The sequence below is a fragment of the Pseudomonas sp. V88_4 genome, from assembly GCF_029967985.1.
Classification (GTDB): domain Bacteria; phylum Pseudomonadota; class Gammaproteobacteria; order Pseudomonadales; family Pseudomonadaceae; genus Aquipseudomonas; species Aquipseudomonas glycinae.
Genome location: NZ_JASCAF010000034.1, coordinates 1 through 111151, shown reverse-complemented (window position 1 = coordinate 111151; position 111151 = coordinate 1). Strand labels below are relative to the sequence as shown.

The following is a 111151-nucleotide window of genomic DNA, read 5'->3' as shown; positions in this document are numbered from 1 at the left end:
AGGATTGCCCCGGCTGTAGAACCGCTCGAACAATCGAGCCCGATCCGCTTCATCGATACCCGGCCCCTGATCCTCAACGCTCAAATGGTAAAACCCGTCGGTCTGAGTCAATTGCACGCTGATCACGCCTTGCTCCGGGGAGAAGTTGGCGGCGTTGGTGATGAGGTTGTTCAGAGCAATGTCGATGGTGGCGGCATCGGCGAGCACAGGGAACGGTTGGTCGTTGACGTCGAAGGCCAGTTCCAGATGCTTGCTCAGCAGCCATGGCGTGAGTTGCACCAGACTGTTGCGCACAGTGTCGCCAAGGTCGATGCGTTGTTTGGCAGGCGCGTTGGCCTTGGGTTCGAGGCGGGCCATGGTCAATAGCTGATTGACCAGCCGGCTGGTGCGATCCACCCCGGCGATCAGAAATTCGAGTGACTCGCGACGCTCCTGCTCGGTGCCGGCCTCCAGCAGGTTTTGCGCATGTACCCGTAGAACCGCCAACGGCGTGCGCATTTCGTGGGCTGCGTCGGCGATGAACCGGCGCTCGCGACCGAGCACTTCCTGGATTTGCGCAAGCATGCGGTTGAGCGCTGCCTGCATCGGTTCCAGTTCGCTGGGCAGCGGCGTCAGTTGCAGCGGTTCGAGGGCGCCGCTGTGGCGGGCGCGCAGGGTCGCCGCCATGTTGGCCAGGGGCTTGAGCCCCCAGCCGATGGCCAGCCAGATCATTGCCGCAAGAATCAGGCTGCCGATCACGTTCGGCCACAGGGTATGGCGGACAATCCGGTCAACCAGGTCCGCTCGCACGTCACCGCGTTCACCCACCCAGATGCGCAAACCGTTCTGTTTGTCTTCCAGGACAAAAGCCCGCCAGTTGCGCTTGTTCAAATCCACCACATCGCTGAAGCCTGGCTGGATTGGCGGCGTGCTGAAGGAGGGCGCGCTGGTGGTGTGCACCAGGACCTCGCCCTTGGCATTCCAGACCTGAAAGGCGAGTTTTCTTTCGTAGGGATGGCCGTCCCCTTTGGGCACGGCCTCGGCCAATGCCGAGTTGAACGCCCGATAGAGATCCGCGTGTTCCTGCCCTGGCAACGGCATGCGCATCACGCCTTGCAGCAGGCGCGCGTTCTGCGCCAGTTGCGCGTCGTAGACCTCGGCGATTTCGTGATTGCTGTCGTGCAGGTTGAACAGGCTGAGCACGGTCAGACCGGCGAGCATCAGGCCGATGATCAGGGTCAGGGTGCGGCGCCGGATCGAGGTCATCGGCGCTCCTCCACCAGATAACCCACGCCGCGAATGGTGCGGATCAGGTCGGTGGAGAATTTCTTGCGCAGGTGATGAATGTGCACTTCCAGCGTGTTGCTCTCGGCTTCTTCGTTCCAGCCGTAGAGCAGTTGTGTCAGGTGGTCGCGGGTCATGACCCGACCCGGCGGCGAGAGCAGTTCGTGCAGCAACTGATATTCCTTGGGCGTGAGCACCACCGGTTGGCCCAGATAGCTGACTTGCTGGGTGCCGGGGTTGAGGCTGATGCCGGCATGTTCGATCAGCATCTGCGCGCGACCGGCACTGCGTCGCAGCAGGGCGCGCAGACGGGCCTTGAGCTCGGCCAGGTCGAAGGGCTTGATCAGGTAGTCGTCGGCGCCGGCGTCCAGCCCCGCGATGCGGTCTTCGGTGGCATCACGGGCGGTGAGGATCAGCACCGGCAGGTTCGAACCGCTGCCACGCAGACGACGCAGGACTTCGAGCCCATCCATGCGCGGCAGGCCGAGATCGAGAACCGCCAGATCAAAGGTTTCGCTGAGCAGGGCGTGCAGGGCGCTGCTGCCGTCCTTGAGCCAGTCGACGGTGTAGCCCTCGCGCCCCAGCGCCTGATGAATGCCCTCGCCGAGGGCCACGTCATCCTCGATCAGTAATAAACGCACACGGACTCCTGTCAGTCGAGTTTCTTGTTCACGTCCACCAGCAACGCGGCGATCTCTTTGCGGCGTCCGGCATCGGCACTTTCCCGGCCTGGGCGAGGAGCGGCTTGCAGGGCCTTGAGCAGCGCTGCTTTGGCTTCAGCGTAGCGTTTTTGACGGTAAAGGTGATCGCCCCAGAAGTACAGACTGTCGATGCCGTCCGGGTTGAGTTGCAGGGCTTGTTTGAGCAGTTGTTCGGCCTTGTCGCTGTCGCCGAAACCGATCGGCCAGCCCGGTACCCGGTCGTACAGCGCGGCAAGGCTGGTGTAGGCCGAACCTTGCAATGCCTTGGGGTCGAGGGTCAGGGATTTTTCCAGATCGGCTTTGGCGTCCTTGGCTTTGCCCAAGGCCCCGAGCCCGCCTTCGGCACCGGCCCAACTGCTGGTGACGATGCCTTTCCAGATCCAGGCCTCGGCGACGGCCGGCCGTTCGGTGGCGAAGTGCGTTGCCTGGGCGGCCAACTGTTCAAACGCAGCGGCCCGCTGTTTTTCCGGGGTCTCGTATTGGATGTGCGCCCAGCTCTGCTGGATGCTGCTGAGACGTTGCTGATCGGCGGCGTCCAGCGCCCAGACACTTTGACTGAGGGCGCCCAGCAGCACACAGGCGAGAAGTTTATTCATGGTTTTGGCGTCTCGTTCTCGGGTTTTTCACTCAGGCGACGGATCAATGGCAATTGCTTGCGCAGACCGCGATCCACCAGATTCGGCAGCAAGCTGTTGAGGCGTACGAAAAAGCGCTCCGGCCAGCCCAGATAGAGGTCGCGGCGATCGCCGGCAATCGCATGGATCACGGCATTCGCGACGGCTTGCGGGTCGTCGACGCTGGATTTGAGTGCGTCATTCAAGGCTTGGGCGGCGGGGCTGTTCATGGCGGTGCGTGTGGCGCGGGGCGCCACGTACAACACACCGACCCGGGTATCCGCCAACTCTCGGCGCAAGGCCTCGGAAAATCCGCGCAAGGCAAACTTGGTCGCGCAGTAACTGGCATAACCGGGATAGCCGATCGACCCGTAGGTCGAGCCGACGTTGACTACCATGGCACTGTCGGCCTGCTTGAGCAGCGGCAGCAACAGTTTGGTCAGGCAGATCGGCGCACTGATGTTCACCGCCAGCATGGCGTTGATGTCGCTGTCGTCGAGCTGTTCCAGCATTGCGAAGTGATTGACCCCGGCGGCGTTGATCAGCAGGTTGATGCCGCCGATGGCCTCGGCGGCGGCCAACACCTTGCGCCGGTCGCTGAGGAACGTCAGATCGGCGGCGACCCAGCACAGGTTCTGCGGGTAAAGGTCGAGCAACGGGCGCAGCGATTCCTGATGCCGCGCGACCGCCAGGACCTGCGCACCGGCTACGCACAGGGCACGGGTGATGGACAGTCCGATGCCACCACTGGCGCCGGTCAACACCACACGGGCTTCATGCAGCTGCATGTTGAGCCTCCGCGTCACGGGGCAGGCCGCGGAACATGTCGGCGTAGAGCCGATAGACGACTTTCGAGGCATGGATCACCGCCGCCTGATCGGCCGGATGTTCCAGCTGATTCATCAGCCGGCGATAGGTTTGCATGTGCTCGATGTCCAGCGAACCGTGGGAGCTGAGGTAGCTGAATGCCGTTTCCGGCAGGGCCAGACGTTCGCGGATGCTGCCCGCCGCATGGGTGGCCAGGGCGATGCTGGTGCCCTCGAGCACGTTGACCATGCCAAACAGACCCACCGGATTGCCCCGGGCGATCAGGTCGTAGAGAAAGCTGACCATCAGCTCGATCGGCAGCGACGGCTGGCCATCACGCACCGCGTTACGGTCACCGCCACAGGCCTCGATGTCGTTGAGCACCCATTGCTCGTGGCCGTATTCGTCCTCGATGTATTCGCACACGGCTTTGCGCAGCCATTCAAGGTGCGTCGGCAGGCGTGCACCACAGGCCATCATCAGCGGTACGGTGTGGCGCACGTGGTAGTAGGCCTGGGCGAGAAACGCGCGATAGCTTTCAAGGCTGACCTTGCCTTGCAGCGCATCGAGGATGATCGGCAGATTGAACAGCTCGTGGCGTTCCTGGTGCGTGGCTTCTTGCAGGGTGTCGAAAAAACTCATGGTGCGGATTCCTCGGAAAGGGCGGATTCGATAAGCACGGCGCGGTACTGCGCGACGATTGCCTCGCGGCGCGGGCGACCGTTGGCGGTGAGCAGGCCGTTGGCGGCCGTGAAAGGTTGTTTGAGGCGTGTCCAGTGATGCACCTGGGCGTAATCGGGCAAGGCCTCGTTGGCAGCGGCGACGGCGGCCGCCAGTTGAGCATCGGTGCAGTCCGGACGGTGCGGCCAGAGCAGGGCGTGGTTGTGCGGCAAGGCTTCGCCATACACAAAGGCCTGGGCGATGTGTTGACGCTGGGTCAGTTCGGACTCGACCCATTCCGGGTTGACGTTGCGGCCGAAACTGGTGACGAACTGATGCTTCTTGCGGCCCTTGAGGTAGAGAAAACCTTCCGGGTCGAACTCGCCCAGATCGCCGCTGGGCCACCACTCATCGCTGTACGCTGGTTCGCCAAGGTAGCCGAGCAGGGTCGAGCCTTTGATCAACACCTCACCGTCTTCGGCCAGGCGCACGTCGACATGGGGCAGGGGCCGCCCGACGCTCCCCGGACGCCGAGCCCCGGGCCGGTTGAGACAAACCACCGAGGCGCACTCGGATAGGCCGTAGCCTTCGTAGACCGGCAGGCCGATTCGTTGCGCGCGGTGCAGCAGATCCTCGGAAACCCGTGCGCCACCGACGGCGGCAAAACGCAGCGATTGCGGATCGAAGGCTTTCTGTTCGGCAGCGCTGACCAACAGCAAAAGCAATTGCGGCACCAGGATCAGGCTCTCGGGTGCCCGGTGGGCCAGGCAGCCCAGCAAGCGCGGCAGGTCGACGCCGCTGGCGCCCTGGATGCCCAGGGTTTTCTGGCTTGGCACGCTCAGCGTCGCACCGGCGTACAGCGCCGCGTAACAGCCGAGGTTCTCCAGCAGGATCGCCAGCGGCAGCAACGCCACGTGATGTTGGGGTGCCGTGGGTTTGCTGGCCTCTTCCAGCTCCCGAGCAACCCGCAGCAGACTGTCGGCGCTCAGGCACACGCCCTTCGGTGTACCGGTGGTGCCGGAGGTAAACGTCAGTTTGGCGGTGCCGACGGGCAGACGGTTCGGGGCTTCAAAAGCGCGGCACCAGAATTCACCGCGTTGTTCATAACCGGCGGCGAGCAGTTCGCTCTCCAACTCTGGTTCAGCGATCACCCGTTCGGCCTGGCTTTGCTCCAGGCAATGGGCACGTTGTGCCGGACTGAAGAACGGCGGCAGGGTCACGCACGTCAAGCCTTCAAACAACGCCGCCAGATCCCAGAGTATGGTCTCGACACCGTTGTCCAGTGCCAGGGCAATGACCTTCACGTTTTCATCGCGCAAGCGTTGCTGGCGGTACATCACCTCGGCGTACAGCGTCGTGTAACTGACTTTCAGGGTGTCGCCCCACAATGCCAAAGCGTTGTCATTGCGTCCTGCATGGCTGCGCAGGGTTTCCTGGAATCGTTGCCGTTCAAGCGACATGGCAGGCTCCTTCGATAGACGTCGGCAATTTCAGCCGGCTGAACAGACCGATGTTGCGCAGATGGATGAAACCGGCGCGGATATTGCCCACGTGCACCCAGGGTTTGCTTTCGTAGTAACTGCCCCAGTGGTGCCGGTCATCGCCCAGGCGTTCCGGGTCGGCGGCGCACAGTGTCACGGGTTTCAGACCCAGGCGATGGAAGCTGTTGACCAGTCCGATATTGCCGGTGAAGGTCACCCATTCCAGACCGCCCATGGCCAACAGGTAAGTGATGGCAATGATGCTCAGACGTGCGCTGCCGGTGTCGTTGGCCGCAAGGTTGCCGACTTCGACAATCGCGCTGCGCTCCACCGGACGCTCGGCGGCTGCGCTGATCAACGGCTCGATCGGCTCATCCAGGTAGCGTTCAAGAAACAGCGGTTCAAGGTGCGCACGACGTACCCCGGCCACCGCGCACAGTTCGCCGCCGTCGTTGTGCACACCAAACAGTTCGGGCATGAAATGGCGGATATCGGCGCCGTGGGCCTTGCGAAAGCGTTGTTGAATGAACGCTTCGAACGCTTCCCGTTGAGCGTCGCCGGGTTGGGCGCTCGACAGTTGCATCTGCGGTGTTTCGCCTTGGCCAAAACGCAGGGGCAGGGGAATATTCCAGTCAGAATCGGGCATGGGCTGAACGCCTCCCTCAATAGGTTTGAGTGGAGTATCCGAGCCATTTCTTAACGAAGTCTGAAGGTGAAAAAAGCTTAGCGAATACCGAATCTTCAGATTGTCTTAAGACTTCCCCGGCAGGGTGACATCGTCGGTTCGCCCGGCAACCGGATCGAGACAGCCGAACGAGTCGGCTGTCGCTCACAACAATCACGAGGCACTTATGACCCGCGACATGGCCGCACCCCGTTATGGAAAACTGTCGATCACCTTGCACTGGCTGATGCTGGCGCTGTTCGTCGGCGTGTATGCCTGCGTTGAAATCAAAGGCTTCATGCCCCGAGGCAGCGAAGCGCGAGGCCTGTTAATGGGATTGCACGGGATTTTCGGCGCGAGCATTTTCGTCCTGGTGTGGGTGCGCCTGTTTGGCCGCCTGACGCCGCGTCCGCCGATCACCCCGAAACCGCCTGCCTGGCAGACGGCAATCGCGCACCTGATGCACCTGGCCCTGTATGGGCTGATGATCGCCACTCCGGTGCTGGCCTGGCTGATGCTCGCGGCCGGCGACAAACCGTTTCCGTACTTTGGCTTTCATGTGCCGGCGCCGGTGGCGGTCGATCCGGACCTGGCCAAGCAGATCAAGTACTGGCATGAACTGCTGGGCAGTGCGGGCTATTGGCTGATCGGCCTGCACGCCGCTGCCGGGCTGTTCCATAATTACTGGGTCGGTGACGATACCCTTGACCGGATGCTGGGCGGGCGCAATCGCTCCTGAGGCGCGGGAGCCTGCTCAGTCAGGCAGGTTCTCCGGCGCTACCACCCATACGCTGCACGGAATCTTGTACAGCAGGTGTTCTACCGTGCTGCCGACCAGCCGGCCTGCGCCACGATGGCCGACGCGGCCCATTACGATCATGTCGATGTCATACCCGCCTGCGTAACTGCAGAGCACCTTGGCCGGGTTGCCCATGACCATGTGCTGGCGCTCGTCCGGAATGCCATTGCGTTCGGCCAGTTCGCGGAACGCCTCGGCCTGGGCATCGAACAGGGACTTGGCGGCGCTGGAGGAGAAAAACGCCGAGGCATTGTCGAAGCCGAATTCGTCGGCGCTGATCGATGACAGATCATGGGCATACAGCACATCGAGTTCGGCATTGCACAGGCTGGCCAGTTTGGCGGCCTCGCGCAGGATCCGGTCGTTGAAGCCGGCGTACTGCCCGTCACGGTGGAACGGGTCCACGGCGGCCAGGATCTTGCGCGGCAGGGCATGCCCGACGTGGCTGACGAAATGCAGCGGCACCGGGCATTCGCGCAGCAGGTGAATATCCAGCGGGGTGAACATCAACCGTGACAGGAACGATTCCGGCTCCAGCGCCTTGATCAGCGCCGCCATGGGCTGTTCTTTGAGGTGAATGAGGATTTCCTGTAAGGGTCGTTCCACCCACACCACTTCCGTGGTGACGGTGACCCCGAGCTTGCGCATCGAATGCGCCCGTTCTTCGAGCCACTGACGATGACGCTCGATATAGCCGATTCGCATCTGTTCCAGTGCTTGCTCGTTGACCATGCTGGCGGTCGCCAGACCTTCCAGATAATCGAAAGCCACGATGTGCAGGGCCGCGCCCGCCGCCTTGGCCAGTGCCGCCGCACGATCGAAGGCAGGGTTGTTTTCCATCAGGGGTGAGGCGACCAGCATGTAACGCGGTTGTTCTGACATGACGACTCTCCTTGGGGCAGGAAGCGTTGAACCGATGGTTACAGGCTGCGCCCGGCGTGCGGTGGACGTTTGATCTTTGTCAAACAACCGGTGGTCGGCAGAACGCGGTCAGACGGGTGGTCAATCGTCGCGGATGTCGTCGATTGTTGATCATTATCAAGTGCCGGTCTGGCAGCCCGGCGCAGGCTGACCACGAGTCGAATCCTTCAGGAGAATGCTCATGGCCACCATGAAAGCTGCCATTTTTGTCGAAAAAAATCGCATCGTGCTGGATGACAAACCGATCCCGGAAGTTGGCCCGCTGGACGCTTTGATCCGGATAACCACCACGACAATTTGCGGTACGGATGTGCACATCCTGCGCGGCGAATACCCGGTGGCGCAGGGTTTGACGGTCGGTCACGAGCCGGTGGGGATCATCGAACGTCTGGGGTCGCAGGTGCGCGGGTTCACTGAAGGGCAGCGCGTGATTGCCGGCGCCATCACTCCCAGCGGGCAAAGTTATGCGTGCCTATGTGGCTGTGGTTCCCAGGACGGGCCGGACACTCGCCATGGTTTCCGGGCCATCGGCGGGTGGAAGTTCGGCAACACCATCGATGGCTGCCAGGCCGAATACGTACTGGTGCCCGATGCCTTGGCCAATCTTTGTCCGATTCCTGATGGCCTCAGTGATGAGCAGGTACTCATGTGTCCGGACATCATGTCCACCGGTTTTTCCGGTGCCGAACGGGGCGAGGTGAGCATCGGCGACAGCGTCGCTGTATTTGCCCTCGGCCCCATTGGTCTGTGTGCAGTCGCCGGTGCCCGGCTCAAAGGCGCCAGCACGATCATCGGTGTCGATGCGGTGGCCGAGCGCATGACAGTGGCACATCGACTGGGGGCAACCCATGTTGTCAATTTCCGGGACGGCTATGTGGTCGAGCAGATCATGGCCCTCACCGATGGGCGCGGTGTCGATGTCGCGATCGAGGCACTGGGCACACAAGGTACCTTTGAATCTGCGTTGCGCGTGCTGCGTCCGGGCGGCCGCTTGTCGAGCCTGGGCGTGTATTCGAGCGACCTGCGCATTCCGCTCGACGCCTTTGCGGCCGGGTTGGGCGATTACAGCATCGTCACCACCCTGTGCCCTGGCGGGAAGGAGCGTATGCGGCGTTTGATGGCGGTCGTGCAGAGCGGCATGGTTGACCTTTCACCGTTGGTGACCCACCGGTTCAAACTGGATGACATTGAAGCGGCCTACGATTTGTTTGCACACCAGCGTGACGGTGTGATGAAGGTGGCGATTACCCCGTGAAGGCGCATCCGGCCCGTCGGCACGCTCACTGCGGGTGACGATGGCAGCCGACGATCAACTGCTTGAGCCCCTCCATGTTCTGAATGGTGACGTCGCGGCCGGTAATCTCCACCAGTTTTTGGTCGCGCAGGTGGGCGATGCCGCGACAGATGGTTTCGAGACGCAGGCCCAGGTAGGAGCCGATTTCCTCACGACGCATCTTCAACACAAAGCTGCGCGACGAATAACCACGAGCGCTCAAGCGTTGCGACAGGTTCAACAGAAACGCTGCCAGGCGTTCATCCGAGCTCATGTTGCCCAGCATCATCAGCATGTCGTGATCGCGAACGATCTCCCGGCTGAGGATCCTGTTCAGGTTGTGCTGCAGTGACGGCAGCTCCCGGGCCAGTTTTTCCAGCTGGCCAAAAGGGATGGGGCAGACTTCGCTGTCCTCCAGCGCGACCGCGTCGCAGGTGTGCAGATCCGAACTGATGGCATCCAGACCGAGCATTTCACCGGCAATCTGGAACCCGGTGACTTGCTCGCGGCCATCGATCGACAGCACGCTGGTCTTGAATGACCCCAGCCGCACGGCATAGAGGGAACGCAAAGGATCACCGGCCCGGTAGAGTGCCGCGCCTTTTTTGACCTTCAGTCGCTGGGCGATCAGCGTGTCCAGACGCTCGATTTCTCCACCGTTCAAGCCGAGCGGTAGACACAGCTCCAGCACGCTGCACCGGGAGCACGCCGTTTTGAGGTATTGATCGCGATACGAGCGAGTTTCTGCCACCGCAAAGCCCTCACCATGAATTGTTGATCATAGTTCTCGGGACGCCATTGACACGGAAAAAGCCTTGTCGGCCGCCGTTAAACGACGAATGGATCCGAGTCAGTCAAAACGTCCTCGCGCATCAGAAACAAGTTGTGAGTGACTGGGGGCACATCACTGCGATCAAGTTGATAAAAATCAGTGAGCCAGAAGAATGCCTGCCGATACTTGAGCAGCAGAATTCCTGATCGTGATCAGGCTGAGAGGAAAATCCCCGCTCATGTCGCTCTTCAGGAAATCAGCTTTTCAATCATCCAGGTAAACGTTTCAGGGAGAGGCACGTGGTGCTCAAACTCAAACGCATTCTATTGATAGCCCCTGGCGAAATGACCCAGACCCCGGCTTTTGAACGCGCCTGTGCGCTGGCTCTTGCAAACGGAGCACTGTTGCATATCGTCGCGTTCGATTATGTCCCGGTGCTGGCAGCGGCCGGGCTGTTTGCACCCGAGGCAATGGCCCAGGCGCGGGAAGGGTATCTGCAAGTGCATCGGCACTGGCTGGAGCAGCAGGCCCGCTTCAAACGATGCATTGGCCTGAACGTGACCACTGAAGTGGTCTGGGCCAGATCGAACCTGGCGCACGTGCTTGAGTACGTGAAAGACTTTCATCCGGACCTGGTCATCAAGGATACCCATTACGTCCCTGCACTCGACCGGGCTTTCCATCGCCCGCTGGACTGGCGCTTGCTGCGCGAATGTCCGGCACACCTGCACCTGGTGACAAGCGCCGGGCATGCCAGGCCAATGAAAATTCTTGCGGCGGTCGATCTGTCGCATCTGGAAGAACTGACGCAAGGGTTGAACGACCGGATACTTGACCTTGCCTGCACGCTGGCGGCCGGTTGCGGCGCGGCGCTGCATCTGCTCAATGTCGGTTGCTGGGCGGTCATCGACGACGGGGCCATCAGCGTGCCGACAGGCAGCCTGGATGGCAGTCTGAAAGACGCCATCGAGGACGCCCAGCAAGAAGCTTTCGAAGCACTCGCTGAACGCTATGGCATCCAGAGTTCATGCAGACACTTGCTGACCGGCATCCCGCAAAAGGTCATCGGCCTGTTTGCCCGGCAGCACGCTTTCGACATGGTGGTGCTGGGCACGCTGTATCCCGACGGTACACACCGATTCATCGGCAGTACCGTCGAAAGCGTGTTGAACCAGGCTCCCTGCAGTCTGATGATCGTCAAACCGCCGCAGCCCTGCGAGTGAATGCGGGGTACTGCCGAGTTTGCACTGGATGAGAAACAACGGTGGTTGCGGCCGGAGGAGGTATTTCAATGATGTTATCGATCAACTCAAGTCACGGATCGATGCGGCCCACGTGTGGCCAGCGATTGCCGAAAAGGCGCCGGTCAATAAGCGTCCCGGGATCACGTATGCCGATGGTCCGATCCCTTTATGAGTGACGCACTGGGTCTGGCGGGGGCCGCCGCGGCGCTGGGTATCGGCATGCTGGTCGGTCTGGAGCGCGAGCGGCACAAAGGGCGCGGCGACAGCCGTGCCTGTGCCGGGTTGCGCACGTTCGCGATCACGGCGCTGCTGGGTTACGTCGCGATGCAAGTGGGCGGCGCACTGCTGTTGGGCATCGTGGGCGGCTGTCTGGCGGTGCTGATCAGCGTGGCTTACTGGCGCAGCCTGAGCAGTGATCCGGGGCTGACCAGCGAAGTGGCCTTGCTCACGGTGCTGACACTGGGCGCGCTATGCGGCACAGCGCCGGAATTGGCGATCGCCATTGGCGTGGTCATGGCGGGGCTGCTGGCTTACCGGCAGAAACTCCATCACTTCGCCCGCAGCCAGTTGAGCGAAGCGGAGATGCGCGATGGGTTGGTGCTGCTGATCGCAGCATTGGTGGTGTTGCCGCTGACGCCTGACCGGTTCATCGGTCCCTACTCGGCACTCAACCTGCGCACCCTTTGTACATTGACCGTGTTGCTGATGGCCGTCGGCGCCATCGGGCATATCGCCGTGCGCACGCTGGGTGTGCGCTATGGCTACGCGGTCAGCGCCATCGCGTCCGGTTTCGCCTCCAGCACCATGACGATTGCGGCGATGGGGCATATCGCCCGCAAAGACCCGGAGCACCTCAAGGTATTGAGTGCGGCGGCCCTGCTGTCGAACCTGGCCACGGCGGCGCAGGTCGCGCTGATCCTCGGCGCGGTCGACACTGCGCTGTTGCCGCACCTGTGGGGGCCATTGCTGGCCGGATTCGGCGTTACGCTGCTGTTCAGCCTGGGCCTGCTGTTCCCCAGGCCTGCGGTCGCTGCGCACCAGCCGATCAAGGTCGGCGGGGCATTCAATCTCAAGCTCGCGCTGGCGGTCACGTTGACCATGGCCGGCGTGACGTTTTTGTCTTCGCTGATGCTCGACCAATTTGGCGAGGCGGGCGTGATGCTGACTGCCGTACTCAGCGGATTCGCCGATGCTCATTCTTCCACGGCGTCGATTGCCACCCTCGCCAAGGGTGGACTGTTGGATTACGCCGCCATTGCGCCGCCCGTGCTGCTGGCGGTCAGCAGTAACGCATTGAGCAAATGCCTGGTGGCCTGGATCAGTGGCGGGCGCCGTTTTGCCGCGTATGTCATACCCGGTCAGATTCTGCTGACCGCTGCCATGTGGGCCGGTCTGCTGGTGGAACGAGCGACGATTTGACCGGACACTGACAAAAATCAAAGTGGTCGTCGGTAAAAGGGGCAGCCTGATACTCATTCCCTGCCATCGCTCAATGCCGAGGTGCACCATGTCACAGGAACCCCGCCTGCTGCTGATCGCTCCGCCCGCCATGCACCACACGCCGGCATTCGATCGTGCCTTGGCATTGGCGCAGGCGCTGCAAAGACCGCTGCATATCGTGGCATTCGATTATTTACAGGCGCTGGCCGTGGCCGGGCTGTTTGCCCCCGAGCAGGTGGCCGTGGCCCGTGACGCCTACCTGGAGAAGCATCGCCACTGGCTTGAAGAACAGGCAACACGGATGCGTGGACACGGGATCGTTGTCACGAGCGAAGTGGTCTGGGTTCAGGACCCTTACGCGGAGATTCTGCAATTCATCAATGAAATACCGCTGGTGATGATCATCAGGGATGCCCACGAAGAGTCGGTCCTGAAACGAGTGTTTTTTACCCCGCTGGACTGGCAACTGCTGCGCGATTGCCCGATCCCGGTACACCTCGTGACCAACGCCTTGAACCCTCATCCCCGGCATGTTCTGGCGATCATCGACGTACTGCGCAGCGAAGATCAGGATCTGGTGTTCAACGACCAGATTATCGATGCCGCATCAAAGCTGGCCGAGGTGTGCAATGCCCGGCTGCAGTTGTTGCACGTCTACGATTGGACCGCCGCCTATGCGCAAGACTTCGGGTTTGGTGCGTTGCCGCTGGCCACCGGTATCTACGAGGCACTGGGCACAGCACAGCATGAGGCGTTTGCCGCGATGGCCGAGCGTCATGGCGTGTCGAAGGCGTGTCGTCATTTCATCGAAGGTGTGCCGGTGCCGGCCATTTGCCGATTTGTCGAAGAGCAAAACGTCGACGTGATCGTGGCGGGGACGGTGCAGAACAAAGGGATGAGCAAACTCTTGGGCACCACGGCCGAACAGCTCTTGCACCGGGCACCGTGCAGTGTGTTGGCGATCAAGCCGGGCAGGGGGCTCTAGCGTCGGAGCACCGGCGATCGCCCGTACGGACGTTCGCCGGCGACAGAGGCTACAAGTACAGGCTGTGAATGACCTGGCGGGGATCGTCGGGGTCATTGTGCCGTTCGAATCCCAGCGCCCGCGCCAGATCGCGCATGGCAGCATTGCTGGCGGCATCGACCGAATACATCCGATGCATTCCATTCTTGCGCGCCGCGGTGATCAAGTGCTCCATCAACAAGGTCCCCAGCCCCAGATGCGTCCATTCATCGGCAACGGTAACGGCGCATTCGCACTCGTGTTCACCCGTGGCGGCATAGCGGCTTACGCCGATCTCGATCAATTGGCCGTTGTCGTGCACCAGCGCCACGTAGGCCAGGCGCAGGCGACTATAGGTATCCATCAATTGATCCAGCATCGTGCCCGACGGTTCGTTGATCTGCGCCAGAAAACGCATGTGTCGCGACTCGGGAGACAAGCGTTGGATGAACGCATACTCGCGTTCCCGATCCTTTTCCGAAAGGGGCCGGATCAGCACATGGCGACCGTCCCTGAGTGCTTCGATCCAGTGTTGCCCGGCGATCGAGGCATAGGCATTGGCGGCTCGTTCGTTGTGGTCTTTGACGGTGAGCATGAGGAGACCCTCCTTGCGGTTCTAAAGACGGGTGCGGGACACAACGCCCTGCAGTCGCTTTCTTTCTACGCCGCTCAATGGGCAGGAATCTGATCTGGGTCAGAGACCGGCGATGTTGAATGGTCCGAAGTTGATGTAAATCAACTGCGTGCCAGTGGCGCAGGCTCAGTCTCAAAGCCTGCGGTTGTCTTGCGGAGGTGTGTGATGGGGCAATATCAACGTTTGCTGCTGGTCGCCGACCAGACCCTGCATCAGACGCCCGCCATGCTGCGCGCGGTGGCGCTGGCCAAGGCGAGCGGGGCGGCGCTGGACGTTCGGGTCTTCGCTGAACCGGCACCCGTGGTTCGCCTGTGGGAGGACAAAATCGATGAGGTCGGGTATCAGCGCTATCTGCGCCACCACCGTCGCTGGGTAGCCGATCAGCTTGAGCAACTCTCGGAACAGGGACTGAAGGTGACGGTGAACGTGGTGTTCACCACCCACGCGCTGCTGGATATCCTGCGGGCTGTCGCAGACCTCAAACCTGATTTGCTGATCAAGGATGTGACGCTCGAACCCCTCCTGAAGCGGGTTTTCATAACGCCGCTGGATTGCCATTTGCTGCGCGAATGTCCGGTGCCCGTGCATCTGGTCAACGAGGTCCGTTACAGCCTGCCGCATCGGATCGTGGCGGCCGTGGATCCGTTCGATCCCGAGACCCAGATCAGCGGTCTGAATGACACCATCATTCAGACCGCCAACGCGCTCGCCGCGCAATGTGACGCGCCCATGCACCTGCTCTACGCCTATGACCTGTCACCGGCCTTCAATGGCGACGCGCCGCTGGTCGGTGCCGGATGGGGAGTGGATTTTGTCGAGGAGCTGCGGCAGTCCCTGCACCAGGCTTTCATCAACCTCGCCGATCGCTACGGGATCCCGCCCGAGCGACGCCATTTTGTGATGGGGTTGCCGGTGCCAGTCATCAGCGAGTTTGTCGAGCAATACCTGGCGGATGTGGTCGTGATGGGTACGATGCACCGCGCAGGTATTGACCGGTTGATGGGTAGCAATACCGAGCGGGCGCTGTATTCGGTACCCGGCAGCATCCTGGCGGTGGGGCCGGTCGTTCGAACCGAAGTGCAAAGTCCTGGATCTCACGAGAGGTCTCTATGAGCCAGTATCAACGGTTGTTGCTGATCATCAATCCGCTCCTGCGCGAGTCCGCTGCGATCAACCATGCCGCGGCGCTGGCAAAGGCCAGTGGCGCGCGCTTGCACATATTGGCGCTGATTCCATCGCTCGACGGTTTGTCACTGCTTGAAACAGGCAACCGGTCACAGGCACGCGAAGCATTTCTTGAGGAACACCGGCAGACGCTGGAAGCCCGGGCGGTCAATCTGCGCGGCAGGCGGATCGAGGTGACCACCGAAGTGGAATGGGCCGCTGATGTGGAGCAGCGCATCCTTGATCATGTCAAAGCGTATGGGCCCGATCTGCTGATCAAGGAAATCGAACAGGTGTCGGCCCTCAGGCGCGCGTTTTACACGCCGCTGGACTGGCAATTGCTGCGCGATTGTCCGGTACCTGTGTATCTGGTGGGCGGAAGCGGCTATGTATTGCCTCGTAAAGTGCTGGCGGCGGTCGAGGTGTCGGATATCGAGTCCGCCGACAACTCGTTGAACGAGCAGATCATCCGGCAGGCCAGTGCCCTGGCCATTCAGTGCGACGCCGAGTTGCACTTGCTCTATGCCTGCGATATTTCCGCCGCGTACCTGGCGGACATGGGAGGATCGCCCTTGACCGAGCTGACTCGGTCACTGCGCGAGGACCTGCAAAAATCGTTTCTTCGACTGGCCGGGCATTTCGGTGTGGCCTCCAGTCAGCGCCACTTCGTTGAAGGCCGGCCAGTCACTGTGCTGAGCGAGTTCGCCGACGAGCAGCATGTCGATGTCATCGTGATGGGAAGAGTTCGCAACCGGGGCTTGAGCAAATGGTTGGGCAGTACCACCGAGCACATTCTTTACCAGGTACCTTGCTGCGTTCTGGCGGTTTGACGAGCGTTGCCAAGCTCTCGGCAGGCGAGATGCTTTCCGTTGGTCAAACAGCGTATTGACATATCGAGTAATCTCGATATTCTCGCCGCATGGACCTGATCGAAGTATTCAAAGCACTCTCAAACCCGGTACGGCTTGAAATCCTGAAAGGCTTGAAAGACCCCGTAAAGAACTTCCCCCCGCAGGACGAGGGCGACGTTCACACGGTGGGCGTGTGTGTGAGCAGTATTCAAGAGGGCATCGGACTCTCGCAGTCAACGGTGTCCGGTTATCTTGCAACGCTGCAGCGTGTGGGCCTGGTTGAAGTCAGGCGCATCGGTCAGTGGACCTACTACAAGCGCAATGAAGCCAACATCAGCGCCTTGGCCGAGGTTATAGGGAAAGAGCTGTAAAAAAATTTACCGCATGATATCGAGATATCTCGATATCCCTTATTGTCGATACGAGGATTCACCATGAAAGCGATGCTGCTTGAATCATTTGGCAACTCTGAATCGTTCCAACTCTGCGACATACCCAAGCCCGTGCCGGAAGCGGGGCAGGTGCTGGTCCGGGTACACGCCACCTCGATCAATCCATTGGATTATCAAGTCCGACGCGGCGACTATCAGGATCTGGTGCAACTGCCGGCCATCACCGGACATGACGTCTCCGGCGTAGTCGAGGCGGTTGGCCCCGGCGTGACGGCTTTCGCGCCGGGCGACGACGTCTGGTACACGCCGCAAATCTTCGACGGCCCCGGCAGCTATGCCGACTACCACGTGGCGTCCGCCAGCATCATCGGCAAAAAGCCTTCCTCGCTGAGCCACCTCGAAGCTGCCAGCTTGAGCCTGGTCGGTGGGACAGCATGGGAAGCCTTGATCGTGCGGGCAGCGCTCAGAGTGGGGGAGAGCATCTTGATCCATGGTGGCGCAGGCGGCGTCGGACACGTCGCCATCCAGCTCGCCAAAGCGATGGGCGCCAAAGTGTTCACGACCGCGCGTGAAGCAAATGCCGAGTTCGTCCGCCGCATGGGCGCCGATGTGATCATCGACTACGAAAAGGACGACTACGTCGACGCCATCCTGCGGGAAACCAATGGCCTCGGAGTGGACGTGGTGTTCGACACCATCGGCGGCGACACCCTGTCGCGCAGCCCCGACGCACTCGCGCAACTTGGCCGCGTGGTCTCGATCGTCGACATCGCCCGGCCACAAAACCTCGTTCAGGCGTGGGGCAAGAACGCGAGCTATCACTTCGTTTTCACCCGCCAGAACCGCGGCAAGCTCGATGAATTGAGTGCCCTGGTGGAACGCGGTCAACTGCGGCCACATGTTGGCGCGGTGTATTCGCTTGCGGAGATTTCGCTGGCCCATGCGCGGTTGGAAAGTCCTAATAATGGTCTTCAAGGGAAGATCGCGATTGCGGTTGTGCCGGCGCCTCGTTCGGGTTCTGTGGGGGATGCGTCATGATTTATGAGGTCGCTTTGTTGCCTGTTCACGCAGAAGGCATTGATGAGTTCAGACGTGCATTTGCCGAGGTTGCACCTTTACTCCGCCGCGCGAACGGGTACGGCGGGCACATGCTTGCGCAGGGGATTGAAACGCCGGAGCGGTTCAACTTGATCGTGCGGTGGGAGTCGCTTGAGGCTCATACGGATTTTGAGGCAGGTGAAGATCACAGGGTCTTTATGCTGGGGCTGGAGGGGTATTTTTCGGAGGAGCCGCAGGTTTATCACATTGAGGGGGCGGCTTTTACGGCTGGCCAAGGTGATGGGGCGCTTTGGCCCGGAAACTGAAACATGCTTTTGTGACGAGCGAGCCGGACTCGGTGACAGTCCGGCTTTTGTCCGCAGTTAAACGCTAGGTGCATTGGTTTGTTTAAATCAGCCATGCAGCCACACCCGGATGCCCACAGCGCCTTGCGCCATGCCCTACACCTAAGACAGAATCCGCCGGCTTGTGCGTCTGGACCCCCGACCGTAACTTGATTCCCGTCACTGCCCATCAGTGATCGGGTCTGCAAGCCCGCCGGAAAACCAGTCGCACAGCCTGCTAACAGGGCGCTCGTTTGCGTCCGCTCAATGGCGGCTTTGTGCGGGAGACCCTCGGGTCTGCCGGGTGCCTGGTTTCCCGGTCTTGCAGACCCGCACATGGCTGCCACCCATCATCTGCAAGTGATGCTGGTAGCTCCTATTGAAAATCAGGAGTTTCACCATGATCAAACCCACACCGAATCCCCCGGAAACCGATCCGGTTTCACCCTACAAATTCCCCGACTCCCGAACCCTGAACGAGGCAGCCGAACGCGCGCTCGACCATTACCTCACTCCCCAGCAACGGGTTATGGGGAGTCATCACAAACACGATCCGATGTATATGGCCAATCCGGCGTACGACACTGAATCCCTGCTCGCCAACGCCAGTGAATCTCTCGGTTCGGCCAGCGAAATGCTCAACAACTTTGCGGCCACGCTGGAGCCCTCTCACCGTAAGACTGCGATAGGGATTTCGCAGATTGTGATGCTCGGGGAATTGGCGGTAAATCAGGCGTTGGATAACGTCGAACCGAAGACTTAAGGCTGTACTTCAGTAAAAAGGGAGCAGATTCATTACCTGAATCTGCTCCCTTTTTTGTTTGTTTGAGCTCAGCCGTTTGCGTTTGCTCTCTTTTCCGCCGTCACGATGCAAGCCTTGTAGAAATTGGAATGGAAATCGCTGATCGCTTTCTGCTGCAAGCTCTCGCTTGAGTATTGAGGAATCTCGTACGCCTCGCGGATCAACGACTTGAACACTTCACCCACATACTCGTTCTGCTTACCTGCCGCTTCGGCCAATTCCCACACCGAATCCATGGGTACGCCTTGCTGCCTGGTTTTCATGACCTGTTTGGCCGAGTTTTCTATTCGTTGGCATTCTTCGAGCTCTTCCTGCGGCACAGGAGAGGCGAGAGCGGAAAGGCTGATGGTGAAGGTTATCGCGGCGGCTGCAAGAGATTGTTTGTGCACGAGGTTTCGTCCCTGGTTTTGAGGCTGAACCTTATCATTCGGGGCGTGGCGCCACCATTGCACACAGGGTGATAGACAGGAAAAGAACCCGGCGCGTTGCCCGAGTCTTGAGCTTTCGAAAAAATCTCTCCCCTCACTCCATCAGCTTGTCAATAGCACAGTTGAGCGACTGTGCAGCCGGTAGCGCGGTGGTAGGCTTTTTACGAGCGCCCGATCTGTTCAGATTATTGATTAAGGCAGGTCAGGCCAATGCACAAGCCGCATGTCAGATAACTGAAAGGATTCGAAAATGAAAAAGTCCATCACTGCTCTGGCCGTATCCGCAACGCTCGCTTTCACCGCCACCGTTGCGAATGCTTCCGTACATCCGACCACCCTTAAGGCTCCTCAAACTGTCAATCAAGTAACAGCTTCTATTGGCACGCCTTTCGGTACCCAACAAACAGCGGGCGAAATCCATATGGCCAGTCTGGCCAGAAGTTGCTCCGATGATCGATATTCCTGGTGGGAATACAGCGGTTGGGAAATCGTCGGCTGTCTCGTAAGCGGCCAGTGGTAACTGTTCAGATAGGCCTGGTGCGTGACTTGCGTGGCGAGTGCGCACCAGCGCTTGTTGTGAGGTTGGCTGTGAGTCAGGCGCTGGATTACTTGTATCTCAAGGCATAAACCCAATTCTGCGGTGAGAAGAGGAGCCGTTCTTCTCCGCATGAAGCCAAGCGCTGGCACTGGGCCACGGCTTGCGCCACCCCGCATCGACTGTCACCCTTCGGCCCGTTCTCAAGGATCAGAACGAGGAATCAAGGATTGAGTGGCTACATTCCCAACCCGCCTAAAAACTATCGCAACAAAGGAACCGACCCCGTCGACATTCATGCCCAGCGTTGGGCTGAATACGAGAAACACGGGAAGGAACCGGCATCGGCACGTGAAAAAATCGGCATTGCCCTGCGGATCGGAGTGTTCTTCGATGGGACGGGGAATAATGCCAATAATGCTGCGGCGGGGTTACTTTGCGGTGCCCATCATCCCATTGCTGCTCAAGACATTGATGCCAGTTGCAAGCCGTTCATGAAAGATCCGGACAGCAGCTACGGCAATGACACCAGCAATGTGCAGAAACTGAGTGACTTGATATTACGCACCTCAGAAAGCCGAAGGAGAGGGGGCGCAGAAGCAAGCCTTTCGCATGGTGTATGTCGAGGGGATCGGTACTCGCTCAGGCATGGAGGACAGCACGCTTGGGGCCGGCACTGGTCGAGGTGAGACGGGGGTTGCCGGTCGTGTTCAGCTTTCGTTTTCAGAGATCAAACTGCGTATCGAAGGGGTACTGGCTAGCCATCCTGAGAGCGAAATTACTTCTCTGACATTCGATACGTTCGGTTTCAGTCGTGGAGCTGCTGCCGCTCGGCATTTTGCCAATGAAATTGCACGCGGAAAGCAGGGCCCTCTTGGGGATGTGATGCGCAGTAATGCGAGAGGATTCAGTTCTACTTTCAATGATCAATACAAAAGCAGCATCAACATGGGCTTCATTGGTCTGTTCGACACCGTACCCTCGATTGCTGGATGGTCGAATTTGGGCAATATCAAAAGCCCTGTTGCCACTGGCATCAGGTTGTACTTGGATCGTCGTTATTTCAGCGATGTCGTCCAACTGACTGCGCGCGATGAATGTCGGGCGAATTTCGCTTTGAGTCGCGTCAAGCCCGATCATTTAGAAATCGTTTTACCGGGAGTTCATTCCGACCTTGGGGGTGGTTACCTCGAAGAAGCACAAGAGAATGTACTCGTCAGTCCAATGCAAAGCTTGGACGTGTCGCAGAATACTGATGTTGTGACAACCTCGATTTATCGTGATGCAGAGATAGTGAAGGATCAGTTGCTTGCCAAAGGTTGGCCTGCGGAAATGCTGGAGATTGTCACGCCAGCTGCGTTGCCCTTGCCTCATGCGTTACAAGATCGGCTCAGTCCACGCCTAAAGCGCGTGTACGTCGCCGTCCAACTAAAACGTCCGGTGAGTGGCATGCTCTCCCGGGTGTACCTGCGCTTGATGCACCAATTGGCGAAAGAGAAGGGCGTTCGCTTTAAAGACATCCCGGATACACCTGAGCTGGCTGTTCCTTCAGAGCTTCAACCATTGTGTGATCGGTACTTGGCAGGCGACTACAGCGCTACTCCGCAAGAAGAAAAGCTGTTGAAACTGAAGTACATTCACACGTCCGCAAACTGGAACCATCCCCTTGGCCGCAGAGATGGCAGCGGAATGAGAGCGGTCTACATCAATGCTCCTACCGCAGACTCAATTCGCGTACAACATCCTCACGTACCTGACTGGACGCTCTGGTAATGAAATTACTTGTCACCCTGTTTTGCGCGTTGTTCATGGCGGGCTGCCAGTCTGCTGACCCGCTATCAGGTAAAAACGACCCCAAATCCGAATGGTGGGAATTGGCATTCATCGAACCTGATTACATGCAGGTTTGGGTGGAGGACAGTTCTGTGCAGGACGTTACCGGCAAGGTCTACTTCAAGGCCAATGGCGGCTCCGCAGCCGGTGGTGAACCTGAGGACGGCACCGAGTCGGCTCGCGGCTGGTCCATCGTGGACGGCAGCGGAAAACGAGTGGTGGGTGCCGATCTTCCCGTGCGGATATATGTTCGATGGCAGTCAATCGTTGAAAAGAAAACCTGGCAAGCCTGGGTGGATATTCCAGAACACGCCAGACAATTGATGGTGGAATCCACCAGCAAACGTTGCCCGCAAACACCTGAACGAGAGGCGCGGTTTATGGCGTCGGTTTACTTGGGGCTGGCGCCCGGAGGGGTGGTGCAGGCTTGGGTTAAAGACGCGTGTCACAAGGCGATCAAGGTCGCTCGGGCGCAAGCAGAGATCGAACCGTTAGGGCCTAGTCAGGGGAAGAATGAAGGACGTTACGCTTATCCGGTAAGTGAAAAGTCCAAGCGCTACATCGAGAAATTTGGCATTCCGTATGGCAGTTGGTAATTCTTGAAAATGGAGGCGAGTCGGAAAAATACAGGGTGGGTCTTTTGATAAATAGATGCGTCCCCATTTTTATTTTTTGAAATGATCCTTCTATAGTGATCGAATACTGGATGCCACTTTGAAGATAATAAAAGCTACTCGCTTTGATGACGTCGACCACGACCTCGGGTATGAGTATCGTGGTTATAACTACGAAATACAGAGCGAAGAGGATTTGTTTCTGATCAGGATTTACGATGACGAACCCGGACAGGCAGCGGTAGTGCGTCCGACGTCGATGTCTAAAAACAAAAAGCTAAGAACGTTAGTCGAGCTTTTACAGTCCGAGCTGGGCGTGTCCAAGGTCTCGCTTTACAAGGGGGATATAGGTTCTTACGCCGAGATCAATCTTGACAGTTTGACCTTCCTTCCCGCCTGAAGCCGGCTGTGAAGGGGTGCCAAGCGTGTTTAGATACTTTTGGTCAAAATCAGTCAGAAAGTAAAGTCGTAAATTTTTGATCGGTTGCGAAGAGTTGAAAGCGTCGAGTTGGATTAGTCGGAATGACGCATAGGTGTGAAGTTTTATCTCTTGTTGAACATTTCATACACCCATTTAGCCAGCTCCTCTGGTGATGTTGTCTCTTTTCTCAACACTTCATAACCGCGATCTCGCGCAACGATAGCCAGTTTTCCTGAGTCGGAAATTTCAACATACGGCCCGCCAAACTCATCGATTTCAGTGGTAAGGGGGAAGCTGCTGTACGGATTTCTCCGTTCAATCGCATATTTAAAAAAGCAATCGACTATTTGTTTAAGCTTCATGGCCAGGTCCTTGGATTTTTTTGTTGGCTAGTCCACGTACGAGAGCAACGTCAGAGAGAATCTTTCAGTCCGTCAAAAATCGATGTCAACCGCTGTACTCCCCAACCGCTCCCCATTTACCACCACATGCACCGCATGCACCCCCGCATAATGCTTCCGCGTAGTGAAATCCTTGATCACCTGCCGCCGGGTCACAACCTCACTCCCAAACTCCGCCAACACCAACGTCTTCAATTTGAAAACCTTGGCCGAAGTCCCGCCATTCGCCTTCACATAGTCAATCGCATAATCAATCACCAACCGCTGTTCAACTGGCACCAACGATCGCACCGTAAACGACAAGGTAATCGTCTCCCCAAGCCGCACAACCGCCGGCTCCACCTTCACATCCAGCAACTCAACCTCAGCCTTCGCCCCAGCGCCTATAACCGTAAGCGCCCGAGAATTCCCCTGTTTGATCAAACTCCGCAACGCATGTTTGGCAATCCACGCCGTGTGCCTGTTGTCCAGCGACCACCCCTCAACCGTATCCAGCACCCACTCCGGATGCTCTTTCGTCACGTCATTCAAATGATTCGCCACGGACTTGCGCACGTACAAACTTTCATCGGCCTTCAACCGATCAAGTATCCCGGCAGCCAACAGCGGATCAGCCTGCACTGGTTCCAGTCGAAACGACCACGGCAGGCGCGGACGGCTGCCTTCGCTTGCTAGTCTTCGGACGTGGTGGTTTTCGTCTCGCGCCCAGTCGTGCATCAACTCCAGCGAGCGTTCCAGGTCGCTGCGCAGGAAGTGGCGGATGGCGAATTCGGAGGAGCCGAAGGTGGTGAAGTACTTCAGGGCTTCCATCGAAGTGTCGAACGCGTGCGCGCCGTAGCTCGCGACGTAGTGCGGCAGGCACATGCTGACGAAGCCGCTGTTCAGGCGTGGGGCGAGTTCGCGTAGTACGGCGAGGGAATCTTCGTAGTCCAGCGGCAGTACGTGGTGCAGGCTTTCGCTGACGCGGGCCATGCGTTGCATGACGGAGAGGTCGGCCAGGCCGTCGTTGGCGTGCTTGAGAAAGGCCTTGGCCTTGAACGCCGGGTACACGGCGCTCATTTCAGTGGCGATGTGTTGCAGGCGTTCGGCGTTGAAGATTTCCTTCAGGGCCGGGGCGCCGGTTTCGGTTGTGCTCATGGTCAGGTCATCGGGGTGCTGATGAACGCCTGGGTGCTTTCGGCGTACGCGGTGTATTGGGCGATGCGCGGGAAGCGGTCCGCGTCGATCTGGTCGGGGACGACGAGGCCGGTGAAGCTCCAGGCGACGGCCAGGGTGATACCGTCCTGCTGGAGAGAGCCGTCGGTGGGCAGCGGGTGTTTTTCGAGTTCGTGTTCGAGGGCGGTGAAGGCGGCGGCGAGTTGGCCTTCGACGCGCTCGACCCACGGCTGGTATTGAATGTCGGCCGGGCGCAGGTTGCGTTCGTAGTAGAGCTGCACGGCTTTTTCGCAGGCGGCAAGACCCAGGCCGATCAGGCGCAGGGCTTTGACCCGTTGCGATAAGTCGGACGGCAGCAGGGTTTTGCCGGACAGGGCTTCGAGGTAGTCGAGGATCAGCGTCGAGTCGATCAGCACTTCGCCATCGTCAAGGACCAGGGTCGGCGCCTTGACCACCGGGTTGATCTGCTGGAAGCGCTCGAAGTGACGGAACACCGAGATCGGATCGTGTTCCAGTTCGATGCCCAGGCACTTGGCGGAGATCGCCACGCGGCGCACGTAAGGGGAGTCCAGCATGCCGATCAGTTTCATGACGCGTTCCTTCAAGTCGAACCGGGGAGGGCATAACGTAGCTGAGGTAGGGGGGATTTGTCAGTCTTTGCGAGGGGGTGGGTTTTGCGGTGAAAGACCGTAACGAATTGCGACAAAGCGCCGCTCGTCCGACGTTTGTCTTCTATATACAGCCGCTCGACTGAATTTCTTGCTATAAACGCACTCCGATGAGCGCTGTGAAGCCTGTGTCAGAGCAGTTTCCGGGCCTTGTCGGACAAATTCCCGGTATTTACAGTTGCTGAGGCCTCAAACGAGCCTTAGACTGCCGCCCCTTCGTAAATTGAGTGCCGGGTGGCGTTTGCAATAAACGATGCCTTTCCGATGAACGCAGACGGTTCGCCGGAACGCTCCCTAATTCGCCTTAATGCACGTTTTTTATAGAGATATCAATGACAAAGGACAAGTTGCTGGCCATGCCGGCAGATGACTACATGAATGCCGAGCAACAAGCTTTCTTTCAAGAGCTGTTGCAGAACATGAAAGTCGAAACCCATGAGCGCATTGAGCAGAACCGTATTGCCATCGAAAGCCTGGACACCCCGGCTGACCCGGCGGACGCCGCATCGGTGGAAGAAGAGCGCACCTGGCTGGTAAACGCGATCGATCGCGACCAGCGCATGCTGCCGCAACTCGAGCAGGCCCTTGAGCGTATCAAGGAAGACAGCTTCGGCTGGTGCGACGACAGCGGCGAGCCTATCGGCCTGAAACGCCTGCTGATCAGCCCGACCACCAAGTACTGCATCGAAGCTCAAGAGCGGCACGAGCAGATCGACAAGCACCAGCGTCAGGCCTGATTCCTGAGGCGACCCCTTCAATACGGGTCGTCGCGAAAAGATCGCAGCCTTTTGCAGCTCCATCGGGAACTGCAAAAGGCTGCGATCTTTGCTTTTTCTCGTCTGCCGGAAAGCTCCCGCACAATTCCATTGACCTGCCACAGACCCACGACTAACGGACCATGGATAATGGCGTTGTAGTGGCGTTTAATGCAGCCACAACAATGAGAACAAGCGTGGGGTAACGAAATGACGAGAGATGGATCTCTGGTTGCGGCTCTGCCTGCACCAGTTGTTTTGCCGAAGAATCGCTGGCTGACGCCGACCCTGCAAAGCATCGCCCTGATGCTGTTGCTGGCCGGGATGAGCCTGGGCGAATGGCCCTTGTACGTCAGCATGCCGCTGGCGGTGCTGATCGTCTGGCTGCCGCGCCTGCGTTCTCGGGCGGTCCCCGATGCTCAACCGGTCGACAGCAGCAGCGCGATGTCCGAGCTGACTCGCGACCTTTCCTACACCACCAGCCATAACGCGCTGTCAGCCGCTGGCGTGGCGTTTTCCGTCAAGGAGCTGGCCGGCAAGTTGCAATCGCAACTCGACGCCGCCGCGCAGATCGTCAATAACGCTGAAGTCATGATCGCCACTGAACAGGCCACTTCGCAGCTCAGCCGTGAAGCCTTGGGCGCAGCCAGCGAAGCCCATCACAGCAGCGCGGCGGGGCGCACCGAACTGGTGGACTCGATTTCGCGTATGCATCAGCTCAGCCAGCGCGCCAATGCCAGCCGTGAACTGATCGAAGCCTTGAGTCAGCGCAGTGATGACATTCAGCGCGTGACGCTGGTGATTCAGTCCATCGCCAGCCAGACCAACCTTCTTGCATTGAACGCCGCGATTGAAGCAGCTCGGGCCGGCGAGCACGGTCGTGGATTTGCAGTGGTGGCGGACGAAGTGCGCGGCCTGGCGGCTCGTACCGCGACGGCCACCGGTGAGGTGGGGGAAATGGTCGCCGACATTCAGCAACGCACGGCGCAGGTGGTGGAGCAGATCCGCCAGCTCTCCGACGATTTACACACGGGTGTCGAGCAGGTTGAGCACACCGGTCAGCACCTGGAAAACATCGCACGACTGGCGGCCGGGGTCGAAAGCCAGGTGGGCGAAATCGCCAGGGGCGCGGAAACCAATCGCGAACAGCTCGACAGTCTGTTCGCTGCCATCGAGCAGATGCGCAGCGATCTGGCTATCAGCGACCAGCAGACACGTCGTCTGGCCGACGCGGCCGTACAGATGGAAGGGCAGGCGGAAACCATCAGCGAACGCCTGGCCGAAGTCGGGCTGGATGACTATCACCAACGCATCTACGACCTTGCCCGTGAAGGAGCCAGTCAGATTGCCGTGCGGTTCGAAGCCGATGTCGAGCAAGGTCGTATCAGCCTTGAAGACCTCTTCGACCGCCAGTATCAGCCGATTCCGGACACCCAGCCGGCCAAGTTCCAGACCCGTTTCGACCGCTACACCGATCAGGTGCTGCCGGCCATTCAGGAGCCGTTACTGCCGCGTCACGAAGGTCTGGTGTTCGCCATCGCCTGCACACAGCACGGTTATGTGCCGACGCACAATCAGGCGTTCAGCCGGCCGCTGACCGGAGATGTGCAGGTCGATACCGTCAACAATCGCACCAAACGCAAATTCGCCGACCGTACCGGGATTCGCTGCGGCAGCCATCAGCAACCCGTGCTGTTGCAGACCTACACCCGCGATACCGGCGAGCTCATGCACGACCTGTCGGTGCCGATCATGGTCAAGGGCCGGCACTGGGGAGGGTTGCGTCTGGGCTACAAACCGGAGAGTCCGCGCTGAGGCATTGTTGCCGGAATTGCAATTAAGCTGTGCAGCACCGTCGCTGTTTCCTCTTTATCCAAATCATTAACATGCCTGCATAGTTAGGTTGCTAATGAATTTTGGAGGTCAGCATGCAATGCAGAGTCGATGTCGCGGTGATGATCGGCAGCGGTGTACCCGCCGGTCTGCGTGCGATGGGGCAAAGTGTCTGCTGGGTGGTATTGCTCAATGGCGAGCAGCGCGGCACGGCTTTCGCCAGTCGCGATGAAGCCGAGGAGTGCAGGGCTGCCTGGCTCGCGCAATTGGGGGCGAGATCCGGAGACAGCCTGCACTGACCGAAATCATTTGCCCCGGTGCAGGCGCACATTCAGCTCGTCGACCATTACCGCTTCCTCGCCATCGGCACGCAGCCATTCCTTGAGCAACTGCGCCTGTTGCGGGCTCCAGAATTCTGCGTCAATCAGTTTCGTATCGGGTTCCAGCGGATGGGCTTCGATGAAGTCGTCAATCGCCGTTTCCTCCGAAGGCAGCCCTAATTGGTCGAACAGGGTTGTCAGGTTGTACGCAGGCAGTTCCATGGTGTGCTCCTTGAAGGTTGGCGGGTCGATCACTCTCTTTATCTGAGGGGCTCGCTGGCCAGGAGTTCGATTCTTGATTCCAGTGAACGGGCGAGGGCGCAGGCGGCGTTGTGATTCTCCCGGAAACCTCTGACAAGCCCCGTCGACTTTTCCCTGATATGGAAAAAGCCATTGCCCGCCGGGATCACCTGAAACAGCGGTTCGTGAGTGCAAGACTCGATTGTGGAAACGGTCTCGAAGGTGGGAGTGTTCAAGGCAAAGGCTGGTTCGTGAGTCACGGCAAAATGCGTCAAAGTGCACATGTGAAGTCCTTTTCATGGATTGGCCCGCATTTACAGGGTGTTGCGGGTAGTCGCGAACAGCATCGCTGCTCTAGAATCGCCAACACCTGTTGACGGCATGGCGCTATCTAAAGCAATTTTTTGCGTGCGATATGTCGGAAAAGTGCTTTTCTTGGTGAGTTTTTTCCCTAAAGTTCGTAGTCAGTTTTCTCTGGCCAGCCGTGATGCGTTTTTCTTCAACATTTGGAGAACGTCTTTGCGGGTTTCGCGAGGGGCATTCCAGTAGTCTTGTGCAACTTGCGTTGAATAAGCACTTCGTTCGCTCAGGCGTACATTCGAGTCATCGCGCAACACCTTCGGCCAGGCCGATTTTTTCTGCCGTGCGCGCTTTTCGCTTACGGCACTCTTTTCAAGTGTGGGGATGTTTCTTTGGCAGTCAGTAACCTCGATATGCATGCTTTGTTCGTGCTGGGTGATTTGCGGGCAAAGCTGGTCAAGCAGTTTCAATCGCGTTTTGTTTACATCACCGAGCAAAACGCCGAAGGCATTTACGTTGCCGAGATCGACACCGAAAGCGCATTGGTGGTCGATGACAAACCTGGCCTCAAGCTCAAGGTCGGCGATCATTTCAGCGCGTCGGTGCTGCCGAGCCGTGAAGGCGGCAAGATGGACATCCGCTTTCGCGAAATCAAAATGACCGTGTACGGTCTGGGCGATTATGCGTTTGTCACCACGGCCGACGGCCATGCCATCGTGTTCAAGGAAGGCCACAGCGCGTTCACCGTGTTCGCCGCCAACGAGCAGTTACAGGAAGGCCTGACCAAGACCCTGAAAGCCGTCACCGCCAAAGCCGCCAAGTGGCGCAAGGGCGAACTGGTGACCTTCAAGGCCAGCGAGTGAGTCGCGCCGATTTCCATTTGCAGAACCTCGACAGTGCCCGCGAAGAAGCACGTCGGTTGTTCGTTGCAAAGGCCGAACTGAAGGGCGCTTGGCTGGGTTGGGTCGCTTCGCAAATCTACGCCTTGCAGCCTGCGGAATACGCCAGCATGGTCAGACGCGAGCTGAAGAGCCTGCAGGAAATGTCTGAAAAGTAGCCTTGTCCGTGTCATGCCCCTGAAAAAGCAGGAACCTCGTCTACAGTCAGTTGACTGAGTATTCAGAGGCTTGCGGTCTTCTGTCAGGCCATCCTGCTATTGCTGTGAACGGCACGAGGTGCAAAAGCATGAACGGATTTCGACGGTTGCTTGCCGCCGGGTTGACCACATTCGGTTTGATGACGGTGATGCCTGCGGTGAGCGCGGCGCAGGCGCCGATCCACTTCGCCGATCTGAACTGGGAAAGCGGCAGCCTGATTACCGATGTCCTGCGGATCATTGTCGAGAAGGGCTATGGGCTTCCGACCGATACTTTGCCGGGCACCACCATCACGCTGGAGACCGCATTGGCCAACAATGACATACAGGTCATCGGCGAAGAATGGGCCGGGCGCAGTCCGGTGTGGGTCAAGGCCGAGGCCGAAGGCAAGGTCGCCAGCCTGGGTGACACGGTCAAAGGCGCCACCGAGGGCTGGTGGGTGCCGGAATACGTGATCAAGGGCGACCCGGCCAAGGGCATCAAGCCACTGGCGCCGGACCTGCGCAGCGTCAGCGATCTGAAGAAGTACAAGGATGTGTTCAAGGACCCGGAATCCCCGAGCAAGGGCCGGTTCCTCAACAGCCCGATCGGCTGGACGTCGGAGGTGGTGAACAAGCAGAAGCTTACGGCCTATGGCTTGCAGGATGACTTCACCAATTTCCGCAGCGGCTCCGGTGCGGCGCTCGATGCCGAGATCAGTTCATCGATCCGTCGGGGCAAACCGGTGCTGTTCTATTACTGGTCGCCGACACCGTTGCTCGGCAAGTTCAAGCTGATCCAGCTGGAAGAGCCGCCGTTTGATGCCGAGGCGTGGAAGACCCTGACCGACGCCGATAATCCCAATCCGAAACCGACCCGTTCACTCGCCTCGAAGCTGTCGATCGGGGTGTCCACGCCGTTCCAGAAACAGTATCCGCAGATTGCCGAGTTCTTCAGCAAGGTCGATTTTCCGATTGATGACCTGAACAAGGCGCTGGCAGAGATGAGTGAAAAACATACGCCACCTCGGGATGCGGCGACAGCGTTCATGAAGGCGCATCCGGATGTGTGGCAGGCGTGGTTGCCGAAGGATGTGGCAGATAAGGTTTCAGCTGATTTGAAATAGAGGTCGTACCGATGGGCCTCATCGCGGGCAAGCCCGGTCCCACAGGTTTTTCGGTGTGCTCTGAGCTTTGAAAACACATCGATTCCTGTGGGAGCGGGCTTGCCCGCGAAGCTTTAGAAGCGGGTTTGCACAGCCAGCTCAAAGGTGCGCGGTGTGCCGAGGTAATACGCCGGCGATACATGGGCGAACTCGGCGTACACCTCATTCGTCAGGTTGCGCACCCGTCCGGTCACGGTGGTGTGCGAATCCACCTTGTAGCTGAGGAAGCTGCCAAACAGCGTGTACGACGGCACGGTCATGGTGTTGGCATTGTCGGCGAACACCGACGCCACGTAACGTGCATCGACGCCGCCTTGCCATGTTGGCGAGAAATCGTAGGTCAGCCACAGATTGCCGACCCGGTCCGGCACGTTGGTCGGTGTGTTGCCCTTGCGCGAAACCACCACGCCGGCGGCGTTCTTCTCGTTGAACTCATCGTATTGCGCATCGACCCAGGCGAAGTTGCCTTCGGCCAGCAACTTGTCGGTGATCCGCAACGAGCTGGCAATCTCGATGCCGTTCGAAGTCTGCTGGCCGACCGGAATACTGCTGGTCGGGTCCAGTGGATCCGTCACGGCGAAGTCCTTGCGCTCAATGGTGTAAGCGGCCACCGTCGCCGAACCGCGTCCGTTCAGATAGTCGAACTTGCTGCCGATTTCCCACTGCTTGCCGGTCGAGACATCAAAGTCCTGGGTGCCATTGGGTTGCTCGGCGGCAGTGCTGTATTGCACGTACACATTGGCTGACGGAATGAACTGATACGTCAGGCCGACGCGCCCGGTGACCGGCTCCCAGCTGCGCTTCAAATGACGCGGGTTGCTTGCAGTCACGGTGCGATGGTTGGTCACGTCGAGGTCGATGTCGTCATAGCGCAGACCAGTGAGCAGCGAAAGCTTGTCAGTCAGTGCCAGGCGATTTTCGGCAAACAGCGCTTTGGTGGTGACTTCGTTGGTCTTGTCACTGACAAAACCGGGCATCGTTCCAGGAATGTCATAGAAATGCCCGGGTCGGTAGTTGTTCGGGTCCGCCGTGCTGGCGCCTTTGACGTTCAGCGGCGAGTTGGTGGTCTGGTTGACCTTGTACTCGAAACCGCCGGACCAAGTGGTATTGAGGCCGAACAGGGTGTTGTCGTGACGCAGTTCGAACTGGTTGCCGTTCTGCTCGCCCTGATGGCGCACCTGATAGGCAGTGGAGCGGTTTACTGCGCTGTTGTCGGCGTTGTATTGATAGGTTTCCAGGTTGCGGTAATCGCGTTGGCTGTCGAGGTGATAGAGGGTGTTGCGCAGGGTGGTGCTGTCGTTGATCCGGTAATCGATGATCGAGCGCACCCAGATTGTCCGTTGCTCGTAGCGGCCGTCCTCGACGTTGTAGTTGTTGAAGCGGTTGTGTTTGTCGATCTTCAACTCGCCAGCCTTTGGGTTGAGCACCGGCGTGCCCCAGTACGGGCTGTCTTCGTGTTCGTCCTGATATTCCAGGGCCAGGGTGTGCGACAGGTTCGGCGTCAGATCGCTGAGCAGCGAGAACGCCACGCTCCAGGCATCGCGTTCCTGACGGTCGATGTAGCCGTTGCTGGTGTTGTGGCTGACGTCGAGGCGCGCGTAATGCTGCACGTCGGCGCCGGGTTCGGTCAGCGCGTGATTGAGGCCAAATGCGGTTTCGCTGGTGTCGTAGGTGCCATAACTGACTCGGCCATCGATGGCTTGCTCGTCGCGGGAGGCCAGTTTGGTCACGTAGTTCAGCGAGCCACCGACCGAGCCGGCACCGTTGATCAGCGACGACGGGCCGCCCACCAGTTCCACCCGGTCATAAATCCACGAATCCACGGGACGCGCCAGTCCGCTGGAGACGTTTACGCCGTTAAACATCTGGGTGATCTGGCTGCTGGTAAAACCGCGATAGGAGACGAACCCGCCAAAGCCCGGCGGAGCACTGGCGTTCACCCCCGGCAAGGTGTTGGCCGCGTCCTGAAAGTTTTGCGAACCGTGACGTTCGATGTCATTGCGGTTGGCAATCGCCACCGAGGCCGGAGTGTCGCGCACGCTGAGGCCGAGGCGCGAGGCCATGCCGCTGGACTGGTCGAGGCTCAGGCCAGGCTCGGCGCCGGATTCGCCGTCAATGGTAATTGGCGCCAGATCCACGGTGGATTGCGCCCAGACGTTGACGGACAGGCAGCCGCAGAGGCTCGCCAACAAGGTAAGTTGTTTCATTGATTGCATCCTGAATGCTTGTTCTCGGAGTCAGCGCACAGGCGAACGCCGCGCGTTGGCGCAGTGGGCTGACAGATCAAAAAGGCAAGGGCATTCAGGCGAGCGGCGGGGCGCGGGGATTGGCCGAAGGCCAGATGAAGCGGGCAGGGAGGTCAGTGCTGACGATGACCGGCAGTGGCGGGCTGTGTTGTTCCGGCAGGACCGCCAGGGTCAGGCTGGAGTTGAACGCCGGGCCCATGCCGCCGGTGGAGCACAGCGGACAGCCAAAGGCTTTTGCCAGGGTCGGCAGTTTTTCTTCGGCGGGATTTGAGGCCAGCGGCGCCTGGGTGCTCGGATCGACGGCGCAGAACTGGCCACCGATACCGTTGAGCTGCATGCCGACCATTTGTCCGTGACCGATGCTGCAGGCGAACACGTTGAACAGGACGCAGCAATAGAGCATCCAGGCCAGCAGTGAACGATCGGTACGGGTGAATTTCATGGGGCGGCACTTTACCGCACCGCCGACCGGTCGTGCACATGGAAAAATGCCGACTAGGATGTTTTGTTCAAATCCCTTTAAAGGATTCTCGACCATGACCTTTGTGTTGGCTCAATGGCTGGTGACGATATTTGCGGTGATCAGCCTGATGCATGTGTATTGGGCGATGGGTGGGCAATGGGCAGCCGTGGCGGTGGTGCCGCAGGTTCCGGTGGACAACGGCGGGCTGACGCTCCGGCCGGCGTTCAAACCTTCAGGCTGGATCACGCTGGTGGTGGCGGCAGCCCTGCTACTGATTGCCGCACTGGTGTGCATGCGAGTGGGATGGTGGCTGCCCGCCGTGGATCACTGGGCGCTGCAATGGGTGATCAGCGCGATTGCGCTGCTGATGTTTGCACGGGCGATTGGTGATTCAGAGCTGGTGGGCTTTTTCAAGGAAGTGAAGGGGTCGCGGTTCGCCCGGCTCGACACTTGGGTTTACTCGCCGCTGTGTCTGATATTGGGAGCCGGGCTGTTGGCTGTTGCCTGGATTTAACTGCCGGTTTCAGTGCGCCGGCTGCTGACCTCGGCCGGCACGTCATCTCCGGCCATACGCTTGCGGAACAACGCCGCTCGCGCCAGCAGCAGAGTAGTCACCGGTACGGTGATCGACAGCAGAATCGGGATCAGCCATGCGTGCAGCACCGGCCCGGACTTGAGCGCGGAAAAACAGATGATGGACGCCAGCGCCACACACCATGCGCCCAGGGTCGAGGCCAGCGCCGGCGGGTGCATGCGCTGGAAATAATCTTTCATCCGTAGCAGGCCGATGGCGCCGATCAGTGCGAACACGCCGCTGAGCACCAAAAGGATCGCCACCGGAATTTCCACCCAGAGAGACAGTTCAGCGTTCATTCGATCACCTCGCCACGCAGGAGGAACTTCGCCAGGGCAAACGAGCCGACGAAGCCGAACAGCGCGATCAGCAGCGCCGCTTCGAAGTAGGTGTCACTGGCATAACGAATCCCCAGGGTCAGCATCATCAGCATGGCGACGATGTACAGGTAATCCAGCGCCAGTACCCGGTCCTGCGCCGACGGGCCTTTGAACAGGCGCACCAGCGTAAGGACCATGGCGAGGGAAAACAGGAACAGCGTCAGCAGAATCGCGTTCGACAGCAGCGGGCTCATTCGAAAATCTCCATCAACGGCCGCTCGTAAGTGACCTTGAAGTGCTGGATGAACTGCGCCTCGTCATCCAGATCCCAGACGTGCAGCAACAGAATGCTGCGATCCAGCGCCAGCTCCGACCACACCGTGCCGGGCACGACCGTACAGATCATCGACAACGCCGCCAGACCGTTGGCGTCGCGCAGGTCCAGCGGCACCTTGATGAAGCGTGAACGAAGCGGCCGACGACCGGCGTTGAGTACGCCCCAGGCCACCTGCAGGTTCGAGACGATCACGTCACGCCCGACCAGCAGAAACAATCGCAGGATCGTGCCCGGGCGGCGGATGTGAATCCGCTGCGGGCGCAGTTTGCGCATCATCAGCGGGGCGCAGAAACCGAGTACGGCACCCAGCAGCAGGTTGCCCGGGCTGACCGACAGGTTCAGCACCAGCCAGAGCAACCACAGCGCAAGCGACAGCCAAGGAGCAGGAAACAGACGCTTCATGGTTGCACCTCCAGCAGCGCAGCCTTGGCTTCCGGGCTCGGTACGGCACGGGTGCCGAGCACCGCCATTACGTATTGCTGCGGGTTGTTCAGAGCCTCGGCCGCTGCCTGGGTGTAACGCAGCAGCGGTTCAGCCTTGAAGGTCAGGGCGATGCTAAGACCGAGCAGCAGGAAAATCGGCGTGCATTCCAGTTTGCGCAGCACGGGCGACGGGCGCTCCTCTGGCGACCAGAAGCGCTGGATCCCCAGGCGCGAGAACGCCATCAACGAGCCGAGCCCGGTAAGGATCAGCAGGGCCAGTAACGCCCAGGCAGCATTCGAGATCGGTTCGCCGGCACCGAGTCCCAGCGGGTTGAGCAGGGCGCCGATCAGGCTCAGCTTGCCGATGAACCCGGACAGTGGCGGCATGCCGATGATCAGCAGCGCACAGGCAATGAAGCTCAGACCGAGGAAAGCCATGGTCCACGGAATCACCTGACCAACCAGCGCTTTCTGATCGTCGTCGAGGTTGATGCCCTTGACCGGTCGTTGCCACTCTTGCGGACGCGGCAGCAGTTCGTTCTCGTCTTCCAGCGGCACTTCGATGGCGGTGCGCGAACGCTCGATCAACTCGGCCAGCAGAAACAGTGCGCTCAACGCCAGGGTCGAGCTGACCAGATAGAACAGCGCCGCACCGATCAGGTTCGGCTGGGCGAACCCCACGGCCGACAGCAGAATACCCGCCGACACCAGAATGCTCAGGCTGGCCATGCGTTCCAGGCGTTGCGCGGCAATGATCGCCACGCCCGCGCCGGCCATGGTCGCCATGCCGCCGTAGATCAGCCAGTCGCCGCCGAAATACGCCGAAGCGCCTGCCTGGCCCGAGAACAGCAGCGTCCATAGGCGCAGCAAGGTGTAGACACCGACCTTGGTCATGATCGCGAACATCGCTGCTACCGGCGCACTGGCCGACGAGTAGGCCGGCACCAGCCAGAAGTTCAGCGGCCACATGCCGGCCTTGGCCAGGAACGCCACGGCCAGAATCCCTGCGCCAGCGTGCAGCAGGCCTCGGTCGGCTTCCGGCACCAGCGGGATCTTCAGCGCCAGATCCGCCATATTCAGCGTGCCGGTCACGCCGTAGATCAATGCCGCGCCGATCAAAAACAGCGACGAGGCCAGCAGGTTGATCGAGATGTAATGTAGCCCCGACGACACCCGCGCCCGGCCCGAGCCGTGAAGCAACAGGCCGTAGGATGCGGCGAGCAGCACCTCGAAGAACACGAACAGGTTGAACAGGTCAGCCGTCAGGAACGCGCCGTACAGCCCCATCAACTGAATCTGGAACAACGCGTGGAAGCTCGACCCGGCGCCGTCCCAGCGGGCCATGGCGAAGAGCAGGGCGCTGACGCCGATGATACCGGTCAGCACCAGCATCAGCGCCGACAGGCGATCGACCACCAGCACGATGCCGAACGGCACCTGCCAGTTGCCCGGCAGATAAACCCCAATCGAACCGGGAACGCCGGTGGTCTGGGTCCATTGCAGCAGCATTACCGAGATGCCGAGGCCGAGGAGGCTGGAGAACAGGTTGATTTTCGCCTTCAGCGGACGGTGCTTCTCGCCGAGCATCAGCATGATGGCGGCGGTCAGCAGCGGCAGCAGGATCGGTGCGGCGATCAGGTGAGTCATCGCCGTCATTCCTTGGGCTCCCTTCCGTCAACGTGGTCGGTACCGGTCAGGCCCCGGGAGGCGAGCAACACCACCAGGAACAATGCGGTCATGGCGAAGCTGATGACGATGGCCGTCAGCACCAGCGCCTGGGGCAGCGGGTCGGTGTAGTTGAGCAGGTCCTGCGGTACGCCGTCCTTGATGATCGGCTCCTTGCCGATGAACAGGCTGCCCATGCTGAAGATGAACAGATTGACGCCGTAGGACAGCAGGCACAGGCCCATCACCACCTGGAACGTTCGTGGCCGCAGGATCAGCCAGACCCCGGACGCGGCGAGCACGCCGATGGCGATTGCGATGACTTCTTCCATCAGACGGCTCCTTTGGCGGCAGCGGTTTTGTGGCCCCGGACCGATTGGTGGGCGAGGGCGGTGAGGATCAGCAAGGTCGAGCCGACCACCACGGCGTAGACGCCGATATCGAAGAACAGCGCGCTGGCGATATGGATGTCACCCAGCAGCGGCAGGCTGAAGTGCCAGGTGTGGGTGGTGAGGAATGGATACCCGACCGCCATCGCCCCAAGCCCGGTGACGGTGGCGAACAGCAGGCCGGTGCCCATCCAGCGCAGTGGGCGCAGGCTCATTTGCGCCTCGACCCACTGGGTGCCGGCGACCATGTATTGCAGGATGAACGCCACCGACATCACAAGACCGGCGACGAAACCGCCGCCCGGCTGGTTATGCCCGCGCATGAACAGGTAGAACGACACCACCAGCGCAATCGGCAGCAGCAGGCGCACCAGCACCGCCGGCACCATCATGAAGCCGAGCGCGGTGTCGCTGGCCGAGCGCGGGTTGACCAGGTCGGTGACCACATCGGGGGCGAGCAAGCGTTGCTGGGCCGGCAGTTGCAGGCTTTCTTTCGGTGGGCGGAAACGCCGCAGCAGGGCGAACACGGTCAGCGCCACGGCGGCGAGCACCGTGATTTCGCCAAGGGTGTCGAAACCACGAAAATCCACCAGCATCACGTTGACCACGTTACTGCCACCACCCTCAGGCAGGGCGCGACTCAGGTAGAACGAGGAAATGTCGTTCGGCGTCTGCCGGGTCAGCATGGCGTAGGACAGCAGCGCCATGCCGCCGCCGACGGCAATCGACAGCAGCAGGTCGCGCAGACGGCGTACCCGCGCCTTGCGCAGGCTCCCTGGCAGCGGCGAAACCTCTTCGATCCGCCGTGGCAGCCAGCGCAGGCCGAGCAGGATCAGGACCGTGGTCACCACTTCGACCACCAGCTGCGTCAGGGCCAGATCCGGCGCCGAGAACCAGACGAACGTCACGCAGGTCATCAGCCCGCAGACGCTGACCATGGTCAGGGCGGCGAGACGGTGATACTTGGCCTGCCATGCTGCGCCGAGGGCGCAGGCGATTGCCAGCAGCCACAGGGTCACGAACACGATGGAACCTGGGATCTTCGGCCGGTCGCCCCAGCTCAGGCTGCTGTGCAGCATCGGGATCAGGCCGGCCAGCACTGCCGCAAGCACCATCAGGAACAATTGCGCCTGAAGGCGCTTGGTGCCGATTCGCCGCTCCAGGCGTCGAGCCAGGCGCATCATCACCACCAGACTGCGTTCGAACATTCGCTTGCCGTTGAGGCGGCCCGCCAGTGGCGGATACTTGAAGCGGCCGCGTTTGAGCTGGTTGCGCAGCAGCAGATACAGCACGATGCCGCCGGACATGGCGATCAGGCTCATGATCATTGGTGCATTGAGGCCGTGCCAGATCGCCAGGCTGTATTCCGGCAGCACGCCGCCCACCACCGGCAACGCGGCAGCGGCCAGCAACGGGCCGACCACCTGGGCCGGGAAAATCCCCACCAGCAGGCAGGTGAACACCAGCAGTTCCACCGGCGCACGCATCCAGCGCGGTGGTTCATGCGGGGTGTGCGGCAGGTCGGTGGCGGTCGGGCCGAAGAACACATCAACGGTGAATCTCAGCGAGTAGGCAACGCTGAACATACCGGCAATGGTCGCGACGATCGGCAGGCTGGTTTCAACCCACGCGGTGGCGTTGATGAACACGGTTTCGGCGAAGAACATCTCTTTCGACAGAAAACCGTTGAGCAGCGGCACGCCGGCCATCGACGCACTCGCGACCATTGCCAGGGTGGCGGTGAATGGAATGAGTTTGAACAGGCCATTGAGCTTGCGGATATCGCGGGTACCGCTTTCGTGGTCGATGATCCCGGCGGCCATGAACAGCGAGGCCTTGAAGGTCGCGTGGTTGAGAATGTGGAACACCGCCGCCACCGCAGCGAGCGGACTGTTCAGGCCCAGCAGCAGCGTGATCAGACCGAGGTGGCTGATGGTCGAGTAGGCCAGCAGCCCTTTGAGGTCGTTCTGGAACATCGCGCAGTACGCGCCGAGCAATAGCGTGGCGGGGCCGGCGCCGCTGACGATGTAGAACCACTCTTCACTGCCGGACAGCGACGGCCACAGGCGGGCCAGCAGGAAAACCCCGGCCTTGACCATGGTCGCCGAGTGCAGGTACGCCGAAACCGGTGTGGGCGCCGCCATGGCGTGGGGCAGCCAGAAGTGGAAGGGGAACTGGGCGCTTTTGCTGAGGGCGCCGATAAGAATGAGGGGAAGCAGGATGGGGTAGAGGGCATGTGCACGAATCAGGTCGCCGGCGGCCAGGACCTTGTCCAGGTCATAGCTGCCGACCACATGGCCGAGGATCATGACCCCCGCCAGCAGGCACAAACCTCCGGCACCGGTGACCATCAACGCCATATACGCCCCACGGCGCGCGTCGTGGCGGTGGTGCCAATAGCCGATCAACAGGAACGAGAAAAGGCTGGTCAGCTCCCAGAAGAACACGATCTGGATCAGGTTGCCGGAGATCACCAGCCCGAGCATGGCGCCCATGAACGCCAGAAAAAACGCGAAGAAACGCGGCACCGGATCGTCCGGCGACATGTAATAACGGGCATATAAGGAAACGAGGGTGCCGATGCCCAGCACCAGCATCGAGAACAGCCAGGCGAAGCCGTCCATGCGCAGAACGAAGTTCAGGCCCAGACTGGGAAGCCACGTGAACTCCTCGCGGATCACGCCGCCGTGGGCGATCTGCGGATACAGCATCGCGACCGAGACAGTCCCGATCAGTGCGACCAAGCCTGCCAGCAGAGATTCGGCGTTACGTGCGTTGTGCGGCAGCACGGCTGCCAGACAGCTGCCCAGAAAAGGCAGAAGCAGTAGAACTATCAGGGACATAGGCTTCTAATCTGCGGAAGTTTGTGAAGCATCATACGTGCCAGCTCCCGGATCGCCAAACGCGAGGATGTCTCTGAATCCTACAAAGTAGCCGTAAAACCCCCGTTTAGCCTTCGGTCTCGTGCTCCAATTCTTCCGTGACTGTTTGTGTCTCTTTGCCTTTGGTCTTCAATTCACTCACGATCACTGCCGTCACGATCAGTCCCGCACCCACCAATGCAATCGCTGGCAGGCGCTCTCCCGCAATGCGTCCAACGATCCCGGCCCACACTGGCTCACCGGCATAGATCAAGGTCGCGCGGGTTGGCGAAACGCTTTTCTGCGCCCAGTTCATCGCCACTTGAATCGCCGCACTCATTGCGCCCAGCCCCAGAGCAGTGCTCAGCAACAACCACGAGAAATCCGGAATCGCCTCGCCGGTCGGCACCACCATCAAGAACGACAGCACCGAAGTCGTCGCCAGCTGCACCACGGTTACCCGGCGCACATCGACCTGCCCGGCATAGTTACTGATCAGGATGATTTCGGCCGCTATCGCAATGGCGCTGATCAGCGTGGCAATTTCCCCGGGGCTGAAATTCAGCGAAGCGCCGGATGGCCCGGAAAGCAGCATCAGCCCGGTAAACGCCAGCATGATGCCGATGCTCGGCATCAAACCCGGACGCCGACCGAGCACCAGCCATTGCAGCAGTGGCACAAACGGCACGTACAACGCCGTGATGAACGCCGACTGACTGCTGGGAATACTCTGCAAGCCGACGGTCTGCAAGCCATAACCGAGCAGGATCGCGACGCCGATAAAGGCGCCGGCCCTGAGTTCGAACAGGGTCAATTCACGTAGGTGTTTCCAGGAGAACAGCGCCACGATGATCGCGGCGGCGGCAAAGCGCAGGCCGACGAAAAACATCGGGCCGCTGACGGTCATGGCGTGCTGCACCAGCAGGAAGGTGCCGCCCCAAAGCATGGTGATCAGCACCAGCACGCACTCGGCTTTGCTGTACCGGGAAAACCGCAGGGGAGGTTGAGAAGGATTGGCTGACGTCATGACCTTGCGCACTTTTAAGGAGGAGACGCACAATGCGCCAAATGTTGCGCAGTATACTGCCCAACCCCAGTCAGTGAGCAATATAGTGCACAGAGATTCCGTTCAGCGGGCTTCGGTCCTGCAACACGTCAGCCAGAATGTCCGGCGCCTGCGCCATGCCGCCGGCATGAGCCAGACGGCCCTCGCGGAAAAGTCCGGTGTCAGTCGGCGGATGCTGGTGGCCATCGAGGCCGGTGAAAAAAATGTCAGCCTGACCACCCTCGACCGCGTCGCCGAAGCCCTTGAAGTGGCCTTCAGCGATCTGATCCAGGCCCCGGACAATCGTGATCCCGGCCGTATCAACGAACTGGCCTGGGTCGGCAGCATCCCCGGCAGCAAAGCCGTTTTACTGTCCAAGGCCAATGCCACTCGCGCAGTGGAGCAGTGGGAATGGTGCCTGCAACCGGGCGAGGTCTATCCCTCGCAGCCGGACGCCGAAGGCTGGAGCGAGCAGATTTTCGTATTCGAGGGCTGCCTGACGTTGATGCTCGGCGATCAACCCCAGTACATTTCAGCAGGCGAGTTTTTCATGTTCGCCAGCAACCAGCCGCACGCCTATCGCAATGATGGGGAAGTAGCGGCGCGTTTTGTGCGTAATGTGGTGATCTGACAGTCGCAACGGAATGAAACACGCTGCAAGTCGCATCGGCATGATAAAAAAATGGCATCCGTCTAGACGCCTTCGCGGCGTCTGAATGACACTGGCCCGAGCACATCCTCAGTTGCGAGAACGGCATGACTCAAACCGATACGACCGCCATCCGTCACGCCGACATCCTGATTGTCGGCGGCGGCCTCAGCGGCACGCTGCTGGCGGTGCAATTGCTGCGTTTGCCGGGGCGCAGAACGATTCTGGTGATCGAGCCCCGGGCTGAACTGGGTCGGGGCGAAGCGTATAGCGCGGTGGAACTTGGCCACACGCTCAATGGCAATGCGGCACGGATGAGCGTCGATCCGGACAATGCCGATGACCTGACCCAATGGCTTACTGATCACATTGCCGATGGCGGTTGGCCGGAGTCGGATCAGCAACATGTGCCGGTCAGCGAACTGTTTCCGCCACGAGGGCTGTTCGGCGTGTATGTGCAGCAGCGTCTGACTGAAGCGCAGCAGGTGGGCGCGCAACACGGCTCGACGGTCGAGCATGTACGGGCCGAAGTGGTCGATTTGCAGGACTGCGGCGATTCCGTGCAGCTCACCTTGAGTGACGGCCAGCAACTTCAAGGCGCTTTCGCAGTGCTGGCGACCGGGATGTTCCCGGCGGCGCGCACACCGCAAAAGCAATCCAGTGGCCTCAACGGGGCGGCGCTGGATCCGTGGGATGTCGCGGCCATGCGCCAGCTCGATCCGCACTCGACGGTGCTGATTATCGGTTCCGGCCTGACCATGGTCGATGCCGTGGTGTCGCTGGAGCAGGCCGGGCATCGCGGGCCGATCGAGGTGTTTTCCCGGCACGGGCTGTTGCCCCATGTGCGTCGTCAACCGCCCGCGTGGGTTGACTTCCTCGCCGAGGATCACGGCATCCGCACGCCACGCCAGTTATTGCGCGAATTGCGCCGGCATTGTCGCGACGCCATCGCCCAAGGCATCGACTGGCAGGCGCCGCTGGATACCGTGCGTGCGCACATCGGTCGGTTGTGGAGCCAGGCCAGCGATGTGCAGCGCCGGCAGTTCGTGCGGCATGTGCGGCCGTGGTGGGAAAGTCATCACCATCGTTCGCCGCCACTGAGCGCGGAACTGGTCGAGCGTCTGCACCGGGAAGGACGATTGCGCATTCACGCGGCGTCTTACAAGGGGCTTGAGCGGGCGCCGGGCGACGGCGTGAGTATCCGCATTCGCCCTCGCGGCGAGGCTGAAACCCGCGTGGTGCAGGGCGCGGCTTTGATCAATTCCAGCGGCATCGAATACGACTGGCGCCGTGTCGCGCGACCTTTGCCGCAGCAGTTGCTGGCGCGCGGTCTGGTTCGTCCGGGGCCGCTGGCGCTGGGCATCGCAGCTGCGGTGGACGGCGCTGTGCTGGATGCCGAGGGCCGGGTTTCGCCCCGCCTGTTCGCCATGGGCCCGCCGTTGCGTGGCATGTGGTGGGAGAGCACCGCCGTCACGGATGTGGCGTCGCAGGCCAAGGCACTGGCCGCGCGACTGGTGTGCTGACGCAAAATGCAAGAAACCCCGCTTCGGCGGGGTTTCTTGTTTCTGGCAGCTCAAACCTATCACTCAGTAGCGCTGATATTTGGAACCGAATTCCGGGCGGTTTTCCGCGACGTACAGTTTGGTCTGTTCGGCGTTCTGTTGCAGTTTGAGACTGCCTTGGTGTTCGGCATCGACGCTGACGGTGTCGACGTTCAGGGTGCCGGACTGGCCGATGGTTGCAGCCGCGACAACTGGCGTGCTGGCGTGTGGGGCAGCGATCGCGGAGGTGGCGCCGATCAGGGAAACGATGAAGCCGAGTGCAATGAGGTCTTTCATGATGTTGCTCCAGAGAGTGGGGAGAAGATGGGGCCCACTGTAGTGCTGGAGGGTTTTGATGTGAAAACACCCTTGCGCATAGTTGTTATCGAAGGTGTTGATGCGCGATCAGCGCGGTAGGGTATTGCTCAGCCAGCGCTGGCGCAGCTGCTCCAGACGGCCATCGGCCCGCAATGTATCCAGCGCCTGCTGCCAGCGTGCGACCTGTTTCGGATCGGTTTGCGGCGAAAAGGCAATGTAGGTGTTCTGTTTCATCAACGGGATCTGGTACTGCAAGCGTCCTGGCTCCATGCCTTGTTCGCGGGCGAGGGCGGCTTTGGACCAGGTATCGGAGACCACGAAATCGGTACGCCCCAGGCTGAACAGTCGCATCATCTGCTCTGGGGTTTCCACGCCGTAGAGATTGTTCAGGTCTTGCCCTTGCAGGTAGCTGTAGACCAGCCATTTGCGCGGCACGGTGATCCGGCCCAGATGATCGGCTTCACGCAGGCTGTGCACGGGGGGCTGGAGATTGTCGCGCGCGTACAGCGCGGTTTCGACTTCGATCAGCGGCCCGACCCATTGATAGCGATCATCGCGTTCGTCGGTACGCAGCACGGTGAATACGCCGGTGTCGGGGGTATCGCTGGCGATGCGCAGGGCGCGCAGCAGCGGGACTTGTTGCAGCTGGATACGGTCGCCGGTCTGGGTCGCCAGGGCGTGCACCACGTCCACACCGAATCCTGCGAGCTGATTGCCTTGCATGAAATGCAGGGGCGGGTGATTGTCGGTGAGCAGTTGCAGGTCCGCCGCAGTGGCCGTCAGGGCCAGCATGGACAGCAGACAGGCGGCAAATCGTTTCATGGATCGTCCCTGAACAAATCAATCGCGCAGCTTAGTACGAGCCATGACGGCTGTCGTGGGGAAACAGCGGGGCTTTTGTGTCAGAGAACAAGGCTTATCGGTAGTAGCGAGGGGCCCAGGCTACCTGATTAATGACTGATAGTAGTTATCCTGTGGTTCTTGCTCAAAGTGCACGTTCCGCAGGAACGTGTGTAGAGAACTGAAGTTTCGTTCCCCAGCTAGGCACCGGGCTTGCTCAAAATGAATCTCAATGGTATTGAAACTGTCTTCCATGATGTTCATCGCTCGGGTGAAAACTCCGGCATCACCCCAGTCAGAAATGATTCTGCGCTTCTGCAAGTCCGTTCTTTTACTTTTGATTAATGGACTGTTGGCCAGGATCATGAGAAACGTTTTCGGACCTCCCTCCAAATCAGGGGCAAAGCCTTTTTTCTTGAAGTGGGGCGTGTGATTTATATCGCAGTAGTCATTGATGTAGCGGTAATAGACGGCAAGTTCCAGCATCAAGTCCTGCAATGCCAAATAAACTGCTACCGGCATCGGATTGAGGCTTTGGCATGAGTCCAGGATAAACATGAAAAAGCATCCGGTATTGGCTTGTGCAATAAAACGATATTGATCCAGCGTCGGTAGGCTGTCGCCTGCACTCAACTGCGTGTCGAGGTGCTGACCGATGTGCAACGCCTCGAGGCTTCCCAGGGCTGCGTGAATAAGATTCGGATCCCCCAAAGCGTTCAACTTTTGCAGGCCTTCAATGTAGCCATACATACCGGATACCAGTGCGCTGGCGATACCGAATTTCACCCAGACGGACGGGGCACCGCGACGTGTAGCGTCTTCGTCAATGATGTCATCGTGTACCAGAGACGCCGTGTTGAAGAGCTCGACAATCTGGCAAAGCGTTTGCGCATGCATCGGCGCTAATTGGTAAATGTCCGCAAGCGCGAGCGTCAGTGCTGTCCTGACTTTCATGCCGGCGTGCTGTTCTTGATAGTTAAAGGCCAACGTCCAGAGTTCTCTGGCTTGCGCGTAGGTTGAGCTGGTTGATTGCAACATTGCAGAAGATTCTCTGGGCGGGTTGCCAACAGCGTACTTCTGGCAAGGGCGGGTTATACGGGAGTGACAGTTGAAACGTAGCGTATTTTTTGTGGCGATTCATGCTCAAGTAAAAACCGATTGGTTATCGACTGTAGAATTTTCAGCTATATCCAGATGTTGTCTGAAGAGAGGTTGAGTGCCGAACTTGTCACTTGCTCAAATTTGTCTAGTTTTAGAATGAAGTTTTAACCCCACATGCAAAGTGAAGCCTGGTCCGACGTATCGTCCAGTCTTGAAGGGCGACGGTGACGAGAATGGAAGAGCTGATTCTTGTAGATGAATACGATCGGGAAACCGGAACTGCCGAAAAAATGCAGGTTCACCGCGACGGACTTTTGCATCGCGCCTTCTCCATCTTCATTTTCGATTTGAAAGGCCGACTGCTCCTGCAAAAATGGGCGCTGGGCAAATATCACTCTCAAGGATTATGGACTAATACGTGTTGTGGTCATCCTCGAGCCGGCGAACCGATTCTTGCGGCAGCCAGACGACGATTGTTCGAAGAAATGGGACTGGACTGCCCAGCGCTGATCGAGGTCGAGGCCTTCGTTTATCGGACACCGGTTTCGAATGGTTTGATCGAGAACGAGTATGACCACGTCTTTGTCGGGCTCAGTCGAGTGGATCCCAAGGTGAATTCCGATGAAGCGATGGATTGGAGATGGTCAAGTCTGCATGCGGTTTTTGGCGAAATCAGGCGAGATGCGGCACAGTTCACCGTCTGGCTGCAGTTAGTTTTCAGGCAGCACGACATCTCGACCGTACGCGGGTGGCACAAGCAGCTTCGTGACCGTGACGCATTAATCAAACAGCATCGAAAAGACTTCGCTCTTCCACCTCGGCTGCAACGGCTTTCATTTGCGCTAAGCCCCCATGCTCAGGCAGCGGAACTGCATACTCGCCAATGGCTGATTCGACTGGGGCTGGAGGATGGGCCGCATGCGCGTCATCAACTTGATATATACCAGCCAGGGCTCTACGCCGGTTATATGTGGCCCGATGCAGGCTGTGAGGACCTTCTGTTGTTTGCTCACCTCACCGGGTGGTTCAGTTGTCAAGACGATCTGGCCGATGAGGATTTGAGTCAGGCACCTGAGTTACTGGAGCAGAGCATCCGTGACGTGCATGAGATGGCAAGCCGCGATGGGCAACCGTTTTGCATCGGTCTGGCGGGCGGTCTGGCGGACATCATTCAGCAGGCGGGGGCGCAGATGCCCGCGCAGTGGCGACAACGAACGCTTGAGCAATATGAAAGTTATCTCTATCCCTGTTTGCGCGCAGCGATGCATCGGCTTGAAGGTTCGCAGCCGGCCGAACAGGATTTTGAAAGTGTCTGGCGCAATGCCGGCGGGTTTCAGGTGTGTGTGGAATTCAATTACTTCGCCGATCGTGTACACCTGCCATCTCGTGTTTATTACAGCGACATCTGGCAGGCGCTACGCAGGCTGAGCTTGAACCTGCTGAAGGCTGTTAATGACTTGTTGTCTTTCTCCATCATGAAAAACCCCATGGAGGACGTGTACAACCTGCTGACTCATCTCATTCATCATCGACAATGTTCCCCGCGTGAAGCTGCCAGCGAGGTTCGCCGTCGAATCGATGTGTGGGCCGGTGAGTTTTTCAAGCTGCAACGGCGCTTGCCGCGCGAGCTGGATCGACTTGAGTGCGACGATGTTTTACGCGAACAAGTCTTGCGCAGTGCCCGGACGCTCGAGGTGCAATGGCACGGCAATATTGCATGGCATCTGACAGTGCCTCGTTACCGGGAAGTCGTGATCGCTGCGGGGGTGTGACACCCCCGGCAGGAATCGAGTACGACGGGTACAGCCGATCAGTAGCGCTGATACTTGGAACCGAACTCGGGACGGTTCTCGGCGACCAGCACGCTGCGGGCCGAACGCTCGCGCAGTTCCTGCAGGCGATCTGCACCACCCTCGGCGACGCGCTCACGCAGCTCCTGCAAACGGTCCGCACCGCCTTCAGCCACGCGTTCGCGCAGTTCCTGCAAACGGTCGGCGCCGCCTTCAGCCACGCGTTCACGCAGTTCCTGCAAGCGATCAGCGCCACCTTCGGCAACGCGATCCTTCTGCAGATTCTCCGAACCGTATTCGGCAACCAGCGGCTGGGAGCTGGCGGATGCCAGATCGGCCATTGCCAGGCCACCGAGCAGGCTGAGTGCGAGTACCAGGGATTTCGAGGACTTGAACATGGTGTTTCTCCTTGCGTTTGATGATGAGTGAGCCAGTGCTTTCTGGTGGGTTCATTCAAACGCGAGGGTGTATCACTGATATGTGGTGATGCGGCGCGAAAACACGGGTTACGTATCTGCGCGGCGAATTTATACAGAACGATACAAATCCATCAGGATTCGGCGAGCATCTCCACGGCAAAGGAGAACACATAACCCTCGTTGCGCACGGTCTTGATGTAAGTCGGCTCGCGGGAGTCGTCCAGCAGACGCTGACGCAGGCGACTGACCAGCAAATCAATCGAGCGGTCGAACAGGTCGGCATCGCGACCCTGGGTCAAATTCAGCAACTGATCGCGGCTGAGCACCCGTTGCGGATGATCGAGAAACACCCGGAGCAAGCGATATTCGGCGCCGCTGAGGGCAACCATGGTGTCGTCTTCATCGAGCAGGTGGCGGGCGGTGGTGTCCAGGCGCCAGCGGCCGAACGCGAGCAGGCGCCCGGTTTCGGTGATCAGCAGATTGGGCGGCAGCATTCGTGTACGGCGCAGCACGGCGTTGATCCGCGCCAGCAGTTCGCGGGCGGCGAAGGGTTTGGTCAGGTAATCGTCAGCACCCATTTCCAGGCCGAGGATCCGGTCGGTCTGGTCGTCGCGGGCGGTGAGCATCAGGATCGGGATCGCCTTGTGTTTGCCGGCGCGCAATTCGCGGCACAGCATCAGCCCGTCATCGCCGGGGAGCATGATGTCGAGCACGATCAGGTCGACCGTGTTGGCTTCCAGAAAGCTGCGCATCTGCCGGCCATCGGCAACCACGGTGCTGCGCAGGCCGTTTTTTGTCAGGTAATTGCCGACCAGTTCGCGGATCTCGCGGTCATCGTCGACGATCAGGATGTGGTTGATGTGATCCATGGTTCACACTCTTTTTGTGGGAGCGAGCTTGCTCGCGAAATCGGTCTGTCAGTCAACAATGATGCTGAATGCGATGGCCCCTTCGCGGGGCAAGCCCGCTCCCACAGTGTTATGGGGTGCCCTGAAGAACGGGTTTTCAGGGCTTATGCATTGAGGGTCAGGACACCACGCGATAGCACGGCACATACGCCGCGCCGCCCGGCAGTTTCATCCGGTGCTGGGCGACGAAGGCTTTGAGCAGCAGATCGAGGGGCTGCATGATCGCGGCGTCACCACGGATCTGGTACGGCCCGTGTTCCTCGATCAGGCGGATGCCCTTGTCCTTGACGTTGCCGGCCACGATCCCGGAAAACGCGCGGCGCAGGTTGGCCGCCAGTTCATGGGGTGGCTGGTCGCGGTGCAGTTTGAGGTTGGCCATGTTTTCGTGGGTCGGATCGAACGGGCGCTGGAAGCCTTCGTCGATCTTCAGCAGCCAGTTGAAGTGGAACGCGTCGGCGCGTTCGCGGCGGAATTGCTTCACGGACTTGAGGCCCGCGGTCATCTGCCGCGCCACTTCGGCCGGGTCGTCGATGATGATTTCGTAGTGCTTCTTCGCCGCCTCGCCGAGGGTGGCGGTGACGAAGGCGTCCAGTTGTTCCAGGTACGGCGCGGCATGTTTCGGCCCGGTCAGGATCACCGGGAACGGCAGGCCGGCGTTGTCCGGGTGCATCAGAATGCCCAGCAGATACAGGAACTCTTCGGCAGTGCCGGCGCCACCCGGGAAGATGATGATGCCGTGGCCTACACGGACGAAGGCCTCCAGGCGCTTTTCGATGTCCGGCAGGATCACCAGCTCGTTGACGATCGGGTTCGGCGCTTCGGCGGCGATGATGCCCGGTTCGGTCAGACCAAGGTAACGGCCGCCGTGAATCCGCTGCTTGGCGTGGGCGATGGTCGCGCCTTTCATCGGGCCTTTCATCACGCCAGGGCCGCAGCCGGTGCAGATGTCGAGGCTGCGCAGGCCCAGTTCGTGGCCGACTTTCTTGGTGTATTTGTATTCTTCGGTGTTGATCGAGTGGCCGCCCCAGCACACCACAATTTTCGGCTCGACGCCCGGACGCAGGGTGCGCGCGTTTCGCAGCAGGTGGAAGACGTAGTCGCTGATGCCCTGGGAGGTGCTGAGGTCGATGCTCAGGGCATCGAGTTCGTTTTCGGTGTAGACGATGTCGCGCAGGGCGCTGAACAGCATTTCCCGGGTGCTGGCGATCATTTCGCCGTCGACGAAGGCGTCAGCCGGGGCGTTCAGCAGTTCCAGGCGCACACCGCGATCCTGCTGGTGGATGCGGATTTCGAAGTCTTTGTAGGCTTCCAGAATGGTTTTTGCGTTGTCGACATGGGCGCCGGTATTGAGGATGGCCAGGGCGCACTGGCGAAAGAGGGTGTAGGTGCTGCCGGTTCCGGCCTGGCTCAGTTGCTGAACTTCACGTTGGGAAAGGGTTTCGAGACTGCCTTTCGGGCTGACCGAGGCATTGATTACGTGTCGTTGGGTCATGCAGTGATCCTTAAAACGATGTCATTGCCGGCATGGCCAATGGCATCCGAATAGTGTGTATCCATGAATGAAGATGGCACGATCTGCGTGGTATCGCCATGTCCCCGTTGGACGTAGAAAAGATGAAAAGGCGCTCCAGCATAGCTAAATCCGCCCCAGAGGCGATAATGCGCAGCCTCTTTTTAACTCAAGCCATGGAAGCCTGTCGCGATGTTCGAGATTCAACCAATCGATGCCATCACTTATCGCCAGCAGACCCGGCGCAGCACGCTGATCATCGCAGTGCTGTTTCTGGTGCTGGCGATGGCGTTTTCGACTGTGGCGGTGGCGCTGTTCGGCGAGCCGGGCGGGGATAATCTGCGGTTCAATGTTGGCGGGGTGTTTGGCGCATTTCTGCTGACGGCGGTGTTGCTGCGCGGGCGATTCTGGAACCAGACCTGGATGGCCCCGGCGGTGTACGGCTGGCGGCTCAAGCGCAGCCTGATGAGCGTCACCAACGTTATGCATCAGGTGACGGCGGCGGTGGACAAGGGCGACCCGGTGGCGATGAAGGTGCTGCGTTTCTATCACCTGGGCCTGACCCAGATGCATGAACTGGACGGCAACTCCAGCGATCACGCGCAATTGCATCGCGAAGTCGAAGCGCACAGGTCGCGGATGGAGGCGCTCGGTCTGGACACCGATCAGAAGCGCCTCGATCCGGCCTGGCTGGAAACCTTGAAAGCGCGCTAAAACGGAATGCACGCGGCGCGCCGCCGTTTCCAACGGCGGATCAGACGCCCGTAGACCAGCAGGTTGACCACCAGCACCACGCTGCCCAGCACCAGCTGAATCTGCGGCGTCAACCCGGTCGGGTAGATGATCGGCCAGACGTAATGTTCGATGAACCCGCCGGCGTATTCGGTCTGCCCGGCAGCGTGACGCATCAGATTTTCCCAATAGGTCAGCGGACAGGTCAGGTGCAACACCTCGACCGCCACACCCCAGGCCGCTGCCGGCAAATGCAGCCACATCAGCCGTGGCCACTTGAGCACCAGCAGCCCGCCGAACAGCACGAACAGAATGAACAGCAAATGAAACAGCACCAGCCCGTCGGCGGCTATTCGATACAGCATGTCGTCTCCCTGACGCGTGGGTGAATGGTCGCCATGTTACGCCGGTAAACGACTGACCGAAGGAAGGATTTGCGCCAACTGCGCAAGATTGTTCAAGCCACCAACGGGCGTTTGCTGGCAGAGTCCGGGGACTTGTCTCACGGTTGAAGCGTGTTATGTCTGACTCATCAATGCCGCGCAGTGCCTTTCTTCGCGGAGCCGCGGCGATCATGCCGTTATCCCTGGCCACCGCACCCTGGGGGCTGCTGGCCGGATCCATGGCGATCGAAGCCAACCTCACGCCGCTGCAAGGGCAGGGCCTGTCGAGCATCGTGTTCGCCGGTGCTGCGCAACTGGTGGCGATCGGCATGCTCAAGGGCGGCGCGGGGATTTTCTCTATTCTGCTGACCACGCTGCTGCTGACTTCGCAGCATTTGCTTTACGGCATGAGCATGCGTCATGTGATTTCGCCTTTGCCGGGACGTTGGCGCATCGGCCTGGGTTTTTTGCTCACCGATGAACTGTTCGCCCTGACCAGTCAACACGACCGCCAGCAGTTCAACCGCTGGTATGCGCTGGGCGTCGGCCTGACGTTCTACATCGCCTGGAATCTCTTCACCCTGGCCGGCATCGTGCTCGGCAGCAGTATTCCGGGACTGGAACACCTGGGGCTGGACTTCTCGATTGCCGCCACCTTCATTGCTCTGATCACCCCGGTGGTGCGCAATGTGCCGACGGTGGTCTGCGTGGCGGTGTCGCTGTTCTGCTCTGTGCTGTTCAGTTACTGGCAATGGGGTTCGGCGCTGGTGCTGTCGGGCCTGGCCGGCATGACTGCCGGGTTTATCTGCAACAAGCTGTATCGGGAGCGCACATGATGGTCTGGGCAGTGATTATCGGCATGGGGATTCTGGTGTTCCTCAACCGTTATGTGTTTCTCGAACCGCGTTTGCCGGTGCGACTGAGCAGCAACGCGCGGCAGTTTCTCGGTTTTGCCGTGCCGGGCATGTTGACCGCGATTTGCGGGCCGATTGTGTTCATGCCGGACAAGCAACTGAATTTGCAGTGGGATAACCCTTATCTGCTGAGTTCGTTAGTGGCAATCGCACTGGTGATTTACACGCGCAACACGTTGCTCAGCATGCTGTTGAGCATGACGTTTTTCTTTTTATTGCGCTGGTGGCTTTAAGTTCTACGCTTAAGGAATGAATTTCATTAGCGAGGTGAACATGGCAACCGAGCAGAAACGTCCCGAAGAAGATGACGAACCGAGCGAAGAAGAAATCGAGCGGGAGAGACACAAGGAGCAGACCTGGAAGCATGACGACAGCCGCGAGTTGTCCGACCGCGATCGGGAACGCCCGCTGAAACCCTGAACGCCACAACGAAAAAGCCCCGCGATTGCGGGGCTTTTTCGTTCATCAAAGATCGTCCAGCTGCGTGAAATCGGGGTGGGCGGCCCGATAACCCAAAGTCTTGTCGATCCAGGCATTCAACTCGTTGACCATCACCGGCGGGTGGCAGGGATAGTTTTCGAGAGTGGCGCGCAGGATGCGGTCGATATCGGGTACCTCACGCAGGTTTCGAGTCTTTATGTAGTGGCCGATAAAACAGTCGAGTTGAAAGCGTTCTGTCGTGGACAGATGAATACACTCCAGGCCGGTGACCTGTTTGATTGCAAAATCGTCGCGCAACTTAGTTCTCTGCAAGGCTTGTAAGTTTGTGGGGGATTCCTGGTTTTGCTGACTCTTTGGTCAACTGGTATGCCAAAAGGAAATGCGGCGCGCATGCTATCCGTAGTGTTTGTAAATGTATGTATGACGGTTGAAATGTCAGACGGGCGGTTAGTTCAATCAAACGACTGTTTATGTTGAATGTTTCGCGTTTGAAACACCGCGTGTAACACGCAGGATTCGATTGCTGAATTCCTGCTTTTGATAACGCATCGCGTCGACATTTATTTACAGTACGGCTTCAATCAATTCCGCACCCTGATTGCGGGAGTTGCCCACCGCTTTGCCGACTTTGTGCCAGTGGAACGCTTCGCTGGGTTCGGCTTCGAACAGCAGCATCTGTTCGGCGCGCTCGGGCGGTGTGGCGGGATCGAGCCATTCGTGCACCCGATCAGCGCGCAGCACGATCGGGCGCCGGTCATGCACATCGAGCAGGCCACCTTCGCTGTTGGCGGTAATGATCACAAAGCCGTCGTCATCCCGCGCAGGTTCGCCGGGTGCCGGAAACTGGCCGATGGCGGCGCAGAAAACCGGCTGATGATCAGCCCGACGAATCAGCCAGGGCTGTCGGCCCTTGCCGGGTGCATCGACCCATTCGAACCAATTGTCGACCGGTACGATCAACCGATGGCGCCAGATCGCGCGAAAAAACGGCCCGTGGGCGACTTTTTCCACTCGCGCATTGATCGGCGCGGCGCGGTCCTTGGCCCAGTGCGGGCGCCAGCCCCAGCGCAAGTTGTCGGCGTACAGCCGTTGTTGGTGCTGATGGAGGATCGCCAGTGAGGTCGTGGGCGCGGCGTTGTAATGCGCCAGCGGCGCGTCGCCGACGTGATTGATCAGCGCATCGGGAATGCTCAGCACCGCGACGAAATCGTGGATGCCGCGGTATTGCGACAGTCTTCCGCACATCGGCCGACCCTCCGGCAGCTGCCTGAAGATTTGAGCTTAGTTGCACGGTTCACTCCTTGCTGCCCTGACCGGTGAACGCGTCGCGCCAGACCAGCCAGCGGCGCTCCAGAACGGCGAGCAATCCGTCGCTGAGTTTGCCCAGCAGCGTCAGAACGATGATCGCGGCCAGCACGATGTCCGGCCGCGACGTTTCGCGACCGTCACTGAGCAGGTAACCCAGCCCTTTGGTCGCGGCGATCAGTTCGGCCGCCACCAGAAACATCCACGCCAGGCTCATGCCGCTGCGCAATCCGGTGAACAGGCCGGGCAGGGCGGCAGGCAGCAGAATCCGTCGCACCAGTTGCAGCGGGCTAAAACCGTAGATATGCCCGACCTCCACCAGTTTGCGGTCGATGTTGCGGATCGCCGAGACCACGTTGATGTACACCGGGAAGAATGCGCCGATGGCGATCAGGACGATTTTCGAGGTCTCGTCGATCCCCAGCCACAGCAGCAACAACGGCACCCAGGCCAGGCTGGGAATCGAACGCAGCGCGGCGAAAGTCGGTTCCAGATAAGCCTCGGCTTCCCGGCTAAGACCGACCCACGCGGCAAACACCAGCGCCAGGCTCGCACCGATGGCAAACCCCAGCAGTACGCGAATCAGGCTGGCGCCGATGTGTTTCCACAAGGCGCCTTCGGCCAGATCCGTGAGGGTCAGGGCAATCTCGCTCGGCGCCGGCATCTGGTAGGACGGCAGCCAGCCGATGCGTACGATGAATTCCAGGACGACCACGATCAGCAGTGGCAGGGCCAGGCCTTTGAAGCGCCTACGCCAGAGCGGATTCAGCCGTGGGAGTTTTCGCCGTGGTGCCGACAAGGCAAGGCGAGCGGGCAAGTCGTTGCTCATGGACGGTTCTCCGCTCACGACAAATCCGCGACGGGCGCGGACTTGTCATGGGCCTGATTGGTTACTGGGCGGCGGCGACTTGCTGGAAACCGGTGTCGATCAACTGATCGATGACCTGATCGACATTCACCCCACGGCGCACCAGTTCTTCGGAGACCAGAATCGGCGCGGCGGCTTTCGAGGCCAGCACATCCTTGGCAGTCAGTTGCGGGCGGCTGAGGTCGGTGCGCGACAGTTGCAGTTTGGCCACGTCCAGCGGCAGGCCGGATTCGCTGGCGAGCAACTTGGCCAATTCGTCGGGGTTCTTCACCGACCACTCGCGGGCCTGCTCATAAGCCTTGATCACGGTGTCGATGGTTTGCGGGTGTTGCTTGGCGTATTGCTCGGTGACGCTGACCACGCCGTAGCTGTTGAAGTCGCGATTGCGGTACAGCAGGCGCGAACCGGCCTGAACCTGACTGGCGGCCATGTGCGGATCGAGGCCGGCCCAGGCGTCAACGTCGCCTTTCTCCAGCGCGGTGCGGCCGTCCGGGTGTTGCAGATGCACCAGTTCCACGTCGTCCTTTTTCAGCCCTGCCTGTTGCAGGGTGCGCAGGGTGAACAGATACGGATCGGTGCCCTTGGTGGCGGCGATTTTCTTGCCCTTGAGGTCGGCGACGGACTGGATCGGCGAGTCCTTGCGCACCACCAGCGCGGTCCATTCGGCGCGGCTGTAGACGTAGACCGATTTGATCGGGCTGCCATTGGCGCGGCTGAGCACGGCAGCGAGGCTGGCCGAAGAGGCGAAATCGACGCCGCCGCTGTTGAGGTATTCCAGCGAGCGGTTGCTGCCCTGGCTCAGCGCCCAGCTGACTTTGCTCTGGGGCAGGGCTTTTTCCAGGTAGCCCAGATGTTTCAGCGCCAGGCTGACCGGCGAGTAATAGGCGTAATCCAGGTGCACTTCGGCGGGCGGCGCTTCGGCAGCGTGGGCGAGGGGTTGCAGGCTCAGGGCTACTGCGCAGGCCGTGAGCAGCGTTTTGATACGGGAAAACGGTAAAAGGGATTTCATGGGCACGCTCCGGCAAGGCAATGGATTCTTATGTCGAAAAAGATATTTTTATCGAATGCTTCCTGCATGAGTGGAATATTGCAGGCTCTGTGCCATGTGCGCCTTTTCCCGTATTTACGGGGCTTTAAACCGGTTTTGCGGGTTTGAAGTGTTGCGGGGAAAACACTGTGCCGAGCCACTGTTGCTCGGCCAACAGTGCGGCGGATAGGTGCTGAGCTTATGCGCTAATCGAATTTCAAATCTGATTTGTAAGAGCGTTATGGTCTATAAAAATCCCTTCTGCAGGACTCACCATGAAGTTCTCACGTTTCTTACGCGCCGCGTTGACCAGCGCACTGTTTGCCACGCCATTGACCTACGCTGCCGAACCCTTGGTCCTGCACGTCGGCGACCAGAATTACTACAACATCCGCGCCTCCATAGAAGCGTCCGGTGTATTGAAGGACGCGCCTTACACGGTCGACTGGAAACACTTCCAGGCCGCTGCTCCGTTGGCCGAAGCGTTGCAGACCGGGTCGCTGGATCTGGGCTTTCTGGGGGATTCGGGATTTCTGTTTCTGGCGGCCAAACAGGCGCCGGTGAAGCTGATCGGTGTGTCGCGACAGAACCCGGACACCATCGCCCTGTTGGTGCCCAAGGATTCTCCGGTAAAAACCATCGAGGATCTGAAGGGCAAGAAAGTCGCCTACTGGCCGGGTGCCTGGAGTCAGCAGTTGACCTTGCGGGCGCTGGAGCAGGGCGGTTTGCCGGAGAGTTACGTCGACTTCGTCAAGCTGATGCCGATCGATGCAGCCGCAGCGCTACCGCAAGGCAGCATCGATGCGTTCCCGGTCTGGGAACCGTACATTTCCCAGCAGATCGTGTTCTCCGGTGCGCGACCTATTCTCACGGCGAAAAACCTGATGCCGGGCCTGAGTGCGATTGCGGCGTCCGCGCCGTCCATCGACAGCAAGCGTGAAGCGATCGCCGATTTCCTCGGGCGCCTGAAGCAGGCCCGGGCCTGGGTCGACAACCACACCGACGAATACGCCGACCTGTGGGCGAAGAAGGCCAACCTCGATCAACAGGTTTCGCGGCACTGGTTGCGCCAGGCGCACATGACGGTCGGCCCGGTGGATCAGCAGGCTGCCGCCGATCTGCAAAGCACCGCCGACTTCCTGTTCAAGGTCAAGGCGTTGCCGGCTCCGCTGGCCACGGCGGGGATCATCGACAGCTCGTTTCAACAGGCGCTGGCACGCTGAGCGAGCGCAGGAACCAAACCCTGTGTATCTTTATCCAACCTCGGCCCATCTCATTGGGTCGCAGGGAGGCAGCAGCGGCGAAGGAGTTTTGCCAATCGACAACATGACCGCAAGGGTCGGGCGCAAGGCAAAACATGACACAGTGGTTCAAGCTTTTCTGCGCGATGGCAGTGGCCGTCGGATTGGCCGGGTGCATCGCCGCTCCCATCGAAATGACCGCGCAGACCGAAGCCCGGCTCAAAGAGCAGGCGCCTGTGCGCTTTCTGTTGACCTTTGATGACGGGCCCAGCGCTTCGAGTTTTTTCAATCCCACCGAAACCGTGCTCGACAGCCTCAAGGACAACCCGCTGCAACCGGGGATCAAAGCGGTGTTTTTCGTCCAGACCCGCGCGCCCCGAGCGGGCAATAGCGAGATCGGCCGGCGGGTCATGCGTCGCGAGTACGATGAAGGACACATTCTGGGCTTTCACACCGCCACCCATTGGCACACCAATCATCGATTGCTCGCCCCGGATGAGCTCGAAACCTCATTGACCGACGGCTCGGCGGACATCGCCGCGATCACCGGCGCGCCGCCGACGTTGCTACGCCCACCCTTCTGGAACTACGACAAACGCACCTTCGCCGCCTACCAGCAGCACCACATGCAAGTGTTGCTGACCGACTTGAGCGCCAACGACGGCAAGATCTGGGGCTTCAATGCCAGTCCCCGGCGGCGGGCGAACATGCTGCGTCAGCTATCGGAAGTCCGCGAACGGATTGCCCTCGGTGAATTGCCAACGGTGGACGGGGTGATTCCGGTGGTGGTGACCTTTCATGATCTCAACCGCTACACCGCCCGCCACACCCGCGAGTATTTGCAGATTCTGCTTGATAGCGCCGCCGCCACCGGCGTGCGACTGGCAGAAAAACCGTTCTATGACGATCGCGCGACATTGGAAAAAGCCGCATTGGCGCGCACCGTGCGTGAGTCGTCGAAACCGGTGAACCTGCCGGGGATCTGGAACTGGATCTGGGACCATGACGCCCACTGAGTGCGGCAATGTGAAATGTGAAGCGGTTGGCAAATTCTGCAGGTGTCAGCGCAAGCGGGGCGATAAAAGCTCATCTATGCTCATCGGGTTGCCCGAGCCAACGCCTGTGAGGCGTGCCCCCCATGATTGCCATTGCCGACATTTGCCGCATCGTCGAATCCGGCTTTTCGCCGCTGTATTGCGATTGCACCGAAACGGCGCAGGGACTCTTGCAGATCAAGGTTTACGAACCCGACAGCGGGCGTGTCGAGCTGTTGCTCAACGGGGTTTCCCCGGAGCATCTGGTCACCATTCGTGACATCTCCAATTTCATTGGCGAGCTACGCACGGAAATGAGCGCCGGACGCCGGGCGTTCGCCGGATGACGGTCAAAGACGCCGCTGGAAGGCGCGGACGATGCTCAGCGTGGCGTCACTGACGTTCAGGTTCTGCACCGCATCGAGCGGGTGCCAGAGACAGTCGACAATCTCATTCAACGGGCGAACCTGATCAATGTTCAGCACTGACGCCTCGTAAACGTGATGGCGTGTGGTGCCGTTCTGCAACTCCATCAGGTACAACAACTGATCGGTGCTGAGCCCGGTTTCTTCCTGGAGTTCGCGGGCGGCGGCTTGCTCGCGGGTTTCTCCCGGCTCGACGGTGCCCCCCGGCAGTGTCCAGCGGCATCTGGGTTTGCGCACCAGGAGAATATGCCGATCCTGCTCGCAGATGACGGTTGCTCTTACTTTCATGTGTTACCCGATTGCCGTTTGTCATAAATCTGTCATGAATTAGCAATATTTGGGCCGCTGCCGGTTTAGAGCTTCTGAGTGTCTGGCAGGGGCAAAAGTGCCGGAGACTTGACGCTGCTGTGGTGCGACGTCCGGTCGGCACGATGAAGCGCTGCGGGTGTAAGGTGGAAAGGTTCGTTACAAAGACAGGAGGTGCCTATGAGCATGGCGATGCTGAACAAAATGTACATGAATGGCTACGACGTACTCAGCGTCAACAACGGCCCTTGGCGAGTCTGCACGCAGGGTGACCGACTCGCTTCGTTTGCCAGTCGCGAAGAAGCGCTGGCCTACGCCGCCGCACTGCCGGGGTACAAAAGTCGTGGACGCGGTCGCAAGACAGGCTGAAGGCCTGTGGAGAAAAGCCCCGGATGTCCGGGGCTTTTGCTGTGCGCAGAATGAGGTCAGTGGACTTTGGTTCGGCTGATGGCGCGGGCTTTCACTTCCCGGGCATACAGTTGCAGGCGTTCCTCATCGCTTTGCAGCACCTCGCAGTACCTGAGCACCGCCTGGGCGTCCGCTTCATTGCCTGACTGGCGCAGTTGCTCGGCGATGCGCTTGAGGTCCACCGCCGACCATCTCAGGTCCGATGCCACGCTTTGCAAGTCACGCTGAAGTTCGTGTTCGTATTCATTGAGCCGCATGATCACCTCCGGAACATTCTCGGTAAAACAGAGTAGCTGCATTTTTCCGGAACGGGTCAAGGCATGTCTGTCTGTAAGCCGAGTGGCCTGGTTTTCGGAAAATAAAGGCCGAGCGCTACGATGGATGTCTGAACAGTTACAGGGTACATTCGCGTTTTTTCAGATGAAGGAATCACCATGCGGATGTTGATCGGGGGGATGCTGATGGCGGCATTGGCCGGTTGTTCGTTGCCTGCTTCACTGGTGCCGGGCGAGCCGAATGTCAGCAAGATCAGCGGTAAGGCTCCCAAGGACTACGCCGCGTGTGTATTGCCGCTGTGGCAGCAGGACGTTGCAAAGACGTCCCAGACATCTATTTCCAACGGCTACCGGATCACCGCGCCGAGCATCGTCACCGCCGACGAGATTCTCGATGTGGTCAAGTACAAGGACGGCAGCCGCGTTTCCCTGTATCAGGGGCCGCCGTGGGCGAAGTCCGGGTCGTTGCGCAAAGCGGTGCGCGACTGTCTGTAAGGTCACAAACCGGCCAGCGGGTGACCGTGCGATTGCGCTGGCTGCTGCGGATCCGGTGATTCCCGTCGTCGCGTAAAGCGACGTGTCACAAAAAATCCCGCCGGTTGATTCCGAGCGGGATTTTTTGTTCAGATTGCGCAAACCCCTTCGGCAAGGACCACCCGACCGAACTCGGCGTTGGTCTCCTGAGGCGTGATGGCAAGCAGTTGGTCGAGGCGAATTTCCTGTTGCGCGGCGTGTTGCTCGATCACCAGGAATTCTTCTTTGTCACTGCTGGTTCGCGTGGTCACGGCTTTGGCCATCAGCCGCTGACCGTCGATCAACTCGATGTCGAGCTGATAGCCGCGCAGGCAAGCGATTTCCAGGTAGTCGTAAAGGTCACAATTCAATGGCTGATAACGGGTCATGGCGTCACTCCTCGAAACCTTGCGCGATGATGAAACGATCCCGGTCGTGCATCAACCCTCATGCGGCGGTGCTGATGGCGGCAGAGAAGGGCGTGGATCGAATTCTGCAGGATATGTAATGCGCAGTGACAGATGATCGCGAGCGTTTCTCTCGCGTGCACTAGGCTTTGAATGCCGGCTCATTACGGGCCGGCATTGCTGTTTTAGGAGGAGTGTTTTTTTGATTCAAGGAGCGGCCGATCATGGATGATCTGGTGAAAGAAGTGATTCCGTTGTTGCAGTACCTGATCCCGGGGTTTGTCTCGACCTGGATTTTCTACACCCTGACGGCGTTCAAACGGCCGGATACGTTCGGACAGATTGTACAGGCGTTGATTTTCACGTTTGTGATTCACGGGATGGTGCTGGGTATTGGGGCGGTTTGTGTGTGGGTGGGAGAGCAGGGGATTTCTGTAGGGAGATGGGATGCGAAAGCTGAAACGTGCTGGGCATTTTCTGCGTCCTTGCTGCTGGGATTGATGGCTTGTTGTCTGGCAACTAATGGCAAATTGCATAGGTGGTTGCGCAGCAGAAACGTAACGAAACAATCTTCCTATCCCAGTGAATGGTTCTGCGCTTTCGCTCAATATGACCGATTCATCACCCTTCATCTGGAGGATGAAAGGCGCGTTCTAGGCTGGCCAGTCGAGTGGCCACCGGAGTCGAACACAGGGCAGTTTTTGATGAGGTTTCCACGCTGGCTCAACGAAGATGGCAAATTGGATCCTATTGGCGCCGAATTTTTGCTGATAGATTCCGCGAAGGTTAAATGGGTTGAATTCAGCCCGGCATCAGAGGGTTCATCATGACCGCCAGAGCACCGCAACCAATGCCGCAACATCTGGAGCGACTTTTCGTAGGGCCCGACGGGAAGCTGTTGGAGAAACCATTGATCACAGGCCCAAAGGCACCACCACCGCTGAAGTACCCCCCATCATCGCAAGCCCGCTCTTAACCCCATCCATCCTTCACCGCCCGGCGAATGCCCTCCAGCAACATCGCAAACGCCGGGTTGTCGTTGTTCTCCCGCCAGATCAGATGCAGCTCGCTCTGCACCCCTTCGCCCAGGTCGATCTCGCGAAACACCACATTCCTGAACACCACACTGGTCGCGCAACGCGGCACCAGCGCCAGTCCCATGCCTGCATTGACCAGCGCCAGAATCGTCAAGGAAGACCCCAGCCACTGCACATAATCCGGAGCGACACGGGCCGAGCGCAGCATGCCGGTGAGCAATTCGTTGAACGGCGGATAGGCCGCGTGGGAATACATCAGGAACGGCTGCCCATCCAGATCCTTGACTGAAACCTCGTCTGCCTCCGCCAGTCGATGGCCGCTCGGTACCGCCAGCACAAACGGCTCGCGCACCAGGCATTCGGTGGCGTAACCAGGCTCGAGCAACGGCGCGCGGACGATGCCCAGATCGATGCGTCGGGCACGCAGGGCTTCGTGTTGCTGATAGGTGTTCATTTCAGTCAGGTCGATCTTCACCTGCGGCTGCTTGAGGCGCGCCTCGGCGATGACCTTGGGCAGAAACTCGTACACCGCGCTGCCGACAAAACTGATGTTCACCGAACCGATATCGCCCTCGGCAAAGCGCCGGGCGGTGACGGCAGCCTGTTGCGCGCGTTCGAGCAGATTCTGCGCTTCGATGAAAAACGCCCGGCCGGCGGCGGTGAGCGCGACGCTGCGCGTGCTGCGGGTAAACAGTTCGACGCCCAGATGATGTTCCAGTAACTGGATCTGCCGGCTGAGTGGCGGTTGGGTCATGTTCAACCGCTCGGCGGCGCGGCGGAAGTTGAGTTCCGTGGCGACAGTGGTGAAGCAGCGCAGTTGGGTCAGTTCGAACATTGATCTAATCCAGGTATCAATCGAATACCAGGTTAGATTAGACGGGATCAATTGCCCCGTCCATGATCGCTCTACGCCTGAACAGGCTTTCCCTACAAAAACAAAGATCGGGAGTCGCCCCTTGAATAACCTCCAGAGTCCGCCGGACATCACGGTACTCGCCTGCGCCGCCGCCAAGGTCAAGCGCCACGTGCTGCCGTTGTTCGTGGTGATGTTCATCGTCAACTACATCGACCGGGTCAACATCGGTTTCGTGCGCAGTCATCTGGAAACCGATCTGGGTATCGGCGCTGCCGCCTATGGCCTTGGCGCCGGTCTGTTTTTCATCGGTTACGCTTTGTTTGAAGTGCCGTCCAACATGCTTCTGCAACGCTACGGCGCCCGCGCCTGGCTGACGCGGATCATGTTCACCTGGGGCGCGGCGGCGATGGCCATGGCGTTCGTCAAAGGCGAAACCAGTTTCTACGTGCTGCGCTTCATCCTGGGCGCTGCCGAAGCCGGGTTCTTCCCGGGGATCATTTATTACTTCACCCAATGGCTGCCGGCCTCTGAGCGCGGCAAGACCATGGCGGTATTTCTCAGCGGGTCGGCAATTGCTTCGGTGATATCCGGTCCGGTGTCCGGCGCGCTGTTGCATATCAGCGGCCTGGGCCTGCACGGCTGGCAGTGGATGTTCCTGATCGAAGGCGCTGCGTCGGTGGTGCTCTGCGGGTTTGTCTGGTTCTGGCTGCAATCCCATCCGCGCCAGGCCAAGTGGCTGACCGAAGAGGAGCGTGAAGCGCTGGTGACGGCAATCGCCGAGGAACAACGTGCCCGCGAAGCGACCCACGTTGCCAAACCATCGATGTTCAAACTGTTGGCGGACCGGCAGATCGCATTGTTCTGCTTCATCTACTTCTCCATCGCCCTGACCATCTACGGCGCCACCTTCTGGCTGCCGAGCATGATCAAGAAAATGGGCAACCTCGGCGACTTCCAGGTCGGGCTGCTCAACTCGGTGCCGTGGATCATTTCCATTGTCGCGATGTACGGCTTTGCGGCGCTGGCGGGCAAGTGGAAATTCCAGCAGGCCTGGGTCGCACTGACCCTGGTGATCGCATCGTTCGGCATGTTCATGTCCACCACCGGCGGGCCGATTTTCGCCTTCGTCGCCATCTGTTTCGCGGCCATCGGTTTCAAGGCGGCTTCGGCACTGTTCTGGCCGATTCCGCAGAGCTATCTGGATGCGCGCATCGCGGCGGCAGTCATTGCGCTGATCAACTCCATCGGCAATCTGGGCGGCTTCGTTGCGCCGACCGCGTTCGGTTTTCTGGAACAGACCACCGGCTCCATCGAGGGCGGTCTGTATGGCCTGGCCGCGACTTCGCTGGTAGCGGCAGTAGTGATTTTCTTCGCCCGCATGGCGCCCGGCGCCAAAGGCAACACCCCGGCAAAGCCTGAACCCGAAACCGCCGTTGCGCCGACGGCCAACCCGGTGGCGAGCCACTGATTCCGACTCAACAGGAGCGTCATTTTGAAAATCACTCGTGTCACCGTCACTCCGATCGCTTTCCGTGATCCGCCGCTGCTCAACGCCAGTGGCATCCACGAACCGTTCGCCCTGCGCTCGATCATCGAGATCGAGAGTGACAACGGCTACATCGGCCTCGGCGAAAGCTATGGCGATGCCCCGGCGTTGGCGATCCAGCTACAGGTGCAGTCGCAGTTGATCGGTCTCGATCCGTTTAATCTTAATCAGCTGCGTCGGATCGTTCAGACCACGGTTGCCGCCCACAAACCGGCCAGTCTGGCGGGTGCCGAACTGGCGCCCGGTTCCCACGCCAGCAAGGCCGTCAGCAATGCGTATTCGGCGTTCGAAGTGGCGTTTCTCGACTTGCAGGCCCGTTACCTGAATGTGCCGTTGGTTGATCTGCTGGGTGGGGCGGTGCGCGATGAAGTGCCGTTCAGTGCCTACCTGTTTTTCAAGTACGCCCAGCACGTCGATTCTCCGTACAAACCGGACAACTGGGGCGAGGCGCTGAACGAACAGCAAATCGTCGCCCAGGCGGCGCGGATGATCGAGGCGTACGGTTTCAAGAGCATCAAACTCAAGGCCGGCACGCTGCCGCCGGAACACGAAGTGGCGTGCATCAAGGCGCTGAAAAAGGCCTTTCCCGGTTATCCGCTGCGCATCGATCCCAACGGCAACTGGTCGCTGGAAACCTCGATCCGCATGGCCGAGTTGCTGGGTGATGATCTGCAGTATTACGAGGATCCGACCCCGGGTCTCGACGGCATGGCCGAGCTGCACAAACGCACCGGGCTACCGCTGGCCACCAACATGGTGGTCACCGATTTCGAAGAGTTCCGCCGTAGCGTCGCGTTGAACAGCGTGCAGATCGTCCTCGCCGATCACCATTACTGGGGCGGTCTGCGCGACACCCAGACTCTGGCGAAAATGTGCGATACCTTCGGCCATGGCGTGTCGATGCATTCCAACTCACACCTGGGCATCAGCCTGATGGCGATGGCGCACGTGGCTGCCGCCGTGCCGAATCTGGACTATGCCTGCGACACCCACTACCCGTGGCAGGAATCGGATGAAGAAGTGATCAAGGGCGGCAAGCTGCCGATCGTCGATGGCTGCGTGAAGATCACTCGTGCACCGGGCCTGGGGCTGGAACTGGATCACGATCAACTGGGCAAGCTGCATGACCAGTACCTGACCTGCGGCATCCGCCAGCGCGATGATGTGCGGCAGATGCAACGCTACAAACCTGACTGGAAAGCGCTGAAGCCGCGATTCTGATCGAGCAAAACCAGAGGGTGCCAAACGGCGCCCTCTGTTGTTTCAAAGCGTACGCATCAGCCAGTCACGAAACGCCTTCAGCGACGCCAGCGACTCATTGCGCGCCGGGTACACCAGGTAATAGCTGCGCCGGCTGCTGATCGGTTCACCCAGTTGCAATAGCTCGCCGTTGTGCAATTCATCTTCCACCAGAATCCTCGGCACCAGCCCGATCCCGATATTGGCGCGCACGGCCTGGATCAAGTGCGAGGTCATCTCGAAACTCGGGCCAATGCGCATGCTGCGATGGGGCAGGGCGTGATGGCTGAACCACTCGGACCAGGCCTGAGCGTTGCTGCTGACGTTGAGCAGCAGTTGCCCGGCGATGTCCTTGTCGGCCGCACGGCGTTCGGCATCGGACAGCTGCGCACTGGCGATCACCACCAGTTCTTCGGTGTGCAGGCGGTGGGCGGTCAGCCCCGGCCAATCGCCGCCGCCGACGCAAATCGCCGCGTCGATTTCGCTGGTGTCGAAGTCGATGGTTTCGATGCGTGAATGCAGGTGAACGGTCATGCCCGGGTGCGCGGTGTAGAAATCCTTCAGACGCGGCAGCAGCCATTTCGAGCCGAAGGTCGGCAGGGTCGCCAGGCGCAAACTGTGGATGCCCGAGCCAAATGCCATGGCCTGCAACGTAGCACTGCGAATCTGGCCGAGGGCTTCGGACAGTTCACGCTGATACATGCGCCCGACGTCAGTGAGAATCACCCGCCGGCCTTCGCGGCTGAACAGGCGCATGCCGAGCAGCTTTTCCAGAATCTGCACCTGCCGGCTGACCGCACTCTGGGTCAGCGACAGTTCGTGGGCGGCGCGGGTGTAGCTTTCATGGCGTGCAGCGGCTTCAAACGCCAGCAGCAACGACATTGAGGGAGTAAGGGTTCGCGGATTCATTCGTTTTAGTCATGGATTGCGGGTCGATTTTACGGTTGTCCCGACATCGCTCTGCAATGAACATAAGGCCTATGAGATGGCGGGAGCGTGACGCAATCATTCCTTGCGCACAACTGTTCACCGCCACACGGCCCGTTTTTGACCGAGATTGCCCTCCCGATGATTGCCCAGCTGTCGCCTTCCACTGCGCTGAACACCGATTACCAACAGTTTCTCAAAGCCCTTGAAACCGGCGGTTTTCGCGGCGAAATCAGTGCCGACTACGCCAGCCGCGTGGTGCTCGCCACCGACAACTCGATCTATCAGCGCTTGCCGCAAGCGGCGGTGTTCCCGCGTGATGCCGACGACGTGGCGCTGCTGGCGCGCCTGATCGCCGAACCGGCGTACCAAAAAGTAGTGATCACCCCTCGCGGCGGCGGCACCGGCACCAACGGCCAGTCGTTGACCGACGGCATCGTCGTCGACTTGTCGCGGCACATGAACCGCATCCTCGAAATCAACGTTGAACAGCGTTGGGTGCGGGTGCAGGCCGGTGTGGTGAAGGATCAACTCAACGCCGCGCTGAAATCCGCCGGGCTGTTTTTCGCCCCGGAACTGTCGACCTCTAACCGCGCCACCGTCGGCGGCATGATCAACACCGACGCCAGCGGCCAGGGCAGTTGCACCTACGGCAAGACCCGCGACCATGTGCTGGAGCTGCACATGGTTCTGCGCGGTGGCGAGCGCTTGCACGGCCGCCCGCTGGAAGAAAGCGAGCTGGCAGCGGAGTGCGCCCGCGAGGGCCGGGCCGGCGAGGTGTATCGCTGCGCGCGGCAGATCATCGATGAGCAGGGCGAGCTGATCCGGGAAACCTTTCCCGATCTCAACCGCTGCCTGACCGGCTACGACCTGGCGCACCTGCGCGAGGCCGACAACCGTTTCAACCTCAACAGCGTGCTGTGCGGTGCTGAAGGTTCGCTGGGGTTTGTGGTCGAGGCCAAACTCAACGTATTGCCGATTCCCAAGCACACGATGCTGGTGAACATTCGCTACGCCGGCTTCATGGATGCCTTGCGCGATGCCCGCGCGTTGATGGCGCTCAAACCGCTGTCGATCGAAACCGTGGACTCCAAAGTGCTGTTGCTGGCGATGCAGGACATCGTCTGGCACGGCGTCGCCGAATACTTTCCGGAACGCGCCGAACGGCCGACGCTGGGGATCAACCTGGTGGAGTTCTGCGGCGACGATCCCGAGGAACTGCAAGGTCGGGTCGAGGCCTTCGTCCAGCACTTGGGCAACGACGCCACGGTCGAGCGCCTGGGCCACACGCTGGCTGTCGGGCATGCGGCGGTGAATCGCGTCTACGGCATGCGCAAACGCGCGGTGGGTCTGCTCGGCAACGTCGCCGGTGAAGCGCGGCCGCAGCCGTTCGTTGAAGACACCGCTGTGCCGCCGCAGCACCTGGCCGAGTACATCGCCGAACTGCGCGACCTGCTCGACAGTCACCAACTGCAATACGGCATGTTTGGTCACGTCGATGCTGGAGTGCTGCACGTGCGGCCGATTCTCGACATGAAAGACCCACAGCAAGCCGCACTGGTGCGTCCCGTTTCGGACGGCGTCGCCGCACTGACCCAGCGTTACGGCGGCCTGCTGTGGGGCGAGCACGGCAAGGGCCTGCGTTCGGAATATGCGCCGGCGTTCTTCGGTGAGTTGTACCCGGCGTTGCAAGCCTTGAAGGCGGCGTTCGATCCATTCAACCAGTTCAATCCCGGCAAGATCGCTACGCCGGACATTCCCGGCGCGGCATTGCTGAAGATCGACGAAGTGACCCTGCGCGGCGAACTCGACCGACAGATCGACGAGAAAGTCTGGCAGGACTACGGCGCGGCCATGCATTGCAACGGCAACGGCGCCTGCTACAACTTCGATCCCGACGATGCGATGTGCCCGTCTTGGAAAGCCACCCGCCAGCGCGCGCAATCGCCGAAGGGCCGTGCTTCGCTGATTCGCGAATGGCTGCGGTTGCAGGGTGAGGCGGGGGTTGATGTGTTGGCCGATGGCAGCCGCCGTCCGCCGTTTTTCAGTACGTTGCTGCAGCGCTGGCGCAACAGTCGTGCGCAGGAACAGGACTTCTCCCACGAGGTGTACGACGCCATGGCTGGCTGCCTGGCGTGCAAATCCTGCGCGGGGCAGTGCCCGGTGAAAGTGAACGTGCCGGACTTCCGCTCGCGGTTTCTCGAGCTGTACCACACCCGTTATCTGCGGCCGGCGCGGGATTATCTGATCGCCTCGCTGGAGTACACGATTCCGTATATGGCGCGGATTCCGTTGCTCTACAACGGCGTGATGGGCGCCTCGTTCAGCCGGCGCTTGATCGAGCGTCTTGGCGGGATGGTCGATGTGCCGTTGCTCAGTCGTTTTGATTTCCACGCGGCGATGCGTCGCTGGCAGGTTCAGCCGGCGTCAGTCGAGGCATTATCGGCGCTGACTGCAGCCCAGCGCGAACGCAGTGTGGTGCTGGTGCAGGATGCCTTCACCCGGTATTTCGAGGCGCCATTGTTGGCGGATCTGATCGAGCTGATTTCGCGACTGGGCTATCAGGTTTATCTGGCACCGTTCAGTGCCAACGGCAAGCCGCTGCATGTGCAGGGTTTCCTGTCGGCGTTCAATCGCGCGGCGTTGCGCAATGCCGGGCAATTGCGCGCACTGGCCGAGATCGGCGTGCCGTTGGTGGGGCTCGACCCGGCCATGACCCTGGTCTACCGCCAGGAATATCTGAAAGTCCCGGGGATGGAGCAATGCCCGGAGGTGGCGCTGGTGCAGGAGTGGTTGCTCAAGGTCATGCCGGAGCAAGCCGATCAGCGCCGCGAGGAAACCTTCCGTCTGCTGGCGCACTGCACCGAAAAAACCAACGCCCCGGCCGCCACTCGGCAGTGGGAGCAGGTGTTCGAACGTGTCGGCCTGAAGCTGGCGACCCAGGCCACCGGTTGCTGTGGGATGTCCGGTACTTACGGACACGAAGCGCGCAATCGCCAGACGTCGGCAGTGATCTACGAGCAGTCCTGGGCGAAGCAGATCGAGGCGCCGGTGGAGAAGGGCGAGGCGCTGGCCACCGGGTATTCCTGCCGCAGTCAGGTCAAGCGCCAGGCCGATCGACAGTTGCGCCATCCGTTGCAGGTCGTGCTGGAAATCCTGCGCACTGCGTGATCGCTGTTTGAGAACCGCTAGCGATTGGATCGGTTTTTCATGTTATAAGGTAACGCAAATTATGTGGCCGCTTCCGGGCGGTCGCATCGATCAACCTTTCGATTGCGATACCCCCATGACGATTGCGGTTCCCCGTTCTGCCCCCTCGGCGACTGGCCGGTTGCTGTCCATTGATGCGCTGCGTGGCCTGGTGATTCTGTTCATGTTGCTGGACCACGTGCGCGAAACCTTTCTGCTGCATCGTCAGGTCACTGACCCGATGGACATCGCCAGCACGGAACCGGCGCTGTTCTTCAGCCGTACCCTGGCGCATCTGTGTGCGCCGGTGTTCGTGCTGCTGACCGGGTTGTCGGCGTGGCTGTTCGGCGAGAAGTACGACGGCAAGGCTGACGTCAGTGCCTTTTTGTTCAAGCGCGGACTGTTTCTGGTGGCGCTCGAATTCACCCTGGTGAATTTCGCCTGGACGTTCCAGCTGCCACCGACTGTGATCTACCTGCAAGTGATCTGGGCGATCGGCCTGAGCATGATCGCGTTGTCGCTGCTGGTCTGGCTGCCACGCTGGCTTTTGTTGACGCTGAGCCTGACGATCATCGCCGGGCACAACCTGCTCGACGGGCTGCACTTCGCAACCGAGTCGGCGCTGCACGTGCCGTGGGCGATTCTGCATGACCGCGGCTGGATCGAGGCGGGCGAGACCTTGCGCCTGCGCACCTCGTACCCGTTGCTGCCGTGGATCGGCGTGATCGGTCTGGGTTACGCGCTGGGGCCGTGGTTCGCTCGCGCTGCAGACGCTGGAGTGCGTCAGCGCCGTTTGTTGATCGGAGGTATCGCCGGGCTGTTGGGGTTCGTGGCACTGCGACTGGTCAACGGTTATGGCGAGAAACCGTGGTCGGTCAGTGACAACAACCTGCAAACCCTGATGAGCTTTTTCAACATCACCAAATACCCACCGTCGCTGTTGTTCATCGCGTTGACGGTGAGTGTCGGGCTGCTGCTGTTGCTGGTGTTCGAGCGCGCGCAGGATCGACGCTGGATTCGCTGGCTGACCGTATTCGGGTCGGCGCCGATGTTTTTCTATTTGCTGCACCTGTATGCGCTGAAGGTGCTGTACCTGATCGGCGTGGCGCTGTTCGGGCTTAATCAGGGCACGTATTTCGGTTTTTCATCGGTGACGGCGGTGTGGCTGGCAGCGATGCTGCTGGCGGTCGCGTTGTTCCCGGCCGTACGTTGGTTCTCGGAGTTGAAGGCCCGGCGGCGTGACATCGCCTGGTTGAAGTATCTGTAGCTAGCCCGTTTTACCGTCGCGCACGTTGCGGGCAAAGTCGATGAAAGCCTTGAGCGGCGCCGGTACATGGCGCCGGCTCGGGTAATACAGATGCAGGCCGGGATAGTACGGGCACCAGTCCGCCAACACCTGCACCAGACGCCCGGCCGCGAGGTGTTCGCTGACCATGTCTTCGAACACATAAGCCAGTCCCAGGCCTTGCAGCGCCGGGCCGACCATCAGGCTGACATCGCCCAGGGTCAGCGGGCCGTTGACTTCGATTTCCTGGTCTATACCACCCCGTTCGAATTCCCAGCGGTATATCGAACCGCTCGGGAACCGATGTCGGATGCAGGGCAGGGCCTGCAAATCTTCAGGTTTCTGTGGCGCGGGATGTCGTTCGAAAAAGCCGGGTGATCCGACCACCACTGAACGCAGATTCGGTCCGATGGGTAACGACACCATGTCAGCTTCCAGCCGGTTGCCGAAACGCACACCCGCATCGAATCCGCCGGCGACGATATCCAGCAACGCATCGCTTTCGACCACTTCCAGGCGAATGTCTGGATAAGCCTGCAAGAACTCGCTGGCAATCGGCAGCAACACCAGTTCGCAGGCTTGGCGCCCGGCAGTGATACGCAGGTTGCCGGAAGGCTTGTCGCGAAAGTGATTGAGGTCTTCGAGGGCGTCGTCGATGTCGCGAAACGCCGGTTTCAGCCGCGCGTATAACCGCTCGCCCGCTTCGGTCAGCGCCACACTGCGGGTGGTGCGATTGAACAGGCGCACGCCTAGGCGATTTTCCAGAGCCCGCAACGAATGACTCAGCGCGGACGGTGTCAGGCCCAGATCCACCGCTGCACGGCTGAAATTCAGGTGCTGGGCGATGCAGAGAAAGATCGGCAGATCCGCCGTGGACGCGGTTTTCATTTGTGAGCGCCTTTCACAAATTCATGCAATGTTGTTGGGATTATCACATCAGTAGCACGGCTTTAAAGTCGACTCAACTCATCAAGAAGGCCCCGGCAATCTCGCCAGGGTCACCGACAGGAGGAGTTGATATGCGTACCTGGCTGATTACCGGAGCTTCCCGTGGTTTTGGCATCCTTATCGCTGAGCAGGCCCTGCGTGCCGGTGACGCCGTGATTGCCACCGCCCGCAATCCGCAAGACATCACCGACCGCCTCGGCGATCACCCGAACCTGCTGGCCGTGCGGCTGAACGTCACCCGCGAAGAGGAAGCCCACCAAGCGGTGGCAGAAGGCATCAAACGCTTCGGCCGCATCGATGTGCTGGTCAACAATGCCGGCTTCGGCGTGTTGGGCGCCGTCGAAGAAACCAGCGCCAGCGAAACCGAGCGCCTGTTCGCCACCAACGTGTTCGGCCTGCTCAACGTCACCCGCGCCGTCCTGCCACACATGCGCGCCCAGCGCAGTGGACGGGTCATCAACATCTCGTCGATTGGCGGTTATCAGGCCTACGTGGGCTGGGGTGTCTACGGCTCGACCAAGTTCGCAGTGGAAGGCATCAGCGAAGCGCTGCATCAGGAACTGGCGCCGCTGGGCATTCATGCCACGGTGGTCGAACCGGGCTTCTTCCGCACCGACTTCCTCGACGAACAATCGCTGATCAAGACCGCGCTGGTGCTGCCGGACTACGACGAAACTGTGGGCAAGATGCGCACCTTTGCCGAAGCGGCCAACCATGCGCAACCGGGCGATCCGCAGAAGTTTGCCGAAGCGATGCTGGCGCTGGTCAACGCACCGAACCCGCCGCAGCGTCTGGCGCTGGGCAGCGACACGGTTGCACGAATCGAGGCGAAGAACCGCTTGGTGGCGCAGGAATTGGCCGAGTGGAAGGCGCTGGCGCTATCCACGGATTTCAAGGACTGAAACAAGATCTGTGGGAGCGGGTTTGCCCGCGAAGGCGGAGTGTCAGGCACCTTAAACGGAGACTGACTCTCCCTCTTCGCGGGCAAGCCCGCTCCCACAGGGTTTATCGGATCGACCGGATCAACGGCGATCCAGCCACACCGTCTGCGCATTGCAGAATTCGCGCACGCCGAAGTGCGACAGCTCGCGGCCGAAACCGCTTTTCTTCACGCCGCCGAAGGTCACACGCGGGTCGCTGGCGGAGTAGCCGTTGATGAACACGCCACCGGTTTCCAGTTCGCTGGTCAGTTGCTGGGCCAGGGCGACGTTGCCGGTGTAGATCGTGGCAGTCAGACCGAACTCGCTGTCGTTGGCCAGGGCCACGGCGTGCGCGCAATCGCGGGCGGTGATGATCGAGGCCACCGGGCCGAACAGTTCCTGCTTGAACGAGGTCATGCGGTCGGTGACGTCGGCCAGCACGGTTGGCTCGTAGTAGTTGCCCGGTCCTTGGGCTTTGCTGCCGCCGAGGAGCAGGGTGGCGCCTTCTTCGAGGGTGTCGCGCACTTGTTGATCGAGTTCGTCGCGCAGATCGAAACGGGCCATCGGGCCGATGTAATTATCGGCGGACAACGGATCACCCATCTTCAGCTGACGGGTGGCTTCGACGAATTTGCGGGTGAACTCTTCGACCACGCCTTCTTCGATGATCAGGCGTTTGGCGGCGGCGCAGACTTGCCCTGAGTTCTGGTAACGACCGATGACGGCTGCTTGCACAGCTTCGTCGATATCGGCGTCATTGAGCACGATGAACGGATCGGAGCCGCCCAGTTCCAGTACACATTTCTTCAGCGCGGCACCGGCCTGTGCGCCAATGGCCATGCCGGCGCGGACGCTGCCGGTCAGGGTTACGGCGGAAATGCGCGGATCAGCAATGGCGCTGGACACGCCTTCCGGGGTGACGTTGATCACTTCAAAAACGCCATCGGCGAAACCGGCGCGGGTGAAGGCATCGCGCAACAGATAGGCGCTGCCCATCACGTTCGGCGCATGCTTGAGCACGTAGGTGTTGCCGGCGATCAGCGCCGGGACGGCGCCGCGCAGCACTTGCCAGACCGGGAAGTTCCAAGGCATCACGGCGAGGATCGGCCCGAGCGGACGGTATTCGATGCGCGCCTTGCCGCCTTCGACCAGGGTCGATTCGGCTGTGAGCATGGCCGGGCCGTGTTCGGCGTACCACTCGCAGAGCTTGGCGCATTTCTCGATTTCGCCACGGGCCTGGGCGATCGGCTTGCCCATTTCGAGGGTAATCATGGTCGCCATGGCTTCGCTGCTGTCACGCAGAGCACCTGCCAGCGCGGTCAGGGCGCGGGAGCGATCCTGCAGCGGTTTGCGTTTCCATTTGTTGAAGCCGAAGGCGGCGCGGGTCAGCGCAGCGTCGAGGGCTTCGGCGGATTCGAAAGCGTAATGACCGATCTGCTCGCCGGTGGCGGGGTTGATCGAGATGGCGTGGGTCTGGCTGGAAATCGGGCTCATGGCATCGTCCTGAGAGGTCAGTGGATGCGCTCAGAGTAGGGTGGCGTTTGGTTTCTGGAAACTGAATAATAAAGAGCGTTTCTTTCACGATTGGAGAATGACTGTGGATCTGGTGCAACTGGAAATCTTCAAGGCTGTTGCCGAACACGGCAGCATCAGCGCGGCGGCGGCGCAGATCCATCGCGTGCCGTCGAACCTGACGACCCGCATCAAGCAGTTGGAGGAAGATCTGGGCGTCGATCTGTTCATTCGCGAGAAAAGCCGCTTGCGCCTGTCGCCGGCCGGCTGGAGTTTTCTCGAGTACGCGCGGCGCATTCTCGACCTGGTGCAGGAAGCCCGCGCCACAGTGGCCGGCGAGGAACCGCAAGGCGCGTTCCCGCTGGGCTCGCTGGAAAGTACGGCGGCGGTGCGGATTCCCGGTTTGCTGGCGACCTATAACCAGCAACATCCCAAGGTCGATCTCGACCTGTCGACCGGCCCTTCCGGAACGATGATCGACGGTGTGCTCTCGGGGCGTCTGGCCGCTGCGTTCGTCGACGGCCCGGTCCTGCACCCGGCGCTGGAAGGTATTCCGGCATTCGAAGAAGAAATGGTCATCATCTCGCCGCTTCAGCACGGGCCGATCCAGCGCGCGGCGGACGTGAACGGCGAGAACATCTATGCGTTCCGCTCGAACTGCTCCTATCGCCATCACTTCGAAAAATGGTTCAGCACCGACGCTGCGGTGCCCGGCAAGATTTTCGAAATGGAGTCCTATCACGGGATGCTCGCCTGCGTCAGCGCGGGCGCCGGTCTGGCCTTGATGCCGCGGAGCATGCTGCAGAGCATGCCCGGCTGCGCAACGGTGAGCGTCTGGCCGCTGGCGTCGGATTTTCGCTATCTGACGACGTGGCTGGTATGGCGACGGGGCACGGTGTCGCGCAGTCTGAGTATGTTTGTGCGTTTGCTGGAGGAGCGCGGTGTGGTGCGTGCGGATGATCCGGCGGTGTGATCCGACTGTTTGAACGCTGCGCTTCAAACGGTTGTGGCGTTTGGACTTAAGTCTTGCTGGCAAAATTCAAGGCTAAAGGCCATCATCGCTCTGATTTATTCAGTAGTGAGCCAAGGGAATGTTGCACGCCTTCAATCAAGGAAAGAGTTCTCTGTACAGACGTTACCTCGGACACCGAGAAATCGGAGAGAAACGAGTCTGCGCAGAAGATGAAATCACCGCCCTGATCATGGGGCCTCTGGATTACCTGCCTGCCGAATCCGCCGGGCTGTTCTGGCGAAGCCTGATTGAACGAGGGGGGCGTGATGTCCACCCGGCGTTCCCAGACGAGGCGGCAGACCGTGCGCAGATGCGCTTCTGGCCACGCAACGGGGTCGAGCCGGATCTGCTGGTCGAATTGGGTTGGCCGACCGGAGAACGCCGTATCCTGCTGATCGAGTTCAAATGGGACGCGCCATTGAGCGGCGATGATCAACTGCATCGGCAATGGCTCGAATTCCTCACTCCGGCCGAACGGACAGATGCGTATCACGTGTTCATCGCCCCCGATATCAGTGCCGGTCTCAACGCGCTCGGTGAGCGGGACGTCTGGAACGGTCAGCTGGTGCTTCATTCCTGGCTGGGTGTGCTCAACATCGTGCGCAGCATGCGCACCTCCGGGTTCACCGGGCTGGAGACGTGGAAATCCCAGATCACCCGATTTCTCGGCAAGTTGGGCATTTTCCGTTTTCAGGGATTCGATTCGCTTTCTCTCCCTCCGATAGTTGAAAGCACTACGGTGTTCTGGAGCCCGTTGAACGGGTTCTCCACGCTCAAGCCTTCCACAGTTCCTTCGTCGCCGCTCGGCCAACCTTTTTACTTTTGGAGTCCCGTACCATGAGCAATGCTTCCAGTATCGGCAGGGCGATCAGCGAGAACCTGCAATTCATTTCCCGGCTGGGTGCCGAGTGTGACCATTTGGCCAAGCTGATCCGGGAGGAAATCAGCGGTCTGCTACTGGCCCCGGAAGTCGCGCAGCGCTATCGGGCAGGTGGCCAATGGATCGAAAAATCTGCCAACGACGAGCACGGCTGGGTGTGCGCCGAAACAGGCTTCTCGTTGCCGGTGATTGTCAAACCCAAACGCTCGGTCTGCGGTTACATCGTGGTGCAAATCAGCCTCACGGGGGCGGGGACCGAGGCAAAGGATAATCAAGAGCCACTGATTCATGTCGGCTGGTGGGGGGCACCGATCGATTTTGAAGAGTTCCTCATGTCTTTTCCGCTTGATCTCGACAGCGAATTCGACCTGTCACTTGAGGCAGACCGGTTGTTCAAGTGGGCACATTCCCAGTACGACGACGAGTGGTGCTACAGCCTGTACCTGACCGATATCAACAGTCCGGCGGATGTCCAGGCATCCATAGTAAAACCGCTGAAAGCCCTGTTGCTGGGGCATGATGCTGGCAAGGCACTCGCCGGTACGCGAGCAGTACGGTACGAGAAGGTGGATGGGGAAGAGGGTCAATACCGGGTTCTGCCTCGTTGAAATGTTGGGGTGCCCGGACTGTCACGGGCATTCTTGTACCGCGCCATCGCCAAGGATCAGGACATGTATCGCAACCAGTATCTGAGTAGCGTCAACGACTTCATCGACTGGTTCGCCAGCAATCTCGGCCATCCGTCCCTTTTTGCTCATTCATACATCGATAGGCGTAGCAACCCCCTTGGATCCAGGAAGCTGACATTCCCGACGCTGTTTGACGCTTGTGAGCAGTACCACTGGAAACACAATGGCGCATTCGGATCACCGGCCGGTACATGCCTGCAAAGCAACGATGCCGCGCTGAACGCGCTTCGCCATGCCTTGCAGAGCGCAATCAACGCGGGAAACGACAACCAAACGCTGACGGTCAGCAGCGCGGTGATGTCATGGGGCGGCGTGAGTGCAGGGAATGTCCGTTGGTTGACCGCGAACGCCAAGGGGCTTGCGAAGACCATCGCATCGGTTTGCGCCGCATTGAATAGCGATAATCTGAGCCATCCATTACTGACCGGTTGCCAGCCGTTGCGCTTCAATGCGGGTATGACCAAGGTTTACTCACTGTTGGTCAATGATTTCATTATCTACGACAGTCGTGTCGCGGCGGCGCTGGGATGGATCGTCGTGAAGTATTGCCAGGCCAGACATTTACCGGCAGTGCCTCATGTCCTTGCATTTCCATGGGCGCCGGCAAAGGAAGCGCCAGAGGCACGCCTGCCGAAAAATCGCGACCCTGGCATGGGTAACTATCATTTTCCGCGTTTGATCTCAGGAGAACTGCATGCGATCTGGAATCTGAAGGCTGGCTGGATACTTGCCGAAGTGTTGGCTCGTGCCCCGGGCAACCTGTTCAATACCCCGAATGTTCCCGCGCTTCGTCAATTGGAGGCGGCTTTGTTCATGCTGGGCTATGACCTGCCTTTAAACGGAGATCCTCTGCGTGAGAACTCTGAACCCGCGTCATTTGTTGAAGGCGACTGGACGGAGTGCTACACGGTAGCGAAGGGCAAGCTGTTTCATTATCGGATCGAGGAGGGTGGAATTCGCCTCCAGGACGGTCGCTTTTATCCGGTGGACGTCATCAATCGAATGCTGGGGATTCTGATCCAGCAATTCGGTACAAACCCTTTTCCGTTGGCCAACAGTGCGACAAAGGTTCGTGTAAAACCGAGCACGGATGGAATTGGCGCCGCTTATTTTCAGGCTACTGATGAACGGGGAAACCCACCATCGGCCAGTGCGCTCGCTGCGGTGCTGCATGAACTCGAGGTGTTCAACTACACGCCGGTCAAACCCAATCCATGGACACTCAACTTTACTGAGCTCGAACATATCAATCTGGCAGCGCTGCTCAAGCATGAAAGCGAAAGGCATGATGACGTTGGAGAGCACATCGTATAACCCAGCGGCATTTCATCCTTTGATAAATAGGCAACCTGCGGCATCTGCTATCGCTTTGTTGTTGGATATCGAAATATACAAATATATATAGCGATAAAGCTTTGCATGACGCCATGAGGAGTGTGGGATGAGCGCCAGTTTGAGCGGGAAAGAAGCGGTAGGTGAGCGTTTTGTGCTGGAAACCATGCGCCACGCCCAGCAGTTGACCTGGAAGGCCGTAGACGAGATCGCCAAGGTGATCAAACCCGGCATGCGCGAATCTGAAGCCCATGCGCGGGGCAAGGAAATTCTCGTCGAACTGGGCATGGACCGAATCTGGCATCCGCTGCTGATTCGCTTCGGCGCCAACACGTTGAAGACCTTCAAGGAGCGTTCCGACGGCGATCCGGTGCTGGGCGAGAACGACATTTTCTTCATCGACATGGGCGTGGTCTGGGAAGGACACGAAGGCGATGCCGGGGCGACGTTCGTTACCGGTTCCGATCCTCAGATGATTGCCTGCGCAGCGGCCTCCAAAGAACTCTTCCACAAGGTCGAAGCCTTATGGCGTCAGGGCGTGACCGGTGTCGAGCTGTACCGTTACGCCACCGATCAGGCTGAGGCGATGGGTTGGAAGCTGAACCTGGACATCAAGGGCCACCGGGTCAGCGATTTTCCTCACGCGATCTATCGTGGTGGCAATCTCGGTGACTTCGATCAGGCGCCGAATGCCGGTGTGTGGATTCTGGAAATCCAGATCGAACACCCTGAGCTTGCGTACGGCGCCTTTTATGAAGACCTGCTTATTTGATTGAACAAGTGTGCCCGATTCAGCGTCTTCATCGTGCCCTCAGCGGCGGGCACGTCAGTCGTGGCGCGAGGCGTTCAAATACAAATGACCGGCATCAAGGCGTGCCGTTTCGTCCGTGCAATCGGTAAGCGGGGCGCTGGCTCAAACGTTCGTAATAAGCGCTCACCGCCGGCAGATTTGGATGTTCCAGCGGCGTCTCGAACCAGCGATTGACCGACAGGCCGATAGGGATGTCGGCGAGGGTAAACTGCTCGCCGCTGACATGGGCGCCGGTCTTTTGCAGCTGCCGGTCGAGGATCTCCATGTGCCGTGCCCACTCCCGGCAACCGGCCGCGAGAGCAACGCTGTCCTGATGCGCAGGTGACTTGCGTACCAGCGACATGAACGCGTACGACCAGGACTTGTTCAGCTCCGAAGCCTGCCAGTCGATCCATTGATCTACCCGTGCGCGGGCGCGCGGCTCGCTCGGATAAAGTTCTCCGCCGTCATAGCGCGACGCCAGATAGCGAATGATCGAGTTCGACTCCCACAGCGTGAAGTCATCGTCCTGAATCACCGGCACCATCGCGCAGGGATTGAGTGCGAGAAACTGCGGCGTCAACGTTGATTGAAAACCTGAGCCCCAGTCTTCGCGTTCGAAGGGCAGGTTCAGTTCAGCACAGGTCCACAGCACTTTGCGCACATTGATCGATGAGGCTTTGCCCAGAATTCGCAGCATTGGATTTCCATCTCCGGTTGTCGTCGGGCGTAAAGAAATAGCACAACGCAAAGCAGAAGGCCCGCACATGGCGGGCCTTGTTGGTGCATCGAGTCAATCTCAGAGACTGCCCGCCAGTTTTCCGCAAGTCAGCCGCCGACGATAAGCACTGTCACGGGTCGCCAGCCAGAAATACAGCGGCGAGGTCACCAGCAGGCCAACCAGCCACGACAGGTCCGCGCCGTTGATGTGCGCCGACACTGGCCCGACGTACAGCGGCGTGTTCATGAACGGAATCTGCACCGCGATGCCGATCGCATAGGCCAGCAGGGCCTGCGGGTTGTAACGGCCGTAGATGCCGCCGTCGACCTGGAAGATAGAGGCGATGTCGTACTGGCCTTTGTGGATGGCGTAGAAGTCGATCAGGTTGATCGCGGTCCACGGCACCAGCACGACCAACAACACCAGCACCATGTCGACGAAGTGACCGATGAAGTCCGCCGAGGCGCCGACCGCAGCGAAGCAGCAGGCCAGCAGCACGATGATCGAAATCACCGCGCGGCTCTTGGCGGTCGGGATCCAGCGGTAGGCGAAGGTCTGCACCAGGGTGATCAGCGACAGCACCGCGCCGTACAGGTTGAGCGCGTTGTGGCTGATCACGCTGAGCAGGAACAGCACCAGCATCAGCGGGCCGATGGCGCCGGTGGCGAGTTTCACCGCGTCCATGGTGTCCATGCCCACCGGAGTTGCCAGTACGGCAACGGCGCCGAACACGAACGACAGACTTGAACCCAGCGCTGATCCCAGATAGGTCGTCCAGAAGGTCGCCGCCACCGGCACATGCGCCGGCAGGTAACGCGAGTAGTCCGACACGTAAGGCGCAAACGCGATCTGCCACAGCGCTGCCAGCGACACAGTTGCCAGCCAGCCCGAGAGGTTGAAGCTGCCGCGCGTGAGGAAATCATCGGTCTGGATGTGGGTGAGGATGTAGCCGAAGCCGACCACGATGCCGATCCCCAAGACCCAGGTGCCAATACGATTAAGCACATGGATAAAGCGGTAACCGATGATGCCGATAATCCCCGAACCCAGCGCGCCGATGACGATGCCGACCGGCACCGGAACGCTGTCGACCACGCCATGCAGCGACTTGCCGGCGAGCACGATGTTGGAGGCGAAGAAACCGATGTACATGACGCCGGCAATCAACACCACCAGCAATGCGCCGAGGGAGCCGAATTGTGCGCGGCTCTGGATCATCTGCGGAATGCCCATCTGCGGACCTTGTGCCGAGTGCAGCGCCATCAGCACACCGCCGACCAGATGGCCAACCAGAATGGCGACGATGCCCCACACCAGATTCAGGTTAAACAGTTGCACGCCCAAGGCGCCAGTGACGATGGGCAACGGCGCGATGTTGCCGCCGAACCAGAGGGTGAACAGATCCCGAACCTTTCCGTGGCGATCTTCGGGCGGCACGTAGCCGATCGTGTGTTTTTCAATGAGCGGTGCGGACGTTGATGCAGGGGTGGCCATGACGAACTCCAAGGCAAGGACGAGTACGTGGACGTACTTCAGTGAGCGCCGGCACGGACGGCGCATTTCTTGTTGGGGTTGATCATGGGCAAGGAAAGGGCAGAGATAAATTAGTAGTTTTGTTGCTTCAGGCGTTAAAAAAACGAGGCTCTCCGGTCAGTTGAAAGCGCTCTGTTTCGGGCGTTTTGGCGCCATGAACGACAACGCAGCTGACCTCCATTCGGAGCAGCTGTCTGTCGGTCAGCCGGCGGCTTGGCTGCGGATTTCAATCCAGCAGCCAGGCGTTTTTTCAAAGACGAATCGACACTAGCATCCGTTGCAGCATCGCATCGCAGGCCGTGAGCTGATCGACGCTGACGAACTCATCCGGCTTGTGGCCCTGATCCATGCTGCCGGGCCCGCACACCACCGTGGGAATCCCCACCGCGTCGAACAGTCCGCCTTCGGTTCCAAACGCAACAGTGCCGAAATCGTCCGAGCCACAGAACGTGGCGATCAATTGCGCAGCCTGGCTTCGGGCATCGGTGGCCAGCCCCGGATACGCCGACAGTTCGCTGAACCGGATATCGCTCTGCTCGCTGACGGCCCGCATGCGCGGCAGCATTTGCTGCTCGGCGTAGGCCTTGAGTTGCTGCGCAACGACCGCCGGATCCTGCGAGGGCAGGGCGCGGATTTCGAAGTCGAATCGGCAATCGGCGGGAACGATGTTCAGCGCCTTGCCGCCGTTGATCACACCGGTTTGCACCGTGGAGTACGGCGGGTCGAAACGCGGATCGACGTGTTCGTCCTTGAGCTGCCGGCCGATACGTCCGAGCTCGCCGATCAGCTCGGCGGCGCATTCGATGGCGTTCACTCCGAGCGGCGCGTAAGCCGAGTGACAGGCGTGACCCTGGACATCGCAGCGCATGGCCAGTTTGCCCTTGTGCCCGAGCACCGGTTTGAGTTCGGTCGGCTCGCCGATGATGCACAGCAGCGGTTTGACCGGACGCTGCTCCAGCACCTTGAGCAGCGAACGCACGCCGAGACAGCCGACCTCTTCGTCATAGGACAAAGCAATGTGCACCGGCATACGCAGCGGTGCCTCGATCAGCGACGGCACCAACGCGAGCACGCAGGCGATGTAGCCCTTCATGTCCGCCGTGCCGCGACCGTAAAGCTTGCCGTCGCGCTCGCTGAGTGCGAACGGCGGCAGCGTCCACCGCTGGCCATCGACCGGCACCACATCGGTGTGTCCCGACAGCACGATGCCCGGTTGATCGGCCGGGCCGATCGTGGCGAACAGGTTGGCCTTGCTGCGCTCATCGTTGTAGATCAGCTCGCACGGCACATCGAAACTTTCGAGGTAGTTGCGCACGAACTCGATCAATTGCAGGTTGGACTCGCGGCTGGTGGTGTCGAACCCCACCAGCGTCTTGAGCAACGTGACGCTGTCGCTCATCGGTCGTCTCCGGCAACTCCATAACCCGGCGCCTTGGCCGGATCGAGGGCGCGGTCGATGTAGTCCTGAAGCTGCGGGCGATAGGCGTCCCAGAGCTTCTGCAATTGACCGATCGGGTCTTCATCGGCCCAGTCCACCCGAAGGTTGACGATGGGCCAGGTCAGTTCACCGACCACGACCACGGCTGCCGAATGTACCGGACCTGCTTCACCGCCCAAGGCCTGGGCGGCGTGCAGGGCCTTGATCAGGCGATCGGCCAATTGGCCTTCGCCGTCCTCGAACGCGCTGATCATGGCTTCGATCACCGAGCGCCCGGCGAGCATGTTGCCGGCCGCCACGCATTGTTCGCCGGACACGGCGTTGTGCACGCCCAGAGTCTGCGCGCCGCTGAAATGCGCGGTCTGGCCGAGGTGATTGATCGCCGTGATCTGCCGGTACTGACTGTAGCCGTTGCAGGTCAGCACCTTGTCCAGTGCAGCCTCGGGTGCCAGGCCTTGCTCCATCAAAGCGAGCACTTCCGGACCGAGCGACGGCAGGGTGATGTTCTGGCTCGACACCGCGCCGACCCCCGGCAACAGCCACGGGCAGCGGGCGCCGACGGCGATGCTGGAGGAGCTGATGGCGATGCCGAACTGACCGGTTTCGGGGCAACGGGCGGCGATGGAAAATGTCATGTGTGGCCTCCTTTCGCTAAGGTCGAATTACTCGGGAATCACCGCAACCACATCAATTTCCATCAGCCATTGCGGCTGGCCCAGTGCCGACACCACCAGTCCGGTGGAGATCGGAAAAACCCCCTTCAGCCATTTGCCGACTTCCTGATACACCGGCTCGCGGTAGCGCGGGTCGATCAGGTAAGTGGTGGTCTTGACGATGTGGCTGAGGTCGCTGCCGGCCTCTTCGAGCAGTTGCTTGACGTTGCGCATGGCCTGTTCGGTCTGCGCGCGCGGGTCGCCGAGGCCGACCAGTTCACCGTCGAAATTGGTGCCGACCTGACCACGGACATACACGGTGTTGCCGGCGCGCACGGCCTGGCACAGGTCGTTGTCCAGGGTCTGGTTCGGGTAGGTGTCCTTGGTGTTGAACATGCGGATGCGGGTGTGGGTTGGCTGACTCATGTGCGGCTCCTGACGAAATCGGGCCCGGCGCGATGGGCGCCGGGATTGAAGAGGGAAATCAAGCGTCGACGGTGTCGACAGCCTGGTTGTGCAGCGCGGCTTCGCGTTGTTCGGCATCGCGATAGGCCAGGTATTTGCGCTGGGTGGCGATGTGATCGGCCACGTGCTTGGCGTCGTGCCACACGCCCCATATGAACGAAGAACCGCGTCGCGACTGCCACGGCAGACCGAGGAAATACACACCCGCTTCGCTGGACACACCGCGCTGGTGCTGCGGCTTGCCGTTGTCATCGAACGCGGCGACTTTCAGCCAGGAATAGTCCACGGCAAAACCGGTGGCCCAGATGATCGAGGTGATGCCGGCGGCAGCCAGATCGAGATCGGCCAGCGGGTTTTTCACGCACTCAGGGTCCGGATAAGTTTCGCGGGCTTCCGGTTCCAGCGGCAGATCGAGGCCGTTGCGTTCGATGTAGGCGTCGGCAGCATCCAGCAGTGCGAGGTAGTTCTCGTCGCCGCGCTTGAGGTTGTCGCGCAGGTCCTGTTTGAAGGTCACCACACCGTCGCTGAACGACTCGGTGACGCCGACCAGGGTCATGCCGCGATGGGCCAGGCCACGGAAATCGATGGTGCGGCCACCGTGGGCACCGCTGACGGCGATGGTCACGTGCTCGCGGCCGGGTTTCATCGCGGCTTGATCCCACTCGCCGAGCACGCCCAGCCACCAGCAGAAATCACGGTTTCGGTAAGCGCGGGGAGGGCGGTCGTGGGCGCCGACCGAGAGGTAAACCTGCTTGCCCGAGCGCTGCAATTCATCGGCGATCTGTACGCCCGACGAACCGGCACCGACCACCAGCACTGCGCCGGCCGGCAGTTGCTGCGGGTTGCGATAGTCGGCCGAGTGGATCTGCAGCAGGCGCTCATCTTTCGGCGCAATCGCCGGGATCACCGGACGCTGGAAAGGGCCGGTGGCGGCGACGACGCGGGCCGCTTCGATCACGCCCTCGGAGGTCTCGACGGTGAAGCCCGGACGCCCGACATTGCGCACCACGTTTTTCACATCGACACCGGTGCGGATCGGCGCGTTGAATTTCTTCGCATAGGCTTCGAAGTAATCGGCAACGCGCTCCTTGTGGGCAAAACCATCCGGATCGACATCATCGAATTCCATCCCCGGAAACCGGTCGTGCCACGCCGGACCATTGGCCACCAGCGAGTCCCAGCGCCCGGTGCGCCAGCGCTCGGCGATGCGGCTGCGCTCCAGCACCAGGTGCGGCACGCCGAGTTTGCTCAGGTGTTCACTCATGGCCACACCCGCTTGACCGGCGCCGACAACAAGCGTGTCTGTTTTTATTATTTCAGTGGTCATCTCTGATCCCTTCTCACGAGGCCGTTGGGTTCAGGTCGCTGCCGACCTGTTCTCTGTGCTTGGGATCAGACTAGGGAGGGGGTGGTTATCGGTAAAATATTATTAAGCTGGCATGTGAAGATAAAAACGTGATGCAGAGGCCTGAAAGCCCCGTAAATAAAGGGAATCGCCCTGGCCCCGAAATCCGGGACACAGAAAAAAAGGGCCGCCGACAGGGTTGTCGGCGGCCCTTTTCAAGGCGTGATCAGATCACACTGACTCAGCGATCGAGAAACGCCAGCAGGTCTTCATTCAATTGCTGCGCATGGGTCACGGCGAAGCCGTGGGGCGCGCCTGCGTAGACTTTCAGTTCAGCGCCCTTGATTTGCGTGGCAGCACGTTTGCCGGTGGTTTCGAACGGAACGATCTGATCGCCGTCGCCGTGAATCACCAAGGTCGGCACATCGATTTTCGCCATGTCCGGGCGGAAGTCGGTTTCCGAGAAGGCGGTGACGCAATCCACGGTGCCTTTGAGTGAAGCGAGCAGGGCGATGTTCAGGGTTTGGGTCAGCACGCCGTCGGAGACTTTCTGACCCTGATTGGTGCCGTAGAACGGAGCGTTGAAGTCTGCGATGAACTGCGCGCGATCCTTCAGCAGACCAGCCTTGATCCCGTCGAACACCGACTTGTCGACGCCCTCGGCAAAGTCCGGCTTCTTGCCGAACAACGGGGTTACTGCGCCCAGCAACACCAGCCCGGCGACACGCTCGCTGCCGTGGCGCGCGATGTAGCGGCTGACATCGCCGCCGCCCATGGAGAAGCCGACCAGGGTCACGTCACGCAGATCCAGGTGTTCGATCAGTTGCGCGATGTCATCGGCGAAGGTGTCGTAGTCGTAGCCGGTCCACGGCTGCTCGGAGCGGCCGAAACCACGACGGTCAAAGGCGATGGTGCGATAGCCGCGGCTGCTCAGGTATTCCATCTGGTATTCCCACATGTCGCCATCCAGCGGCCAGCCGTGGCTGAACAGAACGGGCTTGCCGCTGCCCCAGTCCTTGAAGTAGATCTCGGTACCGTCTTGGGTCTTGAACGTGCTCATGAAAACTCCTTGTGTCGGGACGTGCGTTGGTGCCGGGATGGCGTTGCTGACTATCGCGGCAAAGTGTCTGGCCTACTTGTACGCAGGTGCTAAGTTTCACCAGCCAATCAGCGTAGACGCTCGCGGGCGCCAGAGTTGTAAGATGCAACCACGATTTGATGACCGTTTTGCTGGAGAGCGCTGAATGAAACGCAAAAGCCTTGCAGGCAATGCCTGCCCGATCGCCCGGACACTCGACCTGATCGGTGACTGGTGGTCGCTGCTGATCATCCGCGACGCGCTGGAAGGCATCTGTCGTTTCAGCGATTTCGAGAAGAGCCTGGAAATCGCCAAGAACATGTTGAGCATGCGGCTCAAAGGGCTGGTGGAGCGGGGTATCCTGCGCCTGGTGCCAGCATCCGATGGCAGCGCCTACAAGGAGTACGTGCTGACGGAAAAGGGCCGGGCGCTGCAAACCGTGATCGTTGCGTTGTCGCAGTGGGGTGGGGAGTTCATGTTCGAGCCGGGCGAGGCGGGGTCGGTGATGGTGGATGCGCAGAAGCGTCAACCGATCAGGAAGCTGGAACTGTTGTCGGCCGATGGTCGGGTGCTGGCGCCGGGTGAAGTGGCGACAAAACTTGCGGTTGAACACTGAGGGAATGTGATTCGAATCTGTTCGACCATTCACTGATGCCATTCGTCGGTAACGCTGCATCGGTGAAACCATAAATTGACGTCAGAATAGTGGCTCATTACTATCGCGCCATTATTTTGATATCAGTTCTGTGTCGAGGGATCGAACATGTCCTCACCCGCCCTCGTGGCGAGGTTGTGCCTGGCTTTGCTATGCCTTTCTCCGCTCCAAACCGCACTTGCAGCACCCACCCCCGGTGAAACCGACCTGATTCGCGAACGCCAGAACCGTCTGCTCGAAGAGCAGCAGCGACGGCTCGAAGAGCTCAAGGATCTACCTGGCAAAGAGGCCAAACCGGCTCAGCCGGAAGCCCCTACCGACACGCGTTGCTTTCAGATCAACGACATTGAGCTCAAAGGCGCCGACAGCCTGTCGCAGAGTGACACGACTCGCCTGCTCAAGCCCTACCTCGGCCAGTGCCTGGGCGTGCCACAGCTCAACGAGTTGCTGAAAGTCATCACCGACCACTACATCGAGAAGGGATTAGTCACCAGTCGTGCCTACTTGCCGCAACAGGACCTGTCCGGCGGGCACCTGAAAGTGTTGGTGGTAGAAGGCAAGCTTGAGGGCTTGAAAGGCGCCGACAACAGCAAGCTCTCGGAGCGTGAGCTGTCGATGGCGTTTCCCGGCAAGGCCGGCGAACTGGTGAACCTGCGCGAGATCGAGCAAATGGTCGATCAGCTCAATCGTCTGCCGTCCAACCAGGCCAAGATGGAGCTTTCGCCGGGCAAGAACGTGGGCGGCAGTGAAGTGCTGGTCACCAACACCCCGCAAAAGCCTTGGCGCGCAGGACTGTCGCGCAGCAACGACGGCCAGCGCAGCACCGGTGAGCAGCAGTGGGGCACCACGTTCGACTGGGACAGCCCGCTGGGTCTGGCTGATCAGTTGAGTCTGCGCGGCGGTCATGACGCAATGACCGATCATCAGCACACCTCCAACAACGCCATGCTCAATTACAACCTGCCGTGGGGCTGGTGGAACTTCAGCTACACCTATAGCCAGAGTGAGTACCGTTCGCAGATCGCCGCCAATGGCTACAACTTCAAGCAGACCGGCGACAGCGAGAACCATCAGTTGCGCGCCGAGCGGGTGATCCATCGCGACTCGGTCAGCAAGACCTCTCTCAGCGCCGGACTTTCATATCTGCGCACCAACAACTTCATCGAAGACAGCAAGCTCAAGCTGAGCAGCAACCGCATCAGCGAAGCGCAGTTCGGCTTCAACCACGGGCGGCGGATCGGCAGCGCCTTCGTCAACTTCGATGCCGGCATGCAGGAAGGCATCGGCGCGTTCGACGCTCAGGGCAGTCACGACCCTGGCCCAGGCGAGCCCGACGCGCGCTACCGCAAATACACCGCGACCCTGAGCTATCTGCAGCCATTCAAAGTGTGGGGCGAGTCCTTCAGCTTCAGCAGCCTGATGACCGGCCAGCGCAGCGAAGACGTGCTGTTCAGCCCGCAGCGCACCAGCCTCGGCGGGTCGTCTTCGATCCGTGGCTACAAGGATCAATCGCTGTCTGGCGACAGCGGCGGCTATTGGCGCAACGACCTGCGCTGGTCGCGCCCGATCAACGCCGAATGGCTGCGCCCGGTGTTCGCCGAATACGGCACCAGCCTCGGTTACGACCAGGGCGTGATTCGTGGCGACCGCTACAACGGCGACCAGCACGGGCGCATGTCGAGCAACTCGCTGGAGTTGTTTGCGCGGGGCGAACACGTGGCGGCCAGCGTGACTTTTGCCCATTCCCTGGAGCGCCCTGACGTGCTGACCGAGCGCGAAGCGCCGATCTATTTCCGCGTGGATTTCTTCCTCTAGTTTTTGCCCTTTCCGAGATTCATGAGCTGAACCTGTCGGTAGGCGTGAGCCTGACGTCCGAGCAGGTGGCGGCATTGACCCACGACATCGTCTGGATGGAAGAACGCGTTGTCGACGGTCAGAAAGTGCTGGTGCCGGTGCTCTATCTGGCCCAGGCCGAGTCACGCAACGTGCGTGGCGGCAGTCTGATTCAAGGTCGCGACCTGGAACTGATCGCGGGCAATGATCTGGTCAACGTCGGCACGTTGCAGGCGACCAAGGATCTGTCTGTCGACGTAAAGGGCAGCCTCTATCAGGGCGGCCTGGTCGAAGCCAACGAGCGCATCACGCTCATGGCCTCCGACAGCATTCGCAACGCATTGGCCGGCGAGATTCGCGGCAATCAGGTCAGCCTCACCAGCCTCAAGGGCGATATCGTCAACGATCGCACCGCTGTCGCCGTACGTGACGGCAACGGTATGCGCACCCTGGTGGACGAAGGAGGCAACATCAGCGCACGCGACACGCTGACGATCAAGTCGGGCAACGACCTCGTCAACTCGTCGTCCATCAGCAGCAGCGGCGACGCCACCCTGAGCGCCACTCGCGACATCAACCTGTTGGCGACGCGCAACGAAAGTGAGCTGCACGAGTCGTTCGATGGCGGCCATCGCTCGGTCATCACCACCACCGTGGAAAACCTCGGCTCCAGCGTGAAAAGCGGCGGCAACCTGAAGCTCGACGCCGGCCGCGACCTCAATGTCGTGGCCAGCACCGCCGAGGCCAAGGGCAACCTGACCGCCGACGCCAAACGCGATATCTACCTGTCCTCTGCGGGCGACGAACACAACGTCGAAACCCACAGCAAGGACGGCAAGAAGCGCGTTCACGAAGAAGACAACCACACCGTCCAGAAGGCTGCCGAGTTCATTGCCGGTGGCGATGTCAAAACCAGCTCCGGTCGCGACACGACCCTGGTGGCAAGCAAGATCAGCGCAGGTAATGAAGCCTATGTCTACGCGGGCAATGGCCTGAATCTGCTGGCCGCGCAGAACAAGGACTACACCCTCTATGACATGAAGGAAAAGGGCGGCTTCGGCAATCTCAAGCTCAAGCACGACGAAGTCACCCAGATCACCCATGTCGGCACCGAGATCAAGACCGGCGGCAACCTCTCGCTGGTCAGCAAGGGCGACCAGACCTATCAGGTGGCGAAGCTCGACAGCGGCAAGGACATCATTCTGGACAGTGGCGGCTCCATCACCTTTGAAGGGGTGAAGGATCTGCATGACGAGAGCCATACCAAAACCAACAACAACGCCGCATGGGTATCCGCCAAAGGGCGCGGCAACACCGACGAAACCCTGCGCCAGACCCAGATGATTGCCAAGGGCAACATCGTGCTGAAGGCGGTTGATGGGCTGAAGATTGATATCAAGGATGTGAACCAGGAGTCGGTCAGCCAGACCATCGACACCATGGTCAAGGCAGATCCGCAGTTGGCGTGGCTGAAGGATGCTGAAGCGCGGGGGGATGTTGATTGGCGGCGAGTGAAGGAGATTCACGAGTCGTTCAAATACAGCAATTCGGGTCTTGGTCCGGCATCGCAGATGATCATTGCAATCATCATGGCAGCGGTGGTTGGTCCGGCGGCCCTGACGGCCCTGAGTGGGATGGGGACTTTTTGGGCAGCGACCTTTGCTGCTGTAGCGACTGGAGCCGCCACGAATGCCACCACCAGTTTCATCAATAACGGCGGTAATCTTGGAGCGGTATTCGCAGACGTTACTTCATCTGACGCACTGCAAGGCTATGTCGTTTCCGGACTGACAGCCGGATTGATGTCCGAATACCTGAACAAGCTCACCGGCGTGAAATTCGATGCAAACGGGAAATATGCCGGGCCTTCATTGGCTACATGGGAAGGTGTAAGTAAATTTGCTGGAAGCCAAGTACTTCAGGGTAGTACGTCTGCGCTTATCACAAAGGCTGTAGGAGGTGATGCAAACGTTGGTGACCTGCTGCAGACCGCGCTCTTTAACACCGTAGCAGCGTACAGCTTCAACCTGGTGGGTGATCTTACAAAAGGCGTCGTTGACGATGGATCTGCGACCAAAGTCATCATCCATGCTGCGGTGGGTGGATTGCTGGCCGAAATGACCGGCGGGGACTTCGCGACAGGCGCATTGGCGGCTGGGGCGAATGAGGCGCTCGTTACAGAGCTGAACAAATGGTTCAAGGGCAACCCTGATCTATTGCTTATGGGGTCGCAGATTGTTGGAGTGCTGTCGGCAACCGCTTTGGGCAATACGGATTCCACTACTTTGCAGCAAGCTGCATGGATTGCGAACAACGCAACCCAGTTCAACTTCTTGACCCACGCCGAGAATAACGAGCGATTTGAAGCCGAGAAGGCATGCAAGGCTGGTGACTCTCAAGCGTGCGCACGCAGAGATGAACTCAATCAGCTGGATGTAGATCGGGACAAGACCATGCACAGTGCATGCGAAGCGGACAGGAACAGTCCCGCCTGCACAAGCCTACGGATTGCATCGAAGAAAGCAGAGCTTGATCTTCTGCGGAACGTACATACCCCGGAAGCGCAGGAACAGCTCAGGGTGGCCATGCAAGATCCTGAAATGTGGAGGTATTCCATTGAAGGAGAGTTGTACAGCATTGGTTTGATGAACAATGAAATGGATCGGATGCTGTCGACCAGCATTGCCAACAAGCTCATGGATATCTTGACGGATCACCTTCCTGTCGTTTCTACCGGGAAGGGATTTTATGAAGCCGAGACCATTTGGGATTACATCCTTGCTGCGATGGACATAATTCCGGTCGAAAAATATGGTTCTGATGTCGTGAAGGGCATCAAGAAAGTAGAGGAACTGCTAAAGAACGGTAAAGCAAAAGAAGCGGATGCATTACTTTCGGATATCTTGAAAACTGCATCGGATACGAAGAAAGGGACTGTGACAAAAATCACGGATGAGATGAAGGCTGATCCGTATCATCCCGACTGGCAACGGTATAGTGGAACAGAGCCTCGAGGGGGGGGGGCGATGTGGTCAACCCAGCAGCGGGATTGAAAGATCACGCGTTGCTTGAAGAAATGAAAGCCAATGGAGTGAAGTTTAGCCCTGAAAACGTTGTTGCTACTGGTCGCGGACAGAGCGGGCAGGTGGTATTCCTGGAAACGGGGAACTCTAAAGCTGGCTTGCAGCATATTACTGAAGAGCACGGCAGCCAATTTGCACAAATGGGCGTGTCTGAGGCACAAATTCCGAGTGTAGTGATGAAGGCTGTCACTGAGGGTAAACTCATCGGCTATCAGGGGAGTGGCATGGGTCGGCCAATTTATGAGACCGTAATCAATGGTCAAAACCAACGCATAGCAGTCACAGTTGGCAGCAACGGGTTCATAGTTGGCGCGAATCCAAGAGGGAGCGTAAAGTGAAGTTTATAAAATTGATGCCTGATTACGAATGTCACCCTTTATGGAATATGTCCCCCGATGAATACGGCGATGTCGATCCTTTAGATCTTCCAATTTCTGATGCGCTTAAATTGCGCTTGAAAGCTTGGGCTGCCAAGTACGATGAAACTCTAGATGTGGACTATCCACCGAACTCAGGTTTTAAGAGCGAGGCCTTGGAGTTGGAATTTAGAGAAGAAGGTAAGTTGCTGGCTGAGTCTTTGCAGAATGAACTTGGAGTGGGTTATGTGGTTTCGATTCAATTTTAAAAATATAGCTTGCTGCATGTGATGAAAGAGAAAATCCAAGAAGGGCGGATTGTTTAGAAAAAAGGGGCAGATTTAATTGGTTTTAAAAAATCTGCCCACTTTTTATTTGATTTAAAGTTTGAATCAAAAGGGGGGGCGGTTTTATTATATTTAATAAATCCGTCCCTTTTTCTATTAAATAAATCTGTCCGCTTTTTTGCAAGGCAATTCCTAGTTGTCAAAACTGCATCAACATGTTTGGAGAGGAATCATGGAGATGGATCAGGAATTTTTGGAGCTCCATGATTTGGACTGGTTTGCGTCGTGCCTGGACGGAGCGGTATTGCATTTCGCGACAGGTGGGCGCGGTTTTGTTCCGGATTTTGTAAGGCAATCAATTTCAGCCTACGAAGAAATATATGATTATATTTTTTCAATATCTGCTGGTTGTGGTGTTGAAATTGTTGAGAAAAATCTACCAGGGTTTAATAGCGATATAGAGCGCCAACGTTATTTGAAGTCTTTTTCTGAAATGGCCGGTAGAGGGGTCTTTAGCTATGATGTTTTTAATGATGGAGGATATAAGCTGATCGCTAAGCCGGTCGTTCCTTTAAAGTTGTCGGATCTCCCAGATCAAGTGAGGCATTGTATTTTTCAATCCTCGATGCAAGCTCTTAGCATGGTTTTGCCGTTGGATATTGAGCTCAAACGGGAAAAGCAAGAAGACTAGTCATTAGCCAAAGGAAAAGTGGACAGGTTTATTCGATTAATAAATCTGTCCACTTTTTGCGGTTTCATGCTTTTAGCATTTGATGGGAATGCATATGTCACCCTCGGAAACTGCAAAATTTTTAATGGAGATTTTGGAGGGAGAACTGCCAAGCACCGTATTGAATAGGGTGCTGGAGACTGATCCCGGTATGGATAAGTATGAATTGGCTAATGTTTTCCTGACGAGATTTGATCGCTTGGACAGTAAGGTTCTGCCTGCGATATGGCATTGGAAAAGCGTCAGATCAATTAGAGGTATGTCTGACGAACAATTTGATGAGACCGTGCGTGCTCTGATGCGGTCCGCGGGTTATAGGGTTTGAAAGGAAAGATGAGAGGGGGCGGTTCTGTCGCTTCACAATTAATGGGAACAAAAGCTCAGGCACAACCCTGCTAATGGAGTGGTTGATGTGTAAACCCAAAAACTCACTGGTGATTGTCGGTTTATTGATCCGAACCTATATGCTCTTTGTTTTGATAGGCGCATGTGTCGTGGCGATAGCCACAGTTGCTTATTACTTTAAACATGGTGAGTGGGCGTTTAGCCTGAAGGGGGCCATCAGAACATTGATAGGGGCCGGAATTTACTCATCTTTCGCTGTCGTGTCCTTGTTCTTACAAGCATTCCTTGCCAGGCGCAAAATCAGACACGAAAAGCAAAAAGATTGAGCCCTGGAAGAAGGCTTCCCCCTAAAAAACGCCCCGAACCTGGCGGGGCGTTTTTTATTGTGGATACCCCCCTGCGGCGTATCACCGAAACGCCGGCACCACATGCTTGATAAACAACTCCAACGACTTCTTCTTCTCCGCGTGCGGCAAGCTGTTGTCGCACCAGAAACTGAACTCATCCACCCCCAGTTCCTGGTAGTACTTGATGCGCGGGATAATTTCTTCCGGCGTACCGATCATCGCCGTCTTGTGCAGGCTCTCCAGTTCAAACTCCGGACGCCCGGCAAACTTCGCTTCAGGGCTTGGCGCGAGGAAACCGTTGACTGGCACCTCCTTGTTGCCAAACCACGCATCGAAGGTGCGATAGAACCGTGAGATCGCTTTGGCGCCGACTGTCCAGCCTTCTGGGTCGTCAGCCGAGTGCACGTGGGTGTGACGCAGCACCATCAATTGCGGACGCGGTACATCTGGATTGTTATCCAGGGCGGTCTGGAATTTGTTCTTCAGGTCGACGACTTCTTCGTCGCCTTTCATCAGTGGCGTGACCATCACGTTGCAGCCGTTGGCCACGGCGAAGTTGTGCGAATCCGGGTCGCGGGCGGCGATCCACATTGGCGGGTTCGGCTTCTGGATCGGTTTCGGCACGCTGGTGGAGGTGGGGAATTTCCAGATCTCGCCGTTGTGGGCGTAGTCGCCTTGCCACAGGGCGCGGACCACCGGGACCATTTCCCGCAACGCCTGTCCGCCGGACGAGGCGGGCATGCCGCCGGCCATGCGATCGAATTCCACCTGATAGGCGCCACGCGCCAGGCCCACTTCCATCCGGCCGTTGCTGATCACGTCGAGCAGGGCGCATTCACCGGCGACCCGCAGCGGGTGCCAGAACGGCGCGATGATGGTGCCGGCGCCCAGGTGAATGGTGGTGGTCCTGGCTGCGAGGTAGGCCAGCAGCGGCATCGGGCTCGGCGAGATGGTGTATTCCATCGCGTGGTGTTCGCCGATCCACACAGTGCTGAAACCGCCGGCCTCGGCCATCAACGTCAGTTCGGTCAGGTCTTCGAACAGTTGACGGTGGCTGACGCTTTCGTCCCAGCGTTCCATGTGTACGAACAGGGAAAATTTCATGACGCTACCTCGAATCTCTTGTGGTCGGCCGGTCGCTTGCCGGCCTGTTTGAGTGCAATCGTGCGGATCAGGCGAAGGCGGGCAGGGCGCCCATCTTGCCGTGGCAATACACCAGCGGGCCGGCGTCCTGCTGAGGGACGATGAAGTTTTTCACCGCGCCGACCATGATCGCGTGGTCGCCGCCTTCGTATTCGCGCCACAGCTCACATTCGATGATAGCTGTCGCGTTGGCCAGGATCGGATTGCCCAGTTCGCTCAGCGTCCACTCGATGCCCTGCGCCTTGTCCTTGCCTTTGCGGGCGAAGGCATAGGCCTCGCTCTGCTGACCACCGGACAGCACGTGAATGGCAAAACGTTTGTTCTTGATCAGGACGGGATAGGAGTCGGAGCTGTAGTTGGGGCAGAACAGCACCAGGGCGGGGTCCATCGACAGCGAGCTGAAGGCGCTGGCGGTGAGGCCGACGATCTGGCCGTCGTCATCCAGCGTGGTGATGACGGTAACGCCGGACGGGAACGAGCCCATGACTTGTTTGTAGACGGCAGCATCGATCATTGGTCAATCCTCGAGTGCGGTGAAGCGTGTTTTTATGTGTTTATGAGTCTGATGGTATACCGTAATACATCGATTGCAAGCGCTTTTTTGGTGAAACGATAAACGTGGTTCATCCGTCGGAAACATAGCATTTACGGGGCTTTGCTCTAGCCGCGAGCGCTGGCTATCGAGGAGGATGCCGGATCAGATGCCGTCGCGAACAACGGATCAGTCTTGTGAAAATGTTGGAATACCATAATATGGTGTTCATCTGAGGGGCGACCACAAAGCACCCCCGGTTTGGCTTCATACAACGATAAGAACAGACCCAATCGAGTTCATTTTTATGTCCCAGATGTCCCGGCAAGATCCGTTGATCGAGAATCACACGGTCGACTACGTCCCACTCGCGGAACGCCACGGGAAGGCCCGCGACCTGTTCACCCTTTGGTTCAGCACCAACATTGCGCCACTGCCCATTGTCACCGGCGCCATGGTGGTTCAGGTATTTCATCTCGACTTGTTCTGGGGGCTGCTGGCGATAGCGCTGGGGCATATGATCGGCGGCGTGGTGATCGCCCTGGCGTCGGCGCAAGGCCCGCGCATGGGCATTCCGCAGATGGTCCAGAGCCGGGGCCAGTTCGGGCGTTACGGCGCGCTGTTGATCGTGTTCTTCGCGGCGATCATCTATATCGGCTTCTTCATTTCCAACATCGTGCTGGCGGGTAAATCCATCGTCGGCATCGCGCCGTCGGTACCGGCACCGTTGAGCATCCTGATTGGCGCCCTGAGCGCCACAGCCATCGGCGTGATCGGCTACAACTTCATCCACACGCTCAATCGCATCGGCACCTGGGTGATGGGCAGCGCGTTGCTGGCCGGGTTCATCTACATCTTCGCCCATGAGTTGCCGGCGGACTTCTTTACCCGTGGCAGCTTCAATCTTTCGGGATGGCTGGCGACGGTATCGCTGGGGATCATCTGGCAGATCAGCTTTTCGCCGTACGTCTCCGACTATTCCCGCTACCTGCCGGCGGACATCGGGATCGGCAAGCCATTTATCGCGACTTATCTGGGCGCCACGCTGGGCACGATTCTGTCGTTCATGTTCGGCGCGGTGGCGGTACTGGCGACGCCGGAAGGCACCGAAGCGATGGCGGCGGTCAAGCAGTCCACCGGTTGGCTGGGTCCGATTCTGATGGTGCTGTTCCTGCTCAATATCATCAGCCACAACGCGTTGAATCTGTATGGCGCGGTGCTGTCGATCATCACCTCGATCCAGACCTTCGCCAGCCAATGGACGCCGAGCATCAAGGTGCGGGTGATCTTGTCGAGTTTAGTGTTGGCGGGCTGTTGCGTGGTGGCGCTGGGTGCGTCGGCGGATTTCATTTCCGAGTTCATCGGGCTGATTCTGGCGCTGCTGCTGGTGTTGGTGCCGTGGGCTTCGATCAACCTGATCGACTTCTACGTGATCAAGCGCGGCAACTACGACATCGCCTCGATCTTCCGCGCCGACGGCGGCATTTATGGGCGCTTCAACCTGCACGCGATCATTGCCTACTTCATCGGCATCATTGTGCAGCTGCCGTTCGCCAACACATCGTTGTATGTCGGGCCGTACGCCAATCTGGTGGAAGGAGCGGACCTGTCTTGGCTGGTTGGTTTGATCGTGACGTGCCCGCTGTATTACTGCCTGGCGACCCGTGGACAGGCGCAGGAGAGAAGGGCGACACAGTTGGGCTTTACCGACTGATCCTGCGCACGCTGCTCAAACAATGCCCGGCCAATCGCCGGGCATTGTCGTTTCAGTATTCTGGCGGTCACGCAAATTGGCCATTTCGATCCCCTTTTGGCCAACCGGCTACTGTCCGGCGACTACGCTGTCAGCAAGAATCGAAGCTACAACAAGACGCTGCATCTTCCTTGCCCTTGGCTGACCTGACAGCCGCTGCCGTGTACAGAACATAAAAACCATCGACTCACGCTGCATTCGGGGAAACACAACATGGTCATGATGAAACGCATTCTGGGCGCCACTGTTTTCGGGATGACGCTGCTGGCCAGCGCCGTACAGGCCGAACAGCGCGAACTGCGGGTGTACAACTGGGCGGATTACATCCTGCCGTCGGTGCCCAAGGACTTCGCCGCCAAAAGCAACATCAAAGTGACCTGGGACACCTTCGACACCAACGAATCCCTCGAAGCCAAACTGCTGACCGGCAACTCCGGCTATGACTTGGTGGTGCCGTCGAACCAGTTCCTCGATACCCAGATCAAGGCTGGCGTGTTCCAGAAGCTCGACAAGTCCAAGCTGCCGAACTGGAGTCACCAGGACCCGGCGCTGCTCAAGTTGCTTGACGCCAACGACCCCGGCAATCAGTACGGCGTGCCCTACATGGTCGGCACCGTGCTGATCGGTTTCAACCCGGCCAAGGTCAAGGCTGCGCTCGGCGAGAATGCGCCGGTGGACAGCTGGGATCTGGTGTTCAAGCCGGAGAACATGGAAAAGCTGAAATCCTGCGGCGTGGCGATGCTCGATTCGCCGTCGGAAATCCTGCCGCTGGCTCTGCACTACCTGGGCCTGGACCCGAATAGCCAGAACCCGGCCGACTATGAGAAAGCCAAGGACCTGATGCTCAAGGTTCGCCCTTACGTGACCTACTTCAACTCGGCCAAGTACATGACCGACATCGCCAACGGCGACATCTGCGTAGCCATCGGTTACTCCGGCAGCTTCTACCAGTTCGGCAATCGTGCCAAAGAGGCGGGCAACGGCGTGGTGGTCGACTGGCGCTTGCCGAAGGAGGGCGCGCCGATCTGGTTCGACACCTTCGCTATTCCGAAGAGCGCGAAGAACGTTGAGGAGGCTCACGAGTTCCTTAACACCTTGCTCGATCCGAAAGTCATCGCGTCGATCAGCGACTTCCTCGGCTACCCGAATGCCAACAAGGATTCGCTGCCGCTGATCAACAAGGAAATCACCGGCAACCCGAACCTGACACCGACCAGCGAAGCGCTGAAGAAGCTGTATGTGGTGCAACCGTTGCCGCAGAAACTGGAGCGGGTGCGGACCCGGGTTTGGACCAGCATCAAATCGGATAAATAAGCTCAAAACCGAGGGAGCGATTCACGTTCGCTCCCTCGGCTGTTATTTCGCCTGACTCTCTTCGGGCGACTTGTCCTTCGTCAGCATCAGACTCAGCACCACCGACGCCAGAATCAGCCCGCCAACAATCGCCAGCGACCACTCCACCGGCATGTGAAACCACGGCATCACCGTCATCTTCGCGCCGATGAACACCAGCACCAGCGCCAGTCCGTACTTGAGAAGATGAAAGCGGTCGGCCATGTCCGCCAGCAGAAAGTACAGCGCCCGCAGGCCCATGATCGCGAAAATGTTCGAAGTGAAAATGATGAACGGGTCGGTCGTCACCGCGAAGATCGCCGGGATGCTGTCGACCGCGAACATCAGGTCGCTGGCCTCGATCAGCACCAGCACCAGAAACATCGGCGTGGCCCAGCGCACGCCGTTCTGCAGTACAAAAAAACGCTCGCCGTGAAAGCCGTTGGTGATCCGCATATGCCTACGCACCCAGCGCAAGAGCGGGTTGTTATCGAGGTCCGGTTGCTGCTCGGCGAACACCAGCATCTTGATCCCGGTGATGATCAGGAACACGCCGAACACATACAGCAGCCACGTGAACTGCGACACCAGCCATACCCCGGCAAAAATCATCGCCGCGCGCATCACGATCGCCCCGAGCACGCCATACAGCAGCACCCGGCGCTGCAACTCCGGGGGCACGGCGAAGTAGCTGAAGATCATCACGAAGACGAACATGTTGTCGATCGACAGCGACTGCTCGATCAGGTAGCCGGTAAGGAATTCCAGGGTCTTGACCTTGGCGATTTCGGGACCGAATTCGCCGTTCAGGTACCACCAGAGCAATCCGGCGAAAGCCATCGCCAGCATGCACCAGGCAAATACCCAGGATGAGGCTTCCCGTACCGAAACCCGATGCGCCTTGCGCCCACCGAGGATGAACAGGTCGACGGCCAGCATGGCGAGGACAAAAACGATGAAGGCGACCCACATCCAGGGTTCGCCGATGTTGATGGGGTGCATGCCGTTCTCCCTGTCTTTATGTTTTTCGGGGTAGACGGGGCCATGCTAGTAGGAGCCTTCCGGCAAAGAAAAATCGTTTATTTCGTGGGTATTGTTCGTGAATAACGAAGTGTCGGTCGACACGGGCAGAGTGCGGGTAATACTTCATTCAGCACTTCTTTGCTAACCTCGCTGTCGAGTCAGTCCACCACTCCGGGAGCTACGATCATCGACACGCCAGATCCTCAAGCCGTCTGCAGCCCGATCACCAGCGCTGCCATATTCATCGTGGCAACCCTCAACGCTGAGGCCGAAGCCGCCGAAAAAGTCCGCGGCTGGTGCGCCGATATCGCCGGCCTGACGCGCTCGGTGGGCAAGCGCGTTCCCTCGGGAAACCTGTCCTGTGTCTGCGGATTTTCTTCCAGCGCCTGGGATCGTCTGTTCGGCAGTCCACGTCCGGCGTCCTTGCATGACTTTCGCGAGTTCGGCGTAGAAGGGCGGCGCGCCGTGTCCACGCCAGGCGATTTGCTGCTGCACATTCGCGCCGATCAAATGGACCTGTGTTTCGAACTGGCGACGCAGTTGATGTCGGCGCTGGACGACGCTGTGACGGTGACCGACGAGGTGCAGGGTTTCCGCTATTTCGACATGCGCAGCATCATCGGTTTCGTCGACGGCACGGAGAATCCGGTCGGCCGCAAAGCCGAGCATTTCACCCTCGTGGGCGATGAAGATCAGCCGTTCAGTGGCGGCAGTTATGTGCTGGTGCAGAAGTATCTGCACAACATGAAAGCGTGGAACGAGTTGCCGGTCGAAGCGCAGGAGCGGGTGATCGGGCGCACCAAACTGTCCGATATCGAGCTGGATGATTCGGTCAAACCGAGCAATTCCCACAGTGCGTTGACCACCATTACCAAGGACGGCGAAGAGGTGAAAATCCTGCGCGACAACATGCCGTTCGGCCGGCCCGGCGCGGGAGAGTTCGGCACTTATTTCATTGGCTACGCGCGTTCGCCGGAGCCGTTGGAGCAGATGCTGGAGAACATGTTTGTCGGCAAGCCGCCGGGCAACTACGACCGGTTGTTGGACTTCAGCACGGCGGTCACCGGCAGTCTGTTTTTCGTGCCTTCGGCGGATTTGCTGGAAGAGTTGGCAGAGCGATAAAAAAACGGCGGGATCAATCGATCCCGCCGTTTTGCATTTACTTGCCTGCCGCCAGCGCTGGCGTGCGTGGCGGCACCAGACGCCTGGAACCGGTCGCCTCAAACGCCGCTGCCAGACGCAGCAACGTCGAGTCGTCATAGGCGCGACCGGCAAACGTCAATCCCACCGGCATGCCGATGTCAGCCATCACGCCCATCGGCACGGTGACGGTCGGCACGCCGAGGTGGCGGATCGCGAGGTTGCCGTTGGCGACCCAGATGCCGTTACTCCAGGCGATGTCCGCCGAGGCCGGGTTGACGTCGGCGTCCGCCGGGCCGACGTCGGCGTTGGTCGGGAACAGCACGGCGTCGAGGCCGAGGCGATCCATCCAGTCTTCGAGGTCGAGCTTGCGGGTCTTCTCCAGGCCGCGCAGGCCGTCAGGAAGGGTCGGGATCTGATCCCACGGCGTGATGCCGCGCTGGGCCATGCGCACGTATTCGTCCATGCCGGCGGCGAGGTCGCCTTCGCGGTTGGGCAGGGTGCCCGGATCGTGCGGGAAGATCTTCGGCCCGTCGACGTCCGCCAGACGGTTGAGTTTCGGATCGCCGTTGGCACGCAGGAAATCATCGAACGCCCAGGCCGACAGATCCCACAGTTCATGGTGCATGAACTCTTTGGAGACGATGCCGCGATTGAACACGGTCGGCGCGCCCGGACGATCACCTTCGCAGTTGGAGACCAGCGGGAAGTCCACTTCGATCACTTCGGCGCCGGCCGCTTCGAGGGCCTGACGGGCCTGTTTCCACAGATCGATCACCGAGGCGCGGGTGTTGATGCGCTGCCCGGTCGGGCCGCCGATGCCTGGTGCTTCGCTGGTGCCGGCCTCAGGGTCGGCGTTGATGTACATGCGCGGCACGCCCAGGCGTTTGCCGGCCAGTGCATCACTTTTCACAGCGAGTTCAAGGTAAGAAGCAGGGCGCACCGAGGTCACATTCGGGATCGGCACCCACGGTTGCAGGCGCCACAGGTCGCCACGGGTGTCGGTGTCTTCGGCGACGACCACGTCGAGGACTTCCAGCAGGTCGGCCATGGTGCGGGCGTACGGCACCACCACGTCCATGGTCGGCGTCAGTGGCCAGTTGCCGCGTACCGAAATCACCCCGCGCGACGGCGTGTAAGCGCACAGGCCATTGTTCGACGCAGGGCCGCGACCGCTCGACCAGGTTTCTTCCGCCAGACCGAATGCCGAGAAACTGGCAGCGGTGGCAGTGCCGGCGCCATTCGACGAGCCGGAAGCAAACGGCGCAGTCAGGTAGTCAGCGTTGTACGGGCTTTCGGCGCGGCCATAGACACCACGCTGCATCCCGCCATTGGCCATCGGCGGCATGTTGGTCTTGCCCAGGCAGATAGCGCCGCCCGCGCGCAGGCGCTCGATGGTGAACGCATCGCGCTGGGCCACCAGATCAACGAAGGCCGGGCTGCCGGACGCGGCGGTCAGGCCTTTGACTAGATAGCTGTCCTTGGCGGTGTAGGGGATGCCGTCTAGCGGACCGAGGGTTTCGCCCTTGGCGCGACGGGCATCCGAAGCTTGCGCTTCTTTCAGCGCTTCAGGGTTGCGCACGATCACTGCGTTCAGGGCAGTGGCGGTGTCCGGACCGTCAAAGGCGTCGATGCGCGCCAGGTAGGCCTGGACCAGTTCAACCGCGGTGGTCTGGCCGGATTCGAGCGCCGCGCGCAATTGGGCAATGGAAACTTCAGTGACTTCGATCATGCTGTTACCGCCGACAGGTTCGCTAAAGGGTGGTTGATCATTGTTATCGTCGAAAGATGTCAAAGATTCTTGATGGGCGAAACTCTACCCTGAAATTTGCCCAATGGCATGCATAAAGTCGATAAATATCGGTTAATTTCATCGGAAAAACTCTCCCGGTGTCTCGCCGAACTGTTGGCGAAACGCCGCGATAAAGGCCGACGTCGAGTCATAACCACAAGCCAAAGCCACGTCGGTGACGCGTTCGCCGCGTTCCAGCGGTGTCAGCGCACCCAGCAGACGCAGGCGTTGGCGCCAGGTGCGGAAGGTCAAACCAGTGTCGCGCAGGAACAGCCGAGTCAGAGTTTTCTCGGTTACGCCGAATTTTTCGCTCCAGTGGGCCAGGGTGGTCTGCTGTTCCGGATGTTGCTCCAGGCTCTGATAGATCTGGCGCAAACGACTGTCCTGCGGCAGTGGCAGCATCAGATCGATGGGCGGTGCATCGGCCAGTTGATCGAGGATCACCTGGGCCAGGCGCCCATGCGGGCCGCTCTGGTCATACTCGACAGGAATCTGACTGAAGGCCCGAATCAGCTCACGCAAAAGATCGCTGACGCCGAGCACATGACAACGCTCCGGCGCCCAATTGGCAACGCTGCAATCGATGTACAGGCTGCGCATTTCCGTGTGCGGCGAACTGAATACCCGATGCGGCACGCCCGCCGGAATCCACACCGCCCGCTCCGGCGGCGCAACGAAACGACCGACGGCGGTCTGCACTTCAAGCACGCCCTGGATCGCGTAGGACAACTGCACCCACGGATGACTGTGGCGTCGGGTCAACGCGCGATTGGGCAGCGATTCGGTGCGCCCGTACAGCGGACGCGGCAGGCTGGGCAGCCCGGGAATGCTGCGTCTGACGCTCTTGTCGTGTCCTTTTGGCGGCATCTGTGGGTTCTTCGGCGTTAGTCGGTAATTTCCAGTCACGTTAGAGTCGCTTCCACGTACTGGCAACCCCCGGATGAGCAAACCATGACGCGCCCACGATTTTTGCCCGACAACTTCACCCTGACCCTGATCGGCGTGGTGCTGCTGGCCAGCTTCCTGCCCGCCAGCGGCCAGGTCGCGACCGGCTTCGGCTGGCTGACCAACATTGCCATCGCGCTGCTGTTTTTCCTGCACGGCGCCAAGCTGTCGCGGGAATCGATCATCGCCGGCGCCGGTCACTGGCGCCTGCATTTACTGGTGTTCGGCCTGACCTTCGTCCTGTTCCCGCTACTGGGACTGGCGCTCAAGCCGCTGCTGTCGCCATTGATCGGCGATCAGCTGTACATGGGCATGCTTTACCTGTGTGCGCTGCCGGCCACGGTGCAGTCGGCGATTGCCTTCACTTCGCTGGCGCGGGGCAATATTCCGGCGGCGATCTGCAGCGCGGCGGCGTCCAGTCTGTTCGGGATTTTCCTGACACCGCTGCTGGTGACGCTGCTGCTGAACGTTCACGGTGACGGCGGTTCGACCCTCGACGCAATCGTGAAAATCAGCGTGCAATTGCTGCTGCCGTTCATCGCAGGTCAGATTGCCCGTCGTTGGATCGGCGCCTGGGTCGGCCGCAATAAAAACTGGCTGAGATTCGTCGATCAGGGCTCGATTCTGCTGGTGGTCTACGGCGCGTTCAGCGAAGCCGTGAATGAGGGCATCTGGCACCAGATTCCGGTGAGCGACCTGCTGGGGCTGGTGGTGGTCTGCTGCATTCTGCTGGCACTGGTGCTGTTGGCGTCCACGCTGCTGAGCAAGGCGTTCGGTTTCGGTCTGGAGGATCGCATCACCATCCTGTTCTGCGGCTCGAAGAAAAGCCTGGCCACCGGTGTGCCGATGGCGCAGGTACTGTTCGCTGGGAGCACCATCGGCGTACTGATTCTGCCGCTGATGCTGTTCCATCAGATTCAATTGATGGTTTGTGCGGTGCTGGCGCAACGCTATGCCAAGCGCTCGGAGCCTGTAACCGAGTTGATGGCACAGGTTGATCCATAGTCGTATTGCGGCGTCCAGGACGGGCGCCGCCAATTCTTTGGTTATTTCAAGATAATCAACAAGTTGTATCTTGAGTCGAGGTTTATGCGTGGCTTAGAGCCTGAAATATGCTGAAAAAATTCCCTTCAAGGGGTTGTCACCCCACCCATGCGTGTTTAGGATCCAATCCTCGAAATCATTACAAGCCTGGACATGAAGTCCAGCCGCGCAGGGATATTATGGACAGTGAAATTCCCGACTCCTCATTTTCATGAATAATCGCTAGATAGCCGATTGTTCATCTTCCAGAAAGCCAAAAACATCTTGACGCCTGAAGGCGATTCAAGCGGTTGACTGTGTTTCCAACATTGGAAACGGACTTACGTCAGGGAATGTACGTATGAAGAAGATAGACAGGATAGTCATTGTCGGTTTCGGCAGTATTGCCCAGGCCTTGATGCCATTACTAGTTGCACGGTATGACGCTGAGATCGTTATTTTTGACAAGGAAGTCGATGTTGACCGGCAGCGGGTTGCTGATGAGTATTCGGCGTGCCTTATTAGAAAGATGATAACGCCGCGTAACTTCAAAGAAGTGCTCGGGCACTATTTGAGTGAACATGCTTTCCTGTTGAATCTGGCGGTTTCGGTTTCGAGTGAAGCCCTGATTGAGCTGGCTCAGAGTTTTCAGGCCCTGTATCTGGACACTTGCATAGAGCCCTGGGAGTACAGCGCAGGGCAGCATTCGAATCTCACGAGTAACTTCTCGTTGCGCGAAAGCCTCAAGGGGTTTTCCGCCAGTCGACCACCCGAAAGTGCTACGGCGATCGTGGCGCACGGCGCCAATCCCGGTTTCATTTCAGTGCTTTTGAAAAAGGCTCTGGTGCAAATGGCCGCCTTGAACGGTATCGCTTTTGAAGGCGGGAACCCTCAAGACTGGGCAATGCTGTCGCAACAACTCGGTATTCGGGTCATACAGGTATCCGAGCGCGACACGCAGTTCGCCAATGTCGAACGATCATCAGGGCATTTCATGTGCACCTGGTCCGTGGATGGCTTGATCACTGAATGTCTGCAGCCTGCGGAAATGGGTTGGGGCAGTCATGAGGCGCACGTGCCTGAAGGCGCAACGTTGAATCGCTATGCGCTGGCAATGAAAGAACAGGGGCGCGAGATCAGGGTCAAGAGCTGGTCGCCGAACTATCTGGACTTTGCCGGCTACTTGCTGACCCACAACGAGTCGTTATCGATTGCCGAGTATCTGACCCTGGGCGACGCTGCCAACCCGATTTACCGGCCGACGGTCTATTACGCCTACCACCCCTGTGATCAGGCCGTCGAGTCGATGGCTCTGTTGGCCAGTGGTGATGAAGAGCATGTTCTTTCCAAGGAAGTGCTCAAAGGGAACATCACCTCCGGTATCGACGAACTCGGCGTCTTTCTGATCAGCGATAGATACCAGTCCCTGTGGATGGGATCGAACCTGTCCATTGGCAAGGCAAGGAAAATGGCCAGACACAACAGCGCCACCAGCCTGCAAGTAGTGTCGAGCATCGTGGCGGGAATGGCATGGGCGCAGGCCCACCCCAAAGCGGGGGTGCTGGAAAGCGAAAGGCTGGATTGGGAGTTCGTCTACGACATCGTCGAGGAGTATTGGCAACCCATCGTTTTCCAGCAGGTCGATTGGCGGCCGGTAGAGTCCGGTTCCCTGTCGTTCAAGGGCTTTATGGTGTGATCACACCCTCAAAATCAAGGATGAATGTATGTCGATGTCAATCGGATCGGTAACCCGCACCACACCAGAAGCTTCAGCCGTACTCTCCGGATTCAGGTTTCCTTCGGTAGAGCTGGCAGATTCGGAAAGACAGGAATGGAAAGAGATTTTCTTTGATTCCGTCATCACGGAATACGATGCCCGGCGTCTTTATTGGTACCTTGAGGCTAACTACCCGCAGGTGTTCGCAAGTTTGCAGGATGTACTCAACCCCTGGTTGAAGGATGAGATCGATCACGCCTACGGATTTGCCCTGATCTATGCCGCGTATACCAGCATTCCCTTTGACGAAGTGTCGTTGAGCGTCGAACTCCGGAAGCCGGATTTCAGCATTATCGAGTCAATAGCGGCTGATCCTTTAAAGCTGTTGGTGACACTGGCTTATGACGAAATCATCACCACCCATGTCTACCATCGAAGTATCGAAAGTTATGACCGCTTCGACTCGCAGCAACTATCTGCCTGGATACGCAAGACGAAGAAAGATGAAGTGACTCACTTTTTCTCATTTGTGAAAAAAGCCAGGGAGCTCTTTCCGCACCGAATGGATGAGATCCCGACGATACTCGATGAAATATTCGAGATCGATTTCGAGAAGCCGAGTTACACCGGAACTTTTGTCCTGGATCACAATGCTCCGGATTTCCCGATTGCCAAACATGAAATCAAGGACATGATCATTCCGGCAATCATCAAGAAGTTCAGCGAGTAATCACGTCAGGCTCAAGGAGGGTGTGGCATGGAAGCGGCGTTTTTGAAAAAACGTAATTGGAGTTCCAGAGCGATCTTTGAAGAGATCGATGCCAGTGGGTGGACCAACCCCGGCATCGATGCATCTTTCAAAGAGTTTTTCATGGCCGACCTCGTGTCCGAATACGACTCTGTCAATCTCTACAACTTTCTCTATCCGAGGCGAAAGGACTTCTCACCGTACTTCGTCCAGTACCTGGATTTCTGGTATGCCGATGAGCGCAATCATGCTGACGGTTTTTTTGAACTGAATCGGCTGATTTTCGGCACCGGGGAAGTGGAGCTGGTCGATGCCCTGAAGCGTCGGGTCGGGGATTTTTCAGGCCTGGAAGACATCCTGTCGAGCGAGTTCAATCTGCTGTTGCTGTTTGCTTACGATGAGTATGTCTCGGTCAAGACGTACAAGAAGGACACCTTCTATCAGGGTTTCGGTCATGCAGGATTCAACAACTGGATCAAGAACCTGATCGCCGATGAAGCCATCCATTTCGGCAATGCGGTGAAAATCCTCAAGACCTTCCATGCCGACAAACTGCATCAGGCCGAGAGCGTGTTGAACGCAATCGCGGGTTTTGAGGGTGAAGCTTACAAGAACACGTTTCTGTTCGATCACGACGGGCCGCACTTCCTGCTTGAAAGCGACGAGGTCGGTGGCGCCGTCATTGACGAAATTCTCTCCATATTGCGCAAGAGGTAGCTGTGAAAAAGGAATACTACATAGTCGTGGCTCTTTTGCTGATGATCTTTGGCGAGATCCTGACAATCTACAGCGAGGTATACGCTTCGAAACTTCCGGGCCGGGTCATGGAGACTCCAGGCATGTTCCTCAAACCGATGATTCTGATCTGTATCGCCGGCATCAGCCTGATTCTGGCCTATTGGATGGGGTATCAGGGAACGGGCAACATCTGGGTCGTGACCGTCGCTTCCTTGACGTTGCTGTTGGTGCTGGAACCCATCGTCATCTACGCCATGCTCCGAGAGTTGCCGGAGCGGGGAGCATTGATCGGTTTCATTCTTGGCGCCGCAGGACTCATTTCAACCGTGGCACTTTAAGCAAAAGGAAATTGTTTATGTCGACGCAAGACACTATCAAGACATGCACGGTATGCGGTTATGAATATGATCCGGCGGTTGGCGATCCGCAGAACGGGATCGCGGCCGGTACACCCTGGGATGACGTACATGACGACTGGCTGTGCCCTGATTGCCAGATGCCCAAGGAGGATTTCGAATAACGGGCGTCAAGCCGACCCACCGTACTTGACGGCTGCCGCGGCGCGCGACGGCACGTTCAAGGTGCGTAGCAGGGAAGACACATGAATCCGCACCGTGAACGGCGAAATATCCAGTTCACGGGCGATTTCCTTGTTGGTCTTGCCTTGGGCGATCAGCCGCAGCACCTCTTGCTGACGCGGGGTGAGGGCGGTGCCGGTGTCCAGCGGCAGCAGGCCGGACGGGGCGAATTTCACCAGTACCTCACCTTCACGAATCGCGCGGATCGCCTGACCGATCTCGTCGGGGGCGATGTTCTTGCCGATAAAACCATCGATGCCGGCGGCCATGACTTCGCCGATCAGCGCTTCGTCATCGACCATCGACACCACGATCAGCGTGGTTCGCGGCAAGCGGCGGCGTAGTTCCGCGAGCTGGCTGACACAGGTCAGGCCGGGAAAGCGCAGGTCGAGGATCAAGGTGTCGGGCTCATCGCCCGCCGGCAACAGGGCGAGCACGCTGTCGAGGTCGCCGGCTTCTTCGATCAGGGCGTCGGGCAGCAGACGCTGGACGGTGCGCAGCAGCGCTTCGCGAAACAGCGGGTGATCGTCGGCTATGATGATTCGGCACGCCATGGCAAAACCCTCCCTGGGTCAGCATTTCTCACGGCATGCACCTTAGCACCGGGCGAAGGCATTGCCTGTTGATTCGTGCTGTTTATGACGACTGCCGCACAAGGACGTTCCCCCCATGAAGTTCGAAAAGAATACCGAGCTCGACCAGGCCAATCTGCGCATCATCATCGCCAGCATTGCGCTGGTTTACATGGCCGTGCTCGGTTTCCTGCCAGGCCAGCGCTTCGCTACCTACCTGCCGGTGGTTACCTACATTGCTCTGTTTCTACTGGCCTCCGTCGGTCTGCGCCAGGCCATCGTGCGCTGGCCGGGGCATTATCCGGCGCGGCGGATTTTCGGCATGCTCCACGATTACACCGGCACCAGTTTCGGGCTGGTGGTCGGCGGCGAGGCGGCGTTGCCCATCTATGCCGTCATGGTCTGGGTCAATCTCGGCAACGGCATGCGTTACGGCTCGCGCTACCTGGCGATCGCCACGGTGTTGGCGTTGCTGGCACTGCTGGCGGTCTATCGATTGACGCCGTATTGGCAGGCGCAACCGTTCATGGTGTTGATGCTGATGATCACCAGCACGGTGATTCCGGTGTATGCGCACCTGTTGCTGGAGCGCACGCGCAAGGCGTCCGAAGAGGCGGTCGCCGCCAATCTGGAAAAGTCGCGTTTCCTGGCTCAGGCCAGTCATGACCTGCGTCAGCCGATCCACTCCATCGGCCTGTTTACCGCGTGCCTGCGCGAATCGAGGCTGGGCGAGGAGGAGCGGCGGCTGGTAGACAGCATCGACCGTTCGCTGCTCAATGTGTCGCAGCTGTTTCGTTCGATCCTCGATCTCTACACCCTCGACAACGGGCGGATTCTGCCCCGGTTGCAGACGCTTGAGCTGGGCGAGTGGCTGGCGGATCTGATCCGCCAGAACGCCGAAGCTGCACGTTGGGCGGGTGTGGAGCTGCGCTTGCGGCGTTGTGAACATTGGGTGCGCACCGATCCGGCGTTGCTCGCGACGATGGTGCAGAACGTGCTCTCCAATTGCTTCAAGTACGGTGCGCACCGACCGGTGCTGATTGGTGTGCGCAAGCGCGGCGCGGGTTTGGCCATCGCGATTTACGACCGCGGCAACGGTATCGCTGAAGAGCATTTGCCCAAGGTATTCGAGGAGTTTTATCGGGTTCGCCAATTGCGCGACAAAGACGTCGAAGGCGTAGGCCTGGGGCTTTCGATTGTCCGGCGATTGGGGCAGCTGATCAGCATTGATGTCGCGATCCGTTCACGATTGGGGCATGGCACGGCGGTGACCTTGCTTGGCCTGCCGCTTGCGCCGCCGCAAATGCCGGTCAATCGTGAAGAGGCTCGGCAAATCGGTTTGCTGACGGGGTTGAAGGTGTGTCTTGTGGAAGATGATCGCAACGTTCTGTTGGCGACCTCGGCGTTGCTTGAGCGTTGGGGCTGCGTGGTGCAGGCCGAACTGAGCGGGCAGGGTCTGGTCACGGACTGCGACATCATCGTGGCCGACTATGACCTCGGCTCTCACAGCACAGGCATCGAGTGTATCGATGAGGTTCGTCGTCAGCGCGGTTATGCGGTGCCGGCCATGATCATCACCGGGCATGACATCGAAAAAATCCAGGCGGCCCTGCATGATCGGCAGATCGCCATTCTGTCCAAGCCGGTACGCCCGGCCGAGCTGCGCGCGACCTTGCGTGCGCTGCGCGACCGGCAGACCGAAGCGATCAGCGCTTACACAGATAGTCTTGCGTGATGGTGGTTTGCAGGCAGTTGTACTGGCCCATGGTGCGGCAGATGTTTTTCTCCGAGCCCGACACTTCGGCGCTCTTGTAGCCCCAGACCTTGCAACGTCCTTCAGCCGCGGCCAGGCCTTGAGCGGCGGAGGTTTGCCCGCTCTCGAACTGGCCCAGTTCATAGGAGACCTGGACAACGCCGTCGGTCTTGCTGCCGCCGGTGGCTTCCCATTGCTTGGGGGTGGCGCAACCGGTCAGAACGACGGCTGCGAGGCTGAGGGTGGCGATGAGTGTTTTCATGATTGAACGCAATCCTTTACCGGATGAGAAGAGGCGTTGGAGCGGTTTTTCTGCGCCGGATTACTGGTACGGAATCGGCGACGCGCCTTTGGGCAGGCAGGACAGCGGAGGCGTCATGATGCCCATGCTGGCCACTGCGATGATCGCGCCGCTGGGCAGCTCGCAGTTGTATTCGCCGGCGGCGGTGTAGGCGGTGTAGTAGGTCAGCGTGCTGTCGTTGCGGATATTGCCGATCTTGGTGACCGGTTGGCCGATGACGGTCTGGGCACGTTCGCGCATGCTGTCTTCGGTGGGTTTGGCGGTCTGGCAACCGCTGGCCCCGAGGAGCAGGGCACCGAGAACCGTGATCTTGGCGAGGCTGAGCTGCAGTTTCATGGTGTTTCTTCCTTGGTGTTGTTGTTTTTCCAGGCACAACGATCCCGTGCACTGCACAGCGGCAATGTTGGGGAGCGTTGGGGGTTGCGAGGGAATATAACGCCAGGAAACGGGGTGGTCGATTAGCACAAATGTGCTAGTGCGGCGCAGCCAGCGGTGGGCTGGTTGCGCCGATAGCGGTTATTGAGGACTGTTGAACTGGTCGGAATAGCTGCCGCTCATGAGGGCGGAGGCCACCTGGTCGGAGCCGACGCCTGCGCGGGAATAGGCGAGCCGGCCGGCACCGACCTTGTCTGCGCCATCGGCGGCGAGGGCGCCTGCGCCAACGTGATCGGAGCCGTCAGAAGCAACGGCGCCTGCGCCAACGTGATCGGAGCCGTCAGAAGCAACGGCGCCTGCGCCAACG

At 59.4% G+C, this 111151-nt stretch carries 120 protein-coding genes and 2 pseudogenes (1 of these 122 cut by a window edge); 62 read left to right on the top strand and 60 right to left on the bottom strand.

The annotated features are described in order from the left end of the window. The 7 genes in view from QLG12_RS12005 to QLG12_RS11975 are tightly spaced (at most 11 nt apart) and all read right to left on the bottom strand, a layout consistent with a single transcriptional unit that may run on beyond the window. On the bottom strand, window positions 1-1245 hold the 5' portion of the coding sequence (locus QLG12_RS12005; RefSeq protein WP_282474578.1) for an ATP-binding protein. 123 nt of this gene lie to the left of the window's left edge; only the first 1245 of its 1368 coding nucleotides appear in the window; it begins with the start codon at window positions 1243-1245; its stop codon lies beyond the left edge, outside the window. After that, window positions 1242-1904 carry a response regulator gene (locus QLG12_RS12000; protein WP_064379489.1) on the bottom strand — a complete coding sequence of 221 codons (663 nt, stop codon included), beginning with the start codon at window positions 1902-1904 and terminating at the stop codon, window positions 1242-1244. The genes QLG12_RS12005 and QLG12_RS12000 overlap by 4 nt, the downstream gene beginning before the upstream one ends. 11 nt (window positions 1905-1915) lie before the next feature. Continuing rightward, a complete protein-coding gene (locus QLG12_RS11995) occupies window positions 1916-2560 on the bottom strand; it encodes a tetratricopeptide repeat protein (RefSeq protein WP_282474577.1) in 645 nt (214 codons plus the stop codon). Next, window positions 2557-3366: an SDR family oxidoreductase gene (locus QLG12_RS11990; RefSeq protein WP_282474576.1), complete on the bottom strand. Its 810-nt coding sequence runs from the start codon at window positions 3364-3366 to the stop codon at window positions 2557-2559. The genes QLG12_RS11995 and QLG12_RS11990 overlap by 4 nt, the downstream gene beginning before the upstream one ends. Beyond that, window positions 3353-4027 (bottom strand): iron-containing redox enzyme family protein, encoded by a 675-nt coding sequence (locus QLG12_RS11985; protein ID WP_282474575.1) that lies wholly within the window; start codon window positions 4025-4027, stop codon window positions 3353-3355. Before QLG12_RS11985 ends, QLG12_RS11990 begins: the two co-directional genes overlap by 14 nt. Continuing rightward, window positions 4024-5505, bottom strand: a complete 1482-nt coding sequence (locus QLG12_RS11980; protein ID WP_236195066.1) for an AMP-binding protein — start codon at window positions 5503-5505, stop codon at window positions 4024-4026. The genes QLG12_RS11985 and QLG12_RS11980 overlap by 4 nt, the downstream gene beginning before the upstream one ends. Next, a complete protein-coding gene (locus QLG12_RS11975) occupies window positions 5495-6172 on the bottom strand; it encodes a thermostable hemolysin (RefSeq protein ID WP_282474574.1) in 678 nt (225 codons plus the stop codon). Before QLG12_RS11975 ends, QLG12_RS11980 begins: the two co-directional genes overlap by 11 nt. Before the next feature lie 205 nt (window positions 6173-6377). Between QLG12_RS11975 and QLG12_RS11970 the strand changes: the two genes are divergently transcribed. Further along, window positions 6378-6929 carry a cytochrome b gene (locus QLG12_RS11970; RefSeq protein ID WP_282474573.1) on the top strand — a complete coding sequence of 184 codons (552 nt, stop codon included), beginning with the start codon at window positions 6378-6380 and terminating at the stop codon, window positions 6927-6929. Window positions 6930-6944: 15 nt separating this feature from the next. Here QLG12_RS11970 and QLG12_RS11965 read toward each other — a convergent pair whose 3' ends face one another. Next, window positions 6945-7871 carry a universal stress protein gene (locus QLG12_RS11965; protein ID WP_197867680.1) on the bottom strand — a complete coding sequence of 309 codons (927 nt, stop codon included), beginning with the start codon at window positions 7869-7871 and terminating at the stop codon, window positions 6945-6947. Between the two features lie 220 nt (window positions 7872-8091). Here QLG12_RS11965 and QLG12_RS11960 point away from each other — a divergent pair, with 220 nt between their 5' ends. Next, window positions 8092-9165, top strand: coding sequence for an NAD(P)-dependent alcohol dehydrogenase (locus tag QLG12_RS11960; protein ID WP_282474572.1), 1074 nt, complete (start codon window positions 8092-8094; stop codon window positions 9163-9165). Between the two features lie 25 nt (window positions 9166-9190). Here the strand turns inward: QLG12_RS11960 and fnr are convergent, their stop codons facing one another. Next, window positions 9191-9934, bottom strand: coding sequence for a fumarate/nitrate reduction transcriptional regulator Fnr (gene fnr / locus QLG12_RS11955; RefSeq protein ID WP_282474571.1), 744 nt, complete (start codon window positions 9932-9934; stop codon window positions 9191-9193). 323 nt (window positions 9935-10257) lie between these two features. On the opposite strand from fnr, the gene QLG12_RS11950 reads away from it, so the two are divergent. The 3 genes from QLG12_RS11950 to QLG12_RS11940 all read left to right on the top strand — a co-directional run bounded on the left by QLG12_RS11950 (window position 10258) and on the right by QLG12_RS11940 (window position 13624). Beyond that, a complete protein-coding gene (locus QLG12_RS11950) occupies window positions 10258-11178 on the top strand; it encodes a universal stress protein (protein WP_197867682.1) in 921 nt (306 codons plus the stop codon). A 189-nt stretch (window positions 11179-11367) separates the two neighbouring features. After that, window positions 11368-12618, top strand: coding sequence for a DUF4010 domain-containing protein (locus QLG12_RS11945; RefSeq protein ID WP_282474570.1), 1251 nt, complete (start codon window positions 11368-11370; stop codon window positions 12616-12618). 88 nt (window positions 12619-12706) lie between these two features. Further along, complete coding sequence (locus tag QLG12_RS11940) at window positions 12707-13624, top strand: universal stress protein (protein WP_197867684.1); 918 nt, start codon at window positions 12707-12709, stop codon at window positions 13622-13624. A 49-nt stretch (window positions 13625-13673) separates the two neighbouring features. On the opposite strand, the gene QLG12_RS11935 is transcribed toward QLG12_RS11940, so the two are convergent. Then, window positions 13674-14237, bottom strand: coding sequence for a GNAT family N-acetyltransferase (locus QLG12_RS11935; RefSeq protein WP_282474569.1), 564 nt, complete (start codon window positions 14235-14237; stop codon window positions 13674-13676). Between the two features lie 204 nt (window positions 14238-14441). Here QLG12_RS11935 and QLG12_RS11930 point away from each other — a divergent pair, with 204 nt between their 5' ends. The 6 genes from QLG12_RS11930 to QLG12_RS11905 all read left to right on the top strand — a co-directional run bounded on the left by QLG12_RS11930 (window position 14442) and on the right by QLG12_RS11905 (window position 18828). Next, the gene (locus QLG12_RS11930; RefSeq protein ID WP_197867686.1) at window positions 14442-15389 is read left to right on the top strand and encodes a universal stress protein; all 948 of its coding nucleotides are present in this window, start codon (window positions 14442-14444) and stop codon (window positions 15387-15389) included. After that, complete coding sequence (locus tag QLG12_RS11925; RefSeq protein WP_236195060.1) at window positions 15386-16270, top strand: universal stress protein; 885 nt, start codon at window positions 15386-15388, stop codon at window positions 16268-16270. The genes QLG12_RS11930 and QLG12_RS11925 overlap by 4 nt, the downstream gene beginning before the upstream one ends. An 89-nt stretch (window positions 16271-16359) precedes the next feature. Next, the gene (locus QLG12_RS11920; RefSeq protein WP_007950555.1) at window positions 16360-16662 is read left to right on the top strand and encodes a metalloregulator ArsR/SmtB family transcription factor; all 303 of its coding nucleotides are present in this window, start codon (window positions 16360-16362) and stop codon (window positions 16660-16662) included. 63 nt (window positions 16663-16725) lie between these two features. Further along, window positions 16726-17721: a zinc-dependent alcohol dehydrogenase family protein gene (locus QLG12_RS11915; RefSeq protein WP_282474568.1), complete on the top strand. Its 996-nt coding sequence runs from the start codon at window positions 16726-16728 to the stop codon at window positions 17719-17721. Beyond that, entirely contained in the window at window positions 17718-18047 is a 330-nt protein-coding gene (locus QLG12_RS11910) for an antibiotic biosynthesis monooxygenase (RefSeq protein WP_197867689.1), read from the top strand. The genes QLG12_RS11915 and QLG12_RS11910 overlap by 4 nt, the downstream gene beginning before the upstream one ends. A 418-nt stretch (window positions 18048-18465) precedes the next feature. Continuing rightward, entirely contained in the window at window positions 18466-18828 is a 363-nt protein-coding gene (locus tag QLG12_RS11905) for a DUF6124 family protein (RefSeq protein ID WP_282474567.1), read from the top strand. Between the two features lie 68 nt (window positions 18829-18896). Here the strand turns inward: QLG12_RS11905 and QLG12_RS11900 are convergent, their stop codons facing one another. Continuing rightward, complete coding sequence (locus QLG12_RS11900; protein ID WP_197867691.1) at window positions 18897-19256, bottom strand: hypothetical protein; 360 nt, start codon at window positions 19254-19256, stop codon at window positions 18897-18899. Window positions 19257-19545: 289 nt separating this feature from the next. Between QLG12_RS11900 and QLG12_RS11895 the strand changes: the two genes are divergently transcribed. The 4 genes and pseudogenes from QLG12_RS11895 (at window position 19546) to QLG12_RS11880 (ending at window position 22677) form a co-directional block, all read left to right on the top strand. Further along, window positions 19546-19815: a hypothetical protein gene (locus QLG12_RS11895; RefSeq protein ID WP_064379459.1), complete on the top strand. Its 270-nt coding sequence runs from the start codon at window positions 19546-19548 to the stop codon at window positions 19813-19815. Window positions 19816-20060: 245 nt separating this feature from the next. Continuing rightward, window positions 20061-21603 (top strand): annotated as a pseudogene (locus tag QLG12_RS11890) (DUF2235 domain-containing protein). Then, the gene (locus tag QLG12_RS11885; protein ID WP_197867693.1) at window positions 21603-22259 is read left to right on the top strand and encodes a DUF2931 family protein; all 657 of its coding nucleotides are present in this window, start codon (window positions 21603-21605) and stop codon (window positions 22257-22259) included. Before QLG12_RS11890 ends, QLG12_RS11885 begins: the two are co-directional and overlap by 1 nt. Before the next feature lie 118 nt (window positions 22260-22377). Beyond that, window positions 22378-22677, top strand: a complete 300-nt coding sequence (locus QLG12_RS11880; RefSeq protein WP_282474566.1) for a hypothetical protein — start codon at window positions 22378-22380, stop codon at window positions 22675-22677. A 143-nt stretch (window positions 22678-22820) separates the two neighbouring features. Here QLG12_RS11880 and QLG12_RS11875 read toward each other — a convergent pair whose 3' ends face one another. The 3 genes from QLG12_RS11875 to QLG12_RS11865 form a co-directional block, all read right to left on the bottom strand. Next, window positions 22821-23060, bottom strand: a complete 240-nt coding sequence (locus QLG12_RS11875; protein WP_011334704.1) for a hypothetical protein — start codon at window positions 23058-23060, stop codon at window positions 22821-22823. Window positions 23061-23132: 72 nt separating this feature from the next. After that, entirely contained in the window at window positions 23133-24236 is a 1104-nt protein-coding gene (locus QLG12_RS11870; protein WP_282474565.1) for a DNA alkylation repair protein, read from the bottom strand. Between the two features lie 2 nt (window positions 24237-24238). Beyond that, on the bottom strand, window positions 24239-24844 hold the full coding sequence (locus QLG12_RS11865) for a glutathione S-transferase (protein ID WP_282474564.1): 606 nt from the start codon (window positions 24842-24844) through the stop codon (window positions 24239-24241). A gap of 410 nt (window positions 24845-25254) precedes the next feature. Here QLG12_RS11865 and QLG12_RS11860 point away from each other — a divergent pair, with 410 nt between their 5' ends. From QLG12_RS11860 to QLG12_RS11850, 3 genes are all read left to right on the top strand, one after another. Continuing rightward, a complete protein-coding gene (locus tag QLG12_RS11860) occupies window positions 25255-25659 on the top strand; it encodes a TraR/DksA C4-type zinc finger protein (protein ID WP_011334700.1) in 405 nt (134 codons plus the stop codon). Window positions 25660-25887: 228 nt separating this feature from the next. After that, window positions 25888-27492: a methyl-accepting chemotaxis protein gene (locus QLG12_RS11855; RefSeq protein WP_282474563.1), complete on the top strand. Its 1605-nt coding sequence runs from the start codon at window positions 25888-25890 to the stop codon at window positions 27490-27492. Window positions 27493-27605: 113 nt separating this feature from the next. Then, window positions 27606-27809, top strand: a complete 204-nt coding sequence (locus tag QLG12_RS11850; RefSeq protein WP_108562462.1) for a hypothetical protein — start codon at window positions 27606-27608, stop codon at window positions 27807-27809. A gap of 6 nt (window positions 27810-27815) precedes the next feature. Here QLG12_RS11850 and QLG12_RS11845 read toward each other — a convergent pair whose 3' ends face one another. The 3 genes from QLG12_RS11845 to QLG12_RS11835 form a co-directional block, all read right to left on the bottom strand. Continuing rightward, window positions 27816-28052 (bottom strand): DUF2789 family protein, encoded by a 237-nt coding sequence (locus QLG12_RS11845; protein WP_064379447.1) that lies wholly within the window; start codon window positions 28050-28052, stop codon window positions 27816-27818. Between the two features lie 38 nt (window positions 28053-28090). After that, on the bottom strand, window positions 28091-28354 hold the full coding sequence (locus tag QLG12_RS11840) for a hypothetical protein (protein ID WP_064379445.1): 264 nt from the start codon (window positions 28352-28354) through the stop codon (window positions 28091-28093). 180 nt (window positions 28355-28534) lie between these two features. Beyond that, window positions 28535-28789 (bottom strand): hypothetical protein, encoded by a 255-nt coding sequence (locus QLG12_RS11835; protein WP_197867697.1) that lies wholly within the window; start codon window positions 28787-28789, stop codon window positions 28535-28537. Here QLG12_RS11835 and QLG12_RS11830 point away from each other — a divergent pair. From QLG12_RS11830 to QLG12_RS11820, 3 genes are all read left to right on the top strand, one after another. After that, a complete protein-coding gene (locus QLG12_RS11830) occupies window positions 28763-29233 on the top strand; it encodes a hypothetical protein (RefSeq protein ID WP_084776909.1) in 471 nt (156 codons plus the stop codon). The two genes, QLG12_RS11835 and QLG12_RS11830, sit on opposite strands and share 27 nt — an antisense overlap. Next, the gene (locus QLG12_RS11825) at window positions 29230-29427 is read left to right on the top strand and encodes a hypothetical protein (RefSeq protein ID WP_011334693.1); all 198 of its coding nucleotides are present in this window, start codon (window positions 29230-29232) and stop codon (window positions 29425-29427) included. The genes QLG12_RS11830 and QLG12_RS11825 overlap by 4 nt, the downstream gene beginning before the upstream one ends. A gap of 128 nt (window positions 29428-29555) precedes the next feature. Next, entirely contained in the window at window positions 29556-30572 is a 1017-nt protein-coding gene (locus QLG12_RS11820; RefSeq protein WP_197867698.1) for an ABC transporter substrate-binding protein, read from the top strand. A 113-nt stretch (window positions 30573-30685) separates the two neighbouring features. Here the strand turns inward: QLG12_RS11820 and QLG12_RS11815 are convergent, their stop codons facing one another. After that, window positions 30686-32818 carry a TonB-dependent receptor gene (locus QLG12_RS11815; RefSeq protein WP_282474562.1) on the bottom strand — a complete coding sequence of 711 codons (2133 nt, stop codon included), beginning with the start codon at window positions 32816-32818 and terminating at the stop codon, window positions 30686-30688. A 94-nt stretch (window positions 32819-32912) separates the two neighbouring features. Next, window positions 32913-33299, bottom strand: a complete 387-nt coding sequence (locus QLG12_RS11810; protein ID WP_197867700.1) for a DUF2946 domain-containing protein — start codon at window positions 33297-33299, stop codon at window positions 32913-32915. A 94-nt stretch (window positions 33300-33393) separates the two neighbouring features. Between QLG12_RS11810 and QLG12_RS11805 the strand changes: the two genes are divergently transcribed. Beyond that, window positions 33394-33834 (top strand): DUF3995 domain-containing protein, encoded by a 441-nt coding sequence (locus tag QLG12_RS11805; RefSeq protein ID WP_197867701.1) that lies wholly within the window; start codon window positions 33394-33396, stop codon window positions 33832-33834. Here QLG12_RS11805 and QLG12_RS11800 read toward each other — a convergent pair. The 7 genes from QLG12_RS11800 to QLG12_RS11770 all read right to left on the bottom strand — a co-directional run bounded on the left by QLG12_RS11800 (window position 33831) and on the right by QLG12_RS11770 (window position 40915). After that, on the bottom strand, window positions 33831-34193 hold the full coding sequence (locus tag QLG12_RS11800; protein ID WP_011334689.1) for a Na+/H+ antiporter subunit G: 363 nt from the start codon (window positions 34191-34193) through the stop codon (window positions 33831-33833). The genes QLG12_RS11805 and QLG12_RS11800 overlap by 4 nt on opposite strands. After that, window positions 34190-34468 (bottom strand): K+/H+ antiporter subunit F, encoded by a 279-nt coding sequence (locus QLG12_RS11795; RefSeq protein WP_011334688.1) that lies wholly within the window; start codon window positions 34466-34468, stop codon window positions 34190-34192. Before QLG12_RS11795 ends, QLG12_RS11800 begins: the two co-directional genes overlap by 4 nt. Beyond that, window positions 34465-34953: a Na+/H+ antiporter subunit E gene (locus tag QLG12_RS11790; protein WP_007950533.1), complete on the bottom strand. Its 489-nt coding sequence runs from the start codon at window positions 34951-34953 to the stop codon at window positions 34465-34467. Before QLG12_RS11790 ends, QLG12_RS11795 begins: the two co-directional genes overlap by 4 nt. Next, window positions 34950-36629 (bottom strand): monovalent cation/H+ antiporter subunit D, encoded by a 1680-nt coding sequence (locus QLG12_RS11785; RefSeq protein WP_064379429.1) that lies wholly within the window; start codon window positions 36627-36629, stop codon window positions 34950-34952. Before QLG12_RS11785 ends, QLG12_RS11790 begins: the two co-directional genes overlap by 4 nt. After that, window positions 36626-36970: a Na+/H+ antiporter subunit C gene (locus QLG12_RS11780; protein WP_003192163.1), complete on the bottom strand. Its 345-nt coding sequence runs from the start codon at window positions 36968-36970 to the stop codon at window positions 36626-36628. The genes QLG12_RS11785 and QLG12_RS11780 overlap by 4 nt, the downstream gene beginning before the upstream one ends. Further along, complete coding sequence (locus QLG12_RS11775) at window positions 36970-39870, bottom strand: monovalent cation/H+ antiporter subunit A (protein ID WP_282474561.1); 2901 nt, start codon at window positions 39868-39870, stop codon at window positions 36970-36972. Before QLG12_RS11775 ends, QLG12_RS11780 begins: the two co-directional genes overlap by 1 nt. Before the next feature lie 106 nt (window positions 39871-39976). Next, on the bottom strand, window positions 39977-40915 hold the full coding sequence (locus QLG12_RS11770) for a DMT family transporter (protein ID WP_282474560.1): 939 nt from the start codon (window positions 40913-40915) through the stop codon (window positions 39977-39979). Between the two features lie 85 nt (window positions 40916-41000). Here QLG12_RS11770 and QLG12_RS11765 point away from each other — a divergent pair, with 85 nt between their 5' ends. Then, window positions 41001-41564, top strand: coding sequence for an XRE family transcriptional regulator (locus QLG12_RS11765; RefSeq protein WP_197867704.1), 564 nt, complete (start codon window positions 41001-41003; stop codon window positions 41562-41564). A 125-nt stretch (window positions 41565-41689) separates the two neighbouring features. Next, entirely contained in the window at window positions 41690-43105 is a 1416-nt protein-coding gene (locus QLG12_RS11760) for an FAD/NAD(P)-binding protein (protein ID WP_282474559.1), read from the top strand. A gap of 63 nt (window positions 43106-43168) precedes the next feature. On the opposite strand, the gene QLG12_RS11755 is transcribed toward QLG12_RS11760, so the two are convergent. The 3 genes from QLG12_RS11755 to QLG12_RS11745 form a co-directional block, all read right to left on the bottom strand. Further along, window positions 43169-43420 (bottom strand): hypothetical protein, encoded by a 252-nt coding sequence (locus QLG12_RS11755; RefSeq protein WP_197867706.1) that lies wholly within the window; start codon window positions 43418-43420, stop codon window positions 43169-43171. 108 nt (window positions 43421-43528) lie between these two features. Then, on the bottom strand, window positions 43529-44263 hold the full coding sequence (locus tag QLG12_RS11750) for a transporter substrate-binding domain-containing protein (protein ID WP_282474558.1): 735 nt from the start codon (window positions 44261-44263) through the stop codon (window positions 43529-43531). A 120-nt stretch (window positions 44264-44383) separates the two neighbouring features. Next, a complete protein-coding gene (locus QLG12_RS11745; protein WP_282474557.1) occupies window positions 44384-45319 on the bottom strand; it encodes a polyprenyl synthetase family protein in 936 nt (311 codons plus the stop codon). A gap of 296 nt (window positions 45320-45615) precedes the next feature. Between QLG12_RS11745 and idi the strand changes: the two genes are divergently transcribed. After that, window positions 45616-47154 carry an isopentenyl-diphosphate Delta-isomerase gene (gene idi, locus QLG12_RS11740; protein WP_282474556.1) on the top strand — a complete coding sequence of 513 codons (1539 nt, stop codon included), beginning with the start codon at window positions 45616-45618 and terminating at the stop codon, window positions 47152-47154. A gap of 38 nt (window positions 47155-47192) precedes the next feature. On the opposite strand, the gene QLG12_RS11735 is transcribed toward idi, so the two are convergent. The 3 genes from QLG12_RS11735 to ppnN all read right to left on the bottom strand — a co-directional run bounded on the left by QLG12_RS11735 (window position 47193) and on the right by ppnN (window position 49991). Beyond that, window positions 47193-47570, bottom strand: coding sequence for a hypothetical protein (locus QLG12_RS11735; protein WP_011334679.1), 378 nt, complete (start codon window positions 47568-47570; stop codon window positions 47193-47195). A gap of 152 nt (window positions 47571-47722) precedes the next feature. Then, window positions 47723-48460: a response regulator gene (locus QLG12_RS11730; RefSeq protein ID WP_282474555.1), complete on the bottom strand. Its 738-nt coding sequence runs from the start codon at window positions 48458-48460 to the stop codon at window positions 47723-47725. Window positions 48461-48617: 157 nt separating this feature from the next. After that, the gene (ppnN, locus tag QLG12_RS11725) at window positions 48618-49991 is read right to left on the bottom strand and encodes a nucleotide 5'-monophosphate nucleosidase PpnN (RefSeq protein ID WP_282474554.1); all 1374 of its coding nucleotides are present in this window, start codon (window positions 49989-49991) and stop codon (window positions 48618-48620) included. 210 nt (window positions 49992-50201) lie between these two features. Here ppnN and QLG12_RS11720 point away from each other — a divergent pair, with 210 nt between their 5' ends. Continuing rightward, entirely contained in the window at window positions 50202-50723 is a 522-nt protein-coding gene (locus tag QLG12_RS11720; protein ID WP_282474553.1) for a DUF3087 domain-containing protein, read from the top strand. Here QLG12_RS11720 and QLG12_RS11715 read toward each other — a convergent pair. Continuing rightward, window positions 50720-51106, bottom strand: coding sequence for a DUF2784 domain-containing protein (locus QLG12_RS11715; RefSeq protein ID WP_282474552.1), 387 nt, complete (start codon window positions 51104-51106; stop codon window positions 50720-50722). The two genes, QLG12_RS11720 and QLG12_RS11715, sit on opposite strands and share 4 nt — an antisense overlap. Before the next feature lie 155 nt (window positions 51107-51261). Here QLG12_RS11715 and QLG12_RS11710 point away from each other — a divergent pair, with 155 nt between their 5' ends. The 3 genes from QLG12_RS11710 to QLG12_RS11700 are packed head-to-tail and all read left to right on the top strand — an operon-like array spanning window position 51262 to window position 52458. Next, window positions 51262-51960, top strand: coding sequence for an AzlC family ABC transporter permease (locus QLG12_RS11710; RefSeq protein WP_011334675.1), 699 nt, complete (start codon window positions 51262-51264; stop codon window positions 51958-51960). Then, window positions 51960-52271 carry an AzlD domain-containing protein gene (locus tag QLG12_RS11705; protein WP_199913032.1) on the top strand — a complete coding sequence of 104 codons (312 nt, stop codon included), beginning with the start codon at window positions 51960-51962 and terminating at the stop codon, window positions 52269-52271. Before QLG12_RS11710 ends, QLG12_RS11705 begins: the two co-directional genes overlap by 1 nt. Window positions 52272-52311: 40 nt before the next feature. Then, entirely contained in the window at window positions 52312-52458 is a 147-nt protein-coding gene (locus tag QLG12_RS11700; protein ID WP_282474551.1) for a hypothetical protein, read from the top strand. 45 nt (window positions 52459-52503) lie between these two features. On the opposite strand, the gene QLG12_RS11695 is transcribed toward QLG12_RS11700, so the two are convergent. The 4 genes from QLG12_RS11695 to QLG12_RS11680 all read right to left on the bottom strand — a co-directional run bounded on the left by QLG12_RS11695 (window position 52504) and on the right by QLG12_RS11680 (window position 55661). Then, window positions 52504-52776: a hypothetical protein gene (locus tag QLG12_RS11695; RefSeq protein WP_282474550.1), complete on the bottom strand. Its 273-nt coding sequence runs from the start codon at window positions 52774-52776 to the stop codon at window positions 52504-52506. Between the two features lie 267 nt (window positions 52777-53043). After that, window positions 53044-53724, bottom strand: a complete 681-nt coding sequence (locus QLG12_RS11690; protein WP_197867716.1) for an SOS response-associated peptidase family protein — start codon at window positions 53722-53724, stop codon at window positions 53044-53046. Between the two features lie 49 nt (window positions 53725-53773). Further along, window positions 53774-54613, bottom strand: a complete 840-nt coding sequence (locus QLG12_RS11685; protein ID WP_282474549.1) for an ABC transporter permease — start codon at window positions 54611-54613, stop codon at window positions 53774-53776. 61 nt (window positions 54614-54674) lie between these two features. Further along, a complete protein-coding gene (locus QLG12_RS11680; RefSeq protein WP_282474548.1) occupies window positions 54675-55661 on the bottom strand; it encodes an aliphatic sulfonate ABC transporter substrate-binding protein in 987 nt (328 codons plus the stop codon). Window positions 55662-55954: 293 nt separating this feature from the next. Between QLG12_RS11680 and QLG12_RS11675 the strand changes: the two genes are divergently transcribed. The 3 genes from QLG12_RS11675 to QLG12_RS11665 all read left to right on the top strand — a co-directional run bounded on the left by QLG12_RS11675 (window position 55955) and on the right by QLG12_RS11665 (window position 58301). Next, window positions 55955-56902 carry an ABC transporter substrate-binding protein gene (locus tag QLG12_RS11675; protein ID WP_282474547.1) on the top strand — a complete coding sequence of 316 codons (948 nt, stop codon included), beginning with the start codon at window positions 55955-55957 and terminating at the stop codon, window positions 56900-56902. A 134-nt stretch (window positions 56903-57036) separates the two neighbouring features. Continuing rightward, window positions 57037-57936: a polysaccharide deacetylase family protein gene (locus QLG12_RS11670; RefSeq protein ID WP_282474546.1), complete on the top strand. Its 900-nt coding sequence runs from the start codon at window positions 57037-57039 to the stop codon at window positions 57934-57936. A 122-nt stretch (window positions 57937-58058) separates the two neighbouring features. Beyond that, window positions 58059-58301 (top strand): DUF1652 domain-containing protein, encoded by a 243-nt coding sequence (locus tag QLG12_RS11665; protein WP_011334667.1) that lies wholly within the window; start codon window positions 58059-58061, stop codon window positions 58299-58301. Window positions 58302-58304: 3 nt separating this feature from the next. Here QLG12_RS11665 and QLG12_RS11660 read toward each other — a convergent pair whose 3' ends face one another. After that, entirely contained in the window at window positions 58305-58667 is a 363-nt protein-coding gene (locus tag QLG12_RS11660) for an NUDIX hydrolase (RefSeq protein WP_085654215.1), read from the bottom strand. A 198-nt stretch (window positions 58668-58865) separates the two neighbouring features. Between QLG12_RS11660 and QLG12_RS11655 the strand changes: the two genes are divergently transcribed. Beyond that, entirely contained in the window at window positions 58866-59054 is a 189-nt protein-coding gene (locus QLG12_RS11655; protein ID WP_282474545.1) for a DUF2188 domain-containing protein, read from the top strand. Between the two features lie 56 nt (window positions 59055-59110). On the opposite strand, the gene QLG12_RS11650 is transcribed toward QLG12_RS11655, so the two are convergent. Further along, entirely contained in the window at window positions 59111-59350 is a 240-nt protein-coding gene (locus QLG12_RS11650) for a hypothetical protein (RefSeq protein ID WP_282474544.1), read from the bottom strand. 177 nt (window positions 59351-59527) lie between these two features. Here QLG12_RS11650 and QLG12_RS11645 point away from each other — a divergent pair, with 177 nt between their 5' ends. After that, window positions 59528-59863 (top strand): hypothetical protein, encoded by a 336-nt coding sequence (locus QLG12_RS11645; RefSeq protein ID WP_197867722.1) that lies wholly within the window; start codon window positions 59528-59530, stop codon window positions 59861-59863. Between the two features lie 128 nt (window positions 59864-59991). On the opposite strand, the gene QLG12_RS11640 is transcribed toward QLG12_RS11645, so the two are convergent. Then, complete coding sequence (locus QLG12_RS11640; RefSeq protein WP_197867723.1) at window positions 59992-60270, bottom strand: Rho-binding antiterminator; 279 nt, start codon at window positions 60268-60270, stop codon at window positions 59992-59994. 242 nt (window positions 60271-60512) lie between these two features. Between QLG12_RS11640 and QLG12_RS11635 the strand changes: the two genes are divergently transcribed. Further along, window positions 60513-61118, top strand: a complete 606-nt coding sequence (locus QLG12_RS11635) for a DUF6338 family protein (protein ID WP_282474543.1) — start codon at window positions 60513-60515, stop codon at window positions 61116-61118. A 142-nt stretch (window positions 61119-61260) separates the two neighbouring features. Here QLG12_RS11635 and QLG12_RS11630 read toward each other — a convergent pair whose 3' ends face one another. Next, on the bottom strand, window positions 61261-62160 hold the full coding sequence (locus QLG12_RS11630) for a LysR substrate-binding domain-containing protein (RefSeq protein WP_007950480.1): 900 nt from the start codon (window positions 62158-62160) through the stop codon (window positions 61261-61263). Between the two features lie 121 nt (window positions 62161-62281). Between QLG12_RS11630 and QLG12_RS11625 the strand changes: the two genes are divergently transcribed. Continuing rightward, window positions 62282-63649 (top strand): MFS transporter, encoded by a 1368-nt coding sequence (locus QLG12_RS11625; RefSeq protein ID WP_197867725.1) that lies wholly within the window; start codon window positions 62282-62284, stop codon window positions 63647-63649. Window positions 63650-63673: 24 nt separating this feature from the next. Continuing rightward, entirely contained in the window at window positions 63674-64948 is a 1275-nt protein-coding gene (locus tag QLG12_RS11620; RefSeq protein WP_282474542.1) for a glucarate dehydratase family protein, read from the top strand. Between the two features lie 42 nt (window positions 64949-64990). Here the strand turns inward: QLG12_RS11620 and QLG12_RS11615 are convergent, their stop codons facing one another. After that, window positions 64991-65875, bottom strand: a complete 885-nt coding sequence (locus QLG12_RS11615; RefSeq protein WP_282474541.1) for a LysR substrate-binding domain-containing protein — start codon at window positions 65873-65875, stop codon at window positions 64991-64993. A 159-nt stretch (window positions 65876-66034) separates the two neighbouring features. Between QLG12_RS11615 and QLG12_RS11610 the strand changes: the two genes are divergently transcribed. Then, the gene (locus QLG12_RS11610; RefSeq protein WP_282474540.1) at window positions 66035-69064 is read left to right on the top strand and encodes an FAD-binding and (Fe-S)-binding domain-containing protein; all 3030 of its coding nucleotides are present in this window, start codon (window positions 66035-66037) and stop codon (window positions 69062-69064) included. A gap of 115 nt (window positions 69065-69179) precedes the next feature. Beyond that, on the top strand, window positions 69180-70349 hold the full coding sequence (locus tag QLG12_RS11605; RefSeq protein ID WP_197867727.1) for a DUF1624 domain-containing protein: 1170 nt from the start codon (window positions 69180-69182) through the stop codon (window positions 70347-70349). Here the strand turns inward: QLG12_RS11605 and QLG12_RS11600 are convergent, their stop codons facing one another. Next, window positions 70350-71255, bottom strand: coding sequence for a LysR family transcriptional regulator (locus QLG12_RS11600; protein ID WP_197867728.1), 906 nt, complete (start codon window positions 71253-71255; stop codon window positions 70350-70352). 131 nt (window positions 71256-71386) lie between these two features. On the opposite strand from QLG12_RS11600, the gene QLG12_RS11595 reads away from it, so the two are divergent. Continuing rightward, on the top strand, window positions 71387-72217 hold the full coding sequence (locus tag QLG12_RS11595) for an oxidoreductase (protein WP_282474539.1): 831 nt from the start codon (window positions 71387-71389) through the stop codon (window positions 72215-72217). Window positions 72218-72337: 120 nt separating this feature from the next. Here QLG12_RS11595 and QLG12_RS11590 read toward each other — a convergent pair whose 3' ends face one another. Continuing rightward, window positions 72338-73729: an aldehyde dehydrogenase family protein gene (locus tag QLG12_RS11590; RefSeq protein WP_282474538.1), complete on the bottom strand. Its 1392-nt coding sequence runs from the start codon at window positions 73727-73729 to the stop codon at window positions 72338-72340. A 103-nt stretch (window positions 73730-73832) separates the two neighbouring features. On the opposite strand from QLG12_RS11590, the gene QLG12_RS11585 reads away from it, so the two are divergent. The 5 genes from QLG12_RS11585 (at window position 73833) to QLG12_RS11565 (ending at window position 78432) form a co-directional block, all read left to right on the top strand. Further along, window positions 73833-74720 carry a LysR family transcriptional regulator gene (locus QLG12_RS11585; RefSeq protein WP_197867765.1) on the top strand — a complete coding sequence of 296 codons (888 nt, stop codon included), beginning with the start codon at window positions 73833-73835 and terminating at the stop codon, window positions 74718-74720. Window positions 74721-74838: 118 nt separating this feature from the next. Next, window positions 74839-75600 (top strand): hypothetical protein, encoded by a 762-nt coding sequence (locus QLG12_RS11580; RefSeq protein WP_282474537.1) that lies wholly within the window; start codon window positions 74839-74841, stop codon window positions 75598-75600. Continuing rightward, window positions 75597-76247, top strand: coding sequence for a hypothetical protein (locus tag QLG12_RS11575; protein WP_282474536.1), 651 nt, complete (start codon window positions 75597-75599; stop codon window positions 76245-76247). The genes QLG12_RS11580 and QLG12_RS11575 overlap by 4 nt, the downstream gene beginning before the upstream one ends. A 63-nt stretch (window positions 76248-76310) precedes the next feature. Next, a complete protein-coding gene (locus tag QLG12_RS11570; RefSeq protein WP_197867733.1) occupies window positions 76311-77642 on the top strand; it encodes a hypothetical protein in 1332 nt (443 codons plus the stop codon). A 127-nt stretch (window positions 77643-77769) separates the two neighbouring features. Next, window positions 77770-78432 (top strand): M24 family metallopeptidase, encoded by a 663-nt coding sequence (locus QLG12_RS11565; RefSeq protein ID WP_282474535.1) that lies wholly within the window; start codon window positions 77770-77772, stop codon window positions 78430-78432. A gap of 94 nt (window positions 78433-78526) precedes the next feature. On the opposite strand, the gene QLG12_RS11560 is transcribed toward QLG12_RS11565, so the two are convergent. From QLG12_RS11560 to QLG12_RS11530, 7 genes are all read right to left on the bottom strand, one after another. Further along, window positions 78527-79150, bottom strand: a complete 624-nt coding sequence (locus QLG12_RS11560; RefSeq protein WP_282474534.1) for a glutathione S-transferase — start codon at window positions 79148-79150, stop codon at window positions 78527-78529. Window positions 79151-79249: 99 nt separating this feature from the next. Beyond that, window positions 79250-80665: a cytosine permease gene (locus QLG12_RS11555; protein WP_282474533.1), complete on the bottom strand. Its 1416-nt coding sequence runs from the start codon at window positions 80663-80665 to the stop codon at window positions 79250-79252. 289 nt (window positions 80666-80954) lie between these two features. Further along, window positions 80955-82103, bottom strand: coding sequence for an acetylornithine deacetylase (argE, locus tag QLG12_RS11550; protein ID WP_282474532.1), 1149 nt, complete (start codon window positions 82101-82103; stop codon window positions 80955-80957). Continuing rightward, entirely contained in the window at window positions 82100-82777 is a 678-nt protein-coding gene (locus QLG12_RS11545; protein WP_236195233.1) for a DUF1028 domain-containing protein, read from the bottom strand. Before QLG12_RS11545 ends, argE begins: the two co-directional genes overlap by 4 nt. A 27-nt stretch (window positions 82778-82804) precedes the next feature. Then, a complete protein-coding gene (locus tag QLG12_RS11540; RefSeq protein WP_007950460.1) occupies window positions 82805-83221 on the bottom strand; it encodes a RidA family protein in 417 nt (138 codons plus the stop codon). A 58-nt stretch (window positions 83222-83279) separates the two neighbouring features. Next, window positions 83280-84587, bottom strand: coding sequence for an NAD(P)/FAD-dependent oxidoreductase (locus tag QLG12_RS11535; protein ID WP_282474531.1), 1308 nt, complete (start codon window positions 84585-84587; stop codon window positions 83280-83282). A gap of 259 nt (window positions 84588-84846) precedes the next feature. Continuing rightward, the gene (locus QLG12_RS11530; protein WP_282474530.1) at window positions 84847-85665 is read right to left on the bottom strand and encodes an alpha/beta hydrolase; all 819 of its coding nucleotides are present in this window, start codon (window positions 85663-85665) and stop codon (window positions 84847-84849) included. Window positions 85666-85849: 184 nt separating this feature from the next. Here QLG12_RS11530 and QLG12_RS11525 point away from each other — a divergent pair, with 184 nt between their 5' ends. The 7 genes from QLG12_RS11525 (at window position 85850) to QLG12_RS11495 (ending at window position 93298) form a co-directional block, all read left to right on the top strand. Beyond that, on the top strand, window positions 85850-86299 hold the full coding sequence (locus QLG12_RS11525) for a helix-turn-helix domain-containing protein (RefSeq protein WP_197867741.1): 450 nt from the start codon (window positions 85850-85852) through the stop codon (window positions 86297-86299). Between the two features lie 147 nt (window positions 86300-86446). Further along, window positions 86447-88153 carry a ShlB/FhaC/HecB family hemolysin secretion/activation protein gene (locus tag QLG12_RS11520; RefSeq protein ID WP_282474529.1) on the top strand — a complete coding sequence of 569 codons (1707 nt, stop codon included), beginning with the start codon at window positions 86447-86449 and terminating at the stop codon, window positions 88151-88153. Window positions 88154-88227: 74 nt separating this feature from the next. After that, window positions 88228-91224 (top strand): DUF637 domain-containing protein, encoded by a 2997-nt coding sequence (locus QLG12_RS11515; RefSeq protein ID WP_282474528.1) that lies wholly within the window; start codon window positions 88228-88230, stop codon window positions 91222-91224. After that, window positions 91200-91592, top strand: a complete 393-nt coding sequence (locus QLG12_RS11510) for a hypothetical protein (protein ID WP_282474527.1) — start codon at window positions 91200-91202, stop codon at window positions 91590-91592. The genes QLG12_RS11515 and QLG12_RS11510 overlap by 25 nt, the downstream gene beginning before the upstream one ends. After that, complete coding sequence (locus QLG12_RS11505; RefSeq protein WP_236195228.1) at window positions 91589-91879, top strand: hypothetical protein; 291 nt, start codon at window positions 91589-91591, stop codon at window positions 91877-91879. The genes QLG12_RS11510 and QLG12_RS11505 overlap by 4 nt, the downstream gene beginning before the upstream one ends. Before the next feature lie 250 nt (window positions 91880-92129). Beyond that, on the top strand, window positions 92130-92588 hold the full coding sequence (locus QLG12_RS11500; protein ID WP_197867743.1) for a hypothetical protein: 459 nt from the start codon (window positions 92130-92132) through the stop codon (window positions 92586-92588). A gap of 449 nt (window positions 92589-93037) precedes the next feature. Then, the gene (locus QLG12_RS11495) at window positions 93038-93298 is read left to right on the top strand and encodes a hypothetical protein (protein ID WP_282474526.1); all 261 of its coding nucleotides are present in this window, start codon (window positions 93038-93040) and stop codon (window positions 93296-93298) included. 81 nt (window positions 93299-93379) lie between these two features. Here QLG12_RS11495 and QLG12_RS11490 read toward each other — a convergent pair whose 3' ends face one another. Then, window positions 93380-94423 carry an LLM class flavin-dependent oxidoreductase gene (locus QLG12_RS11490; RefSeq protein WP_282474525.1) on the bottom strand — a complete coding sequence of 348 codons (1044 nt, stop codon included), beginning with the start codon at window positions 94421-94423 and terminating at the stop codon, window positions 93380-93382. Window positions 94424-94490: 67 nt separating this feature from the next. Then, window positions 94491-94976 carry a flavin reductase family protein gene (locus tag QLG12_RS11485; protein ID WP_197867746.1) on the bottom strand — a complete coding sequence of 162 codons (486 nt, stop codon included), beginning with the start codon at window positions 94974-94976 and terminating at the stop codon, window positions 94491-94493. A gap of 325 nt (window positions 94977-95301) precedes the next feature. Between QLG12_RS11485 and QLG12_RS11480 the strand changes: the two genes are divergently transcribed. Next, entirely contained in the window at window positions 95302-96708 is a 1407-nt protein-coding gene (locus QLG12_RS11480) for a cytosine permease (RefSeq protein ID WP_282474524.1), read from the top strand. A 252-nt stretch (window positions 96709-96960) separates the two neighbouring features. Continuing rightward, window positions 96961-98061, top strand: a complete 1101-nt coding sequence (locus tag QLG12_RS11475; protein ID WP_197867748.1) for a polyamine ABC transporter substrate-binding protein — start codon at window positions 96961-96963, stop codon at window positions 98059-98061. 42 nt (window positions 98062-98103) lie between these two features. Here the strand turns inward: QLG12_RS11475 and QLG12_RS11470 are convergent, their stop codons facing one another. Beyond that, window positions 98104-99081: a TerC family protein gene (locus QLG12_RS11470; protein ID WP_282474523.1), complete on the bottom strand. Its 978-nt coding sequence runs from the start codon at window positions 99079-99081 to the stop codon at window positions 98104-98106. 207 nt (window positions 99082-99288) lie between these two features. On the opposite strand from QLG12_RS11470, the gene QLG12_RS11465 reads away from it, so the two are divergent. Then, window positions 99289-100224, top strand: coding sequence for a Dyp-type peroxidase (locus tag QLG12_RS11465; protein WP_064384065.1), 936 nt, complete (start codon window positions 99289-99291; stop codon window positions 100222-100224). A 37-nt stretch (window positions 100225-100261) separates the two neighbouring features. Here QLG12_RS11465 and QLG12_RS11460 read toward each other — a convergent pair whose 3' ends face one another. Together QLG12_RS11460 and QLG12_RS11455 are read right to left on the bottom strand one after the other, a co-directional pair. Further along, complete coding sequence (locus QLG12_RS11460) at window positions 100262-101974, bottom strand: amidase (RefSeq protein WP_282474522.1); 1713 nt, start codon at window positions 101972-101974, stop codon at window positions 100262-100264. Between the two features lie 138 nt (window positions 101975-102112). Next, window positions 102113-102901, bottom strand: a complete 789-nt coding sequence (locus QLG12_RS11455) for a helix-turn-helix transcriptional regulator (protein WP_007950444.1) — start codon at window positions 102899-102901, stop codon at window positions 102113-102115. Between the two features lie 84 nt (window positions 102902-102985). Between QLG12_RS11455 and QLG12_RS11450 the strand changes: the two genes are divergently transcribed. The 6 genes from QLG12_RS11450 (at window position 102986) to QLG12_RS11425 (ending at window position 107725) form a co-directional block, all read left to right on the top strand. After that, window positions 102986-103984: a bile acid:sodium symporter family protein gene (locus tag QLG12_RS11450; RefSeq protein ID WP_282474521.1), complete on the top strand. Its 999-nt coding sequence runs from the start codon at window positions 102986-102988 to the stop codon at window positions 103982-103984. 379 nt (window positions 103985-104363) lie between these two features. Further along, window positions 104364-105698 (top strand): saccharopine dehydrogenase C-terminal domain-containing protein, encoded by a 1335-nt coding sequence (locus tag QLG12_RS11445; RefSeq protein WP_282474520.1) that lies wholly within the window; start codon window positions 104364-104366, stop codon window positions 105696-105698. 28 nt (window positions 105699-105726) lie between these two features. Continuing rightward, window positions 105727-106449, top strand: a complete 723-nt coding sequence (locus QLG12_RS11440) for a hypothetical protein (RefSeq protein ID WP_064380457.1) — start codon at window positions 105727-105729, stop codon at window positions 106447-106449. Window positions 106450-106476: 27 nt separating this feature from the next. After that, a complete protein-coding gene (locus QLG12_RS11435) occupies window positions 106477-107184 on the top strand; it encodes a hypothetical protein (RefSeq protein WP_232253626.1) in 708 nt (235 codons plus the stop codon). Between the two features lie 20 nt (window positions 107185-107204). After that, window positions 107205-107543, top strand: a complete 339-nt coding sequence (locus QLG12_RS11430) for a hypothetical protein (RefSeq protein WP_084777076.1) — start codon at window positions 107205-107207, stop codon at window positions 107541-107543. A gap of 17 nt (window positions 107544-107560) precedes the next feature. Then, window positions 107561-107725 (top strand): rubredoxin, encoded by a 165-nt coding sequence (locus QLG12_RS11425; RefSeq protein WP_064380452.1) that lies wholly within the window; start codon window positions 107561-107563, stop codon window positions 107723-107725. A 6-nt stretch (window positions 107726-107731) separates the two neighbouring features. Here the strand turns inward: QLG12_RS11425 and QLG12_RS11420 are convergent, their stop codons facing one another. After that, the gene (locus QLG12_RS11420) at window positions 107732-108337 is read right to left on the bottom strand and encodes a response regulator transcription factor (RefSeq protein ID WP_064380450.1); all 606 of its coding nucleotides are present in this window, start codon (window positions 108335-108337) and stop codon (window positions 107732-107734) included. A 115-nt stretch (window positions 108338-108452) separates the two neighbouring features. On the opposite strand from QLG12_RS11420, the gene QLG12_RS11415 reads away from it, so the two are divergent. After that, a complete protein-coding gene (locus QLG12_RS11415) occupies window positions 108453-110090 on the top strand; it encodes a hybrid sensor histidine kinase/response regulator (protein WP_282474519.1) in 1638 nt (545 codons plus the stop codon). Here the strand turns inward: QLG12_RS11415 and yecR are convergent. From yecR to QLG12_RS11400, 3 genes and pseudogenes are all read right to left on the bottom strand, one after another. Next, window positions 110062-110370: a YecR family lipoprotein gene (gene yecR, locus QLG12_RS11410; RefSeq protein WP_011334629.1), complete on the bottom strand. Its 309-nt coding sequence runs from the start codon at window positions 110368-110370 to the stop codon at window positions 110062-110064. The genes QLG12_RS11415 and yecR overlap by 29 nt on opposite strands. Window positions 110371-110430: 60 nt before the next feature. Continuing rightward, window positions 110431-110745: a hypothetical protein gene (locus QLG12_RS11405; RefSeq protein ID WP_039766904.1), complete on the bottom strand. Its 315-nt coding sequence runs from the start codon at window positions 110743-110745 to the stop codon at window positions 110431-110433. Between the two features lie 180 nt (window positions 110746-110925). Continuing rightward, window positions 110926-111151 (bottom strand): annotated as a pseudogene (locus tag QLG12_RS11400) (hypothetical protein); the annotation flags it as partial.

Excerpts from the sequence above, each read along its gene's own strand:
- QLG12_RS11995 (WP_282474577.1), bottom strand. The coding sequence starts at position 2,560 with ATGAATAAACTTCTCGCCTGTGTGCTGCTGGGCGCCCTCAGTCAAAGT.
- QLG12_RS11990 (WP_282474576.1), bottom strand. The coding sequence starts at position 3,366 with ATGCAGCTGCATGAAGCCCGTGTGGTGTTGACCGGCGCCAGTGGTGGC.
- QLG12_RS11985 (WP_282474575.1), bottom strand. The coding sequence starts at position 4,027 with ATGAGTTTTTTCGACACCCTGCAAGAAGCCACGCACCAGGAACGCCAC.
- QLG12_RS11980 (WP_236195066.1), bottom strand. The coding sequence starts at position 5,505 with ATGTCGCTTGAACGGCAACGATTCCAGGAAACCCTGCGCAGCCATGCA.
- QLG12_RS11975 (WP_282474574.1), bottom strand. The coding sequence starts at position 6,172 with ATGCCCGATTCTGACTGGAATATTCCCCTGCCCCTGCGTTTTGGCCAA.
- QLG12_RS11970 (WP_282474573.1), top strand. The coding sequence starts at position 6,378 with ATGACCCGCGACATGGCCGCACCCCGTTATGGAAAACTGTCGATCACC.
- QLG12_RS11965 (WP_197867680.1), bottom strand. The coding sequence starts at position 7,871 with ATGTCAGAACAACCGCGTTACATGCTGGTCGCCTCACCCCTGATGGAA.
- QLG12_RS11960 (WP_282474572.1), top strand. The coding sequence starts at position 8,092 with ATGGCCACCATGAAAGCTGCCATTTTTGTCGAAAAAAATCGCATCGTG.
- QLG12_RS11945 (WP_282474570.1), top strand. The coding sequence starts at position 11,368 with ATGAGTGACGCACTGGGTCTGGCGGGGGCCGCCGCGGCGCTGGGTATC.
- QLG12_RS11940 (WP_197867684.1), top strand. The coding sequence starts at position 12,707 with ATGTCACAGGAACCCCGCCTGCTGCTGATCGCTCCGCCCGCCATGCAC.
- QLG12_RS11935 (WP_282474569.1), bottom strand. The coding sequence starts at position 14,237 with ATGCTCACCGTCAAAGACCACAACGAACGAGCCGCCAATGCCTATGCC.
- QLG12_RS11930 (WP_197867686.1), top strand. The coding sequence starts at position 14,442 with ATGGGGCAATATCAACGTTTGCTGCTGGTCGCCGACCAGACCCTGCAT.
- QLG12_RS11925 (WP_236195060.1), top strand. The coding sequence starts at position 15,386 with ATGAGCCAGTATCAACGGTTGTTGCTGATCATCAATCCGCTCCTGCGC.
- QLG12_RS11920 (WP_007950555.1), top strand. The coding sequence starts at position 16,360 with ATGGACCTGATCGAAGTATTCAAAGCACTCTCAAACCCGGTACGGCTT.
- QLG12_RS11915 (WP_282474568.1), top strand. The coding sequence starts at position 16,726 with ATGAAAGCGATGCTGCTTGAATCATTTGGCAACTCTGAATCGTTCCAA.
- QLG12_RS11910 (WP_197867689.1), top strand. The coding sequence starts at position 17,718 with ATGATTTATGAGGTCGCTTTGTTGCCTGTTCACGCAGAAGGCATTGAT.
- QLG12_RS11905 (WP_282474567.1), top strand. The coding sequence starts at position 18,466 with ATGATCAAACCCACACCGAATCCCCCGGAAACCGATCCGGTTTCACCC.
- QLG12_RS11895 (WP_064379459.1), top strand. The coding sequence starts at position 19,546 with ATGAAAAAGTCCATCACTGCTCTGGCCGTATCCGCAACGCTCGCTTTC.
- QLG12_RS11885 (WP_197867693.1), top strand. The coding sequence starts at position 21,603 with ATGAAATTACTTGTCACCCTGTTTTGCGCGTTGTTCATGGCGGGCTGC.
- QLG12_RS11875 (WP_011334704.1), bottom strand. The coding sequence starts at position 23,060 with ATGAAGCTTAAACAAATAGTCGATTGCTTTTTTAAATATGCGATTGAA.
- QLG12_RS11870 (WP_282474565.1), bottom strand. The coding sequence starts at position 24,236 with ATGAGCACAACCGAAACCGGCGCCCCGGCCCTGAAGGAAATCTTCAAC.
- QLG12_RS11865 (WP_282474564.1), bottom strand. The coding sequence starts at position 24,844 with ATGAAACTGATCGGCATGCTGGACTCCCCTTACGTGCGCCGCGTGGCG.
- QLG12_RS11860 (WP_011334700.1), top strand. The coding sequence starts at position 25,255 with ATGACAAAGGACAAGTTGCTGGCCATGCCGGCAGATGACTACATGAAT.
- QLG12_RS11855 (WP_282474563.1), top strand. The coding sequence starts at position 25,888 with ATGACGAGAGATGGATCTCTGGTTGCGGCTCTGCCTGCACCAGTTGTT.
- QLG12_RS11850 (WP_108562462.1), top strand. The coding sequence starts at position 27,606 with ATGCAATGCAGAGTCGATGTCGCGGTGATGATCGGCAGCGGTGTACCC.
- QLG12_RS11845 (WP_064379447.1), bottom strand. The coding sequence starts at position 28,052 with ATGGAACTGCCTGCGTACAACCTGACAACCCTGTTCGACCAATTAGGG.
- QLG12_RS11840 (WP_064379445.1), bottom strand. The coding sequence starts at position 28,354 with ATGTGCACTTTGACGCATTTTGCCGTGACTCACGAACCAGCCTTTGCC.
- QLG12_RS11835 (WP_197867697.1), bottom strand. The coding sequence starts at position 28,789 with ATGCATATCGAGGTTACTGACTGCCAAAGAAACATCCCCACACTTGAA.
- QLG12_RS11820 (WP_197867698.1), top strand. The coding sequence starts at position 29,556 with ATGAACGGATTTCGACGGTTGCTTGCCGCCGGGTTGACCACATTCGGT.
- QLG12_RS11815 (WP_282474562.1), bottom strand. The coding sequence starts at position 32,818 with ATGAAACAACTTACCTTGTTGGCGAGCCTCTGCGGCTGCCTGTCCGTC.
- QLG12_RS11810 (WP_197867700.1), bottom strand. The coding sequence starts at position 33,299 with ATGAAATTCACCCGTACCGATCGTTCACTGCTGGCCTGGATGCTCTAT.
- QLG12_RS11805 (WP_197867701.1), top strand. The coding sequence starts at position 33,394 with ATGACCTTTGTGTTGGCTCAATGGCTGGTGACGATATTTGCGGTGATC.
- QLG12_RS11800 (WP_011334689.1), bottom strand. The coding sequence starts at position 34,193 with ATGAACGCTGAACTGTCTCTCTGGGTGGAAATTCCGGTGGCGATCCTT.
- QLG12_RS11795 (WP_011334688.1), bottom strand. The coding sequence starts at position 34,468 with ATGAGCCCGCTGCTGTCGAACGCGATTCTGCTGACGCTGTTCCTGTTT.
- QLG12_RS11790 (WP_007950533.1), bottom strand. The coding sequence starts at position 34,953 with ATGAAGCGTCTGTTTCCTGCTCCTTGGCTGTCGCTTGCGCTGTGGTTG.
- QLG12_RS11785 (WP_064379429.1), bottom strand. The coding sequence starts at position 36,629 with ATGACGGCGATGACTCACCTGATCGCCGCACCGATCCTGCTGCCGCTG.
- QLG12_RS11780 (WP_003192163.1), bottom strand. The coding sequence starts at position 36,970 with ATGGAAGAAGTCATCGCAATCGCCATCGGCGTGCTCGCCGCGTCCGGG.
- QLG12_RS11775 (WP_282474561.1), bottom strand. The coding sequence starts at position 39,870 with ATGTCCCTGATAGTTCTACTGCTTCTGCCTTTTCTGGGCAGCTGTCTG.
- QLG12_RS11770 (WP_282474560.1), bottom strand. The coding sequence starts at position 40,915 with ATGACGTCAGCCAATCCTTCTCAACCTCCCCTGCGGTTTTCCCGGTAC.
- QLG12_RS11760 (WP_282474559.1), top strand. The coding sequence starts at position 41,690 with ATGACTCAAACCGATACGACCGCCATCCGTCACGCCGACATCCTGATT.
- QLG12_RS11755 (WP_197867706.1), bottom strand. The coding sequence starts at position 43,420 with ATGAAAGACCTCATTGCACTCGGCTTCATCGTTTCCCTGATCGGCGCC.
- QLG12_RS11750 (WP_282474558.1), bottom strand. The coding sequence starts at position 44,263 with ATGAAACGATTTGCCGCCTGTCTGCTGTCCATGCTGGCCCTGACGGCC.
- QLG12_RS11745 (WP_282474557.1), bottom strand. The coding sequence starts at position 45,319 with ATGTTGCAATCAACCAGCTCAACCTACGCGCAAGCCAGAGAACTCTGG.
- idi (WP_282474556.1), top strand. The coding sequence starts at position 45,616 with ATGGAAGAGCTGATTCTTGTAGATGAATACGATCGGGAAACCGGAACT.
- QLG12_RS11735 (WP_011334679.1), bottom strand. The coding sequence starts at position 47,570 with ATGTTCAAGTCCTCGAAATCCCTGGTACTCGCACTCAGCCTGCTCGGT.
- QLG12_RS11730 (WP_282474555.1), bottom strand. The coding sequence starts at position 48,460 with ATGGATCACATCAACCACATCCTGATCGTCGACGATGACCGCGAGATC.
- ppnN (WP_282474554.1), bottom strand. The coding sequence starts at position 49,991 with ATGACCCAACGACACGTAATCAATGCCTCGGTCAGCCCGAAAGGCAGT.
- QLG12_RS11720 (WP_282474553.1), top strand. The coding sequence starts at position 50,202 with ATGTTCGAGATTCAACCAATCGATGCCATCACTTATCGCCAGCAGACC.
- QLG12_RS11715 (WP_282474552.1), bottom strand. The coding sequence starts at position 51,106 with ATGCTGTATCGAATAGCCGCCGACGGGCTGGTGCTGTTTCATTTGCTG.
- QLG12_RS11710 (WP_011334675.1), top strand. The coding sequence starts at position 51,262 with ATGTCTGACTCATCAATGCCGCGCAGTGCCTTTCTTCGCGGAGCCGCG.
- QLG12_RS11705 (WP_199913032.1), top strand. The coding sequence starts at position 51,960 with ATGGTCTGGGCAGTGATTATCGGCATGGGGATTCTGGTGTTCCTCAAC.
- QLG12_RS11700 (WP_282474551.1), top strand. The coding sequence starts at position 52,312 with ATGGCAACCGAGCAGAAACGTCCCGAAGAAGATGACGAACCGAGCGAA.
- QLG12_RS11690 (WP_197867716.1), bottom strand. The coding sequence starts at position 53,724 with ATGTGCGGAAGACTGTCGCAATACCGCGGCATCCACGATTTCGTCGCG.
- QLG12_RS11685 (WP_282474549.1), bottom strand. The coding sequence starts at position 54,613 with ATGAGCAACGACTTGCCCGCTCGCCTTGCCTTGTCGGCACCACGGCGA.
- QLG12_RS11680 (WP_282474548.1), bottom strand. The coding sequence starts at position 55,661 with ATGAAATCCCTTTTACCGTTTTCCCGTATCAAAACGCTGCTCACGGCC.
- QLG12_RS11675 (WP_282474547.1), top strand. The coding sequence starts at position 55,955 with ATGAAGTTCTCACGTTTCTTACGCGCCGCGTTGACCAGCGCACTGTTT.
- QLG12_RS11670 (WP_282474546.1), top strand. The coding sequence starts at position 57,037 with ATGACACAGTGGTTCAAGCTTTTCTGCGCGATGGCAGTGGCCGTCGGA.
- QLG12_RS11665 (WP_011334667.1), top strand. The coding sequence starts at position 58,059 with ATGATTGCCATTGCCGACATTTGCCGCATCGTCGAATCCGGCTTTTCG.
- QLG12_RS11660 (WP_085654215.1), bottom strand. The coding sequence starts at position 58,667 with ATGAAAGTAAGAGCAACCGTCATCTGCGAGCAGGATCGGCATATTCTC.
- QLG12_RS11655 (WP_282474545.1), top strand. The coding sequence starts at position 58,866 with ATGAGCATGGCGATGCTGAACAAAATGTACATGAATGGCTACGACGTA.
- QLG12_RS11650 (WP_282474544.1), bottom strand. The coding sequence starts at position 59,350 with ATGCGGCTCAATGAATACGAACACGAACTTCAGCGTGACTTGCAAAGC.
- QLG12_RS11645 (WP_197867722.1), top strand. The coding sequence starts at position 59,528 with ATGCGGATGTTGATCGGGGGGATGCTGATGGCGGCATTGGCCGGTTGT.
- QLG12_RS11640 (WP_197867723.1), bottom strand. The coding sequence starts at position 60,270 with ATGACCCGTTATCAGCCATTGAATTGTGACCTTTACGACTACCTGGAA.
- QLG12_RS11635 (WP_282474543.1), top strand. The coding sequence starts at position 60,513 with ATGGATGATCTGGTGAAAGAAGTGATTCCGTTGTTGCAGTACCTGATC.
- QLG12_RS11630 (WP_007950480.1), bottom strand. The coding sequence starts at position 62,160 with ATGTTCGAACTGACCCAACTGCGCTGCTTCACCACTGTCGCCACGGAA.
- QLG12_RS11615 (WP_282474541.1), bottom strand. The coding sequence starts at position 65,875 with ATGAATCCGCGAACCCTTACTCCCTCAATGTCGTTGCTGCTGGCGTTT.
- QLG12_RS11610 (WP_282474540.1), top strand. The coding sequence starts at position 66,035 with ATGATTGCCCAGCTGTCGCCTTCCACTGCGCTGAACACCGATTACCAA.
- QLG12_RS11605 (WP_197867727.1), top strand. The coding sequence starts at position 69,180 with ATGACGATTGCGGTTCCCCGTTCTGCCCCCTCGGCGACTGGCCGGTTG.
- QLG12_RS11600 (WP_197867728.1), bottom strand. The coding sequence starts at position 71,255 with ATGAAAACCGCGTCCACGGCGGATCTGCCGATCTTTCTCTGCATCGCC.
- QLG12_RS11595 (WP_282474539.1), top strand. The coding sequence starts at position 71,387 with ATGCGTACCTGGCTGATTACCGGAGCTTCCCGTGGTTTTGGCATCCTT.
- QLG12_RS11590 (WP_282474538.1), bottom strand. The coding sequence starts at position 73,729 with ATGAGCCCGATTTCCAGCCAGACCCACGCCATCTCGATCAACCCCGCC.
- QLG12_RS11580 (WP_282474537.1), top strand. The coding sequence starts at position 74,839 with ATGTTGCACGCCTTCAATCAAGGAAAGAGTTCTCTGTACAGACGTTAC.
- QLG12_RS11575 (WP_282474536.1), top strand. The coding sequence starts at position 75,597 with ATGAGCAATGCTTCCAGTATCGGCAGGGCGATCAGCGAGAACCTGCAA.
- QLG12_RS11570 (WP_197867733.1), top strand. The coding sequence starts at position 76,311 with ATGTATCGCAACCAGTATCTGAGTAGCGTCAACGACTTCATCGACTGG.
- QLG12_RS11565 (WP_282474535.1), top strand. The coding sequence starts at position 77,770 with ATGAGCGCCAGTTTGAGCGGGAAAGAAGCGGTAGGTGAGCGTTTTGTG.
- QLG12_RS11560 (WP_282474534.1), bottom strand. The coding sequence starts at position 79,150 with ATGCTGCGAATTCTGGGCAAAGCCTCATCGATCAATGTGCGCAAAGTG.
- QLG12_RS11555 (WP_282474533.1), bottom strand. The coding sequence starts at position 80,665 with ATGGCCACCCCTGCATCAACGTCCGCACCGCTCATTGAAAAACACACG.
- argE (WP_282474532.1), bottom strand. The coding sequence starts at position 82,103 with ATGAGCGACAGCGTCACGTTGCTCAAGACGCTGGTGGGGTTCGACACC.
- QLG12_RS11545 (WP_236195233.1), bottom strand. The coding sequence starts at position 82,777 with ATGACATTTTCCATCGCCGCCCGTTGCCCCGAAACCGGTCAGTTCGGC.
- QLG12_RS11540 (WP_007950460.1), bottom strand. The coding sequence starts at position 83,221 with ATGAGTCAGCCAACCCACACCCGCATCCGCATGTTCAACACCAAGGAC.
- QLG12_RS11535 (WP_282474531.1), bottom strand. The coding sequence starts at position 84,587 with ATGACCACTGAAATAATAAAAACAGACACGCTTGTTGTCGGCGCCGGT.
- QLG12_RS11530 (WP_282474530.1), bottom strand. The coding sequence starts at position 85,665 with ATGAGCACGTTCAAGACCCAAGACGGTACCGAGATCTACTTCAAGGAC.
- QLG12_RS11525 (WP_197867741.1), top strand. The coding sequence starts at position 85,850 with ATGAAACGCAAAAGCCTTGCAGGCAATGCCTGCCCGATCGCCCGGACA.
- QLG12_RS11520 (WP_282474529.1), top strand. The coding sequence starts at position 86,447 with ATGTCCTCACCCGCCCTCGTGGCGAGGTTGTGCCTGGCTTTGCTATGC.
- QLG12_RS11500 (WP_197867743.1), top strand. The coding sequence starts at position 92,130 with ATGGAGATGGATCAGGAATTTTTGGAGCTCCATGATTTGGACTGGTTT.
- QLG12_RS11495 (WP_282474526.1), top strand. The coding sequence starts at position 93,038 with ATGTGTAAACCCAAAAACTCACTGGTGATTGTCGGTTTATTGATCCGA.
- QLG12_RS11490 (WP_282474525.1), bottom strand. The coding sequence starts at position 94,423 with ATGAAATTTTCCCTGTTCGTACACATGGAACGCTGGGACGAAAGCGTC.
- QLG12_RS11485 (WP_197867746.1), bottom strand. The coding sequence starts at position 94,976 with ATGATCGATGCTGCCGTCTACAAACAAGTCATGGGCTCGTTCCCGTCC.
- QLG12_RS11480 (WP_282474524.1), top strand. The coding sequence starts at position 95,302 with ATGTCCCAGATGTCCCGGCAAGATCCGTTGATCGAGAATCACACGGTC.
- QLG12_RS11475 (WP_197867748.1), top strand. The coding sequence starts at position 96,961 with ATGGTCATGATGAAACGCATTCTGGGCGCCACTGTTTTCGGGATGACG.
- QLG12_RS11470 (WP_282474523.1), bottom strand. The coding sequence starts at position 99,081 with ATGCACCCCATCAACATCGGCGAACCCTGGATGTGGGTCGCCTTCATC.
- QLG12_RS11460 (WP_282474522.1), bottom strand. The coding sequence starts at position 101,974 with ATGATCGAAGTCACTGAAGTTTCCATTGCCCAATTGCGCGCGGCGCTC.
- QLG12_RS11455 (WP_007950444.1), bottom strand. The coding sequence starts at position 102,901 with ATGCCGCCAAAAGGACACGACAAGAGCGTCAGACGCAGCATTCCCGGG.
- QLG12_RS11450 (WP_282474521.1), top strand. The coding sequence starts at position 102,986 with ATGACGCGCCCACGATTTTTGCCCGACAACTTCACCCTGACCCTGATC.
- QLG12_RS11445 (WP_282474520.1), top strand. The coding sequence starts at position 104,364 with ATGAAGAAGATAGACAGGATAGTCATTGTCGGTTTCGGCAGTATTGCC.
- QLG12_RS11440 (WP_064380457.1), top strand. The coding sequence starts at position 105,727 with ATGTCGATGTCAATCGGATCGGTAACCCGCACCACACCAGAAGCTTCA.
- QLG12_RS11435 (WP_232253626.1), top strand. The coding sequence starts at position 106,477 with ATGGAAGCGGCGTTTTTGAAAAAACGTAATTGGAGTTCCAGAGCGATC.
- QLG12_RS11425 (WP_064380452.1), top strand. The coding sequence starts at position 107,561 with ATGTCGACGCAAGACACTATCAAGACATGCACGGTATGCGGTTATGAA.
- QLG12_RS11420 (WP_064380450.1), bottom strand. The coding sequence starts at position 108,337 with ATGGCGTGCCGAATCATCATAGCCGACGATCACCCGCTGTTTCGCGAA.
- QLG12_RS11415 (WP_282474519.1), top strand. The coding sequence starts at position 108,453 with ATGAAGTTCGAAAAGAATACCGAGCTCGACCAGGCCAATCTGCGCATC.
- yecR (WP_011334629.1), bottom strand. The coding sequence starts at position 110,370 with ATGAAAACACTCATCGCCACCCTCAGCCTCGCAGCCGTCGTTCTGACC.
- QLG12_RS11405 (WP_039766904.1), bottom strand. The coding sequence starts at position 110,745 with ATGAAACTGCAGCTCAGCCTCGCCAAGATCACGGTTCTCGGTGCCCTG.